The sequence below is a fragment of the Paraburkholderia sp. WS6 genome (assembly GCF_030464835.1).
Classification (GTDB): domain Bacteria; phylum Pseudomonadota; class Gammaproteobacteria; order Burkholderiales; family Burkholderiaceae; genus Paraburkholderia; species Paraburkholderia madseniana.
The window spans coordinates 172,605-279,748 of the sequence record NZ_JALQCK010000007.1 but is presented as its reverse complement, the minus strand read 5'-3'; the positions used below and the strand labels follow the sequence as shown (position 1 = coordinate 279,748).

Genomic DNA, 107,144 nt, shown 5'->3' with positions numbered 1-107,144 from the left:
GTGCCTGTGCCTGTGCCTGTGCCTGTGCCTGTGCCTGTGCCTGTGCCTGTGCCTGCAGATTCTCGCTCTCGCTCACCCTCGCCCGTAGCAGCAATTGGACCTTCCGCCGCAACTGCAGCCACCGCCGCCGCGCGCTGCGCGAACGCGCGCGTGGCGGCCGGCGGAATGCTTGAGTGATCGACGATCCAACGCACGCGTCTCGGCGCGGCGGCATCCACGCTCAGCAGTCCCTCGGCGCCGAACACCGTTTCTTCAACCGCCGCCGCATCCGCGACGCACAGCAGCACCGCCTCGCACCGCGAGGCCAGTTCGCGCGGTGTATCGACCACCTTGGCCCCGTCCGCCAGCAACGCTTCCGCCTTGGCCCGCGTGCGATTCCAGACATGCACGGTATGCCCCGCGCGCAGCAGATGCCGGATCATCGGCGCGCCCATCAGACCGGGACCGCAAAAACCAATTTCCACTTTCAAGCCTCGTCAGGTTTCAGATTGAGTTGCGCGGACATCATAACGGCCCCTCCCCGCCGCGGCATATCGGGCACGCGATGTGCGGAATGACCCGCTCACGCGCGGGACATGGGGGACGTCAACGGCGATCCATTGCCTATACTTTTTTTGCACACCAACGAAGGTCAAAGGAGGAAGTTCATGTCAGAACATGTTTACAAACAAATCGAACTGACCGGCTCATCGACCAAATCGATCGACGACGCAATCAGTACCGCAATTACAAAAGCGTCGAAGACGCTGCGCAATTTGCACTGGTTCGAGGTAACGGAAACGCGGGGCCAGATCGAAAACGACAAGGTCGCCTACTGGCAGGTGACTATCAAGGTCGGTCTGCGCATCGACTAGCGCTTCGCCTGAAACATCTCCGACACATAATCCGAAGCAAAAAAAAGCTGCGTCCGTACTGGACGCAGCGTCTTAAAGCAGCGGTTGCTGAGACCGCCGCCTGGTCGATGGCGACCCCGTCGATCGCGACCCGGTCAATCGCGACCCGATCATTCCTGACCCGGTCAATAGTCACGCGATTCGCTCCCGACGACCGCGCGAGCCGGATTACTTCGGCAGCGAACCGTCCACGCCTTCCACATACCAGTTCAGGCGTTGCAGTTCCGGATCGGTCAGCGTCTTGCCTGCCGGCACCTTCACCGCGCCGGACTGATCCTTGATCGGGCCCGTGAACACGTCCCACTTGCCGCCGGCCAGTTCATCGCGCTTCGCCGCCACCTGCTTCTGCGCATCAGCCGGAATCGCCGACGTGTTCAGGTCTTCAAGATTGACAGCCTTCTGCGGAATGCCCCACCACACCGGATCGTTCTTCCACTTGCCGTCCAGCACCTGCTGAATAGCCGCGTTGTAATACACGCCCCAGTGCGCGACCACCGAACCGAGGTGCGCCTCAGGACCGAACTTCTTCATGTCCGAATCCCAACCGAACGCATGCACGTGCTTTTCCGAGGCGGTCGCGAGCGTCGCGCTCGAATCCGTGTTCTGCAGCAGCACATCGGCACGCTGCCCGATCAGCGTTTCAGCGGCCTGCTTTTCCTTGCCCGGATCGAACCAGCTATTGATCCAGATGACCTTGGTGTGGATCTTCGGATTCACCGAACGCGCGCCGAGCGTGTACGCGTTGATGTTGCGGATCACTTCAGGAATCGGCACCGATGCGACAAAGCCGAGCGTGTTGGTCTTCGTCACATAGCCCGCAGCGACGCCTGCCAGGTAGGCGCCCTGGTACATGCGCACGTCATAGGTGCCGAAATTCGGCGCTTTCTTGTAGCCGGTTGCGTGCAGGAACACCGTGTCCGGGAAGTCCTTTGCGACCTTCAGTTCGAAGTCCTGGTAGCCGAAGCTCGAACCGATGATGATCTTGTTGCCCTTGTTCGCCAGATCGCGGAACACACGTTCCGAGTCGGCCGATTCCGGCACGTTCTCGATGCGGGTGATCTTGATCTTGTTGCCGAACTTCGCTTCGGCTTCCTTCGAGCCCTGATCGTGCGCGAAAGTCCAGCCGGCGTCGCCCGGATTGCCGAGGTAGACGAACGCGACGCCCGGTGCGTCGGCCGCTTGAGCGGTTTGCACGAGCGGCGCGGCAAGCGCCAGGGAGGCCGCACCCCATGCGAAGGCGGTCAGCAGATTTCTTCTCTTCATGTTTTCTCCTGTCGTGTTTGTCGATTGATTTGAAACGTGTGATCGGTCATATGAAGCGACAAGCGTGTCATCCCGCCGAGAAAAACGGCTTGCCAAGCGACGCCGGTGCATTCAGACGAATCGTGTTCGGGTTGCGCGAAATCAGCACGAGCACGACGACGGTCGCGACGTACGGCAGCATCGCCAGAAATTGCGTCGGCACCGGCACGCCGATGGCCTGAGCGTAAAACTGCAGACCCGTCACGGCCCCGAACAGCAACGCGCCGATCAGCAGACGCCCCGGGCGCCATGTCGCGAACACCACCAGCGCGAGCGCGATCCAGCCGCGGCCCGACGTAAGCTGCTCCTGCCACAAGTGCAGGTTGACGATCGAGTAATAGCCGCCAGCGAGACCCGCCATGCCGCCGCCGAAGGCCACCGCGCCGTAACGCACGCCGACCACCGGAAAGCCGACCGAGTGCGCCACTTGCGGCGATTCGCCGACCGAACGCAGCACGAGGCCCGCACGCGTGCGATACAGGAACCACCAGATCACCGCGAACATCAGGAACGCGAGGTAATCGAGCGGCGTGAGGCTGAAAAGCGCGGGTCCGAGCACCGGAATCTTCGAGAAACCCGGAATGGTCCACGTGTCGATCGTGGCGCGCACCGCGGCCGACGTGTACGGCTTGCCGACATAGGCTGACAGGCCAATGCCGAAGATCGTCAGCGACAGGCCGGTGGCGACCTGGTTAGCAAGCATGGTCAGCGTGAGGAACGCGAACAGCAGTGACATCGCGAGACCCGCGACGATCGCGGCGACCACACCGAGCCACGGGTTGCCCGTAATGGCGGTGACCGCGTAGCCGGTCACCGCGCCCATCAGCATCATGCCTTCAACGCCGAGGTTGAGAACGCCCGACTTCTCGGTGACGAGTTCGCCCGCGCCCGCGAACATCAGCGGGATCGCGGCGGTGACGGCGCTCGAGGTAAGCGCGCTGGCTTGTTGAATATCCATGGAGATCCGCCGGGAAAATCAGTGGGCTTGCGCGGCGGCGGAGCGCCGGCGCACGCGGTAGTTCACGAACAGGTCGGCACCCAGCAGGCAGAACAGCAGCAGCCCCTGGAACACGCCGGAGAGCGCCTGCGGCAATTGCATCGAGGTCTGCACCGCTTCGCCGCCGAGGTACAGCAGCGCCATCAGCAAGCTCGCGAGCACGATACCGACCGGATGCAGCCGTCCCACGAACACGACGATGATCGCGGTGAAGCCGTAGCCCGGCGACCATGTCGCCTGCAACTGGCCGATCGGACCAGCGATCTCGCCCATCCCGGCGAGACCTGCCAGACCGCCGCTGATCAGCAACGACGTCCAGATGGTTTTCTTGTCCGAGAACCCGGCGTAGCGCGCGGCAAGCGGTGCGAGACCGCCGACGTTCATCCGGTAGCCCGCGAAGCTCTTGCGCATGAAGAGCCACACGCACGGAATCGCGATCAGCGTGATGAACACGGACGCGTTCAGCCGCGTGCCGCGCAGCCATTTCCAGTGCCAATCGCCGGAAAATGTCGGGTACAACGCGTCGCCGCTGAACATCTCCGAGAGCGGGAAGTTCATGCCCTGCGGATCGCGCCACGGGCCGCTCACCAGATAGATCAGCAACTGCGTGGCCACATACGTGAGCATCAGGCTGACGAGAATCTCGTTGGTGTTGAAGCGGCTTTTCAGGAGCGCGGGAATCGCGGCCCACGCCATGCCGCCGAGCACGCCGGCGATCATCATGGTCGGCAGAATCCACCAGCCGGTGGCCTGATCGAAATAGATCGCGACACCGCTGGCGGCGATGCCACCAAGCAGCATCTGCCCTTCAGCACCGATGTTCCAGACGTTGGCGCGATAACCGATCGCGAGGCCGAGGCCGATCAGGCACAAGGGCGAAGCCTTCAGCAGCAGTTCGGACCAGCCGTTCACGCTGGAAAGCGGTTCGATGAAAAACGCGTGCATGGCTTCGAGCGGATCACGGCCGACCAGGCTGAAGATCAGGAAGCCGATCACAAGCGTGAGCAACGCGGCGATCAGCGGCACGGCGATCTGCATCGTGCGCGAGGGCGTCGTGCGTGCTTCGAGTCGATACGGAAGAATCATGGGAGCGTGTGCTTATGTGAGTGCTTATATCTGGTTCTGGTGCTTATGGGCCTTTAGCGTCGATCAGCTAGCCGATCGCGCATCGATCTGTTCAGGCATGCGCCGGCTGTTCCGCCGACGGCGCCGCGCCCTCGCGGTCGCCGAACAGGCCCGCCATCCAGCGGCCGATTTCTTCGGCATTGGTCGCCCCCGTGGCACGCACCGGCGAGAGTCTGCCGCCGGCCAGCACCGCGATGCGATCGCAGATGTCGAACAACTCCTCCAGTTCTTCGGAGATCACCAGAATCGCCACGCCGCGGGCGGACAGGTCGAGCAACTGCTGACGAATAAACGCTGACGCGCCGACGTCGACGCCCCAGGTCGGCTGCGCGACCACCAGCACCTTGGGCGCCTGCAGAATCTCGCGGCCCATGATGTATTTCTGCAGATTGCCGCCGGAGAGGCTTTGCGCCAACGCTTCCGAGCCTCCACAACGCACGTCGAAGGCTTCGATGCAACGCTTGGCGAAGGCACGCATAGCGCCCGCCTTGATCCAGCCGGAATTCACCATCTGCTGACGATGCGCGGTGAGCAGCGCGTTTTCCGACAAGGTCATCGCCGGCACTGCGCCGCGGCCGAGGCGCTCTTCCGGCACGAAACCAAAACCGAGCGCGCGCCGGCCGCCTGCGCCGAGGCGCCCTGCCGCCTTGCCGCAGATCGTGACCGCATCGGCACGCGTGCCGCGCTTTTCACCCGAAAGCGCCGACAGCAATTCGGCCTGGCCGTTGCCCGACACACCCGCAATGCCGAAGATCTCGCCCGCATGCACGCCGAACGACACGTTGTTGAGCGACGTGCCGAACGGATCGTCACTTTCCACCGACAACTGCTTCACGTCGAGCAGCACCGCACCCGGCGTGTGTTCACGGCGCGTGTAATCCGGCAGCGAATGGCCGACCATCAACTGCGCAAGCGACGCATGCGTTTCTTCTTTCGGCTTCACGTGACCGGTCACGCGGCCGCCGCGCATCACCGTGGCGGTGTCGCACAGTTCCTGGATTTCGTCGAGCTTGTGGCTGATGTAGAGGATGCTGCAACCTTCCGCCGCGAGACGCCGGAGCGTTTCGAAGAGCTTGCGGACCGCTTGCGGCGTGAGCACCGAAGTCGGTTCGTCCATGATCAGGAGACGCGGATTCTGCAGCAGGCAGCGCACGATCTCGACGCGCTGACGCTCGCCCACGGTCAGGCTATGCACGTGACGTTGCGGGTCGATGTCGAGGCCGTAGTCGGCGGAGACTTCGCGGATGCGTTTCGAGAGTGTCTTCAGATCGAAGGGTTCGTCGAGCGCGAGCGCGATGTTTTCGCCGACCGTGAGCGTCTCGAACAGCGAAAAATGCTGGAACACCATGCCGATGCCGAGCTTGCGCGCCGCCGCCGGGCTCGCGATCTCGACCGGCTGGCCTTCCCATTGGATCTCGCCGGCGTCGGGCCGCACCGCGCCGTAGATGATTTTCATCAGCGTGCTTTTGCCGGCGCCGTTTTCGCCGAGCACGGCATGGATTTCACCCGGCGCGACGATCAACGTGACGTCGTCGTTGGCGCGTACGGCCGGGTACTGTTTGGTGATGCCCTGAAGCATCAACCGGGGCGCCGCCTGTTCCGGCCTGTTTGCCGGCTGCGCGGCGGCGCCGTCGCTATAAGAAGAGTCGCTCATGTGATTCCGTAGTACGTCAGAGACTGCCGGTCGCAGCGCGTCCGCCCGCCCTGTCAGCAGACGATCCGTCACCACAACCGGATGACAATACCTAAATCGACCGGCTCAGTCGAGCCGTCAAAATTCCCCGCAAACCCCCGTCGCAGCGTGCTCTGCGGGTATCCCACTCTTGACGTGGTTTTGTGTTCATATTAAAAGCCATATATACCCACGCCCGTTCGATCAGCCAGAACATATATTTCGGAGAAGTCATGAGTCAGCAACGCGAGGCGATCGATACGTATCTATTACGCGTCTTGCACACCCTGTTGATGGAACGCAGCGTCACGCGCGCGGCCGTCAAACTGAATCAATCGCAACCCGCCATCAGCGCGGCCTTGCGCCGTTTGCGCGACATCACCGGCGACCCGCTGCTGGTGCGCGGCAAATCCGGCATGGTGCCGACCGAGTACGGCCTGCGCCTGCTCGAACCGGTGCAAAACGCGCTGCGCGAGATCGAACGCATCAAGTTCCAGCAGCACAACTTCGATCCCGCCACGTCCATTCGTTGCTACCGGATCGGCTGCCCGGACTACCTGAACGTGCTGTTCGTGCCGACGGTGGTGGAACGCTTTCGTCAGGCCGCGCCGAACGCGACGCTCGAGTTTCACTCGCTCGGGCCGGCGTTCGACTACGAACTCGCGCTCGAGGACGGCAAGCTCGACATCGTGGTCGGCAACTGGCCGGAACCGCCGGAGCAATTGCACCTGTCGAACCTGTTCGTCGATCAGATCGTCTGCCTGATGAGCAACGCGCATCCGTTCGCCAAACGTGGCGGGTTGACGCTCGACCAGTACCTGAACGCCCCGCATCTTGCGCCTACTCCTTACTCGGTGGGCCAACGCGGCGCGATCGACGTGCATCTCGCGCGCGAACGGTTAAAGCGTCACGTGGTCGTCACGTTGCCGTACTTCAATCTGGCGCCTTACGTGCTGATCAAGTCCGATCTGATCTTCACGACGACGCGCCTGTTTGCCGACTACTACGCCAAGTTTCTGCCGCTGACCGTGGTGCCCGCGCCGCTCGATTTCCCGCCGATGCAGTACTACCAGTTGTGGCACGAGCGCGTGCATTACTCCGACGAAGTGCGCTGGCTGCGCAGTCTGGTTGCCGAGGCGACCAAGACGTTGATCGACAAGCCTTAATCTTTGCTATGTGCTCTATCGGCATCCAGTCTTTGTGGATGCCGATAGAGCTGCTTCTTCTACTTCGCCCTTACGCCATCATCAGGCTGCCGCTTCGTAAAGCGTCTTTGCCAACCGGTTGTGCTGCTCGATGACCGGTCCGAGTTCCAGCGTCGTCAATTGACCATTTTTCACCACCACCTTGCCGCCGATCACGCTATGGCTTACCTGCGACGGCGCGCAGAACACCAGTGCCGCGACCGGATCGTGCAACGCGCCCGCAAACAGCGGCTGACGCAGATCGAAGGACACGAAATCCGCCGCCATGCCCGGCGCCAGTGCGCCGATGTCGTCGCGATTCAGCACCTTCGCGCCGCCTAACGTCGCGATCTCCAACGCTTCACGCGCGGTCATCGCATCCGGCCCGAAACCGACCCGCTGCAGCAACAGCGCCTGGCGCACTTCGGCGACCATTTGCGCGCCGTCGTTCGACGCCGAACCGTCGACGCCCAGGCCCACCGGCACCCCGGCGAGGCGCATCCGCTTGACCGGCGCAATCCCCGACGCCAATCGCATATTCGAACACGGGCAGTGCGCAACGCCGGTGCCGGTGCGGGCGAACAGCTCGATGCCCGCGTCGTCGAGTTGCACACAGTGCGCGTGCCACACATCGTGACCGACCCAGCCGAGGTCTTCCGCATATTCGGCCGGCGTCATGCCGAACTTCTCGCGGCTGTACGCGATGTCGTTGACGTTCTCCGCCAGGTGCGTGTGCAGCGACACACCATAGTGCCGCGCCATCACCGCCGATTCGCGCATCAGATCGCGACTCACCGAGAACGGCGAGCACGGCGCGACCACGACACGCAGCATCGCGTAGCGTCCTTCGTCGTTGTACGTCTCGATCAGCCGCTGCGTGTCCTTCAGGATGTCCGCTTCACGCTCGACCACCGAATCCGGCGGCAAGCCGCCGTCCTTCTGCCCCACGCTCATGCTGCCACGCGCTGCATGAAAACGCATGCCGATCCGCTCTGCCGCGACGATGCTGTCGTCGAGGCGGCTGCCGTTCGGGTAGATGTACAAATGGTCGCTCGAGGTCGTGCAACCGGACAGCAACAGCTCGGCCATCGCCGTCAAGGTCGAGACTTCGATCATCTCCGGTGTGAGGTTCGCCCACACCTTGTAGAGGTTGGTCAGCCAGCCGAATAGCTCGGCGTTCTGCGCGGCCGGAATCGCGCGCGTCAGGCTCTGATACATATGGTGATGCGTGTTAACCAGCCCTGGAATCACCAGGTGGCCGCGCATGTCCAGCACTTCGTCGGCGGTTTGCGGCAATTCCGCCGTCGGTCCGACCGCGACAATGCGGTTGTCCTCGATATACATGCCGCCGTCGCGCAGTTCGCGCCGGGCGCCGTCCATCGTGACCAGCACATTCGCGTGCTTCACCAGCATCGTTTTCTTAGGCTTGTTTGTCTTGATAGCCGCCTGCTCCATCGTCATTCGTTTCTCCGCTTCATTGCTTTCGTGCAAAGCCGTTCGAACGCGATGGGACGGCACGCCAACCGTGCCGCCGCGTCCCGTTGAACGCCGTTGGCCCGGTTACCCAGCGTATTTCCGCCGTCTTCGGGGTGTGCCGCGCTTCACTTGTGTTTGCTGCGGCGCACGGGTGTAACCTTCAACGGTCAAAATAATGCTGACAACTCGCGCCAGTGCGATACCCAACCTCACGCTGTCGATATAGTGGGCCTTTTTTGGCGCCGGTACGATCCGCCAGTGAATGAAATGCACGGCAATAGTCGAATGAATCGACTCAAAGTGGCTTTCAACAGGCTGTCTGTCATGCGCCAGGTATTATCTTTCCTATCTCGCGCGCGCTGACGTGAACATCCTTTTTACAATGGCTGCCACGGCGCTCGCTTCAATTCGCCGACGGGTATGTAGCCACTGACGTGGAGCCTCGATCCGCCGCAACGTATTCTGGATCGGGCCGCCGCCGAAACCTCGCATTCACATAAGGAAAATTGCGAATGGGAAAGCTCACTACCCACGTGCTCGACACCGCGAACGGCCGTCCCGGCGCGGGCATCAAGGTCGAACTCTTCGCGCTCTCCGGCAACACCCGCCGCGCGCTCAAAACCACCACCACCAATGACGACGGCCGCTGCGACCAGCCGCTGCTCGAAGGCGACGCATTGGTCCCTGGCGAATACGAACTCGTGTTCGGCGCCGGCGACTACTTTGCATCGATCGGCACGAAAGTGCCGGAGCCGCGTTTTGTCGATCGCGTCGTGTTGCGCTTCGGCGTGGCCGATGCCGGTGCGCACTATCACGTGCCGCTCCTGGTATCGCCGTGGTCGTACAGCACCTATCGGGGCAGCTAAGCCGAACGGAGCGTATCGATAGGCGTTGGAGGAAGACGAGGTTGAAGTCGCGCTGTATTTGCGAGCGCGCCCGATTGCACTGTGCGGATCTTTGGAGACACCCGCGAAGCGCAATCGAACGCGAGCGACTCGACCCGAAGTTCCAATAAAAAACGGCGCTGTGCGAACTGAGCGCACCGCGTCTCTCACCCCGCAGTCTGCGCAGCGACACCGTGCATGCCGACGACCCGTCAGCCGGGTCACCGAAGGCGTAATCAAGGCACAAGCGTCGTTGCGCGTACAACGAATCAGAAGTGGAGGAGTTTCATGGAAGGCTTTATCACTGACTGGCTGAACCTGGCTTTGCGCTGGTTCCACGTCATCGTCGCCATCGCCTGGATCGGCGAATCGTTCTATTTCGTCGCGCTCGACAACAGCCTGAAACCGCCTACGGACCCGAACCAGCGCAAGCGCGGCGTGTTCGGCGAGTTGTGGCACGTGCACGGCGGCGGCTTCTACAACATGCAGAAGTACACCGTCGCGCCGCCGGAAATGCCGGACGACCTGCACTGGTCCAAGTGGCCGTCGTACACCACGTGGCTGTCGGGCGCGAGCCTCTTCACGGTGCTGTATCTGCTCTCGCCGTCCACGTACCTGATCGACAAGAACGTGCTCGACATGGGCCCGGTGGTCGCGGTTGCTTCGGCACTCGGCTTCCTCGCCGCAGGCTGGATCGTGTACGACTCGCTGTGCCGTTTGCTCGGCAATAAAGACAAGGTGCTCGGCATCTGCGTCGGCATTTATGTGGTGATCGCGGCGTACCTCGCGTGCCATATCTTCGCGGGCCGTGCGGCTTACCTGATCATGGGCGCGATGCTGGCAACGATCATGTCGGCGAACGTGTTCTTCGTGATCATCCCGGGTCAGCGCAAGATGGTTGCCGCGATGCTCAAGGGCGAAACGCCGAACCCGATCTACGGCAAGCGCGGCAAGCAACGTTCGGTGCACAACACGTATTTCACGCTGCCGGTGGTGTTCGCGATGCTGTCGAACCACTATGCGATGACGTATACGAATCGGTACAGCTGGGTCGTGCTCCTGATGATCATGCTGGCCGGCGCGCTGATTCGCCAGTTCTTCGTGATGCGTCACCGTGGCCAGGTGCTGTGGTACTTGCCGCTGGTGGGTATCGTGCTGATGTTCGCCGCCCTCTTCTCGACGATGCCCAAGCCGATCGTGCCGCAAGCGCAGGCCGCGAACGCGCCGACGGTCAAGGTGGCCGATATCGCGCCGGTGCTGCAACAGCGCTGCGTGGCATGCCACTCCGCCCATCCGACGATGATGGGCAGCGCCCCGGCTGGCGTGTTGCTGGATACGCCGGACGAGATCTCGCAGAACGCGCAGCGGATCTACCAGCAGGCCGTGACCTTGAAGGCGATGCCGCTGGGCAACGTCACGCACATGACCGACGACGAGCGGATGAAGATCGCCGCGTGGTTCGAAGGCGGTGCGGTGAAGTAAGGCGCTGGCCGGGTGTTGCGCCCGGCTTCGCAAAGCATGAAGCGGGCTTTTCGCGTGAGCGGGAAGCCCGTTTTTTTGTTGGTCATTCGGTTCGGACGGCTTGTCAGAATGACAAGGGAAGTTGTAGCCCGTGAGACACAAAACCATAAGAACAAATTGTGTCTCATGGGCTACAACATGGCTAAAATCTACCGATTTGACGCTCCGGGGCTACAAATGACCAATCTCGCTGACGTATCGAACATGCTGAAGACCGTTCGGCGCGAAAGTCACCTGTCTCAAGAGGAATTGGCGCGTCGCGCGTATGGAAACGCTGGCCAAAAACGATATGAGCGTGTCGGTGCTCGTGCGCCTGCTCGAAGCGGCTGGCTACGACCTCAAGTTCGTCGCGCACGGCCACGGGCGGACACTCGAAGATATCCTGGCTGAACAACGCATGCCGGACGCGGACTCATGAGGCTCGACGTACGAGCTTGCGTCCCGCAGTGCGAAATAGTCCGCATATGAAAAAAAGCCCACAGCGTGCACTGTGGGCTTTTTTATAACCAATTTACTCAACGCACTACGCTAAGGCAGCGACCTCAAACGGTCACCGCGCTCAACGCATCTTCAGTCAGCCAGAGCGACTCGGCCAGATCCTGCTCGTTCAGGTTCAACCCGTCGCCGCCACGATCGACGACGATAAAATCGGTCACGTCGCCCAATGCGATCAGCGGATGGTGCCAGACGCCCTTCGCATAGTTCACACCTTGCCAGCCGCTCGTCACGAACGCGCGAATCTGCTTCGGGTCCAGCTCGCCAGCCGGGGCCACGACCACCAGATACGGCTTATCGTTCAGCGGCACGAAGGCCTGGCTGCCCAGCGGATGACGTTCGAGCATCTTCACTTCGAACGGCAACGTGCGCGGCTGACCGCGAAACAGGTTCACCAGCGTGCGGCCGTTCTCGTCGGTCACGTCCACTTTCGCAAGGTCGTGATAGCGGATCGTGGTGCCGAGGTTGATCGGAATCTGCTTCGCGCCTTCGAGTTCGACCACGTCGCCGAATGCGGCGAACGCTTCCTTCGTCAACGGTTCGATCGCCAGCGTTTTCATGATGCGAGCGTGCCCCACAGACGCAGACGCGATACGCCGCCGTCCGGAATGATGTTGAAGCGCACGTGCGTGACCGGACCCAATGCGGCGATTTCGCTTTCGAAATAGTGCTGGTTGTCCATCTCCAGCTTCTGTTCACCCAGCAGCACCGGCCAGAACATGGCTTGCGTGATCAGCGAGCTGTCCGTGCCGCCCGTCACATACGCGGCCTGGATCGAGCAACGGTCCGGATAATTGCCCTTGAAGTGAGCCGTATCGACTTCGATCTTCCTGATCACGCCCGGTTGCGCCAGGGCGACGATCGCCCAGTCGTTGCCCGGTTCACGGCGGCGACGCGTTTCCCAGCCGTCGCCCATGTTCACGCCGCGGCCCGGCATCAGAATCGTCGATGCAGCGCCGAAGTGCTGGTTGTTCGCCGCGACCAGATACGCGCCGTTTTCCATCGCGGCCAGATCGAACTGCTCGGTGCGGCTTGCGCCTGCCCAGTCGACTTGCGGCTGGCCATACACACGCAGACGCGCAATACCGCCGTCCGGGTAAATGTTCACGCGCAGGTGCGTGTAGGCGTTCGCGTCGCTGACTTCGTGATAGTGGTGGCTGTTGCCTTGCAGCGTGGTCGACGGGACGATTTCGGTCCATTGCGTCGACTGGTTCGGCACGCCGTCCACGACGCGCGCAGCCTCAACCGAAGCCGCTGGCGGGAAGTTGCCCGTGAAGTGGCTGGTGTCGAGGTCGAGACCCTTGATCACGCCCGGACGCGCGAGCTTCACGACGCACCAGTCGTAACCGTTGGCGCGCTTGCGGCGCGTTTCCCAGCCGTCCATCCACTTGCCGTTGTCGTCGTACTTGCCCGGAATGAAGACGGCCGGCTCCGGATTCAGCATGCGTTCCTTCGGTGCGAAGAAATCGTCGCTGGCCTCGAGCGCCTGCGCGCCCAGACGCGGGTCCGCCAGGTTCACATAGCGGCGCGTGAATTCCGGTGCGTTGGGGTCGAGAATCGGGAGTGCCATCTTTGTCTTCCTTAATGTTTGTTGGTACTGAAAAAACGTTTCGGTTCGAGGTCCGCGACGCGTAGTTGAAGCCTTACGCGTCGATCAGGTCGTCGAGCCGGAAACGTGCGATGCGGTAGATCTGATCGAGGCTCGCGCGCAATTCGTCGGCGCGGCTATTGTTCACGCGCGCCTCGAAGTTCGCGATGATGCCGTGGCGGTCGTAGCCGCGCACCGCGAGGATGAACGGAAAGCCGAACTTCTCGCGATAGGCGCTGTTCAACGCCAGCAGCCTGTCGAATTCTTCCTGCGTGCACTGGGCAAGGCCCGCGCCGCTCTGCTCTCGCGTGGATTCGGCCGTCAGCTCGCCGCGCACGGCAGCCTTGCCGGCGAGCTCCGGGTGGGCGTTGATCAACGCCAGTTGCTTCTCTTCGCCCGCAGTCTCGACGATGTTCGACATCTTGCTGTGCAGTTCGTCGATGCTGGCAAACGGCCGTTGCTGCGCGGCAATTTCCGCGACCCACGGCGAGTGCTCGAAAATGCCCGACAGCGCTGCGACGAACGCGTCGGTCGAGGTGCTGTTGAGTTGATCCAGAGTGTATTGCATCGCCTTCATGCCGCTGCCCCGCGGTTGTTTTGTTGGTAAGGGTGATGTTCGCGCCAGTGACGCGCGATATCGACGCGCCGCGTCACCCACACGCGATCGTGCTGTTCGATATGGTCGAGGAAACGTTGCAGCGCGCGGAAGCGCCCCGGACGGCCGAGCAGACGGCAGTGCATGCCGATCGACAGCATCTTCGGTGCTTCGTCGCCTTCTTCGTACAGCACGTCGAATGCGTCGCGCAGGTACGTGAAGAAATGGTCCGCGGTGTTGAAGCCTTGCGGGCTTGCAAAGCGCATATCGTTCGTGTCGAGCGTGTACGGCACGATCAATTGCGGGCTCTTGGCTCCGCCCGTCACTTCGACATCCATCCAGAACGGCAGATCGTCGCCGTAGTAATCCGAGTCGTACAGGAAGCCGCCGTATTCGGCGACCAGACGATGCGTGTTGGGGCTGTCGCGACCGGTGTACCAGCCGAGCGCGCGCTCGCCGGTGATGCGCTCGATCGCTTCCATTCCGAGGCGCATGTGTTCCGCCTCTTTTTCCGGCGACACGTCCTGATAGTGAATCCAGCGATAGCCGTGACAAGCGATCTCATGGCCGAGCTCGACGAAAGCGCGGCCCAGGTCAGGATGCCGTTCGATCGCCATGCCGACGCCGAACACCGTGAGCGGCAGGCCACGTTTTTCGAATTCGCGCAGGATGCGCCACACGCCTGCCCGCGAGCCGTATTCGTAGATCGACTCCATGCTCATGTGACGGGACGGATACGACGCCGCGCCGACGATTTCCGACAGAAACTGTTCCGAGCCCGGATCGCCGTGCAGCACGCAGTTCTCACCGCCCTCTTCGTAGTTCAGGACGAATTGCACCGCGACGCGCGCTCGACCCGGCCAGTTCGCCTGCACCGGGTGGCGGCCGTAGCCGATCAGATCGCGTGGATAGTTCGAGTCGAGTGGCATGGTTTGACGAAAGCGTGGAGACGGACCGTAAAATTCGCGCGGCACTCACGTGACATGCACGTGGGATTGCGTGCGTTCTGCATGCGGGTGTGTGCGTTTGCCTTGCAAGCAGGCCGGCCGGCGCAGGCGGAAACAGCCCTGAAAAAGCGGCACCAGAAGCATCAGCAAAACAGCATTCAGGTACCAGCGCCGAGTGGGACCAGTGTAGCGAAAACACCCGGGTGCGCCCATACACCCGGGCAGATAGTGCGTGTCAGACTGGATGTATGTGCGAAGCCGGCCCCTCCGGGCGTTCCGTGGTGTTTACCCGCAGTAAACCACTCGAATTTGCACTTTCCGTGGCGCTTGCGGCCGAACCACGCGGCGGCGGCGGATTTGGGTCCGCATCGGTCGGACAGAAGGCTTCCAGTGCGCCGTCGTAACGCTTGGCCAGCGGCCGCGCATAGTCGCCCCGCTTGGCTGTCGACAGCCGCAGCGCGACCAGCGCCTCGGTCCATTTGACCGCCGCCGTCACGCCCTCGATCACCGGCGCGCCCAACGCATCTTCGATCTCCGCGCACAATTCGGCCATGCCGGCGCAACCGAGCACGATCGCGTCCGAACCGTCCTCCTCCAGCGCGCGCCGGCATTCGTCGAGGATGATGCGGCGCGCCGCCGAGCCGGGCTTGTCGAGATCGAGTACGGCGACGTCGGTCGCGCGGACGTTGCGGCAAAAGCGCTTCATGCCGTAGCGCTCGGCGAGATGCCACGCCATGCCACAGGTACGCGCCAGCGTGGTCACCACCGAAAACCCGGGCGCCAGCACGCTTGCGGCGTGCATCGCAGCCTCGGCGATGCCGATCACCGGACCGCGCGCCAACTCGCGCGCCGCGTATAAACCGGGGTCGCCAAAGCAGGCGATCACGTACCCGTCGCAGCCCTCACGTTCGCCGGCGATGACTTCGGCCAGCAAACCGGGTGTCGCGAGCGCTTCGTCGTAATAGCCTTCGATAGATGGCGGCCCCATTGTCGGATTGACCGCGATCACTTCGGTGCCGGGCGCGGCGACATCACGTGCGCAGCGGCCCATCGCCTCGGTCATGCGTTGCGTCGTATTCGGATTGATCAGTTTGATGCGCATAGCGACTCCTGTTGCGGCACTGACTCAGCGAGCCAGCACGCGGTAAAACACTGCACCCAATGCAGCCCCGATGAACCACGAGAAATTGGCCAGCCCGTCGAGCGTCGGCACCATCACGCAGATCACGGCGATGACCGCAGCCGGCAACAATGCAGCCACCGCGCGGTAGTTGACCCCGTTTTTGTACCAGTACGAGCCGCTCGGCGAGACCGAGTAAAGATCATCGAGTACGATCTTTTGACGTTTCACGAGGAAATAATCAACGATCAGGACACCATACAACGGTCCAATGAAACTGCCCAGTACGTCAAGCGTGTAGTGAATCACGGCCGGATTGTTGAACAGGTTCCACGGCGTGATGAAAATCGACGCCACCGCCGCGAGCATGCCGCCCGCACGCCAACTGATCAGACGCGGCGCGACATTCGAGAAGTCGAAGGCCGGCGACACAAAGTTAGCGACGATGTTGATGCCGATCGTTGCAATCGTGAAAGTCAACGCACCGAGAATCACCGCAGTCGGATAGTCGATACGGCCCACCGTTTCGACCGGGTCGGTGATCAGTTGGCCAAACACCGGCAGCGTCGCCGCGGTTGTAACCACCGTCACCAGCGAGAAGGCGAGGAAGTTGACCGGCAAGCCCCAGAAGTTGCCGCGCCGCACGCTGCGAAAACTTTTAGCGTAGCGCGAAAAGTCGCCGAAATTCAGCATCGGTCCGGAGAAGTACGACACCACCAGCGAGGTCGCCGTTATCATCACCGGCACCACTTCCATACCGTGATATTTGACGCCGCCCAGGTTGATGCCGATGTTTCGCCATCCTGCGCGATACACCATGTAGCCCGCGAGAATGAACATCACCACATAGACCGCCGGGCCGGCGAAGTCGATGAACTTCTTGATGGTCTCCATGCCGTGCCAGAACACCAGCGCCTGCAGGACCCACAGCAACATGAAACCGGCCCAGCCCAAGGTGGAGAGACCCATGAAACCATGGTGATGCATGTCCGCATACGGCAACAGTTGCGGGACGAACTTCAGCACCACGATTACCAGCGCACTCGAAGCCAGATAAGTTTGGATTCCATACCATGCGACCGCGATCAGGCCGCGAATCACGGCAGGAATATTCGCACCAAGCACGCCGAATGTTGCGCGGCAGGCCACCGGATAAGGCACGCCGTTCGCCTGACTCGGCTTGGCGATCAGGTTGCAGAGCAGGTTGACAATCGTAATGCCGACCAGCAGCGCGATCAGCACCTGCCAGCTCGTCAGCCCAAGCGCGAACAGACTGCCCGCGAACACATAGCCGCCTACGCTGTGCACGTCCGACATCCAGAACGCGAAGATGTTGTACGCACCCCAGGTTTGATGACGCAGCGGCGCCAGATCTTCGTTGTACAGCCTCTCGCTGTAGCCTGCTGGCATCGACGGATCGCTGGGCGCGCCATCGTCTGCGTATGTGGGAATTGCGGGACTACTGGGCGCTGCACTGAACTGAGCCATGATTCCTCCTTGGGATAGGGACCATCGATAGCGAATCGAAGGACGTTGCATCGGCCATGCCAGCGGCCCTCTTCTCCCCGATCGGAAAACGGGAGGTTCGAGCCGATTGATTAACCGTGCCGCGGATGTCTCCGTACTTGATGTACTTGTGGTTATCGCACCGCCTGTCGCCGCGAATTCCCGGCGATGCGTTACTACTCCAAGGCTGTCATCCCGTGACGGCCACGCGTGCGCAAGCCGGCAGCGCTCGCGCAGAGCCGCCTTGCAACGCCTGATTCGGTTCAGTTCAATTCAGTGCGGCGCGCACCAGCAACGGGCGCGCACCGGCCGCCTGCCTCAGCCTGGCGCGGACTTGGGTCTAGCTGCTTCCTTCGACGCGCCGCCAAGGGCGCCAAACACTTCATGCAGATCGGCCGCGCCACGTGCGGGGCGCTCCAGCATCTTCAACTCGACGCTTTGCAAATGGCGCGACATCAGTGCCGCCGCCTCTTTGGCATCGCCGGCGTCGAGCGCGGCGAGAATCGCTTCATGGTCCTCGAACGAGCAAGGGCTGCGTCCGAGCGACTCGTACAGTGCCGAAATCAGCGTGGAGCGCGCCACTAGTCCGTTCAGGCAGTCGCACAGCACCGCGTTGCCGGTGAGCCCCGCCAACTCGGTATGGAACTCGCCCGACAGGCGAATCCACGCCGGAAAATCACGTGTTTCGAACGCTTTGCGTTCACGGCCGATCATGCTGCCGATGCTCTTCAAACGGCGCAGGCCATGACCGCCGCAAATCTTTTCAACCACGGCCAGTTCGATGATCCGGCGCATTTCGAACACTTCATGCACTTCCTGCAGCGACGGGCTGGCAACAAACGCACCACGATTCGGTTCGAGGTCGACGAGGTGGTCGGTGGCCAGCTGCGCGAGCGCCTGCCGGATCGGGCCGCGCTTCACGCCGAATACTTCGCATAACTGTGCTTCTGTCAGCTTGGCGCCAGGCGCTAGCCGATGCTCGAGGATCGCGGCGCGGATGCGCTCGGCGATCGTTTCGGCTTTCGGACCATTCGCGGCGGCGGAATCTGTGTCGGACATGATGTGCGTCTCGGTATGTTGGTCATCATAGGATGGACATAAAAATTGTCAACAATTTTTGCTTTTAATTCCGACAATCTGGATGCCCTGACCATGCTGTGGCTTGGCGGACAGCCAGCGCAGGCCTTACTCAGCTTCAATACCAGTTTAATTAATGTATGGGATGGTCGTCTATTGGAGACGGGTTTTGTCAACAAAGTGAGAGACCTCCAGGAGCCTTTCTGTTGAGAGTTGCCCTGAATAATTGACCGTTAGTTGCGTTATAAGCCCAAAAAGAAAGCGGGCAAACACCCGCTTCCCTACTCCACGTCGTTTCAGGCGAGGGTCGGATAGCCCGATAACGACAGTTTGAACCCGTGCGCGTTGGCGACGAGGTGCGCGTCAGCGCCGACCGGCAGCGTCAGCATGTTGGGAATATGGCCGAATTGCAGACCGGTAATGACCGGAATCCCGATCACCGATCGCATCTGCTCGATCATTGCGTGCAGATCGTAGCCGTTGTCGTACTCGTACGGGTTGCCGCCGGAAAAATCGCCGAGCACAAGCGCCTGCTGCTGCGCGAGGATGCCCGAGAGGTGCAATTGATAAAGCATCCGCTCGAGCCGGAACGGCTGTTCGTTGACGTCTTCGAGGAACAGAATGCCGCCCTGCACCGGCGGCATGTACGGCGTGCCGATCAGCGATGTCACCACCGCCAAATTGCCGCCCCACAACATGCCCGTCACGTCGGTAGTCTGCGCTTGCGGCACATTGCTCGTCACCGTCAGGGTTGGCCGGGTCAGCGCGGACCAGAAGTGCTGCATGGTGAACTCGCTCAGATCTTCCGCGCCGAAGTCGCTCATCAGCATTGGGCCGCCGAAAGTTTTCACGCCGGCGCGTGCCAGCAAAGCAAGCTGCACCGCGGTGAAATCGCTATGCCCCACCAACGCGACCGGTTGATCGGTCAACCGCCGTTGCAGCCCTTCGTAGTCGAGTCCGTGCAGAATGCGCATTGCGCCGTAGCCGCCACGCACGGTCAGCACGATGTCGGGCAACGCACGTGAGGGGTCCGCCAGCCGGTTCAGATCGGCTGCACGCTCGCCGTCGGTGCCGGCAAAGCGCAGGTAACGGCGCCTTGTCGCCTCCACACCTTCGACCCGATGCCCCTGCGCATGCAAGCGATGCAACGCGCGATGCAACACCTCGGAATCATGCGGATACCCGGACGGTGCGATCAACTCAATGGTGCGATGGACGGTCATCGGCAAGACCTGTAGGACGTTGTTGTTTTAGAGCGGCTCAGCCGGCCCCGGTTCGCTGCGTGCTTCGGCGTGCGCGTCGATGCCTGCGCCGAGATGGACTTCAGCGTGTGCCTCGCTGCACGCTGTGGTGCGCACTTCGACGTGCGTTTCGGCGTGCGCGTCTGGGTGTGCTTCGCCGCTTGCAACGGCGTGCGCTTCGCCCCGTGCCGCCGCGCGTGCTTCCCGGCTAGCGCGCCGCCGCTCGGCAAAGAACGATTTCAGCGCGGCACCGCATTCGGTTTCGAGCACGCCGCCAGTCACCGTGGTGTGGTGGTTCAACTGCGGATTCGCGAATGCGTCGACGACACTGCCGCACGCTCCGGTTTTCGGATCGCGCGCCCCGAACACGACGCGTGCGATACGCGCGTGCATGATCGCACCGGCGCACATCAGGCAAGGTTCCAGCGTCACATAGAGCTCGCAGCCCGGCAGACGATAGTTTTCGACAGATTGCGCGGCTGCGCGCAAGGCGATCATTTCCGCATGTGCCGACGGGTCGTGCGCCCCGATCGGATGGTTGAATCCTTTGGCGATGACTTCGTCGCCCCGCACGAGCACCGCGCCAACCGGCACTTCGCCGGCTGCGCGGGCCTCTTCGGCAGCGGCCTGGGCGAGCGCCATAAAGCGACGATCACGCTCCGACACAGGCGCTGTGGGTGATTCCGCTGCGGGTGATTCGTCAGGTGTTGGGGTATCGATCAGCATCGTGGCGGCCGCGGTTGGCGTTGGATCACTCGCCGCGGGCGCTGGGGCATCGGGATCAACGAACCCGGCCTGGCCAGCCGTCAGTGTCACCGCCTCAGCCGATTCGCCGGACTCGACAGACCCCGGACCTGCCGAGGTGGAGCGGACAAGCGGCTCGCTCACTGCGAACCCGCATCGGCCATATTGAGGTTGCCGACGCGCTCCGACAGCCGCTCGGCAATACGGCGGCAGTACTCGCGCGGCAGGACCAGCGGGCCGCCGCGCAGCGATTCAAGCGCCATATCGAGCGCCAGCATGCGCGCCTGGAGACGGCAGCGGGTGGTCCGGTCGCTCACGGCATTGAGCTCCGCCTGCAGGTCGCGCAAGGCGCGCAACTGCTCGACAGCCGGCGGCACGAAGCCCGCATTCTTCAAAATCCGGTTGGCGACGCGCACTTCCTCCGGGACCAGTGCATCGTCCTCGAGAGGCAGCGGCGCGCCCGCGCCCGGCAAATCATCGAACTCACCGCGCGCGGCTGCGGCGGCAATACGCTGTTCGACTAACGCATCAAGCAATTTCATCTGCAGTCCACTACGTTGCGGCCCATGCATTCTATCAGGGAGCGCGCGACGGTTCTGGCTGTCTGACCGACGAATCCCCCTGGTTTTCAGATTCTGCGTATTTGAGGGGCGCATGGTGTGGACTAGGGTGGAGGGTTGCCGGCGCCGCTGCTTCGCGCCCGCAAAAAACTTACGAATATCTTTCGGCATGCACCGCCAAAACGGCCACTCGGCCCTGCCATTGCCCCATTCATGGAGTCCACTTACGTTATGCGATCCGGAATCACCGACCACCACTTCGACACAGCACCTCCAGCTTGCGCCGCACGCGGCGATCCGCGCCTGAGCGCATTGACGGCGCGGCTTCGAAAGCGCACTTGCAAACGATATCTGCGCGCGACAATGATGGCCATTACCATGTCGGTCGCGCTATCAGGCTGCGGCGTCTTCTGCGGAGGTGCAGGGGGAAGCGGCAGCGGCTTTGCCGGCGGCTGCGCAACCGGCGTGCGGTTCTAGTCCGGCGCTACGCCTTCGCGATTCATCATGAACGTCCCCCCCTGCGCCGCAACGCATCCGCCTCCCTACGGCCGACGCGAACCCGCACATTCACCGGGCCGCCAATGACCAACGCGCCAGGACGACATGCCGGGTGCGGCCGAGCAGGCTGTGCACCAGCGCAAACTCACGCACGTTCCAACTGACGGCTTCGACAGGACGAGTTGCGATCCAGGGCATGCCGTAAGCGAGGGTCACGTGCGGGACGTACGGCGTAGTCGGCGAGACCGCACGATCCTCAAATCCAGCGTTCTGCAATGCCAGTCCAAGCGTATCGTGAAGCGCGCGGAGTCCAACGACGCCCTCGCCTCCACCCAACACCAGTGGCCCCGGCCGCGGCTTCACCGCAAAACTGAGCGCACTGTCGAACTCGACGCTAAAAGGCTCCATGCTGATCGACGCGGCCGCGTTCATGGCTGCATCGACGCGCACCGGCGGCAAGCCGCCCGCGAAATTCCCGAGGTGCAGCAACGTGACGTGCAAGCGGTTGGCCGCGAGAGGTTTGCTCTTCGAGCGCGTCTCTGAGCAGAGCTGCTGCGCCAGCTTCGAGATGCCCGCCGCCGTGCGCGCATCTGGAACGACGGCGAAGAACAGGCCGTCTGTCGGCACAGGTGGCGCCTCGAGCCCCGGCAGCCAGAGTTGCTCAGGCATGGCGCGCCTGAATGGGTGACGCAGACATTTCGAAGAATCTCCTCGCATCGATGCGGGCTTGGCCACGCATCTGAAAATTTTCATGACTCGATGAGGCGGGGCGAGACGAGGTTCGGCACACCCCATGTCCCCGCGCCTGTTCACGCCCAATGGACTTGCGCCCACTGGCCGCCCACGCACGATACTGTACATTCATACAGTATCGATGACAACGTGGAATCGCTCAAAACGCAGGAAGTACTGGCCGACGCAGCGAAATGCCCTGGCTTTTGAGCATGCCCGGCACACGAAAAAAAGGCGCCGCAGCGCCCTCTTCCGTGCCTTCAAATCATCCCGGACGCCGGCTCGGCCGGAAACGAAACCGCCGCTGGCAAAGCGCACCTGTGCGCGCTCGTCCCGAGAACCGCGCAGGGCAGCCGCAACTAGAACGTCCGCCAGCTAAAACCGGTATCCAAGTCCAAGAAAGACGATCACCGGATCCGCCGTGATGTGCGTCTTGTTGGACAACACCGTCTGACCGTTGGCAGCCACGGCATTGACCGTCGCATTTGTCTTGAGAGACAGATAGGTCACCGACGCAGTCGCGTACCAGTTCTTGCTGATGTTGTAAGACGCGCCCGCGACGAACGCGGGATTCCATGACGGACTGAGCGATGCCGTCACCTGTCCGCCCGGCCCTGCAATCTGCTGCAACGCGCCACCGAATGTTGAATTGAGATTGGTATGCGAGAACCAGGTATAGTTCACGCCGACACCGACGAACGGACGCAGCTTCGCCTGCGCGTCGAAGAAGAAATACTTCAGAAACAGAATCGGTGACCACGACCGGGTGGTAGCGAGCGGCCGCAGATTCCCCAGATTGAGCGATGGCCCGCCAGCACCGAATGGTGCGGCGTTGCCCTGCGCAAAGAGCTGGAGCTTGGGTGGTATGCCCGCCGCCAGGTCAACGGCAATATTGTCCGTCACAAAATAAGTGTTCGAGAGCTCCAGGGTGAACGTGTTATGTATCTGACCACCCGTGCCCGTTGACGTGAATGTGCCCAAAGCCGAACTGCTCTGCAACGATGTTGCGGAAGACGGGGCAAAGTCGAGCCAAACTCCACCCGCGCTGGTTATGAGACTGCCTGCGCTCTGCGCCATTGCGCTACTGGTACATATCGCGCCTGGTATTAACGCAAGGCACGCAATTTTTTTAAACATATCCCCTCCACTTTATTTCGCATTACATATCAATAATTTTGTATCGACGCCTGTTCTTGCAGCACCTCTTGCATCGCCGCTCAGAACTGCTCGATTGGGAGGCTCGACCCGCCCGATGCCCCGCTGCGGATCGCTTCCAGAAGCGCATTCGCTTTGGGCAAGATCTTGTCGGCGTAGAAGCGCGCAGTGGCGAGCTTGGTGTGATGAAAGTCCGGGTCTTCATTCGCTGCGCTTTTTTCTGACGCAACGAGCGCTGCGCGCCCCATCTGCCAGCCGCCGCACACGTAGCCGGTGAGCATCAGATAGTCGACGGAACTGACAAGCGCGGCATCGGGCTGAGTCGCCAATGCTTGCAGCATCCATGCGGTGGCATCTTCAAGCGCCTGCACACCGGCAGCGAGCGCCGCGCCCGCGGAGGCCACTTGCGTATCCGTGCTGCGCGTGAGCTCCAGCGCGGCCTCACGTATCTCCGCAACGAGCTCAGCCATCCCCGCGCCCTGATCTGACGCGAGCTTGCGACCGGCAAGGTCCGCAGCCTGAATGCCTGTGGTGCCCTCGTAGATCGGCGCGATCCGTGCGTCGCGCAGAAACTGGCATGCGCCCGTCTCTTCGATGTAACCCATCCCGCCGTGCACCTGCACGCCCGTCGACGCGATCTCGACGCCCAGCTCCGTGCACCACGCCTTCAACACGGGGATCAGAAGATCGACACGCACCTGGCGACGTGCGCGCTCACCGGCGTCCGGGTCACGGTGCGCGCGGTCCATGTCCGCGGCCATCACGTACGCGAAGGCACGCATCGCTTCGATCTGGGACTTCATCGTCATCAACATGCGCCGCACATCCGGGTGATGGATGATGGCCACGGCGCCACCTGATTTGCTCGATGCGAGCCGTCCCTGGACGCGTTCCTTCGCGTATTCACGGGCCTGCTGATAAGCGCGTTCCGCGATCGCGAGTCCCTGGATACCCACCTTCTGCCGCGCCTCGTTCATCATCGTGAACATATGCGCAAGGCCTTTGTTCTCCTGCCCCACCAGATAACCGATCGCCCCGCCCTGATCGCCGAAGCTCATCACGCAAGTCGGACTCGCGTGAATGCCGAGTTTGTGTTCGAGGGACACGCAGTGCACGTCGTTGCGCGAGCCCGGCGATCCATCGGCGTTGAGGAGAAATTTCGGCACGAGGAACAGCGAGATACCGCGCACGCCTTCGGGCGCGTCGGGCGTGCGCGCCAGCACGAGGTGAATCACGTTATCCGTCATGTCGTGATCGCCCCACGTGATGAAGATCTTCTGGCCGGAGAGGCGATAGTGATCCCCGTCAGGTACGGCCTTGGAGCGCACGGCGGCGAGGTCCGAACCGGCTTGCGGCTCGGTCAGGTTCATCGTGCCGGTCCACTCGCCGCTGACCATCTTCGGCAGATAGCGTGCTTTCAACTCATCGGAACCATGCTGCCGCAACGCCTCGGTGGCGCCGGCGGTCAACAGCGGACACAGCGCGAACGCCATGTTGGACGAGTTCCACATCTCCACGGTCGCTGCCTGCAGGAGTTCGGGCAGCCCCTGGCCACCGAACTCGGGGTCGCCGCTCAGGCCGCTCCAACCGCCGGCAACGAACTGCCCGTAGGCAGCCGAGAAACCGTCGGCAGCCACCACGCCATCAGGCGTCAGTCGCGCCCCCTGTTCGTCGCCCGGCTTGTTGAGCGGCGCAAGCACTTCAGTCGCAAGCCTTGCGGCCTCCTCGAGTACCGCCTCGGCGAGTTCCGGAGTCGCCTCCTCGTAGCCCGGCAGCGAAGACAACTCGCCGAGCTCCGCCAGTTCCGTCATCACGAAACGCATGTCGCGCAGCGGCGCAATATAAATGCTCATCATGTACTCCCGCATTAACCCTGTTGCAATTTGTCCAGTTCGCGGGACAACTCCGGCAACACCTTGAAGAGGTCGCCCACGATCCAGTAGTCGGCGACCTGAAAGATCGGCGCCTCCTCGTCCTTATTGATCGCGACGATCACCTTCGAGTCCTTCATCCCGGCCAGATGCTGGATCGCGCCGGAGATGCCGACCGCGATATACAACTGCGGGGCGATGACCTTGCCGGTCTGACCCACCTGATAATCGTTGGGCGCGAAACCGGCATCGACCGCGGCGCGCGATGCGCCGACCGCCGCGTTGAGCTTGTTGGCAATGTCATCGATCAACGCGAAGTTTTCGCCGGAACCCATGCCGCGGCCGCCGGAGATCACGCGTTGCGCGGACGTCAGTTCCGGGCGTTCCGAACGGGTGAGTTGATGACTTACGAAGCGCGAGCCTGGCACCTCGGCGGCCGGCTCCAACGCTTCGATCGCGGCGGTGCCCCCTTCGGCGGGCGCGGCGGCGAAGGCCGTCGTGCGAACGGTAATCACCTTGATCGGGTCGGCGCTTCGCACCTTTGCCAGCACGTTGCCCGCGTAAATGGGGCGTACGAACGTATCGGCGGATTCGACCGCACTGATCTCAGAGATCTGCGCCACGTCGAGCAACGCGGCCACGCGCGGCATCACGTTCTTCGCGGTCGTGGTAGCAGGTGCGATCACGTGGCTATAGTCAGCGGCGATCTTCACGACGAGCGCCGCCAGATTCTCGGCCAGCGCATGGCCGTAATGCGCGGCGTCGGCGAAACGAACTCGGGTGACGCCGGCAATGCGGGCCGCCTGTTCGGCGACTGCCGCGCTTTGCGAGCCGGCCACGAGAACATGAATGTCGTCGCCGAGTCGGGCGGCGGCGGTAACGGCATTCAGGGTCGCTGTCTTGAGCGCCTGATTGTCGTGCTCAGCAATAACGAGTACGGGCATTTTTCTCCCCTTGTGTTAGATAACGTGGGCGACGTTATGCAGCTTGTCGACCAGTTCGGCTGCATCGGCGACGCGAATGCCTGCCTCGCGTTTGGCGGGCTCCGCGAGCCCGAGCGTGGTGAGCCGCGGCTTGACGTCGACACCGAGCGCGTCCGGCGTCAGCACATCGAGCGGCTTCTTCTTCGCCTTCATGATGTTGGGCAGCGTGGCGTAGCGCGGGGTGTTCAGGCGGAGATCGGCGGTAATGACCGCCGGCAGATCGACTTCGATCGTTTCGAGGCCGCCGTCGATCTCGCGCGTGACCGTAGCCTTACCCGCTTCGATCGCGACCTTCGAGGCGAATGTCGCCTGCGGCCAGCCGAGCAAAGCCGCGAGCATCTGGCCGACCTGGTTCGAGTCGTCGTCGATCGCCTGCTTGCCGAGCAGCACCAGTTGCGGCTGCTCCTTATCCACCAGCGCCTTCAGCAACTTCGCGACCGCGAGCGGCTGCAACTCCACGTCCGTGTCGACGAGGATGGCGCGATCGGCGCCCGTCGCCAGCGCGGTGCGCAGCGTTTCCTGGCATGCCTGTACGCCACACGAAACCGCGATCACTTCGCTCACGACGCCGGCTTCCTTGAGGCGCACGGCCTCTTCAACGCTGATTTCGTCGAATGGGTTCATCGAGAGCTTCACGTTGGCGATGTCGACAGCGCTGCCGTCGGCCTTTACGCGGACCCTCACATTCGCGTCGACGACGCGTTTGACAGGAACAAGTACTTTCATTGCCTACTCCATTTGAAAATTGCTTAGGGTTTGCCGCGCACCGTCACACGGTCACGGCGTCTCGGCAAACACGCTGTTACGCTGGCTGTCAAACATGTCGACCAGATAGCGTTCAAGCGGTTTTTCCGACGCTGTCTTCGGTATCTCGGGCACCACCTGCAGCCAGGAGATGACCGAACTCGCTTCCAGCTTCGCGCGGCATGCGCGGAATATCTGCTGCGGGTCGAAACGGGCCGCGTCCTTGAGCACCACGGCCGCGACCACATCCTTCTCGCCGGGCGCGCCCGACGCGGCCTTCACGCCGTACACGTAGACGTCTTCGACAAGACCGGATTCGGCGATTACTTTCTCGATCGGCGCCGGATTGATGAACTCGCCGTTGTGGCGAATGCCACCGCCTTTGCGGTATTCGAAGAAGAGCCAACCGTTCTCGTCTTCGCGTACGACGTCGCCCATATACAGCCAGCCGTCCCTGCACTTTTTCGCCGACGCTTCCGGATTGCCGAAGTATTCGACCTTGAACGGCGAGCCGTCCGCCGGACGGAACAGCAGTTCGCCGGGCACGCCGGGCGCGCAGTCGTTGCCGTCGTCGTCGACAATGCGGTGCCTGAGAATCGGCGCCGGCTTGCCGATACTGCCCACCGGGCCGACCCCGAGCGGCTTGACCGTGATCCCGCCTTCTGCCGCGCCGTAGAACTCGACGATCTGCACGCCGAAGCGCTGTTCGAAGGCCTTCCAGATCGCCGCGGGCATCCCCGCGGATATCACGAAGCGCACGGGGTTGTCCGCGTCATCGGGTTTGTTCGGCTCGCTGTAGACCGCCGTGGTCATGCCACCGAGCAGCGTGAACGTCGTACAGCGGTACTTGCGGGTGATGTCCCACAGACGCGACTTCGTGAAGCGGCGCGACAGCACGGCGCGCATGCCGGCGGTGAGCGAGGCGCCCAATGTCACGATCTGTGCGTTGGCATGCGTTAGCGACAGTCCCGAATACGGCCGGTCGCCGGGCACGTAGCCGAACAGCGCCGACACCGCCGCCGAGGTGTCGCAATAGCGGCGGTGCGTCATGACGATGCCCTTCGGATCGCCCGTGGTGCCGGACGTGAAGATCAACTGCATCGCGCTGTCGGGATCGCGGGCCACGATCGGCAATTCGGGCACCTGCTCCGGCAGCAACGCGCGGTATGACGACACGCCCGGGAAATCGGCAAGCGGCTTCGCGCCTTCGTCGGTTTCCAGGCCGATCACCCAAGACAGTTTGGGGAGCGAAGCACGCACGGCAAGCAGGTTGTCGAGCGCATAGTCAGCGGCGATAATGCCGCGGCAGCCTGGGCTGTCGAGCATGAACGCGAGCTTCTCGCCGCGTGCGCGCGGATCGATCGGCACGAACACCGTGCCCGAAATCGACGCCGCGACCATCGCGTCGATAAACTCCGTGTGATTGGCCATCAGCAGCGCGAAGTGCTCGCCGGGTTGCAGGCCCTGATCGATCAACACCTGCGCGAGCCGCTGGCCGTTTTCCCACAGTTGCCGGTATGTGCGCACCTCGTCGCGCCGCACGCCGGCGCCTTCGACGGTCAGCACGTCGAGATCCGGCATGGTTTCGACGCGGTTGGCGAGCAACGCGGCCAACGTGGTTTCGGGTGTGGTGCTCATGACGCCCTCTCTCCTTGCAGATGCGGTTCGGTCTTGCGCGTGCGCGAAATCTGTCGCGGCTTCACGTGCGGCTTCACGTGCGGCTTCACGCGCGTTTTCACGATGCAGCCTCAGCGTCCGAGAATCGTGATGCTGGCAACGGCCTCTTCCACGCCGCACAGTCCACCGCCGTTCTCCGCGATCGCGATGCGCGCGCCCTCGACCTGGCGGGCGCCCGTCTCACCGCGTAACTGGGTCACCAGTTCATAAATCTGGCCGAGTCCTGTCGCACCGATCGGATGCCCCTTCGATTCGAGGCCGCCCGACGGATTGATCGGAATCCGCCCGCCTATCGTCGTCTCGCCTCGTTCCGCGACCACCCCGCCCATGCCCGGCTCGCACAATCCGAGCACTTCGGACTGGATGATTTCGCCGATCGCCGTCGCGTCGTGGACCTCGGCAACCGAGACATCCTGCGGCGCGACGCCCGCCTGCTCATACGCGCGCAACGAGCCCTGCCGGACCAGATGCCGGTCGAGTGCCGTGGCCGGCCGGTCACTGCCCGTTTGCAGCACGGACGCCAGCACACGAATGGCGCGCGAGCGCCGCCCACCTAACAGCGCGAGGCCGGCCTCGCTGCACACGATCGCCGCGGCCGCGCCATCGCTGACGGGCGAACACATCGGGAGGGTGAGCGGATAGGTGATCGGCGGTGCGCCGAGAATCTCGTCGATCGAATAAGCCTGCCGGTACTGCGCGAGCGGGTTGTGAACCGAATGTCCGTGGTTCTTGGCCGACACGGCGGCGAACTGCCGCTGGGTCGTGCCGTATTCGCGCATGTGCATCCGGCCCATCGACGCGTAGATATCCATGAACACGCTGTACGGTTTCGTCGAGACGCTGCCCGCCGGCGGCTCGATGCCCTCGCCCATCTCGAGCAGCCGACGCTTGCCGTTCTCGGTGTCATGCACGTCCCACGCACCGTCGAAGGCGCTGAAGGTGCGCGCCTTGTCCGTGGAGAACATCTTCTCGGCGCCCACCGCGAGCACGATGTCGGCAGCACCGGCTTTCACGTAGTTCACCGCGAGGTGAAACGCGGTGCTGGCGCTCGCGCAGGCGTTCTCGACGTTGATCACCGCGACCTTGTCGATGCCCATCGCCCGCAGCGCAAGCTGGCCGCGAATCATGTGCTGGCCTTCCATGTGCCCCTGCGTGGAGTTGCCGAAAAACGCGCCCTGCAACTGCGCCTTGTCACAGCCTGCGTCCGCGAGCGCGTCTTCCACTGCCGCGCGCGTGAGCTGCTTCACGCTGGTTTCCAGATGCTTGCCGAAGGGCGTCATGCCGACGCCCGCGATATACACTTCGTTACCCATATCGATTCTCCATCGCGAGGAGGCGCGCGCCGCGCGTCATAAGCCACAAGTCGCCGGCGCGAGCCGTCCGATTCGTCGTCAAACGCTCTTGACCTCATAGGCGAGGTAACCTTCCTCGGCCTGCGCGGCGACCAGATTGCGCGCGCCGAACGCCTGCGCCGGCGAAACGAAACCGACTGCGTGCAATTGCCCGCGCAGCACGCGTCGCGCTGCCTCCGCACCGAGTACGCCGGTTTGCGCATAGGGCGAATTGCCACGCAGAATCACGCTGACGGAATTCGTATTGCCGCGCCCCTGGCACGACAACGTGCAGCGATTCACGTCCGGGTTTTCGCGCGGGGGCTCGACCTGCGTCACGGCCTTGCCCCACTCATTGGTGACCTCTTCCTGTTTGGCGGGATCGAGGTGGCGGCACTCTTCCTCGAACTTCTTCAGCAGGCCGACCACCGCGAGAAAGCGCTCCTGATTTCTGAACGACACGAGCGTCTGGCAGTTGCGCACGCGCGGGTCGTCCTGGTACCAGACCGGCTCGCCGCCACCGCTCCATGGCAACGCATTCAGCAACATGTGCTCACCCGGCACATGAACCTGATACGGCGTGGCCCATGGCCACTGCACCAGTTGCTTGTTGCGCAGGTAGAACTGCGGCTGCGTGCACATCCGCAGAAACGACATCGTCGACGCGACGCTCACTTCCGAGTCGCCGAGATAGAGCACGTCGAGCGTATCGATGCCCGGGGTTTCCAACGCGATCTCCGCCGCGAGATTGCCTTCGGCCCACATGTACGAATTGCCGGGGCACAGAGCCAGACCGCGGGCCGCGAAGGCTTCGCCATACGTGCGCTTCAGCAGCGACATCCAGTCGGTTTCGCCGGTGGTGTCAAAGTAGTTGCAACCGGCCGCGAGACTCGCTTCGACCACCGGGCGCCCGAGCTGCATGAACGGCCCGACGATATTGATCACCACCTTCTTGCCTTTGAAGAATTCGGTGAGCGCGCCTGTTTCATGCTGAACCGCCACGCACTGATAGTCGTGTCCGGCGAGTTCGGGTACCTTCGCGAGCTCTTCTTCCAGCCGCTCCTTGCTGCGCCCGGCGGCAATGAACGGAATGCCGCGCTCGGCGAGCTTCCATGCCGTGAGCTTGCCCGTGTAGCCACTCGCCCCATAGAGGACCACTTCGTATGTCGTTGCCATTTCGTCGTCTCCTTCAGGTTGTCATCGGATTGCGTGGACGCGCCGTGCCGTTCAAAGCAGCTCGGGATCGATCAGGTAGTAGCCACCCTTGATCGCCAGCACTTCGTTGCAGCCGTCTTCGATCATCGACGCGCGTGCGTCGCGCCAGATCTTTTCGATCGGATACTCGCGGGTGAGCCCGTTGCCGCAGAAGATCTGCAGCGCGTCGTTGGCGACTTCGAACGCGGTCTGCGTCGCGGTGACCTTCGCCGTCATTGCCGCGTGCAGCGAAGGTTGCGCCGCGGTGAAGTTGTAGTGCACGACACGCTGCGCGAGCGCGCGGGCGGCCTCGACCTTGCGGAACATATGAAAGAGCCGCGACGCGACCGACTGATGGCGGATGATCGGCAAACCACCCTGCTTGCGTTCATGCGCATAAGCGAGCGCGAGTTCGAACGCGGCGCGCGCGGTGCCGGCAAACACGTTGGCCATGATCGCGTTGGCGAACGTGTGGATCGCGTAGACCGCGTCGACGTACTGGTCGGGGCCGGCGAGAAGGTGCTCCTTCGACAACGTGACGTTCTCGAAGAACAGTTCGCCCTGGTTGAGCGCGCGCTGGCCGATCTTGTCGAGCGGCTTGCCGCGCGAGACACCTTTGGCGTCGAGCGGCACGATCACTACCGCGCCGCGTTTCGTGTCGGCGCCGTTGCCGTTGTCCGCCGCGCAATAGAGAATGCAGACGTCGGCGGCGATACCGTTCGACACCCACGCCGACTTCTGCCCGTTGATGATCACCTCGTCGCCGCGCAGCGTCGCCACGCAGTTAGGGCGGCCGTATGAGCCCTGCGGATGAAAGATCATGCCGTTCGCATCGAGCATGTCGGAGCCGTGATCGGGTTCCGTGATGGCCCAGCAGCCGAGCTTCTCGTCCGGTGCGAGCGCGCGGCAGAACGGGTTGCCGGACACCGCGCTCATCAGTGCGGGCAGCAAGCCTGCGCCGTAGGTGATCGCGAGTCCCGAATCGCCCCAGCCGAGTTCTTCGAACAGGATGCTCATCGTCGTCGCCCGTTCGGCGGGTTCGAGCTCAAGCAGTCCGTCGACACCGAAACCCAGCCCGACAAACTTCTCGCGCGCTTCCCAATAGGGCGAGCCCTTGGCGATCACCTCCTCGGGCGTCATGCGATCGAGCTTGACGCCGATCGGACGCATGACTTCTTCTGCGTAGCGATGCACGCTCTGTTGGACCATCTGGTTCATCTCGGAGAGTTCGGGCTGTGCGCCGAGCGGACCGAGTTTGTGCGCTGCAATGTGATTCGTTGCGGTTGACATGTCTCCTCCTTCGAGGTGGTTGGGCGTATGATTTCTATGGAATCCATGGTGTCCCGGCGCGACGCTATGCAACATCCCCCTTACAGGGGAACGCGATTGCATGGAGGGGGAATGGCAGCCAGGGTCAACCCGAACGCCCGGAGCAATTAATGCACGTGATAGAAGCGCCGTCCCCGATCAGGCCGCCTCTCTTTCTCGCAACCAAGGTGTTTCCGCCGCGCCTGCCCACCGGATTGATAGATCGGCCGCGCCTCGTCTCTCTCGCCGGCAAGGCGGAATACAAACGGCTCACGGTCATCAAGGCGCCCGCTGGTTTTGGCAAGACATCGCTTGCGCTCACGTGGCTCAACGGGCTGAGTGCAAGCGGCGCCTATGTCGCGTGGCTGTCGCTCGACATGGAAGACGACGAGCCCGCGTGCTTCTTCCATCATCTGGCGCAGGCATTGCGCAACGCCTGCGCAAGCGTCGGCGTGTCCGCGGTCAGCCTGACAACCGAGGCGTCACTCGTGCCGGCGCACTCAGTCGTGTCGACGCTGATCAACGAACTCGTCGACGTCGACGACGAGGTCTATCTGTTCGTCGACGACTATCACCTGATCAGCCTGCCCGCCATTCACGAGGCCATGTCGTACTTCATCGTGAATGCACCGTCGAACGTGCATGTCGTGGTCTGCACGCGTACCGATCCGCCGCTGCCGCTCGCCAACCTGAGAGCGGGCAACGACCTGCTGGAAATCGACGCGTCGACACTGCGTTTCAACTTCGACGAAACGCGCAGCTTTGTCGAACATGAATGCCCAGGCGAGTTGCGCGCTGCCCGCGTCAAGTCGCTGTTCGCGAGCACGGAAGGCTGGGCGGCGGCGCTGCGCATTTCTACCTCGGTGCTATCGCGTGACGAAGGCAAACCGGATTGGGACGTGAGCGCGCCGTCCGGCGCCTCCCGGCCGTTCGCCGCTTACCTTGAAGACATGCTCAAGCGTTTGCCGGCCGAGATGGTCGAGTTCATGCAGCGCACGTCGATACTCGACCGCCTGACGGCATCGCTATGCGAAGCGGTGACCGGCATGGCGGCGGCACAAGGAATGCTGGATACGATCTCCGCACGCCAGTTGCTGCTCGAACCGCTCGATATCGACGGACGCTGGTTCCGCTATCACCATCTCATGGGCGAGTACCTGCATCGGCGGCTCGAAACCCAGCATCCCGATCAGGTGGTGCACTTGCATCGTCGTGCGTGTCAGTGGTACGCCAAAGAGGCGCGCTGGACAGACGCGGTCAAGCACGCGATCGCCGCGGGCGATACGGAAGACGCCGTCTCCCTGATGGCTCACTGCGCGATGGCACTCGTCACGAAGGGCGACCTGCTCACGCTGCTCGGCTGGCAACGGCAGTTCCCGGCGCATCTGATGCGCGGGCAGGTCACGATCACGCTCGCGATCGCGTGGGGGATGGCGCTGGCGATGCGTTTCGACGAAGCGCTCGCGATACTCGATGAGATCGAGCGCGACACGGGTACCGGTTCGAGCGACGCCGCCGACAACATCCGCTGGGAGTGCCAGGCGATCCGCTCGGTGGTGGCAGCGCTTCAGGACGACTCGCCGCGCGCGCTTGTGATCGCACAGGCGTGTCTCGAACGGCCGTCGACAGACAGTTGGACCACCAACGTCGTCTCCAACGTTGTGCGCTTTGGGCACTGGAAAGCGGGCAACCTGAAAGCGCTGTACGCGACACCGTGGATCCCCTATTCGCTCGAAGAAGACCAGCGCAATGTGTTCGCCTCGGTCTACCGGCTATGCCTGCTTGGCCATGCGGAAATGCAGCAGATGCACTTCGCGCTCGCCGAGCGCTATTTCACCGAGTCGATCCAGCTCGCCGAGCGCCATGCCGGTCCGAAATCCATCTCGGCCGCGCTGTGCGCGCCCATGATTGCGCAGATCTGGTACGAGCAGGGACGGCTCGACGAAGCGGAAGCGTTACTCGTCGATCTCATGCCGGTGATCGACCTGGCGGTCCTGCTCGATAGCACCTTGATCGCCTACCGCGTGCTGGTCCGGATCGCTATCGCACGTTCCGACGCCGAGCGGGCCTACGCGCTGCTCGATCAGGCGCAGACGCTGGGTTACGCACGCCGCTGGGACCGGATGATTGCCGGCGTTCTCGTCGAGCGCGGGCGGCTCTATCTTGCTGAAGGCAGGGTGACGGAAGCGTCGGCATGTGTCGTGCAACTGGATCAACTGGCAGACTCCCATTGCGCCGCGGAGCATGCAGTCTCGCCGGAGATCGAAACCTACCGCGCGATCGCGGTCGCCTGGGTGGCGATGGCCCAGAACCGGACAGAGGAAGCCCTCGGGGCGTTGACATCCGCTTTGCAAAGCGTCGAAAGCCGGCACGGCGACTATCTCGCGCTGCGCTTGCGCACCGTGATCGCGCTCGTCTGGTTGCGTGCGAACAACCAGCCTCGCGCTGTCGAAATCTTTCGCGAGGTGCTGAGCGCCAATAGCGGCATCTACCGCTCGATTCTCGATCAAGGGCCCGAAATCGGGCCGCTTCTGCAGGCGGTTCGCGACGACACGCGTTCCACCCCGCAGACGAAGGAGATCGTCGCTTACATCGATCGCCTGCTAGACGGCTGGCGCGCGCTGTACGAGCCTGTCACGCCGAGGCGCGACATGGAGCGCGAGCCGTTGAGCGCGCGGGAGCGCAGCATCGTCGAGCTGATTGCCCAGGGACAGTCGAACAAGGAGATCGCGCGCACCTTGGGGATTGCGCCGGAAACCGTCAAGACTCATGTCAAGAACGTCTTCGTGAAACTGGATGTCGACAAGCGCGCACACGCCGTTGCGCGCGCGCAGGCACTGGGTCTGGTTGCGGCCGGCTAGCGCACGTCTTACCTCATGACGACGAGTGTGGCGGCGTGAATCAGCACGCCGACCATGCCGCCCACGAATGTGCCGTTGATCCGGACGTACTGAAGGTCACGGCCGATTTCCGCCTCGATCTTCTGGCTCACTTCATCTGCGTTCCAGCCTTTTACAACCTCGGTGATCAGCGCGGAGAGCTGGCGCCCATAACGCACGACGAGTTCGCGAGCGAGCGCGAGCCACCATGCGTTCAGTTTGTGTTGAACCGCGGGTTCACGGCCGATCCGCTTGCCGAGCGAAGCCAGCATGCTCGTCATGGCGTCGCGCACGGCCGATTGCTCGCGACTGAGATCGGCGATCACACGCATGCGCAAACGCTCCAGCAGCACGCGATAGTGGTCTGCATGCCTGAAATAACGGATGCAGTCGCGCATCAACGACTTGCCGAAACGACGGTGCACAGCCGATGTTTGCAATTGCACGCTCAGCCCCTCTAGGGCCTCATCGAACTGGTGGCGCAGTTCATGATCCGGATTCGCCGCCACTTCACGGAGGAGCGCAACGATGCCTTCGATAAATTTACTGACGATATACGTGTCAAGCTGCGCGGGCGTGTATCTCGAGGCCTCGCTGAATTTGGCCTTGATCATGCCGACGTTCGCCGTGAGCCATTTCTCCAGCACTTCGAGTCCGCGAACCAGCCACGGCTGATGCCGCTCGCTTTCAGTCAGTACTTTGATGACGTCGCCGGCTACGCGGGATACATCGAGCGTGCGCAACTGCGGTATCACCAGACGGTCGAAAAACCACTGCGCATCCGCTTCGTCAATTCCATCGAGCAATCCTGCCACGGCATCCGCAACGATATCGGCCACCCCGCGGCTGTTCGCCGGCTGCGCGAGCCACCGGGCAAGCGCCTGGGCGGCATCGTGGCCGCTCAGCCTGTCGACGATGAGTTCCGGCGTCAGAAAATTTTCCTCGACGAACTTGCCGAGACTCTCGGCGATGCGCTGCTGGTTTTGCGGAATGATCGCTGTATGCGGGATCCGCAGACCCAAAGGACGACGGAACAGCGCAACGACTGCGTACCAGTCCGCGATCGCGCCGACCGTGCCGGCCTCCGCAAACGCACGCGGCCACGCAAGCCATGCATGGTCAGCCTGCCAGGCAACACACGCGAACAGCAACGCAATCATGCAGACGAGCAGGCAGGTCGCCGTTCGCCGCATGCGCGTCAGGCCACTTGCCTTGCGGTCTTCGTGTGCATTCGCAATGGCCGGCCGCGCGCTATCGCTATCGCGCGCAAAGAAACTCAACTCGCCCCCTGCCGGAGAAACCTGCGCACCACCGGTGCGACTTCAGGCGCGCGCGAGATGAGAAACAGGTGGCCGTCGTCGATCACATAGAGCGTCGCATCGGGGATACGGGCTGCGAGAATCTTCGCGTTGGTGAGCGGCACAATCGGGTCGTCGTTGCCGTGCATGACCAGTGTCGTCTGGCGCAACGCACCGAGCCACGGCAAACTGCTCCAGCCCGTAGCCGCCAGTAGTTGATAGAGGTAGCCGCGGCCACGCGGTGGCTGAATGTGCCGGCTATGCGCCTTCAGCAACGACGGATCGCGCCGGTAAGCGCCCCCGTAGATCTCCGCGCCTACTTGTTGCAGGTAGGTGGGATCCGTATAGCGGCGCGGCCCGATCAGCTTCGACAATACCGACAGTTTGCCCGGCACCATGATGACGCCGGGCGAGGTTGCCGCGAGAATCAACCTGCGGCAGCGCCCCGGGTACAGATGCGCGAACTGCTGCGCCAGCGCGCCGCCCCACGATACACCGAGCACATCGACGGCCCCCTCGTAACCGAGCCGCGTCAGCAACTTGTCCGTCAACACGGACAAGGTCGAAAAGCGATACGGCACGACCGGCGCGGGCGAGCCGCCGACGCCGGGCACGTCGAAGATGATGACGCTCACGTCTTCGAGCGCCGTGACGAACGGCTCCACCAGTTCGAGGTTGGCGCCGATGCCGTTGAAGATAAGGAGCGGCGGCGAAGCATCGCTGCCGCGCCAGGTTGCGACACGCAGTGTCTGACCGTCCAGATCGATCATCTGGATTTCCATGCTGCAAAGAGACTCGGGGTTCGTGTGCATTTTTTGTTTCCGGATCATCTTCTGAAAGGACGCTTCATTCGACGCGTCGGCATGCCGCATGGGCGCTGTCGTATGACTTCTTCGGCATTACTTCTTCGGCTGAAGGAGCGTTTTCAGTTCTTCGACGTGCTCGGCGACGCGCTTGGTGACCACGGCGACGCTGTCCGCCTGCGCACGGTATGCGGTGTCAGCGAGTTCCTGCATGTCCACCAGCGCCTTGTTCAACGCCTGCTGCACCACTTCACCCGTGTTGGCCACCGGCTGGCCGCCCGACTGGGCAACACGGCTGACGAGCGACTGCACTTCGGTCAGCGTCGTGCGGAGGATCTCCGACTGCTTCTGAGCGAGCGACTGCACGCCTGCCAGCGCGGTCGTGTTGGCTTCGACGATCGCCTCGACGTCCTTGCGGCGCGACTCGAGGAGTGCGCCCACGTCGATGCCGGGCAGCTTGAACTGGCCAACGACCTTTTTATACTCCGCGAAAATGCTGTTGAAATTGGTTGAATCCATCATCGATACTCCATTGAAACTACGTTAAGAAAATGTTGACTACGGTGCGGTCAAAAGTGTGGTCGATGAGCGCGTCGGTGCGTGTGTCTTATTGCCTTAGGCTTCCATGACGTACGTTCCCGGCGCCTTCACGCCCGCGGGATGCTGCTTGTTGCCTACTGTCGTCGGGGCGGCACGCCGCTCGCCGGAATGATCGGCGAGCCACGTGCGCCAGTCGGCCCACCACGAGTCCTTTTCAGCCTGGGCATTGGCGAGCCATGCGTCGGCAGTGGCGGGCAAATCGGTGTTGAGGAAGAACTTCGCTTTCGGATTGCCCGGCGGGTTGATCAGACTCTGGATATGACCGCTCGAACTCAGCACGAAGCGCGTCTTGCCGCCGAACGTGCGCGCCGTGTTGTACACGCCCTTCCACGGCGTGATGTGATCGGTCATGCCGGCGACGACGTATTTGTCGCACGTCACTTCGGACAGATCAATCGGCGTACCCAGAACCGTCAACGCGCGAGGCTTGCTGAACAGATTGCCCGTGAAGATATCGAGCAGTTGCCCATGCATCGCCGCGGGCAGCCGGGTCGCGTCGTTGTTCCAATACAGGATGTCGAAAGCGGGCGGCGCTTTGCCGAGCAGATAGTTATTGACCCAGTAGTTCCAGACGAGATCGTTGGGTCGCATCCACGCGAACACGCGCCCCATTTCTTCGCCGGCGAGCACGCCCTTCGATGTACTGTTCTGCTTTGCGGCCGCAATGGCTTCCGGCGTTGCAAAGAGACCGAGCTGCGAATCAGCCGTGTTGTCCAGCACCGCGACCATCAGCGTGGCCGCATTGACGCTCGTGTCGCCCCGGCTTGCGAGGTAGCCCAGGAGCGCAGAAATCGTCATCGCACCCGAGCAGGCGCCGTGCAGGTTGACGTCGTCGCTGCCGGTAATGTCGCGCACGGCCGTGATCGCTTCGAGGAGCGCCGTCACATAGGTATCGAGGTCCCAGTGACTCTGCGCGGCGGTGGGATTGCGCCAGCTCACCATGAACACCTGGAACTCGCTCTTCACCAGATAGTCGACGATGCTCTTGCCTTCGGACAGGTCGAACACGTAGAACTTGTTGATCTGGGGCGGCACGATCAGTTGCGGGCGGGCGTACACATGCTCCGTCGCGGGTGCGTACTGAATCAGCTCGAGCACCTCGTTGCGAAAGACCACCGCGCCCTGCGACGTGCCGAGGTTTTCACCCACCTTGAACGCCGACCTGTCGACTTGCGCGGGCATCCCCTGGTTCTGCAGCATATCCGTCATGAGATTGCGCATGCCGCCAAGCAGGCTGGCGCCGCCCGAATCGATGATTTTCTTGAGTGCGGCGGGATTGCCGAGCAGCGTGTTCGTCGGCGACAGCGCGTCGGTGAAGAGCGACAGCACGAACTGCGCGCGTTCCTTGCTCTTCGCGTCGAGCGCGGAGCGGTCGACAAACCCTGTCAACGCGCTGCGCCACGCCACGTAAGTTTGCAGCGTCATGCGGTAAAGCGAATTCGTCTGCCACGCCGGGTCGGTGAAGCGCTTGTCGCCCTGAGGCGGCGTACTGTCCGCACTGCCGCCAAGCACCGCGATCAGATCGCGGACCAGCGCCGCCTCCTGCTCCATGAGCAACGCGGGTTGCCGCAGCGCCTGGGCGCCGATCTGCTGCGCCGTTGCCATAATGTCTCGCGGCCGCAGTCCCACGAACGGATTCGGTCCGAGCATGCCTTCCGCGGCAGACGCCGCAAGGTCGTTCGTCTGCTCGCTGCGTGCCTTGCTTTCGTCATTTGCCGCCATCTTGCTGCTCCTCAAACATCTCTATCCGTTTCGTCAACAGTGCTGCTTACGCTTGCGAGACCAGCATCGCCAATGTCTCGGCGATGAGCGCCGGCTTCTCCTCGCCCTCGATCTGCAGTTCGTTCATCGTCTTCACGATGATCCGGCCGCCGCCCTTCTTTTCCACCGAAATCAGCGTCACGCGGTTTCGCACCCGCGCTCCCGCTTTCACCGGTGTCATGAAGCGCACCTTGTCCAGCCCGTAGTTCAACCCTGCCGATGCGTCCTCAGGAATGAGTCCGATCTCGATCGCGAGCGACGCCAGTAGCGATAGCGTCAGATAGCCGTGTGCGATCGTGCCGCAGAACGGGCTTTCGCGTTTCGCGCGCTCAGGATCCACGTGAATCCACTGCCTGTCGCCCGTGCAGGCCGCGAAGGCGTCGATACGTGCCTGATCGACGACAACCCAATCCGACACGCCCAGTTCGCGGCCAACGAAGTCGTCAATCGTGGCGACGCTATATCCCTTGATGCTCATCGTGTTTGCTCCTTGCGACGGGTCAGGCGAATTGCTCGCGCAACCACTTCTTGTTCATCTTGCCGACGCTCGTCTTCTGCAGCGCATCGACGAACTTGACGATCTGCGGCACCGCGTACTTCGAGATCCGTCCGGTTTTGGTGAAGCCCATGACGTGTGCCTTGACGTCCTCTTCGGTGACCGCGGTGCCCGGCTTGCGCACTACCAGCGCAACCGGCCGTTCGCCCCATTTCTCGTCCTTGATCCCGATCACCGCGACCTCCGAGACATCCGGGTGCAGCGAAATCAGGCTTTCGATTTCGAGTGAAGAGATCCACTCGCCGCCCGATTTGATGACGTCCTTGATACGGTCTGTGATCTGGATGTTGCCGGTCGCGTCGATGTTCGCGATGTCCTGCGTATGCAGGTATCCGCCAGTCCAGAGCTGCGCGGATGCGTCCGGATTGTTCAGGTAAGCCTGCGTCAGCCACGGCGCACGCACGACGATCTCGCCGTAGGCCCGGCCGTCGTGCACGATGTCTTCCATGTCCTCGTTGACGATGCGCAAGTCGACGAGCGGAACGGGGAAACCGGTCTTGCAACGCAGGCGTACCTCTTCTTCGAGATCGAGCGGCCCGGTGTTAGGCGGAAGTTGCGCGAGGCTCAACACAGGACCGGTCTCGGACATGCCATAGCCGGTAAAGACGTCGATGCCGCGGTCGAGCGCGGCGCGCGCGAGACCGTGCGGCAATGCGCCGCCGCCGATGATGACCTTCCATTTGCTGAAGTCCGCGTGCTTCGCGTCATCGCAAGAGAGCAGCATGTGCAGGATCGTGCTGACGCAGTGCGAAAACGTGACGCCCTCTTCGCGGATCAGTTGCACGAGACGATTCGGCACATAACGGCCCGGATAGACCTGCTTCACGCCCATGACCGTCGCGATGTAGGGCATGCCCCATGCGTGCACATGGAACATCGGCGTGAGCGGCATATAGACGTCGCCGCGATGAAAGCGCTGTCCCGATACCGGGCTCGACAGCGCCCCCATCAAGGTGATGGTGTGCAGCACCAGCTGGCGGTGCGAGAAGTACACGCCCTTGGGCAGGCCGGTGGTTCCTGTCGTGTAGAAGGTAGTGGCCCGGGTGTTCTCGTCGAAGTCGGGGAAATCGTAGCTCGTCGCGCTCGCTTCAAGCATCGCCTCGTATTCGGTGGCGAAGGCAATGGTGTGCGCGCTCGCTTCACTGTCCGGCTCGTCGATCCACACGAACGTGCGGACCGTTTCAAGCTGATCCTTGATCGCTTCGACCACGGGCAGGAAATCGGTGTGGACGAACAGCACCTCTGCGCCGGCGTGGTTGATCGTGTAGGCGATCTCCGCCTCCGACAACCTCACGTTGACCGTCTGAAGCACGGCGCCCATCATCGGCACCGCGAAGTACGATTCCAGATAGCGATGGCTGTCCCAGTCCATGACGGCCACGGTGCTGCCGTGCCGTACGCCGAGTTCGTGAAGGCCATTGGCGAGCCGCGCAATGCGTTCTCTCAGCGTGGCATAGGTCATCCGCAACTGGCCGCGGTACACGATTTCCTGATCCGGCGCCTGAACGAACGGCGTGTGCAGCAGTTGCTTGATCAGCAGCGGATAGGCATAAGGGGATGGCGTCGATCCCTGCACGGTGTCCTGCATCTACGTCTCCTCAAGTCGAGAAATGGATCGGGCTGACACAGGTCAGTCGGTGCTTGTCGCGCACGATGGCATCCCGAGTGAAGCCATCATCGAGTTTTTGGCAAGGGGGAGCCATCCCCCGAACAGGGGAACTGTCAGGAAGTGGCCGCGGAGTAAGGGCCGCGGCGCGGGGACGGCCGTTGAGGCCGGGCTAAGGGGGGTTCCGCCAGGGTAAGCTGTGCCTTTCGCAAGTTTTCGCAAGTTCTCGCAAAAAAGGGGCAAACCAGATGCGGCGTGTCGTCTTCAATCAGAAGGGTGGCGTGGGTAAATCGACCATCGTATGCAACCTGGCTGCGATCAGCGCCAGCGAGGGTATGCGCACCCTGGTCATCGATCTCGATCCTCAGGGCAATTCCAGCCAATACCTTCTCGGCGAACAGGCGAGCGGGCTCAAGCCGAGCGTGGCGGACTTCTTCGAAACGGCCCTGAGCTTCAGTTTCAAGCCGACACCGGTTTCGACCTTTATCCATCCCACGCCGTTCGAGAATCTCGATGTGATGCCCTCCCATCCGGAGCTCGACGCTTTGCACGGCAAGCTCGAATCCCGCTACAAAATCTACAAGCTACGCGATGCGCTGAATGAACTGGATGATGCGTACGACGCGATTTATATCGACACGCCCCCTGCCCTGAATTTCTACACCCGCTCCGCACTGATTGCGGTCGAACGCTGCCTGATCCCGTTCGACTGTGACGATTTTTCTCGTCGCGCGCTCTATACGCTGCTCGACAACGTTAAGGAAATTCAGCAGGACCATAATTCCGATCTGGAAGTCGAAGGGATTGTGATCAACCAGTTTCAGCCTCGCGCGAGCCTGCCCCTCCAGCTGGTTGAGGAACTGGTAAGCGAGGGTTTGCCGGTGTTGGAGTCCCGGCTGTCTTCTTCCGTGAGGATCCGCGAATCGCATCAGCACGCCAAACCGATGGTTCACCTCGATCCCCGGCATAAGCTTGCTCTGGAGTTCATGGCGTTGCATCGCGAACTGGTTGGGTAAAAAGGAACTCTTCGTCCCGCAGGAAGCTTAGGGCCTGTTCATGCTGGTGACAGGCCCTTGCGTGACTCAATGGGCCGAGATGATCTGATCAACCTGCCAGCTCAACCAACACTTCATCCTTTGATGTCACCGGTAGGCCTAACCTGCCCTGCTGCGACTACTCATCGCTCGCTTCGGCAGGCAACATATCAATCCAGCCGGCGGCCTTCGGATTGGGTGTTTCGACTCCGCGTTTCCTCTTCCTGCAGCAGTCTCCACTGGATCTTTCCGCTCGCCGTACGGGGCAAGCTGGCGGCAAACTGGACGACACGCGGAACCTTGTAGGACGCGATGCGCTCACGGGCCCACGACACCATTTCATCTTCCGTCACGTGCTCGCCGTTCCGAAGCACGATAACCGCCTTGACCGACTCGCCTCGACGCGGATCGTGAGTCGCGATGACACACGCTTCCTGTACGGCCGGATGCTCGAACAGCATGGCCTCGACCTCGGCCGGCCAGACTTTGTAGCCGGAGGCGTTGATCATGCGTTTGAGCCGGTCGACGATGAAGAAGTATCCGTCCCGATCTACATAGCCGAGATCTCCCGTGCGCAAGTAGCGCTTCCCATCGATCAGAACGAATGCCTCTTGCGTGGCTTCCGGCGACTTCCAATACCCGTCGAACACTTGAGGCCCGCTGACGAGAATCTCACCTGTTTCTCCTTCACCGAGAGGCTCGAGCGTCTCGGGATCGACGACGAGTGAATCGGTATTGAAGACCGGCACGCCCATGCACTGTTGCTTGCTGTGCTTCGGCGGATTGATATGGGTCGCCGCCATCGTCTCGGTGAGGCCGTATCCTTCCACGTACGGGATGCCCCAACGCTTCTCTATCTGCTGCGCGACAGCCTGCGGCATCGCGGCACCGCCGCCGCTCAGGTACGCAATGGAGCTCAGGTCGAAGCTGTCGACGTCCGACCGGTTCAGCAGGTCGATGAGCATCGTGGGAACCGTGACCCATGTGCTTACGCGGTGGCGTTCGATCACGTGCGCGGCACACTTCGCGTCCCAGCGGGTCATGACCGCCATCGTGGCGCCGATGTATATCGGCATATTCATGCAGTTCTGCATGCCGGTGACGTGAAACAAGGGCACGGAGCACAGCATCACGCTCTCGTTCGCGAGGCTCGGCCATTCAGCGCACGAGACCGTTGAATGCATCACGCTACGATGAGTGTGGATGCACCCTTTGGGGCGACCGGTCGTGCCGGACGTGTACGGAATGACCGCCAGATCTTCGGGCCTGGATTCGTGGCCGCGCGGAACGCACGCCCGAGCAAGCGCGTCATTCCAGCCGATTAAAGTGGCACGGCCGTCGACAGCTTCTGCATGAGGCTGTGCTCCGGACGACGTCAGGACGTCAGGCAGAGGCAAATCAGTCCAGTCGCGAAGATAGTCGGCATAACGTGCAGAGATCACATGGTCCACGTGACGGCCCGACAGCGGCCGCACGTGCTCCATGAGTTCAACGCCCACAAAGGCGACCCTAGCCCCGCTATCTTCAAGTATGTGTTGCAGTTCCGACGTCCGGTTCATCGGATTGACGGGCACGACTACCGCATCCGCGCGCAGCACCGCATAGAAGGCGATGACGAACTGCGGACTGTTCTGCATGTACAGGACGACGCGCTCACCCCGGGCGATGCCGCAGTGCTGCTGCAGGAATCCGGCCATCGCATCGACTTCGTGTCGCAACTGCCGGTAGCTGACGGAGCTGCCGTAGTAAAGGATTGCGGCCTTTTCCGGATGGCGGTCCGCGGAAACTTCGAGATTCGTGTACAGCGATGTCTGCGGCGCGGATAGTTGCCGCGACACGTCGACCCGCCGACGCGTTGGTGTTGCCGTCATGTCTACTCCGGGCATGAAACCAAATGCAGTGATAGGGCAAAGCGACCTGAAACCGGGTGCCGGCGTCACGCGCAAATCGCGAGCTCGCGACTCCACTGGCCAATTTCTTCGAGCGTCTCGGCGGTTTCGGGCAAGAATGGGAAGAGCGTGAAGACGTGAACCGAATCGCTCACCATCTTCAAGGTCACGTTCGCGCCGGCTGCCTTTGCCCGCTCCGCAAAACGCGTCGTGTCGCTTTCCAGTACCTCGCCCTCCACCGCCGCAAGAAACACCGGCGGAAGGTCTGCGAGATCCGCGAACAACGGCGACACCATCGGATCGGTCGGCTCGTGGCCCTGGAAGTAAGACGCGACAAGATTGGAAAGCGTCTCGCGATTCGCGGCCGGGTCGTCTCCGGAATTCGCCATGACGGAGGGGCCGCCAAGCGTGAGGTCAGTGAGCGGGCAGATTGCAATGACGCCGCCCGGCAATGGCAGCCCCGCACGACGCAGCGCAGCAGCCAGCGCCAGGGCGAGGCCGCCCCCGGACGATTCGCCGCTCAGGAACACCGTCGACGGATCGACACCCGAAGCGAGCAAGCCGCGATAGGCGCTGAATGCGTCATCGAATGCCGCCGGATACGGATGCTCGGGCGCGAGGCGATAGTCGACTGTGTAGCACGGACCGTTCAGCGCGCGTGAGAGACGGCTTGCGTATTCAACCGAGCTCTTCCCCGAACCCAGCACGTACCCGCCGCCGTGGAAGTGCAAGACGGTCGCCTTGTGCCCTGCTCCCGCCGCAACCACGCGCAACGCGCTCACTCCGTGAAGATCGACTTCCGTCACTTCGGTGCTTGCCGGCGCAGGGAACTGCTCCAGAAGGAACCGTTCGTAGGCTGCACGCTGCCCCCGGTCGCCACGCGCAATGTCATCCGGCTTGAACACGCCCTTCCAGAGATCGAAAGCACGCTGGCTCTCGCGGCGCGCCATCCGCTTTCCTTCGCGTGCCGCGCTCAAACCTACGACCTCGCCCGGCGGCAACTTGACGGCCTCGAGGATGTTGTGCCCCCAGGCGAACGACCACGAAGCGTCTGCCAGCGGATCGATGCGCGAGAGTCCCTTCAGACGTCCGTTACGCTGACGCACACGCGCCTCGTCGGGCTCGTGTGCCCAATCGACGACAAAGCGCGCGCCCGCCTGAATCCGCGTCGTACGCGGCTGGCGGCGCCGTTCGTATTCCAGCAGCGCGTCCTGAACGCCGGCCGGGCCATGGTTCTTGAGACAGGTGGCGAGAACCCAGGCGTCTTCGATGGCCTGGCAGGCGCCTTGCGCCAGGTACGGCACCATTGCATGCGCGGCGTCGCCGAGCAGGGCGATGCGTCCGGTACTCCAGTGTTCGATCGGGTCCCGGTGGTACATCCCCGTGATGAACGTTGAGTCCACCGCTTCCAGCATCTTCTGGACGGTCGGCTCAGAACCCTCGAACGAGCGCCGCAGTTGCGCCACGTCCCCGGATTGCGTCCACGACTCGCGGCTCACTTCGGTTGCCGGCACCGACGCAAGAATGCTGTAGAGGTCCTTGCGCACCCAGTACGAAACGATATTCCTGCCCACGCCGAACCAGTTGTTCCCCGCCACCGGCAACCTCAGGCCCGCGAGCCGGTCGGCAGGGATAAGCGAGCGCCACATCAAGATGTTGGCGAACTGCTTCTCTTCTGGTCCACGGAGGGCGGTCCGAACCGCAGAGTGAATGCCATCCGCGCCGATCACAGCGTCGCCACGAATCACTTCGCCGTTCTGCAGCGTGACGTAGGCGCCTTCGTCGTCCTGGGACACCGACGCAACCTCTGCCCCCAGCCGGATCACATTGGGCGGCACGGCCTTCGCGAGCAGCTCGATCAGGTCGGCGCGGTGGACGTTGTAGAGCAGCGCGCCGTAGCGTGCCTCGGCTTCCTTGCCCAAAGGAGCCACGTACAGGAGACGCCCCGTCGACAGTTCAAGGTAGTCAAAGCGCGCCGGCACGGTCGCAATGCTCGCCAGCGCCGGCTCAAGCCCCAGTTCCCGCAACACGATCGTGCCGTTCGCAGCGATCTGGACGCCCGCTCCGACCTCCGTCAATTGCGGGGCGCGCTCCAGTACAATCGGCTCGATACCGTGGCGCAGCAACGCCAGAGCGGTCGTGAGCCCACCAATGCCTCCTCCAACAACTATGACTTTCATGCTAAGTTTCTCCTACCGAGTTAGTTATTGCAGTGTAGTTAATTAACCCGACACGGTAAAGTAATGACGACGCCAGGGAAAACCCTTCGCTCAGATGGGGCGGAGACACGAACTCGCTTAAAAGAGGAAGCCCAACGCCTGTTCGCGCTGCGCGGATTGGATGGGGTGTCGGTGCAGGACATCATCTCCGCCGCAGGGCAGCGCAACAGCGCCTCGCTGCGCTACTACTTCGGCAACAAACTTGAACTGGCGCGTGAGCTGGTCGTCGACGGTGCGCGCCTGATAGACGAAGACCGTCAGGCGCGGCTCGACAGACTGGAGGCGGAGGAAGGGATAAACGTACGTGCGGTATTAGGTGCGCTGCTCTTTCCGATGCTTGAGTTGGCGGATCGTACGGGTCAGGCGACGTATATCCGCATGATCGCCAACTTGCAGTTGAACGACCGCGCGTTCTTGCGGGAAGCGCTGGAAAACAAGTGGAATCTGGGTTATCAGCGTTGCAACGCCCTGCTCCGGAACCTGCTTGCCGATATTCCGCCGGCAATCGTCGATCACAGACTGTCGCTCGTGGGCATCTACGGCAATGCCTCGCTGGCAGCATGGGAAGCGAGCCGGGACAGTGGCGATTCGGGAGGGCTCTGGTCCCCGCAATACGCCGTGTCCAACTTGATGGACAGCTTTGAAAGCATACTCACCGCAGAGCCGTCGGAAGAAACGCGGTCCCTGTTGGGGGGGATTTGACGGCGAGTGCCAGCGCCGTTATTAAGCAATGCTATCCAGCATGTCCAGTAACGCATTTCCATCAACAGGTTTGCGGAAGAAACCCAATGCGCCTCTGCGCAGATAGTAGTCTTCCGTATGCTCGCTCGGCTTGCCCGTGATAATGATGACCGGCGTGGCTGCGCCTGAATGAACCGTTCTATCGAGCACCTGAATGCCGTCAACGGGCCGCATGCCCAGATCGGTAATGACGCATACCAGACCCGCGTAGCCGTCGGCAAAAAAATCCAGAGCGGATTCGTAGGCCCGTGTTCCGTACCCGCCGGAGGCCAGCAGGTTCGCCAGAGACGTCAGAACGCGTCGGTCATCATCAATCACGGCCACGGTTCGAACCGGAGGCGTGGACATTTTTTTCTCCGGTCATCGAGTCCAACACCGAATTGGCGTTGGCGTCAGGCGCAGAAAGTGGTTATGGGCGACGTTTCGAGCTGCAGTTTGCCCGCCTGCCTGACCAGCGTGGCAAACGAATCCGCTTGCATCTTTCTCATGATGTGGCCGCGATGGACCTGCACCGTGTATTCGGTAATCCCAAGTACTGCCGCCGCCTGCTTGTTGAGCAGGCCGCTGGCAAGCAGTGGCAGGAGCTCCTGCTCACGAGGCGTGAGCGTTTGATAAAGCGCATGGAGCATCGCCGCCTCGTCCGCCTCCTTGCGAAGAACGTGCGCCCTCACGAGCGCCGCAGCGACCACGCGCATCAACTCATCTTCATCGAGGGGCTTGGTGAGGAAGTCAACCGCCCCACCCTTCATGGCGAGGACCGTGGAAGGCACATCGCCCTTGCCGGTAATGAAAATGACGGGAATCTGCGAGTCACTGACGAGCTTCTGAACTTCCAGCCCACTCATGTCAGGCATTCGCAAATCCAGAATCAGACATGAAACAGTATTTTGACGCGGTGTTTCAAGAAACTCCCTGCCGGAATCGAATGCGCGGGCATCTCTTCCGTTTGCGCGCAGCAGCGAAGTGAGTGCTTCTCGCACCCGCCTGTCGTCGTCGACCACATACACCACCTCACTTGCGGATTTCATGCGCCCTCTCCGTTGCCCGGTGAAAACCCAGCCTGACGTCAGCACGGACGGTCCACGATAATCTCGTTGAATGTTCTTCTTACGTGGTCCTGCCGACAAAAAATTATAGCCGCCGGAATCGTCGCCCGGAAGAATAGACAGCCGTGTTCTGCATTACATAAATATGTAATATCACGGCCCGATATGAAACGGTAGGCTTGGAAGATGTCTGGATACAGCGCGTTGCTATCAGACCAAGGCAAGACCAAAGCTGATCACGCTGATTGCCGGAGGCGGCTGAGGATACCCTCGGCTATCGTCAACGTGAGCTTGCGTTCGCTCTCTCTATCGGAAGGCTGAAGCTGAAGGTCACGCCGCGGGACACATTGCGCACGGCCCCAATCCGGCCCGCATGTGCTTCCACGATCGACTTGCAGATTGCCAAACCCATACCCATGCCTGTTTTTTTCGTGGTAAAGAACGGCTCGAAAATCTTCTCGAAGTTCACCTGCCCTGCACCGTGATCTTCCACATCGACCACCACATTACCGGCATCGCGACGTGAGCGGATCACCAGCAGCCTCGGTCGCTCCTCTGTTGCCGCTAACGCTTCAATTGCGTTGCGCACGAGATTGACGATCACCTGTTGAATCTGAACCGCGTCCGCGCTGATCTTCGACACGTCTTCGCCGAGGATTGTCTCGAGCGAAACCGCGTTGTGCTGAATGTCGTCGGCCATCAGCGTGCATACCTGAAGAATCAGCTTGTTGACATCGAGATCGACCTTTTGCGGAGCCGTGTGCCTGAAAAGAGCGCGAATGCGGCTTACCACGTCTGCCGCGGCATTCGCGTCGCGCACAACCTGCTCGGCCGAGTATCTGGCTTTGTCGAGCCTGGGCGGCGTTGCAGCGAGCCATCGCACGCAGGCGTGCCCATGCGCCACGATGGCCTGGAGAGGCTGGTTGAGCTCGTGGGCGATGGAGGCGGAGAGTTCGGCCACAGCCGCGAGCCGCGATGCCTGCGCCAGCCTCTCCTGCGCGTCGCGCAAGGCTTTCGACAATTCCGCGCCGTCGTCGATGTCGACATCGAGGCCGAAGAACTTCATCACCTGCGCGCCGGCTCCTTCGGTACTGCGGTGCTCCCGAACCTGCTCGACGTCGAGCCTCGAGAGCAGGTCTGGCTCGGCCAATAGCTGCTCGATGAGTGCAACGAGATGATGCCGCACGCTTTCGGAGCGGCGCGCGCCTTCCTCGATTGCAACGGCGAGTTCCGCCCACCGTGGCTGCCGGTATTGCTCGCCCAGATAGGCCCGCACAATGGTCTGCGCAATGAAATCGAAGTGGTCCAGCAGATACAGCGAGACGTTGGCCAGAAGTTCTTTGGCAATGCGCTCGTCCAACTCGCCGAGCGCGATGTAGGTGCTCCAGATTTCCCGCAACCCCAGACGCAATGCCTGCAAATAGCTGTGCAGCGGCACACGTTGATGCTCACGTCGCTGGCTGATTTCCCGAAACACGTCCATGTCCTGCGCCGAAGGGAGCTCACCCGACAACAGGGTCTCGAACCAGACTTTGGCCGACAGCGCGACCGATTCGCGAACGTCCCGTTGCGCCGCCGGTGCGAGCAACCTGTATCCGTCCATCTGCGTCAGTATCGCCAGCGTGCGTTCGACGACATGCGTCAGATCGGCTGCGATCGACACGGTTTTTTCCCGCAAGTAATCGCTGATTCTTGGAACATTGGCTAACACGGATAGACACTCATCAATAACGGACGCACGATTTCGAAAGACAAGGAGCGCCGGGGCAGCGGCTTATGTGACCTATACGGCTGCGCGCCGACCGGTGCCTGCCGGACACCTGCAACGGGATTCGACGCGGCGTATCATGGGGCGAAAAATGAGTCGATCCTGGCGAGGCGCCAATGAGCCGCCTGGCAGTGATCGGCAGGCGCGTTGCCCCTGGCCTGGGGCACGCTTCAATCTCAATCCGGTACACGTATGGTCGCCTGGCGCGACGCGACCTACCATCCCCCAGATTGGGGAGAGTTCCCCCTCCCCCGACCCGGGGGATGCGCTTCTATAAACGGGGGGTGGCGGCAAGCACGCCTCCCAACAATTGGCTGGCTCAATACAATGGGTGACTGAAACATGCGTGTGACTGGAGAGACATCCGCGAGCGGACTGCACCTTTTCCTGGCAACGAAGATCGTTCCGCCGCGCGTGCCGGTGGATCTCATCGCGCGTCCTCGGCTCGCTGGCCTCGCCGAGCGCGCCGCGAACAAACGTCTCACCGTGATCAAGGCGCCCGCCGGATTCGGCAAAACTTCGCTGGCGCTCAGCTGGCTCGACCGGTTGCGCGCGAACGGTGCATTAGTGGCGTGGCTGTCGCTCGACACAGAAGACGATGAACCCGCGCGCTTCCTCAACTATCTGGCGCACGCGTTACGACACGCCTGCGACAAGGTCGGCGCCGCGGCGATCAGCCTAACTGCCGACGCCGCATTCGTCCCGTTACACGCCGTCGTTTCCACGCTGGTCAATGAGCTTGTCGAAGTCGATGATGAGGTCGTCCTGTTTCTTGACGACTATCACCAGGTGAGCCTGCCGGCCGTACACGACGCGATGTCGTTCCTGATCGAAAAGGCGCCGCCTCATGTGCATGTGATCCTCTGCAGTCGCACCGATCCGCCGCTGCCGCTCGCGAGGCTGAGAGCAGGCGACGATCTGCTGGAAATCGATGGGTCGGTGTTGCGTTTCGACTTCGACGAAACAAGGCGCTTTGTCGAACGCACATTGCCCGGCACGCTGAACGCCTCGTACGTCCAGACGCTCTTTGCGGGCACGGAGGGCTGGGCTGCGGCGCTGCGCATCCAGATGTCCATGCTATCGCGCAAGGATGGCCAAGCGGTTCGCGAGCGTGATGCGCCGTCCGGTACGTCGCGGCCGTTCGCCGCCTATATCGAGTACATGTTCGAGCGCCTGCCCCCCGACATGGTCGGGTTCATGCTGCGCACGTCGATACTCGACCGGTTGAGCGCGTCGCTCTGCGAGGCGGTAACCGGCCTGCGCGCAAGCCAGCCTATGCTGGACGAAATCGCCGGAGGCCAGTTGCTGTTGCAGGCGCTCGACTCCAACGGGCAATGGTTCCGCTATCACCCTCTGATGAGCGAATACTTGCGGGCCCAGCTCGAAGCACAGCACGCCGACGAGGTGGCGGAACTGCATTGCCGCGCGTGCGCGTGGTATGCCGATCAGGAATTGTGGACGGAGGCCGTCAAACACGCGATCGCCGCGGGCAGCACGGATAACGCGATTCGTCTGATGGAGCGGTGCGCGATGGCGCTGGTCAAGAAAGGCGACCTGCTCACGCTACTCGACTTGCAGCGCCGCTTTCCCGCCGGTCTGGCTGGGGCGCAGGTGAAGGTTACACTTGCCATCGCCTGGGGCATGGCGCTCGCCATGCATTTCGAAGAGGCGCTCGCGATGCTGGATGTAGTCGAACATAATCTCGCGTCCGACACTGGCGCCGAAGCCAAAGACATCCGGCGCGAATGCCAGGCGATCCGCTCGGTCGTCGCGGGCCTGCAGGACGATCCCGAGCGCGCGCTCGTTATCGCTGAACCATGCATCGAGGGGCCGACCACCGATATCTGGACCACCAATGTGGCGTCCAACGTCGTGCGCTTCGCCCATTGGAAGGCCGGCAATCTCGAAGCGCTCTATGCAACGCCGTGGATGTCCTACTCCGCCGAAGAAAATCAGCGCAATCTGTACTCTTCGGTCTACCGGCTGTGCCTGCTGGGACATGCGGAAATGCAACAGTTGCACTTCGGGCTTGCCGAACGGTATTTCACGGAATCGATGCAACTGGCCGAACGCCATGCCGGTCCCGATTCGATCTCGGTGGCGCTATGCGCACCGATGATCGGCCAGATCTGGTACGAACAAGGCCGGCTGGACAAAGCTGAAACACTCGTTGCCGGGTTGATGCCGGTCATTGACATTGCGGTCCTGCTCGATAGCGTGTTGATTGCCTATCGACTCCTCATCCGGATCGCCGTCGCGCGTTCGGACGTGACGCAAGCGTACGCATTGCTCGATCGGGCCCAGGCGTTGAGTTGCGAACGTCAATGGGACCGCATGACGGCCGCCGCCCTCGTTGAACGCACACGGCTATATCTTGCGGAAGGCAGGATAGTCGAAGCGGCTGCGTGCGTCGCGCAACTCGATCAGATGGCGGGCTCCAACGCCCACCCTTCGCGTTCCATCTCGCTCGAGATCGAGAACTATCGTGCATTCGGGGCGGCCGCTGTTGCTGCTGCCCAACAGCGGACCGAAGAAGCCACCGCGGTGCTGGGCGCCGCGCTGCAGAGCGCCGAACGACAACATGCAGATTTTCAGGCGATACGCCTGCGAACCATGCTTGCACTGGTCTGGCTGGCAGCGAACGAACGCGCCCGCGCGATCGGGATCTTTCGCGAAGTCCTGAAGGTCGCCGCGCCCGCAGGCGTGTACCAGTCCATTCTCGACGTGGGGCCGGACATCGGATTGCTGCTGGACGCCGTTCGTGAAGACATCAGGCATACAGGGAACGCGGAACAGACGGCGCACTCGAACGAGCTGAGCGCCTACGTGGATCATCTGCTCGACGGCGCGCGGATTCTCTATCAGCCAGGCGGCCACCGTCGACGCGATATCGAGCGCGGGTCGCTAAGTTCAAGGGAGCGCGAAATCGTCGACCTGATTGCGCGTGGTCGGTCGAACAAGGAAATCGCAAATGTGCTCGGAATTGGCGCTGAAACCGTCAAATCTCATCTGAAAAGCGTCTTCGTGAAACTCGGCGTCGATAAACGCGCTCAAGCTGTTGCGCGTGCGCGGGACCTCGGTCTTGTGGGTTCAGACTAGCCGCATGCCGAAGTAGCGACATGAATATGTAATGGCGCCATCCGATGCGACGTTTTAAATTAATCTTTTTTCCCTTATCTTTTTCCTGAGCGGCCTGACCGGCAGTTCCTGAAAAGGCACCCATTCGCAATGGTATGACCTATCTCCATTGCCTCGTACTCGATTCATGCCACAACGGTGCGCACGATCAGACCTCGCGGTACGACACGAAATAACCGTCAACCCTCTCCGCCCACTTTGCGAGCTAGCGAGCTTTTCGCTGGAAAATCCCGGCATTGATGTGAAAATGTGGAGTACCACTATCCAATACGTCGACGAACTTCGAGGTTGACATGCTTACCGTGTTGATACCACGCTCGTCCCGGGTTGCCGCCCTCAGCGTTGCCATAGCCGGCGCGTCAGGCGTGGCAGGCTTACTCGAACCGGTCACGGGCTGCCTCGGCCTCGTACTGGTTGTTCTGGTCGCGCACTTTTTCGACCGTAGCTTTGGGCGTCTCGCCGCGAGTTTCGTCTCGCTTGGGATCGCCGGAACGATGTTGACTGCCGGTCGCCCTCCTCTATCCCCCGGCTCGATCGGCCGCTGCGCCGTCGCAATCGGCGCGGTATGGTTTTGTGCCGAGCTCGTCTCCCGACGCCCCCGGCACATCCAACGGCCAGACTCAACGGCCCACTCGAAGGATGATGATTTCGATCACAAGGTTCGACAGGCGCTAACGGCAAGCGAGTCGAGAGAGTTGATCCGTGAACGGGAAGCGCAACTGAACTGGCTGACCGAGAATGTTCCCAGCCTGCTCTGGCGGACGGACGCTCATGGCCGCCTGGAATATATGAACAGGCGCACTGAGGATTACACCGGCCTACGGTTCGAAGAGCTGAGAGCGCGCGGCTGGCTTGACCTGGTGCACCCGGACGACGCTCCATCAACCCTTGAGGTCTGGGAAGATTCCCTCGCTAGCGGGAGGCCCTACGACTCGGTCCATCGGTTGCGCGCGGCCGACAACACGTATCGCTGGTTTCAATGCAAAGGCACGCCCATGCGCGATGCCAACGGCGATATCGTGAGTTGGTATGGGCTTTCGACAGATATCCACGAGCGGCAGCTAGCTCAGGAGGTTCTTCGCACGGAAGAGCTTAATTTGCGAAGACTCGTCGACGTATTGCCCGCGATGATCTGGCGAGCCACGCCGGAAGGAAAAGTCGACAGATGGAGTCGGCAAATGCTCGCCTTCATGGGAAAGACCGAGCAAGAATTCGACGGAGAAATGTTACTTCGTCTCATCCCGGAAGCAGACCGTCTTCGTGTCCGCTCGCGCTGGCGGCAAGCTGTCCACGAAGGTGTGTCGTATCAGGACACGTACCAGGTTGCAGCCGCCGATGGGACACTGCGCTGGTATCTCGCTCGCGGCGAACCGTTTCGCGACGAAAGCGGACAGATCCTGCACTGGTTCGGCGTATGTACGGACATCGACGATCTCAAACAAACGGAAGCCGCGCTCGAACAGCGCGAGCACCAGCTACACGAACTGATCGAGACTATTCCCGCCATGCTCTGGAGCAATGACCCACAAGGGGGGCTCACTTACATCAATCGGAAAATCGTCGAATTCGTTGGCCTGGATCTTTCGCAGCTCGCGGGCGCCGGCTATCAGAAGACGTGCCATCCGGACGACCTGAACACCATGATTCAAGCGTGGACACACTCGGTCGAGACTGGCGAACCGTACTGCCACACTGCCCGGCTTCGCCGAAAAGACGGGATTTACCGGTGGTACCAGCACACGGGTGAAGCAATGAGGGACGCCGACGGCAACATTGTTCAATGGTATGGACTCAGTCTTGATATTGACGAACGCAAGCGTGCAGAAGACCGGCTCAGGCACACTCAGGCTGAACTTGCGCGGGCAACCCAGATTGCCACGGTCGCCGAACTCTCCGCCTCCATCGCGCACGAGCTCAATCAACCCCTCACGTCCGTTATCGCCAATGCGCAGGCTTGCAATCGGTGGCTCGCAGCGTCCCCGCCCAATTTGAGCGAAGCCAGGACTTCCGCGGAAAGCGTCGTTCGAGATGCCCATTCCGCCGACGAGACGATGAAAAGCATCCGTGCGCTGTTCAAGAGCCAATCATTCCAGAAGCGCAAGCGTAACGTGAAAGACATGGTCCTCGAATCCGTGCGGCTGCTACGGGAAGACGAAACCCGGCAAACCGCCGACATCGACCTCGATTTGCCCGATGGCCTGCCGCCGGTGTTCGTCGACCAGATACAGATTCAGCAGGTCCTGATCAATCTGATCACGAACGGAATAGAGGCCACGGAAAACTCGGGGCGCACACCGAAGATTCTCATTACCGCAAAGGCGCTTCGCGACGGGTCCGTGCTACTCGAGGTGGCCGATAACGGTGTGGGCATCGTGGGTGGCGACAGCATATTCGACGCATTCGTCACGACCAAGAGCACGGGAATGGGTATCGGGCTTGCAGTGTCCCGCTCAATTATCGAAGCGCATGAAGGTCGTCTTACTGCCGCCAATAATCAGGGCTACGGATCGACTTTTAGCGTCGTCCTGCCAGTCCTGAGCGAAGAAGCCGCGTATCCGGACGTCGAGATCAGTGGAGCGGCCAGTCGCTGAGCGAGGCATGGTGCTGGAGGGCGAATGAGGGACGCCCTCCACAATCATGTAATTGCGGCCCGCCAGTCTGCTACCTATCATCCAGTCAAGGTCGAGGGTTAGCTCTAACGAGAATCGAGGAACCACATCATGCAAGCTCCCTTTGAAACAGACAGAACGTGGCAGTCAACAATGGCGCTCCTCTCGAACGAAGGTGAAACACAGGCGCCTGTTGTGTCCAGTTGCTTCCGCCCGAAGGGCAGCGAAAGCGACTTCCGCAAATGCGTCATCCGGGTGCTGGAGCGTCGCGGGCGCACCTCGGCAACGGTCGCGTGGAGCGACGCGACATCCTGTTGCTACGGCGAACAGCATTGGCGGCGCTGCGTTGCGAAGAAAGCCGGGGTTTGCGCCCTGAGTGGCCAGGCCATCACAAGAGGCAATGCCGTGTATCGACCCAAGCGGGTTCAACCTACACCACTAAACATCGAAGCGATGATTCTGGCCACGGTCCTCGAAGCGGTCTCTCTGGACGAAGGCTTCTGACGGTTCAGATCCGGTCGAAGCGTTGAGCGGACCCGCTCCTGTCATCGGTCACCATCCGAACTTCGCTTCGATGCCGAGATAGTCCGCATTGCGCGCCCCTAACGCGCGGATCGAATCGCCAACTTCGAAGTGCACCGCTTCCAGCGCGAGCGCAACGTTCGGGCTGACGAGCCAGTCGGCGCGAATCTGCGCATACATCCCTGTCCACCGGGTTCCCTTCCCCGTCGTGCCAGGCACCACGGCCATCCCCTGACCGTAGATCGCATCGGCTGTCGTCGCGCGCCACTGGAAACCGAGTGCCGTCAGTAACGTGAGCTTCGGCGATACCTTGAGGGTGATCGACGGCTTCACGTGAATCAGGTTGCTGTAGCCGGCGTAGCCCGCGAGCGTGAAGTAGTAGCCGTTCGGAAACAACGGATTGAAGGTTTCGACGCGGCCGTCGCCGGGATGCCGGTCGCCCGATGCGCCGTCGATCTGCAAACCGACACGCGGCGAGCCCGCCACCGTTGCGAGCGTATAGCCGCCCAGCACCCCGAACGCCCACGCGCCGATGGTGTCCTTGCCGACGTGCCCCGTCTGTACCATCGATTCGGCATCCCAATCGAACGGCGTAACCTTGCCCGCGTAACGCACGTCGAATACATCGCGATGCTCGGTGCCTGCCGCATCGAGAAAGCGTGCGTTGTCGCGGTTGTAGCGCGACCAGTACGCTGACAGATCGCCCGGTCCCGTGTTCGCACGTTCCACGCGTACGCCGCTGAACGTGAGATGCCGATTCGACACATCGTCGAAGGCCTTGACTTCGCGATTCTGCACGGGCTGGGTCATATAGCCGATGAAGCGCCATTTGTCGATTTCATAGTCGGCCCACAGCGCGTCGAACGCCTGACGCACGTTCGGCCCGTCGCGCACCGAGACGAACCGCTGCAAGTCGAACGCCATCTCTTGCCGGCCGACGCGTGCCTTGAACGTGCCGCTGCCTACGCCATAGACGAACGCGACGAACGCCTGCTCGATATCGAGCGGATTCCTGTCGACCGGCGAAACGGCATCCTTGCCGAAGGGCCGCGCATCCTCGAGTTGAAAAAACGCCTGCACATGCTGGCCGATGCGCGCATCGGCATGCACTTCGGCGCGCTCGATCACGTAGCTGTCGGGCCGCGCGGCGCCGAGCCCGAAGAGTGGCGTGTTGTTCAGCTCGAAGCGTTCACGCAGGGTCGCGCCGAGCGACAGATAGGTCGACGGATCGCTGCCGGGCGAGATGTACTTGAGCGCATCGAACGGTTCGCGCGCCACGCACGGATTGGCCAACGCCGACCAGTCTTCCTGCCAGCGGTTGAACGATAGCGCCGACGGCCGTTTCGCGGTGCATTGAGGCGCAGCGGCCGCGGCCGCGTCCACATCCGCCGTGTTATCGGCGGCGAACGCGCTCGCGCCGTCTGCCCATCCGCACACGGCGAGCGCAGCGCAGGCGGCCACCTTCGACGTCGCGCGCCTCAGCGATCGACGCGCCATCATTTGGACAGTTCGTGAATCTCGGCGACATATCCGCCGGGAAACTCGACGATCGCCGTGCGCCCTTCAACCGTCCTGTTCGCCGGCGACAACACCTTCACGCCGACGCCCTGCGCCTTCGCGAGCGTCGCGTCGAGATCGGCGACCAGATAGCCGGTGACCTCGCGGCCGAACGGATAAGGCAGCTTGCCGTCGGTCACGAACACGAGCATGGTGCCGAAGCCGGACGTGATGCGTACGCGCCGGATCGTCTCGCCGGGCCGGCCGATTTCGCCACCGTCCGCGTGACGGTTGTCGGACACGACCTTGCCGTGCGAGAAACGCACAAAGCGCCTGATGAAATTATCTGCGGATTGTGCGGACACATAGATGCGATTGTCGGGCACCGTCTCCAGCGGATCATACGAAGGCGCCTTGGTATGCCAGTACAACTGCATGTTCAGGCCGCCGGGCCATTGGATCACCGCGTCCTTGCCGATCGGATCGTCGAACGTATCGACGATCACGTCCGCGCCCGCGGCGCGCGCAGCACGCACGGCCTTGTCCATGTCGGTGACGAGATAACCCGTGCGCTCGCTGCCGAACGGATACGGTATCGGTGTCTGGAATGCGAACACCGACAGCATGCCGACAGGCGTGCGCACGTATTGCGAAGCCGTCCTGCTCGGCGTCGGCGTGACCGTGAACACGGCGCGCGGCGAAGCAGTGCCGCCGAACGTCGCGATAAAACTGTCGACGAACGCGTCGATGTCCTGGCTCGCCACATAAACGTGCGTCGTGTCGTACTGCGGACCGACTGACACGACCGGCAGGCTCTTGCCTATGTTCTGATGATCGGTCTCGGCGAAAGCCGGCGAGCCGCCCAGCGCCATGCCGAGCGCCGTGATCGACACAATCGAAACGACAGTGGCCCGCAACACTCGAACCATCTTGACGGTACTCATAAAAAACACTCCTGGCTGGTAAGGGATGCCGCAGCGTTGTGCGGCACAATCAGATTCCGACCTTTGGCGTGCCCGTCCTGCGCACCAGCACAGCGAGCACACACAACGCGGCGAGCGGCAGTGTGCGCAACATCCGGTTGTGCGCCGCCTGCCGCGCCTATCGATCCTCGTTGCATAGCGGAGTCGGCTTGGTGCTGGCGACAGGCGGTGCACCTTGCGTTTGCGCATCGGGCGTGCGTATGCGCGCCTGCACGAACGGAATCGCATGCTCGCCAATCACAATGCCAAGCAACCCCGCAAGCGCAATCAGCGGAGGCGCGGGCGATTGCACGCGCACAAGGAAATACAGCAGGCCGACCACGAGGCCCGCACCCAATGCAATCAGATATGACATAGTTCACTCCTCACGCGCCGCGGCAAACGCGCCGTGCGCTCAGGCTTGCCGTTGCCCGGACTGGGGCCGCAGCGCAATCCTGTAGCGTCCCGCACCGCCGATCGCGATGGTTCCGAACATGATCAGCAGCATCCACGCGAATTGCGCCTGGTCCAACGTCCATTCGCGATGCACGAGACCCAGCGCGACCATGCAGACCAGCATGATCGGCAGCGCGGCAAGCCGCGTCGCGATGCCTGCGATCATCAGCAGCGGGCACACGAGCTCCGCGAAGATCGCAAAACCGAGCGTCAGCGTCTTGCCGAAATGCATCGGGTCTTCGATTGCCTCGATCTGGCTCGCGTAGTGGATCGCCTTTGGCAATCCATGCACGAGCAGCACGAGCACGCTCGCGGTGACGCGCAGAAACAGCAGCGCCACATCAGGAGTGAGAAAACGCTTCATCGCCTGCCTGCGCCTAGAACGCGAAACAACTGCAACCGAGCGCGCCCCAGAACGCATTCGCATCGCCGGCGGGCACGTTGCTGCGCCATGCCCACGCATGCGCGTGACGATGCACACCGCACAGGTTCACGCACGCGTCGTTGCACGACTGCACGAGCGGCGCCGCAGGACGATAGCGCGCATAGCCGCCGTACTCCGCGACGGGCGACCACGTGGGGCTAACGGGCAGCGCAGGCGGGTCGAACGTTTCGAACTCTTCGGCCGCGTAGACAATCCGCCCATTGACCGCCGTCAGCACCGAGGTCAGATGCCTGATGCCGTCTTCTTCCATTGTGAAATAGTCGTCGCTCAGCACCGCGAAATCGGCAAGCTGGCCAGGCACGAGCGCGCCCTTCTTCGTCTCTTCATTCGAGAACCATGCGCTACCCACCGTATAGCGGCGCAGTGCCTCCATGCGATCCAGCCGGTCCTGCGCGGCGTACATCAGCGTGCCACCCACCGTGCGCCCCGAAACAAGCCAGTACAGCGAAACGAACGGATTGAAGCTCGCGACGCGCGTCGCGTCCGTCCCCGCGCCGACCGGCAGCCCGGCCGCGAGCATCTTACGCACAGGCGGCGTATGCGCGGCGGCTTCGGCGCCATAGCGGGAAATGAAGTATTCGCCCTGATACGCCATCCGGTGCTGGACGGCGATGCCGCCGCCCAGTGCGGCAATGCGGTCGATGTTGCGCGCCGAAATCGTTTCGCAGTGGTCGAAAAACCACCGCAGGCCACCGAACGGCGTATCCAGGTTGACACGCTCGAACACGTTGAGGAAGCGTTCGATCGATTCGTCGTAGGTTGCATGCAGCCGGAACGGCCAACGGTTCTGCACGAGGAGCCGCACGACGGCTTCGAGTTCGCTTTCCATCACGTCCGGCAAGTCCGGACGCGGCTCCAGAAAATCTTCGAAGTCCGCGCCGGAGAACACGAGCATCTCGCCTGCGCCGTTCATCTTCAGAAAATCGTCGCCGTCACCCGGTTTGGTGACCTTGACCCACTTCGCGAAGTCTTCGACTTCCTTCTTCGCGTTCTGCGTGAACAGGTTGTACGCGATTCGTACAGTCAGCTCGTTACGCTTCGCGAGTTCCATGATGACGGCGTAGTCGTCGGGATAAGACTGGTAGCCACCGCCTGCGTCGATCGCGCTCGTCACGCCAAGGCGGTTGAGTTCGCGCATGAACTGGCGCGATGAATTCAACTGGTCGTCGAACGGCAGCTTCGGTCCTTTTGCGAGCGTCGCGTACAGCAGACCCGCATTCGGACGCGCGATCAGCATGCCGGTCGGATTGCCGCGGCGGTCGTGCTGGATCTCGCCGCCCGGCGGATTCTGCGTATCACGGTCATAGCCGACCGCACGCAGCGCGGCGGCGTTCAGCAGCGCGCTGTCGTAAAGATGCAGGATGAAGACGGGCGTATCCGGCGCGATCGCGTTGATCTCCTCAAGCGTCGGCCCGCGTTTTTCCGCAAACTGAAATTCGTTCCATCCACCGATAACACGCACCCATTGCGGCGCGGGCGTGCGCGCGACCTGCGCGCGCAGCATCTCGAGCGCGTCGCGCAGCGACGGCACACCATCCCAGCGCAGTTCAAGATTGAAATTCAACCCGCCGCGAATGATGTGAAGATGTGAATCGTTGAGACCGGGAACGACCGTGCGTCCCTTCAGATCGATGCGGCGCGTGGACTCGTTCGCCCATTGCATCATGTCGTGATCGTTGCCGCTCGCAACGATCTCGCCCTTCGCGATGGCCAGCGCCGTCACGAACGAACGCTTGTCGTCCTGCGTCGCAATCTTGCCGTTATAGATCACCAGGTCCGCAATGCGGCTGGGCTGAATCGGTGCGGTCATCGTCGCTCTCCGTGATGTTTGGTCAGACGCGTTTCACGCGCGGCGAAAGCGGCGGCGCGCGTGAAACGCATGGCGTGGAGGAATTTCGTTGCGCGCTCAGCCGGGATCAGCCCGCCTTGTTCCCGTGTTCGCCGAAAATCTGCTTCGCGTAGCGCACGCCGATGCCATACGCGGTGTGCGCCTTGAAGATCTCCATGCAGCCGTCGTAGGTTTCGCCGCGCGCCCAGTCGCGTTGCAGTTCGCACAGGAACTGCACGGACGTCATCGGCACCGCACCCGCCTGGACGACGCGTTGTACGGCGCGCTGATGAGCTTCTTCTGTGATGTCACCGCAGGCGTCCGTCGGCACGTAGATTTCGAAGCCTTCGGCGAGCATCTGCACGCTCGGGAAAGCAACGCACACTTCCGTCCACAGGCCGGCGATCACGATTTTCTTGCGGCCCGTCGCTTTGATCGCGTCGCGAAAACCCTTGTCTTCCCATGAGTTCATCGACGTGCGGTCGATTGGCGTTTTCTCCGGAAACACCGACTGCACTTCCGGCAGCAGATGGCCGCTAAAAGAGTCGGCCGCGACCGTCGTCAGAACGGTCGGCACCTTGAAGAGCTTCGCGCTCTTCGCGAGGATCTGGACGTTGTGCAGGATGGTCGTGCGCTCGTGCGAGTGCGTGCCGAAAAACATCTGCGGCTGATGATCAATAAGTGCGAGTGCGCACGTGTCGGGTGTCAACAGTTCATAGGCCATGAGTAGCTCCATTTTTCGAGAGTGCAAGGGACCCGCACGGTTGCACGAAGGCAGCCGCGCCGGCGTCCGGTTAGTGGATGAGTCGAGTCGATGCTGCATCGGCCAGACGGATGCGACCGGCTTCCTCAGGCAACTTGAGCGCGAGTTTCACCGTGCCGCACGGGCGTTACAGCCTGGGTCTAACGTCCACAGCCGCAACATAAAGCGTTGTTCCCGAATGGGACATTGCATGTTTATGTAGTGCGATAGCTCGCGGCACGTTCGAGTGCCCGGCCTCATTGCCCGACATGCGTCGAGCGCTGATTGACTCGCTGCGCCGATACCAGCTTCATGTAATAGCCGCCTCCAGGGTAGCCAACTACCATCCGGAACGTCGCATAACGAAACAGACTTTCCATCGTCCCATTTCAATTGGACGACGCGCTCACGCGGGATGCGTTTCTTTCGTCTGACCAGACCGCATCCGATCCGTAGCAATTCTTAATCTATGGAGATGTGAAATGGCAACGATAGCTGCCGACTACATGGTAGGTGCACTGGTAAACGCGGGCGTAAAGCGTGTATTCGGTGTGGTGGGAGATTCGCTGAACGGCTTCACGGATTCCCTGCGCCGGGAAGGTTCCATTGAATGGGTTCACATGCGGCATGAGGAAAGCGCGGCTTTCGCCGCCGGCGCCGAGGCGCATCTCACGGGGCAACTCGCTGTCTGTTGCGGGAGCTGCGGCCCGGGAAACCTGCACCTCATCAACGGCTTGTTCGACTGCCAACGCAGCGGCGTTCCTGTTCTCGCTATCGCCGCACATATTCCAAGTTCGGAAATCGGCATCGACTATTTTCAGTCGACCCATCCCGAAGTGCTGTTCAAGGAATGTAGTCACTACGTCGAACTCGTCACCCACCCCGACCAGCTGCCGCAAATTCTGGGCCGTGCGATCCGGACGGCCGTTGCGCGTAAAGGCGTCGCTGTTGTCGTCATACCTGGCAACGTGGCACTTGGGCCGCTCACAAAACCTGTGCCGAACTGGAGCGCACCGTCCGCTCCAATGATTCGCCCGGCGGACGCCGACATCGCGAAACTCGCGCTTCTGTTGAACCAGTCGTCGCGCGTGACCTTGCTTTGTGGAGCGGGTTGCAAGGATTCGCACGCGGAAGTTGTAGAACTCGCCCGCAAGTTGCAAGCGCCGATCGTGCACTCGCTGCGAGGAAAGGAGTACATCGAATACGACAACCCGTTCGATGTGGGAATGACAGGTCTTGTCGGGTTCTCCTCCGGGTACTCCGCGATGAAGAGCTGCGACATGCTCCTGATGTTAGGCACCGACTTTCCTTATCGACAGTTCTATCCGGAGGGGGTGACGATCGCGCAAGTCGATACAAGGGCAGAAGCCCTCGGCAATCGATGCCCGATCAAGCTTGGCGTATTGGGAACGGTCAAGGATACGCTCAGCGAACTTCTTCCAATGATTCGGGAGAATACGGACAGCAGCTTCCTGAATCGTGCGCTCGACGACTATCGCAAGGCGCGCGCGAATCTGGATTCGCTGGCTGAGCAGGAACCGGGCAGCAGCATCATTCATCCGCAATACGTGACCCGGCTCGTCAGCGAACTCGCCAACGAGGATGCCATCTTCTCCTGCGACGTCGGCACCCCCATCGCATGGACAGCCCGATATCTGAAGATGAACGGCAAACGGCGACTGGTCGGTTCGTTCAATCATGGCTCGATGGCCAACTCGCTCCTGCACTCGATCGGCGCGCAGGCCGCTTTCAGGGACCGGCAGGTGATCTCAATGTCGGGCGACGGCGGCTTCACCATGATGATGGGTGAATTTCTCACGCTGATTCAGGCAGGCTTGCCGGTCAAAGTCGTCGTGCTCAACAACGGAACGCTGGGCTTCGTGGAAATGGAGATGAAGGCCAGTGGCTTCGTCGATACGGGCTGCGACCTGAAAAATCCGAACTTCGCTGCGATGGCCAACGCGATCGGAATCAAAGGCATACGCGTCGAGCACCCTGCAGAGCTGGAAGGCGCGCTAAGCGAAGCGTTCGTCCATCCGGGTCCGGCGCTCGTCGACGTAGTAAGCGCACGTCAGGAGCTCGTGATGCCTCCCACGACCACCGCCGACCAGGCTTACCACTTCGGGCTGTTCATGCTTCGCGCCGTCATGGACGGTCGAGGCCAGCAGCTCATCGACCTCGCAAAGGTCAATCTGTTCCGGTAGTGCAGTCCGCAAGCGTGTAGGGACCGTTATCCACGCAATGGGAATCGAACCATGTCCAGCAAAATCGTCAGCACTGTAGATGTTCCATCCGAGCGCGAGCCCATCCACATGGGTTTCGTCATCGCCTGGCTTTTCTGTGCCGCGTTCTACTTCATGCAGTACATGCTGCGTTCCGCGCCGGGCGTGATGGTGCCCGAGTTGAGTGCGGCGTTCGCGCGCGATGCACTGGGCGTGGGCACGCTTGTCGGCCTGTACTACTACACCTATGCGCTGTTCTCGATCCTTTGCGGTGCACTACTCGATCGGCTCGGCGGCAAGGCGGTCATTCCGGCCGGCATCGTTCTCGTTGCTGTGGGGGCGGTCCTGTTCGGCCTGGGCAGCGTGGAGGCCGCGCAGGTCGGCCGCCTGCTGCAAGGCGCGGGTTCGGCGTGTGGCTTTATCGGCGCGGTGTATCTCGCCACGCACGGCTTTCCTCCCCGCTCTCTTGCGACGGCGGTAGGGTTCACTCAATGCTTCGGCATGCTGGGCGGATCCGCGGGTCAGTTCGCCGTTGCGCCGCTCATTCACGGCCTCATCACATGGCAGCAGTTCTGGTGGCTGTCCGGCCTCGTGATCTTTGTGATCGCGGTACTGGTGCTATTCGTGACGCCGGCAGGCCATGACGACAGCCCGGCCAGCCAGGGCTCGTGGATGAAGATGTTCGCGCCGTACAAGCAGGTGCTCACGAATCCGCAGTCCTACCTTTGCGGTTTCTGCGCCGGCCTGTTGTTCCTGCCGACTACGATTGGCGACATGATCTGGGGCATTCCATTCCTGCACAACGGTCTCGACGTCAGCTATGGAGAGGCCGTCAATCGCGCGAGCATGGTGCCGCTAGGCTGGGTAATCGGCTGCCCGCTGCTAGGCTACCTGTCCGACCGTCTGGGCCGCCGCAAGCCGGTGTTGATCGGCGGCGCGCTGCTGATGCTTGTGTCGGCCACTGGCATTTTCTATCTGCCGGCCGGCGTGGCGCCGCCTTACGTGCTCGGCCTGCTGCTCGGCATCGGCTCCGGTGCGGCGATGCTGCCCTACACGGTGATCAAGGAAGTCAATCCCGACAACGTGAAAGGCAGCGCCAGCGGCGCGATCAATTTCCTGGTGTTCACGTTCAGCGCGTTGCTCACGCCGGTGTACGGCAAGCTGCTCGCCCATCATGCGAACGGCGGCACAATGAACCTGTCTACGTTCCGGGCAGCCGGTTCGTGGCTGCTCGGTGGCATCGTGCTGGCCATGCTGCTCGCTATATTCATGCGCGAGACCGGACCGCGCGGACGCGCGAACGCATGAGGACGGGCCAGGTTCTTCAGCAAGATCGAGCCTTGAACCTGGCGCTATCCGTTACACCGACGGCGTCAGGTAAGGATTATCCTTCCCCGGCGCATAGGGCTGCGCCTTAAGTTCCATCCGTGCAATGCTCTGCAGGTGCACCTCGTCTGGGCCATCCGCGAACCGCAATGCACGGCCCCACGTCCAGCTATCGGCCAATGGCGTGTCGGGGCTCAACCCCATTGCGCCGAACACCTGCATCGCCCGCTCGCAAACGGCTGTGTGAACACTCGGCACAAGCGCCTTGATCATCGAGATCTCCTTGCGCGCGTCCTTCGCACCCACGTTGTCGATCATCCACGCGGCCTTGAGAACGAACAGCCTTGCCTGATCGATCTCGATTCTGGACTTCGCGATCCACTCGGCGACCGTCCCGTGTTCAAACAGCGTCTTGCCGAATGCCGTGCGCGCCTGGGCCCGCTCCACCATCAACTCGAGCGCCAGTTCCGCGGCGCCGATCGAGCGCATGCAGTGATGGATCCGTCCCGGCCCAAGACGCGCCTGCGCCAGTGCGAAGCCGCTGCCCTCTTCACCGAGGAGATTCGATCGCGGAACGCGCACACCTTTGAACTCGATCTCGCAGTGGCCTTCCGGCGCCACGTGATTGACCACCGGGATATTGCGGATCACCTTGACGCCGGGTGTGTCGCGAGGCACGAGAATCATGCTCTGCTGACTGTGGCTCGGCGCGTCCGGATCCGTTTTGCCCATCACGATGAAGATCTGGCAATTCGGATGGGCTGCATTCGTGATGAACCACTTGCGGCCGTCGATGACATAGTCATCCCCGTCACGACGAATCGATGTGGTGATATTGGTCGCGTCCGAAGAGGCCACCGCTGGCTCCGTCATCGCGAACGCCGAACGGATCTTGCCGTCGAGAAGGGGCTTGAGCCACTTCTCGCGCTGAGCGGGCGTGGCAAACATATGGAGCAGTTCCATATTGCCCGTGTCCGGCGCATTGCAGTTGAACACCTCGGACGCCCACGACACCCGCCCCATGATCTCAGCGAGAGGCGCGTACTCGAGATTGGACAGGCGGGTACCGGGCTCGTCATCGCGCAGATGCGGCAGGAACAGGTTCCAGAGACCCTCTTCACGCGCCTTGTCCTTCAAGGTCTCCATAAAGGAAACCGGATATTGACCGGCACTCACTTCATCGTGCCATTGCCGGATGCGCGGAACGATGTGCGTGTCCATGAACGCACGCACCTGGGTGCGCAGCGCTTCGACTTTCGGGCTGTATGCAAAGTCCATTTTTACTCTTCCTTATCTGATTGATGTCGTCGAGGAATCGGCAACCCGCACGACCAACCGCGCGATCAATGCCGTGCCTCGACCCCATGACTAGATCGTCAGTCCACCGTCGACGACGACACACTCTCCGTTGGTATAGCTCGCAGCATCGGACACCAGATACAGCACGGTACCCGCCATCTCGCGAGGTTCCGCATGACGTCGCAGCGGAATCTGCGACACCCAGCTCTCGTACGTGGCCTGATCTGCGAACAGCGCCCCTGCAAAGCGGGTTTTGGTCAGTCCGGGGAGCAGCGCATTCACCCGGATCCCCAACGGCCCGCACTCCTTCGCGAAGGCCCGCGTCATGTTGACAACGGCGGCCTTGGTGATCGAGTAGATGCCCTGCCTGTCGCCTGGCTGCAAGGCATTGACCGAAGCCGTGTTGACGATCGCGCCGCCGCCGTTCTCCCGCATCAACTTGCCCGCCTCAACGGACATGAAGAAGTAACCGCGCAGATTGACTTCCACCGTCTTTTCGAAGGACGACAGATCGGTATCGAGAATGTGGCCAAAATACGGATTGGTCGCCGCGTTGTTGACGAGAATGTCCAGACGGCCATGCCGCGCCCGAATATGCTGGAAGATCGCGAGAATGTCCTCGAGACGCCCCACGTGGCACGGGTATGCTTCGGCGCTCCCGCCCGCTTCCTTGATCTCGCGTGCAACGAATTCACAATCCTCCAGCTTGCGGCTCGACACAATCACATGGGCGCCCTGCTCGGCGAGCAGTTTGGCGATCTCCTCGCCGATACCCCGGCTCGCGCCCGTCACCAGAGCAATCTTTCCTTTCAGGTCAAACAAATTCGTAGCCACAATCAGTCTCCCTATTTCTACGTTCCGATTTCCTGCCTGTCTTCAGATCAGGTCAATGCCCATCTTCGCAAGCGCTCCGGCCATCTCCCCCACCTGCCGCGCTTTCTCATTCGATGCGTTGCCGCTCAAGGCCCGCTTTTTCACGCCCTGTGCGATAGCGGCGAGCCGGAAGAAGCTGAACGCCAGGTAGAAGTTCCAGTTCTCAATCGACGAAATTCCCCGCAGCGCGCAATACCGCTCGACAATCGACGCCTCGTCCGGCACGCCCAACGCGCCTCGATCCAAGCCTGCGAGTCCGGCGATATGGCTGCCGGGCGGAAGCCGCAAACACATGCAGAAGTACGCGATGTCAGCCAGTGGATTGCCGAGCGTGGACAGCTCCCAATCGAGAAGGGCGCGAACTTGGGGTGCATCGCGCATGAAGATGATGTTGTCGATACGAAAGTCGCCGTGCACGAGCGAAGGCTTTCCGGTTTCCGCCGGACAGTGCGCAGGCAGCCACTCGATCAGCGACTCCATGGCCTCCAATGTATCGGTCTGCGCGGCGCGATATTGCCTCGTCCAGACGTCGATCTGACGCTCGAAATAGTTGCCTGGGCGGCCGTAGTCGGACAATCCGGCTTCGTCGATATCCACGTCGTGGAGAGCGGCCATTGTGCCGAGCAGTGCGTCGTAGATAGCGCCGCGCTCTTCGACGGGTACGTCGGGCAACGCCGGGTTCCAGAAGATTCGCCCGTCTTCGTAGCTCATGACGTAAAACAGGCTACCGATGACGTCACGGTCCTCGCAGAGGTGATAAGCACGGGCGACAGGGACCGGTGTCCGGCCAAGCGCCGATATCACGCGAAATTCACGATCAACCGCATGAGCCGCCTTGAGCAGGTCGCCGGGAGGTTGACGCCTCAGCACGTAGCTTCCGCTTTGCGCCTTCAGGAGAAACGTCGGATTGGATTGTCCGCCGGAAAATTTCTCGACGGACAACGGCCCTTGAAACCCAGGCACGTGTGCCGTCAGATAACGTGTGAGATCTTCGATGTCGAATTGGAGGCTGGGGTGGTTCATGTTGCCTCCCGCCGGGCCGCCCCAAGGGAGGCAACGGCCCCCTCGGGGGGCAGCGAACGTAAGTGAGCGTGGGGGTAGTTCATCTAGCAGGAATCCGGATTGAGGTCAGCCGTAGGTGACAAATTCACGCCTCTCGGCATGTTCGAGATGCGGCACTGAATTGAAACTGACCAGCGACATCGCGTTGTCGTTAAAGACATATTGGCAAACGCTGCTGTTTCGAATCTGCAGGTTCAGTGCAATCGCGGTCGCGGCGGGTGTCTGCAGAACCTGCTGGGCAGTGACTGCGATCGGACCACCCGAACTCACCACCAGAACGCGCCTGCCGCCAGCCCGCTGGATATCGCTGCGCGCACGCTGGACACGCGTCTGGAATTGCTGCCATGTCTCTGGAACAACGCCCGGCAAGCGGTCATCGGCCCAGAGCTGCAGCACTTGCCGGAGCCCTTTGTAGAAGTCCTTTTTTGAACTGGTGGCCGACAAACCTGACGGCAAACCCTCATCGCCGAGCGCCGCGAACAATGCCTCGAAATCGTATTCGTTCAAACCCGCGTCTTGCGCGAGCTCGACTTGCGGGCCGCCCATGGCGGCGAGAATGGCGTCGGCGGTTTGCCGATGCCGCTGCATCGTGCCGATGACAACGCGATCGAACCGCAATTGCGCCTGCGCGAAATACTCGCCGAGCCAACTTGATTGGGTACGACCGGAGGGGGATAGCTCGTCATAGTTTTCAGCTCCGAAAGACGCCTGACCATGCCGTACAAGATAGAGTTCTGCCATGCCAGCCTCGCTTCAACATGGCTAGCAGAATACCCAGCGCCGTATCATTCAGGAAATTGATTGTTGTGATAGTCGGCTATAAATTCTCGTGACACCGGGCATGTATGCCCCGAATGTGCCACATGCCCCGTGGGTCCGAGCTACTGGTTCATTTCCAGCATGAGCCGGCCAACCTGCTCGCGCAGCCAACGATGAGCCGGGTCCCCAGTCACGCTTCGATGCCAGTAGCCATGAGACTGCAGATCCGGAAGATCGAACGGCAGCGCCAGGATTCGCGCGTCATAGCGCTTGAGGAGCACGAGGGGGGCCGTGAGGACGAGATCGGTTCGCATCGCGATCAACGGGGCGACCAGATAGTGTTGAACCCGCGTCTGAATCGATCGCCTGACGCCTAGCTTGGTCAGTTCCGCATCGACGAGACCCGATCCCTGGGGGCGGCTGGATACGTGGATATGACCGAAGCTGAGGTAGTCATCGATCGTCAGCTTCTTCTTTGTAAACGGATGGTCGCGACGCAGCATGCAGGCATAGCGGTCGCGGCCCAGCGGCTCCTGCTCGAGGTAGGGATCGTCAATCAGCGGCGCGTCGATCGCAAGATTGACCGCACCGCTGGCTAGCGCTTCTGGAACCTCTTTACGCGTCGTGAAGTAGCTCTCGATGCGGATGCCGGGTGCCAGTCGCTGTAGCACCTCCTCCAGCGCGGGCAGAAGGAGCGCCTCTGTGAGGTCGGTCATGCTGAGTCGGAACGTACGCTCGGATGTGGCGGGGTCGAAGCGTCCTCCGACGTGAGTACTCGAGTCGAGCAGCTGCAGCGCCTCACGAACCTGGCCGATGATGTTTTCCGACACGGGAGTCGGCATCATGCCGGCCGACGTACTGACAAAAAGCTGATCGTCGAATGCCTTGCGCATCCGCGCCAACGCATTGCTGACAGCAGGCTGGGTGATGAACAGCATCTCCGCTGCGCGCGTCAGGTTTCGTGTTCTGTAGACGGCTTCGAAGACAACGAAGAGATTCAGATCAACCTTTGACAGACGCATTTTTTAATTCCCCGACGCCACTCGAACTGTATTTTCGACTCCTCCTGTTCACGCGCACTTGTCGGCGCAAGGCGACGATCGGCGTGGTATCACGGAGCAACCCCGGCGAGTCTACTCCTGCCATGGCGAGACAGCCAAACAGGGGCATGAGGACGCTTCGCGCACGCTGATCCTTCGGTTCAGCGCGATCGCAAAGGCGGTGATCAACTCGCCCGCCGCCCCCCTGCTCCAGCAAGTCCTATAAATTTTCGCGGATCATGGCGAACACATCGGCGGACTGCCCCTGCAGCATGGCTTTCGCTGAATACAAAACCATTCCGTACGCAGCACCCCACTCGATCTTCGGCGGCATCACGAGTGTCATCGTGTCGACCTTGACGTTCAGAAGCGCCGGGCCGGGTTCGTTCAACCATGCGATGACGGCCTCTTCGAGTTCATCGGCCTTCGCCACCGTGCGTCCCCACAGGCCGATTGCCTCGGCGACCTTGCCGAAGTCCGGGTTTTGCAGGCCCGTATAGAGCGGGAGCATGCCTTCGGACTTCTGCTCGATGTCGATAAATCCAAGCTTGCCGTTGTCGAACACCACCACCTTGACGGGCAGCTTCTCCTGCACGAGCGTCATGAGTTCACCGAACAGCATGGCGAGACCGCCGTCGCCGGACATGGAGATCACCTGACGTCCAGGCTGGCATTTCTGCAGGCCCATCGACATCGGCAGGGCCGCCGCCATCGTGCCGTGGAGCAGGCTCGAAAACACCCGGCGTTTTCCGTTCGTGTCGATATGCCGGTAAAGCCAGACCGTGGGCGTCCCATCGTCGGCGCAGAAGAGTGCATCGCTCGCTGCGTACCGGTTGATCAACTCGGTCAGGTAGATGGGCGGAATCGTTCCGCGGTTGGACGCAACGGCCTTCGACCGGTGAGTTTCCACTGCGCGTGCATGCCGCTCGACGAGCTTGTCGCGGAACTCGGTCGACGTACGCGGTTCAAGGCGCGGCAGCAACGCCTCCATCGTGGCCTTGATATCGCCAACCAACCCAAGCGTGACCGGATGCCGACGGCCGAGATGGTCGGGCGCCATGTCGATCTGAACGATTCTGGCCTTCTCCGGATAGAACTGCCGCCACGCGAAGTCGGCGCCCAGCAACAGCAAGGTCTCGCATTCGGATACCGCCAGATAGCCTGCTTCGCCGCCGATAATGCCGGTCATGCCGACGTTGTACGGGTTGTCATGTTCCAGCGCGTCTTTTGCGCGGGACGTGTGCGCAATGGGCGCCTTGAGCCGCTCGGCAACCGCCATGATTTCGGCGTGCGCGCCGCGGCATCCGGAACCCCCGTAGATCGCGATCTTCTCGCCCGAATTGAGGATGTCTGCGACACGGTCGAGGTCCGCGTCACTCGGCCGGACCACGGGCACGTTCGTGTGGACAGAATACGGGACGTTATCGCTGGCATCAGCATGGGCGATGTCTACCGGAACGATCAGCACGGCGACGCCACCCTTTGCAATGGCGGTCTGGCAGGCAATCACGGTTTTGCGCCGCGCCTGCTCCGGCGTAATGATCATGTCGCAGAACACGCTGCACGACCCGTAGATCGCCTTGAAGTCGACTTCCTGCGGAAAGTTGAAGCCGAGTTCCTCGCTCGCGACCTGGGTTGCAATCAGGATGACCGGCGCCCGATTGCGGTTGGCGTCCACGAGGCCATTGATGAAGTGAAGGCTGCCAGGGCCGCAGCTTCCCGCCACGGCCGTGAGGTTGCCGGTCAACATGGCCTCGGCTTCGGCGGCGAACGCCCCCGCCTCCTCATGGCGCACATGGACCCACTCGATGTCGCTCTCGTTGATGTGATGAGCAATAAGATTCAGCGTGTCGCCCACGATCCCGTAGCAATGCTTGACGCCCGCCGAGGCGAGCGTATCCACAATGATTTCGGCAACTTTTTTACTCATCCCGGCTCTCCTGAAAGTGCTCCATGCATGAAATGATCCGCTGCCGGTATGAACCGCGGGACCGGAGTTTGTCACTGCGGGTCGCGCTGATTCTATCGGTGGGAGATTCATTTATCTTGCATCGACTCCTTGTCGGCCGATATCACCCTGCGGGGGGATTGGCGCCATGATGGCTCCCCCATGTCTCATGTCTCATGGCTAATACCTCATGCCCCATGTCCCACGTTTGAAGCATGTGTCAGCTTGTTGAAAGAGCGAGCAGACGCCGGCCGATCTGAGCGCCACGCGGCAAGGAATTCGACAGGCGCTCGAGCGTCGACATGAAATGGCGCTGTTGCACATCCGCCTGTTCGGCGTCGCCGCAGGCCTCGTGAATCGCCGCCGCCGTGCGGTGAAGCCGCCAGTCCGCCAGCGGGGTTTCGACGCCTTCCGTGGCCGCGAACGCGGCGTTGATGTGCTCGCGTGCAATGACCGGATCGCCACTCGCGAGCGCCTCTCGCGCGACGACTTCCCAGGCGAGCGCCTGCCACGTCCGGTCTTCGGTGGCGAGGGCGAGCTTGAGGAACGCCTCCCCGCGCGATCGCGCGGTGCGATGGTCGCCCGCCATCATCGCGGCCTCGGCGGTACCCCATTCGATTGCCAGTCGCCAGTACCAGTCGAACATGATGGGTGCAGCGTCCAGTTGCCGTTGCGCTTCAGCAAACAGCACCGAGGCGCGTACGCCGTCCTCCAATCCAATATACGCGAGGCCCGCGAGCACGATGCACGCACGGTGTTGCACGGGCAGCAGCGCGCCGGAGTCGGCTTCGACCAACCGATCGGACGAGTTTGAAGCCGGCACGAAGCGTTCGTACATTTCAATGACTGACTCGTAGTCCATCGTGTGCACGAGCAACCAACCCCGATAGACCTCGAGTGTGCGGACCGCAAAATAGTCGCCATTCTCGTGATACGAAGCCATACCCTGGTCGAACGATTCCATCGACCGCCCCAACTCTCCAAGGAAGAGATAAGCCCACGCAGTACCCAGCCGGACCATCCACGTCGCCCGCGCGAGGTCGAAGCCCGGATGTTCCACCGCATGCTCAAAGAGGATCTGATAATTCGCCCGCACCGTGCCGAGCGCTTCGCGATAGCGGGTGGAAATGATGCACAGCATGCTGTGTTCCATATTCGCCCGGGCGATCAGCAAGGGATCCCCCGTCTCGCGCAGCGCACGCATCGCCGTCTCGCACTCAATCAGATCGGCATGCGACCAGCCGTCGGTCCAGATACGGCGTACGTAGGCGCTCACGCGTACCAGCGCACTGACACGCAGGTCGGGATGCGATGCGCTGAGCGCCAGCGCAACGTTCAGCACCTCGATGCAACGTTGCCTGTCGCTCCAGCTAAAGACGTAGGCCAGGCCGAGCATGGCGCGCAATTGCGCATCGAGCCGGCCAATCGTGCGTGCCTGCTCCTCCAGTTCGATCCAGGCGGCCTCGGCGCGCGGATCATGCGCGGCAGCGTAAAGCGACGCGCGCGCCTCGGCAAACTCAAAGCTTTTCAGTGGACGCAAATCAGCCGGCAACCTGGTGGTGAGCGAAGCGGCAAAGTCGAGAATCGACTGCGCCTCGCGATACGCAAAGCGAACCTTTGCGGTTTGCAGCGCCATGCGTAGATAGTCAATCGCCTTGAGCCAGTCTCTCGCGTCGGCGAAATGATGTCCGAGCTCGTATGCCACCTCCGCTCGCTGATCGCGAGCGTAGATCGCCTCGAGCCGTTCCGCGATTTGCCGATGCAAACGGGAGCGGCGAGTCAGCCCTTGACGTCCATAGAACGCGTGACGAATGAGCGCATGGTCGAAACAGAACATCGCCGCCGCTCCCCCGTCGGGTAAGCGCTTCACCCCGCAACGTTGAATGAAGCGTTGCGTGCGTGCCAACGCTTCGCAGATATCGTCGAACTGCTCCGTTGACAGACCCGCGGCCTCGGCCACGGTCGCCGATGAAAAGCAGAGCCCTGCCACGCTAGCGGCTTCAAGCACATTCCGTTCGTCGGCACCGAGGCGCCGGATTCTACCTTCGAGCGCCCGGGTTATCGTGTGTGGCGCTGCCGCGCCGATCGTCGCAAGAGGCGCCAGCGGCCGCCAGCCCGTCGCCGTCTTGCGGAGCATGTTGCGCTCCACGAGATCGGCAAGGGTCGCCCGCATAAACAGTGGATTGCCGCCGCAACGTTGCGCGATGAGATAGGACAGCTCTTCCTCGGCAGGGTCGATGTGATCGCGGTCTGTCAGCCACGCAACCACCGCACCGCGAGGCAATGGACCCAGCGCCAGCTCCCGGCATAAGCCTCTCAGCGAAAGCTCGTGGTGCAGTTGCTCGATGGGGTGTTCGGCCAGCGCCGCCTCGTCCGGCCGGTAAGTGACGACCACCATCAGCCGCAACGCGCCTGGCTGGCGCGCGAGTGCCGCCAGAAAATCGATGGTTGAGTAGTCGGCCCAATGAAGATCTTCGAATATCAGAAGCAGCGGCTGCGTTTGCGTCCGCATCTGCGTCAGAAAGCTCAGCAAGGCCCGGATCTCCCGCAGCATGCGTTCGCGCGACGCGTGAGGAAGCTGCCGATGCAGGGACTCGCGCACCTGACTCGCCACCTGGCCCGGGAGCTGCCATGCCCACGTGGGCGCCAGCGTCACCAGCGCTGTCACGACTTCGCTGCCGCCGGTTCCCTGGCAAAGTTGGCCGAGCGCCTGCAGAACCGGATAAAACGGCTCCGCGCCCCCATAGCCCTCGACACAATGCCCTTCGGCAACCCACGCATCCTCAGGTCCGGACCGTTGGGCGGCAACGAACTGCCTGAGCAACGCTGTCTTGCCGATGCCCGGTTCACCTGCAACGACCACGATCTGAGCGTTTCCGCATCGGGCCTGGTCCATTGCGGCACACAGTTGCCGCAGTTCGCTCGTGCGTCCGGCAAAGCGGCCGAAGCTCTCCTCGCTTACGGCCGGCACAGGTTCCGTTGCAGGGATCTCGACCGGCGCGACGAAACGATAGCCGCGTCCGCGCAGCGTTTCGATGTACCGAGGGCGCTGCGCGCTATCGCCGAGCCGTGTCCGGATCGTCTGTATGTGGCTCTTCACGACTTCGGGCTGCACGTGCACGTCGGGCCACACGGCTTCGAGCAGCGCGTCATGGGTAATCAGCGCACCGCGATTCTCGATCAGAAACCGCAACACGCCGAAGGTCTTGCGCGTCAGGTCGATCCGCTCGGGTGTCGTGCCGGAGGAGTCCTGCCGCCAAAGACATTCGTTCGCCGTATCCAGACGAAAGCCTTCGAAACTGATCGAAGATAACCTGCTCGAATGAGCCTTCATGCCAACCGTGCTCCTCATGCCTTTATCCAAACCTCTGAAGAACAAACGCGCCCGCCTGCCAGGACGAGACGCACACTTTTCCCCTCAGGGTAAGGTGTTCGAAATCCGGAAGGGTGATTTTCTGGTCCTGATTGTGTAATGGAATGTTCCACTCAGCATGACCGACAGGCCCAGTATAAAATCGCGGCAACCAAGCCGGGTTGCGGCTCCGTCGGAGAACCTACGTGATCGATTTCCCACCCTTTCGGCTGGATCGAGTGAATCGATGCGTCTGGCAGTGTGCGCCCGACGGCACGAGCCGCAGGCTCACGTTGGCGCCGCGCGCCTACGACGTGCTGCAATACCTGATCGACCACGCCGGGCGGCTCATCACGCACGAGGAATTCCTCGATGCCCTCTGGCAGAACGTGCATGTCCAGCCCGAAGTGCTGAAGGCTCACATGCTGACCATCCGCACTGCCCTCGGCGACGATCCCACACGTCCAAGCTTTATCGAAACCCATCGCGGCCGCGGCTATTGCTTCATTGCGCCGCTCTCCGCCAGTTCCAGCACGGGCGCGCGCGAGGCGCTCGAGCGCAGCCATGGCGGGTTCGTCGGCCGCAAGCAGCAACTGAACCGGTTGAAGACGCTGTTCGACGAGGCACGCAATGGCGCATCGCGCATCGTGTTCGTGGCGGGCGAACCAGGCATCGGCAAGACGACGCTCGTCAACCGGTTCCTGGATTCGCTCGATGGGGATGCCACGGTGTTGACGTCGCTTGGGCGCTGCGTCGAAGGCTACGGCGGCATCGAGCCTTACTACCCGGTGCTCGACGCGCTGACCCAGTTGACCCGCAGCGAAGCGGGCCCGATGATCACCCGCACGCTCGTGTCGATCGCACCGACCTGGGCGCTCCAGATGCTGGGATCGGTGCCGCAGCAATACCGCGCCGAACTGCAGCATCAGGTGATCGGCGCGGCGAGCGGGCGCATGTTGAGAGAGATCTGCGAATTCCTCGAAGCGCTCTCGCTTGAGCGGCCGCTCGCGCTGGTGTTCGAAGACCTGCATTGGTCCGACTATTCGACGGTCGACATGCTGTCCGCGCTTGCCCGCCATCGCAGCGGCGCACGTCTGATGGTGATCGCCACGTACCGCCCGGAAGACGCCGAACTCGCGCAACACCCGTTGTGCCGGCTGAACCGCGATCTGGGGGTGCAGAAGCTGTGTCACGACATCGTCCTGGAACCCTTGACCGAAGGCGCCATCGCCGAATATCTGACGGGCGGCCCGCGCGACGCCCGGCTCGACAGCGCGAACGGCTTCGCTCAGCTCGTGCGCGAGCGCTCCGGGGGTAACCCGCTGTTCATGGTCGCGACGCTCGATCACCTGGTCGAACAAGGCATCGCGCAATCGACGCCCGAGGGCTGGAAGCTGCATCTGTCGCCCTCGGAAGTGCGGCTGGAAGTGCCGCTCACGTTGAACCAGGTCATCGAGCATCGCATCCAGCGGCTGACCGACGACCAGCAACGCGCGCTCGAAGGCGCGAGCGTCGCCGGCCTCGCGTTTAGCGTGACCACTGCGGCGCCGGCCGCCGCCTTGAGCCAGGAGCATTTCGAGGATATCTGCGAGGCGCTCTGCCGTCAGGAAAGCTTCATCCGGCGCGAGCCTTCGTCTACGCTCGAGGACGGGTTCGCCGCCAGCACCTATGCGTTCCGCCACACGATGTACCGGCAGACCTTCTACGAGCGGCAGGGACCGCTCCGCACCACCCGCTCCCATCTGCGCGTCGCCGAAGCGCTCGAGGCGCTGTTCGCACCCGAGGAACGCGGCGGGGTCGCCGCCGAACTCGCCCAGCACTTCGCCGCCGCGAAACGTTGGGAACGTGCGCTCGGCTATCTGCGCATTGCGATCCAGACGGCGAAGAAACGTCTCGCCTACAACGACGCGCTCGCGGTCCTCGACCGCGCGCTGATGTTCGCGGCCAACCTGCCCAGTGAAGCCCGCGCGGCGGCGGAAACGGAATTCCTCGAAGGCCGTGCTTCGATCTTCGCGGCGGCCCACGACTCCCGCGCGCGGGAAACCTGCGAGCAGCTCGCGGAGCGTGCCGCGCAGCACGGCCTGATCGATATCCAGAGCCGTGCGCTGATGAGCCTCGCGTACACGTATAGCTGGCGCGACCAGTTGCGCTGCAGCCAGATCATCGACGAAGCGCTCGCGCTCAGCGACCGGCAGACCAATCCGCAACAGCAGGCCCGCACCCGCATCAGTTGCTACGTATGGCGGATGTGGGTGCGCGGCTGGTGCGCCGAAGACATCGCGCGGTGCGAGGCCGCGCTCGTCCCCTTGCGCGCCGGCGACGATCCCTACACGACCGCCTGGTCGCTGTGCGAATACGCCATGGTCTGTCTCGTGTCGTCGCACTACCAGAAAGCCCAGGACACGATCATCGCGAACTACCGTTTCCTCGTCGAGAACGACGAAAACCGCCCCGAGTTCAACATGGCGCGCGCGACCTGGATGGTGCATCTGGGTGTGCCGTGGACGCAGCTCTATCTCGGCGAATTCGGCCGCGCGCAGCGCGAGTTCGACAAGGCGATCACGATGTTCGCGCACAACGGCAATCCGTACGGCGCGGACACGCTCACGCTCTATCGCTGCTGGGTGCAGTTCCACGCGATGGATTTCAGCGCGATGCTGCAAGCCTGCACGCAGGTGCTGGCCGGCAAGTCGCCCGAACCGGGCAGCGGCAAGTCGATCCTGCCGGCCGAATACCGGCTCTGCCTGCTGCTGACCGGGCTCGCACAGCTCGGCCTCGGCGATACGCGCGCCGCCCGCGACGCGCTCACGCAGGTGATGCAACGGATGGACTCGCAGCCGGTGATCTTCGACTGGTACTGGCGCCTGCCGCTCGAATGGGGGCTCGCGGGCGTCGCACTCGCGGAGCGCGATCTCGACGCAGCGATCACGCATGCCGACCGTCTCGTGAAACTGGCGACCGCTATCGAAGAACGCACGTGGCAGGGCTTCGCGTGGGAGATGCGCGCGCGGGTCGCGTGCGAACAGCATGACGCAACCCATGCGTTGCGCTGCGTGCAGCATGCGCTCGACGCGACGCGGGGTTACCAGACGCCGCTCGCGGACTGGCGCATCCATCGCACGGCTGCCCGCGCCTGCGAGTTGGCCGGCGACACGCAATCGGCCAAGCGCCACGCAGCACTCAGCAAGACGATGAAGGACGCACTCGCCGCGACGCTGCCGTCGGGCCATCGTCTGCGTGAGACGTTCGAAGCGGGCTAGTCGCCGGCGTGCCCGCATCCGGATAACCGGACGAGACCCAGGCGGCTCGCCAGCGTCACCGCTTCGATCCGGTTCCTCACCGACAGCTTCGTGTACAGATGCTTGGCGTGCGACTTCACCGTCTCGGGCGCGATGCACAGCCGGATCGCAATCTGCTTGTTGGTCAGCCCACGCCCCATCAGTCCGATGATCACGCGTTCACGCTCGCTGAGACCCATGGCGGCCACGGACCGTGCGATGTCCCGCGCCGTATCGCACGCCGGTTGCGTATGGGCGGCGCCCCGCCGGCGTCGTGACATCAAGGCGGCTGCGTAGGGAAGCAGCTCGCGGACATCGCCGGCGGGCACGATCGACCCGCGCACCATCCCGTCGATCAGTTTCGCCACGCGCTCGCTGCAGTCGACGAGCGTCTGCTGCAGTCCCGCCGAAGCCGCCTGCTTCAGCAGCGTGACGAGCGCCTCGACCGCTTCATCGCGCAGACCGGCGACCAGCAACGCTTCGATCAGCAACAGCGCGATCGTCACCGCGCCGTATCGATCGCGCCTCAGGACGGTATCGCAATGGAGCTGCCGCAGCGCTGCGAGATCGACCGCGGCGGATACCTCGATGGGTGCCTGAGGGAACGCCAGAGCGGATGCCTGAGAGAGCGCCTGAGCGCATGCTTGTGAATGCGCCTGTGCGAGCGCAAACCGTGCCTGCGCGAGTACGTGGTAGCGCGCGATCTCGAAGCGCGCGCTGCTGCTCGCCGCGCCGCATTGCCCGGCCAGCATGGCGAGCCGTTGTGCGCAGAGCGCCGCCTGGTCGATGCGGTCCGCGGCCACGTGCATCTCGACTTGCTGCGCGAGGCTGGCGGCGCGCAGCCGCGGCCAGTTGCGCTTCATCCCAAGCGCGTCCGCCTCGGCCAGCAGCAGGAGCGCCTGCCCCGGTTGCCGCCGGTTCGCGGCGATGCGGGCAAGCAGTCCGTAAGCGCGCACCGCGCCTTCGATCGCACCGCCCTGCCGGATGCCCGGCAGCCGCGCCGCGACCAGCGCCTCGCTCTCGTCGACGCGGCCCTCCTCGTACAGCACCTGCGCCATCACGCAGGCGGGCAACGCGTCGATTGCCGCCGGACCGGCCCCGAAACGGCGCACGACATCGAGCGCGTCGTCGGCCAGCAAGCGCGCGGCATTGAAATGCATCTGAGCGAATTCGACCGCGGCATCAAGCGCAAGGTCGAGCATCGCGGTGATCGCGCGCAGCCGGCCCGGCTGCCCGTCCGGCGCGCGGCGTTCCACCGCGTAGAAACTCTCGGGGTCGCCGAGGCGCAAGTAAGCGCAGCGGCACACCGTCAGCGCGACATGCGCGGTGGGCGTTGCAGTGCCGAGCCGCAGCGCGGAAAGCGCAGCGGCCAATGCGGCTCCCGCGTCGTCCTGCAGCAGGAGCGCCGCGGCCCGCACGGCAGCGATCTCGCAACGCACAGTAACCGCAACCGGGCCCGTTAGCGGACCGACCTGCCCTTCAATCCGCTGCGCGCTCAGCAGCGCCTCGGCGGCCTCGCCGCGGATCACCATCTGCCACGCGCGCGCAAGGTCCGGATGGATGCGCGCTGCACTTACCGCAGGCCGTTCCCGGCCGACGCGAGCCAATGACTGAACTTCGGACTGAACTTCGTCCACATACACCGGCCCGGGCGGCACGACATGAAGCGCCCGCGTCACGAGGGCGTCGGACTGCCCCCGCGGCGGCACCGCGCGGGGTTGAAGATGCCCCGCTTCCTGATGAATTTCGCAGACAAATGCCTCGTTCATTCCTCGCTCCGTCGGACACCCGATCGTCACAATCGCTGGACGAACGCAGTACCGTCCAGACTAGAGATGACCGTCCGGAAAAGCGTGATGATTCGGTTCTTTTTCGGTAAAGGATGGGTTGTTGTCCGGTATTGCCCGGACTGAAACCGAAACGAAAGCGATCAATACCGGGATTTGTAATACGGCCAACGATCAGCCGGGTGACACGCGTTCGACCTCGGAGGCCAGCATCATCGCGGCCGCGTTGACGGGCCTCGGCCGCCCCTGTCGCGGACGATAGACCGCGTCGCCGGCCTTGATCGGCGCACCCGACAACGCGCAGCGACCGCGCCGCCTCGAGACGCCCACCCGCCACAACTGGTCGCCGTAGCGGCAGGACGTTGCATCGCACCAGTACACGACCACGATCTTCGTCGAAACGCGATCGAGCACGCGCACCACGCATTCGCGGCACGCGTCGGTTGGCGCACCCCGCACCTTTACTGCTTCGACGCGCGGCGCCAGCCGGCTCGCGGCCCACTCCCACGAGCCCCCGTCGAGCAGGCGCAACGCGGCGCACCAGCAAGCATCATCCGCCAGGTCGGTCTGCATGATCACGCTCCGGTGTCGCGCCGGCGCGGGTCGATAGCCACGGCCGGCTCCACGACCGGCTCCTCGTCCCGCATGCGGGTCCGCCAACTGTTGGGCGGCTCGCCGACCATCCGCCCGAAGACGGTCGTAAAGTGCGCATGCGACCCGAAGCCACAACTGAGCGCGACGTCGAGTACGCTGAGCGCCGACGAGCGCAGCAGCATCTGCGCATGCTCGATCCTGCGCCGCAGCAGATACGCGTGCGGCGAATAGCCGGTCGTCGAGCGGAACTGCGCGGCGAAATGCATGCGGGTGAGTCCGGTGCTGGCGGCGACATCGGCAAGTCCGATCGGCTGTGCGAGATTCGCTTCGATGAAGTCGAGCGCGCGCCGCAGACGCCACTGCGGCAGCGACGCCGCGCGCCGCACGGACGGCCGCGTTTGCTCAGCAGCCCGCGCCACGAGCCGCGCGACGATCGCATCGCAGACGCTGTCTGAGTGGAGCCGATGAGACGCGTCGGCGACCGGTTCGGCTTCCTCGAGCGCGGTCCCGCCGTCGGCGGCGAAATCTGCCACCTCGTTGCCGCACGCTGCATTCGGTGTCTGCGTGAACATGTGCGCCTCCGCAGGGCGTAAGTCGACGGCCTCTATCTTGCGCAGTCTGGCGGCGGCGCGACATCCCCTCATCGGGTGAGCACGACGGGCGCGGCATCCCTCGTTTGTGCGTTGTCAGGCGCCGGGACGCGGTTTGATTGCGCCCGCGGGATGGCGCTTCGCAATCGACGAGCGCAGCGCGGAATAGGCCGGCGCGACCATCGGGTAGTCGGCGGGCAGGCCCCACTTCGCGCGGTATTCGTCGGGGGTCATCGCGAAGTGGCGCTGCAGGTAGCGTTTGAGCGACTTCAGCTTGCGTCCGTCTTCGAGACAGACGAGATAATCGTCGCGCACCGATTCCTCGATCGGCACAGCCGCCCGCTGCCGCGCGGCCGGTACCGACGTCGTGTGCAATGCGGCTAGCGCCGCGTAGGTGCTCCAGATGAACTCCGGCAGGTCGGCTGCCGGCAACGGGTTGCACGACACGAAGCTCGCCACGATTTCGGCGGTGAGTTCGATCAGATTGACGTCCTGCGTCACGACCGGCCTCGACGGATCAACGGCTCCGGGTGGAGCAGCGGCGTTGCCCGAAGTGGAGTGCGGATTTCCGAAGCATCATGATTCTTCATGACCTGGCTCCATGGCAGACGGGTCATCGGTCGCGTTAGCGTTCGCGTCGGCAGGCACGGCGATCCCTCCCCCGACAGAGGGTCGGCACGCTCGCGTGGGCGACCGGCAGCCGCAACGAAGCCGGCGTGCTCGCCGCCTAGGGCTTGTTCGTGCTGGCCGACTCCCCCGGCAGGTCGTCGCTGCGATAGCCGCCGCCCAGCGCGCGGGTCAACACGATGCCCGCTTCGATCTCGTCGCCGGTCAGTTGCACGAGTTCGAGGCGCCCAGCGATGACCGGCGCCTTCGCCTGCATCGCGCTCGTCCTGTCGCCGAGGCCGGTCTGGTAGCTCGCCTCGGCACTGTCGCTCGCAAAGCGCAACGCGTCGATCCGGTCACGCTGCAGATGCGCGCGATGATCGAGGTCGTCGATCGCACTGCCGCTCTGCGCGACGTCGCGCACCGCGTCGAGCACCGCCTGGTCGTACTGCTCGATCAGCGTGTTGCTCGCCGTGCGCGCGCCGTGCAGGTTCGCGTTCAGGCGGCCACCGTCGAAGATCGGCAGCGTGAGGCCGGGAATGAGGTTGATCTGCTGGCTCGAATGCAGGAACAGGTCGCGCATTCGCAGCGCGTTGAAACCGAAGAACGCGGTGATGTCGAAGCTCGGGTAGAACGCGGCCTTCGACGCATCGATCTTGTCGAACGACGCCTGTACCAGCCAGCGCATTGCCTGCAGATCCGGGCGCCGCGCGAGCAGCTCATACGATAGTGTCGACGGCAGCGAACCCGATGGCGCCGGCAACGGCACCGGCGCGATTGCCGGCAGATCGTCGGGACCGACGCCCGCCAGCGCACGCAGCGCTTCGCGCGCGTGGACGATCTGCTCTTCGCTCGAGGCGATCTGCTGGTCGATTGCGAGCACCTGCGAGCGCGCCTGGGCGGTCTGGGTCAGCGCTTCGAGGCCGCGTTCGTGCCGCGCCGATCGCGTGTCGAGCTCGAACGCGCGCACTTCACGAAGCTGGCGCAACAGATCAAGGCTCGCGTAAGTGATCTGGATGCTGTAGTAAAGCTGCGCGACGCCTGCCGAGAGTTCGAGTTCGGCCTGCGCCGCCTCCGCGCGCCGCGCGTTCTGCTCGCCGATCGCCGCGCGCACGAGGTCGCGCTGCTTGCCCCAGATGTCGATGTCGTAGTGCGCGTCGACGCCCACCAGCCCGGTCCAATACCACGGCCCAAACGCTCCGATCGCCGGATCGTGCGACGCGTACGCGCTGAGGAAACCGTGCCCCGAGACATGCTCGCGATCGGCCTCCGCAAGCGCGGACATCTGCAGACCGGCCGCCGCCTGGATCAGCTCGACCTGCGCGTGGGCTTGCGAGACGTGCTCGCGCGCAATGGCGAGCGAAGGCGCATGCGCGAGCGCCAGCTCGACGAGCGTATTGAGCTGCGGATCGTGATACTGCTCCCACCAGCGCGCCGACGGCCAGCCTTCGTTGGCCAGATGAATGTCGTCGGCGAGGCGGATCTGCTGCGGCGCGATCATTGCGGCCGGCGGGCTATCGTGGTGAATGATCGCGCATGAGGCGAGCAATGGCAGCGCTAGAGACGCGAGGCAGTGGTTGAGCAGTCGTGCGGCTGGTCGTGTGGCCAATCGTACGGCCGGCATGCGCGTCTGGCGCCACAGGCTCGGTAAGTGCGGTAAGCGCAACACGCGGCGCAGGATGCAAGCGAAGTGCGTCATCGCCGATCACCCCGCGCTCGCGAATTCGCCGGACGCACGTTCGTCGGGCAACCAGCGTGGCAACCCGGCGAGCGCCGCGTCAATGCGTTGCGCGAGCCGCTCCATCGTTTGCCCACCTGCCGTCTCCGCTGCGCCTGCCGGCGGCAGCGCGGTGCGCAATCCGCTCAGGTCGAGCCGCGCCGGCGTCATCGCGGCCGGTGGTTCGGCCACGAGTTGTGACGCGTATCGCTCCAGCGCATCCGCGACATCTGACTGAAACTTCGCGGCGCGCTCCATCGGTGCGCTTGCCGACGCATTGATCATCGCCTCATGGTGAAACGCTTCGAGCGCGACAAGCATCGCACGGCTCTGCGCGAGCACCGTCTGCGACAGCAGCGCAATACGTGTCGTCTCTCCCTCGCGCCAGTCGGGTTCGAGCGCGACACGCGCGAGCGCCATCTCGCAATCCGCGACCATGGCCCACGCTTCAACCACCGCTGCAGAATCCGTCGCGCGTGGGCCGCTCTGCACCGCCTTCGCCTCGATACGCGCCAGCGCCGCGATCTTGCGCAATATCGACGTCAGTTGCGTACGCAGGCCATCCGCTTCGCGCTCCGGCCACATCGACATCTGGATGAAGGTGGCCACGCCGACACCCAGGACGATGCCGACGATCCGGTCGCGGATCTCGGTGAGATCCGACGGTGGCGAGAACGATTCGAGCAGCGCCAGCGCAAACGTAAACATGATCTGGATTCCTGCATAGCTGATCCGCTCGGATCCCGCCGCCACCCAGGCGCCGAGCGCGATCACGGGCAAGCTCATCAGCAGCAGCCCCGTCACGCTTTCCAGTTGCGGAATCACGAACGCAACCATGAACAGCGCCAGTGCACTGCCGATCAGTGCACCGGTGAGCCGCAGCACGCCCTGACGGCTCGACGCGCCAAGGCTCGGCAGCGCGACCACGAGACACGTCAGCATGATCGTGTGGATACCCGGCCAGTTCACCGCGTTGTAGAACACATAGCAGATCAGTACCGAGAACAGCGTACGCAGCGCGAAGCGCGCGTAACGCGGATTCGCGAAGATGTCTGGTTCGGGCTGCGCGGAAGGCGCCGCCGCTTTCGTCGCCTGCTCCGCTTTCTCGCCCTTCTTCGCTGCACTGCCGGCGGCCGCATCTTCCGACGGCGTCGACGCGACGGCACCCCGCGTGGCCTCGGAGAACGCGTTGAGCGCGCGTTGCATCGCGTCAAGCGCGGGTATCGAGGTCAACACCGACGCCTGGCGCGATGCGCCCCAATGCCGCCATTGCAGGTTGTCGCCAATCGCGTGATCGAGCGACACGAGTTCGTCCTGCACCACGCGGATGGCATCGATCTGCCCGGCGTCGTGCGCGACTGCATGCTCAGGCAGCACCGCCGCAGCTTCGAAGATGCGCGATACCACGGTCACGCAGGCCAACCACGCCGAGGCATCTTCCTCGCTGTAGTGATGACGCATGGTCGAAAAACGCAACAGCTTCTGCAACGCGAGTGCGCCGCGCTCGAGATCGAGCGCGCCAATGTGCACGGCCGGCGCATTCGTGTCGATCATGACCGCGAGCCGCGCACGGGCCGTCGCGAGCTGCCCTTGCATGGCGGCGCGCAACTGCTGCTCCGGTTCAGCTGGCAGAAACAGCGTGTTGATGATCAGCGACAGCACAACTGCGTAGTTGACCGCCACCCACACCCACAGACAGGCACGCACCAGCGCTTCCGCGTTATCGGTCCGATCGACAAAGGTCTGCGCGTAGATCACGATCAGTGAGACGAGAAAGAACACCAGCCCCAGTTTCGCCACGGCTCGCATCAGATAAGCGCTGCAAAAAAAGATGGCGCTTGCGACGATGATGCGCAGCAGCGGGTAGTCGAACGTCAGCTTGAAGACGCCGATGATGCAGGCGATCGCGCAGGTCGTGCCGATCACGGCCAACAACGCGACAAGGCGGGTCAGCACGATGTTCGACTGCGTGACGAAAAACACCGCGATCAGCGACAACGCCACCTCGGGCACCCGCAAGGTCATCGACACGACAAGCACGATCGCGCAGCCGAGCACGCTGCGCATGGTCAGGTTGGCGCGCCCCGGAAACCCGCCAAGCTCCGAGCGCAGGAAGCCTGCCAGTTGCCCGAGCGGCCGCGGCCACGCGAGATGACGCCCGACGCCGTCGAGCCCGCTCATGACGGCGCTCCATTGGGCGCCGCGCGAGTGTCACGATTATCGCGACGTTCGGGCTGCAGCACAGCGACAGCGGACGTGCCAATCCGGAACATCTGCGGATCGGGATGATCGACCAGTATCTTCACCGGAAAACGCTGTGAGACGTGCACCCAGTTGATGCTGCGCTGAATGCTCGGCAGACCGTTCGCGGTGCCGCCGCCGTCCGGCGGATCGACGCCGAAGCCGATCGAGTCGACCGAGCCGCTGAAACGGATGCGGGTATTGCTCATCAGGTAAACGGTCGCGCGGGTGCCGGGCCGGATGTTGCCGAGCTCGTTCTCGCGGAGATTGGCGATCACGTACCAATGCCGCGTATCGATCAGCGTGAAGACGGGTTTTTGCGCGGACACGAATTGCCCGACGGACGTGCGCAACTCGACGACGCGGCCATCGAACGGCGCACGCACGGTCGCGTATTCCAGGTTGAGTTGCGCCGTGGAGATTTCAGCCGTCAGCACCGCGCGCTGCGCGACCAGCGCGGCGACGCTGCTGACCGCCGCCTGCGCCTCGCGGGCCTGCGCTTGCGCGGCCGCAAGCTCGGCGAGCGCCGAGCGTTGCGTGGTGCGCGCGCGCTCCAGATCGTCGGCGGAAATGTAGCCCTTGCCGATCAGCGGCTCCATTCTCGCCAGCGTGTCTCCCGCCTGCTTCGCGGCGGCCTGGGCACGCGCGACCGACGACTTCGCCGCTTCGGCACTGAATCCTTGTGCATTGACGGTGCGCTGGGTCAGCGGAATCTGCGCATCGAGTTGCGCGAGCGCCGCCTGGGCGCGCTGCAACGCGAACTGATACGGCCGCGGGTCGATCTCGAACAGCAGATCGCCCTGCTTCACCGCCTGGTTGTTGCGCACCGCAAGCGTCACGATCTTGCCGCTGACTTCGGGCGAGACGCCGATCGTGTCGGCGTACGCATAGGCGTCGTCGGTGCGCGGCACGGTATCCACGCGCCAGATCACGACGATGATCGCGATCACGGCCAGCACGATCAGCAGGATGGCGGGCCAGGTTCGCGGACGCTGCTTTCCTGCGTCCGTGCTTTGGGCAGCAGTCATGGTCACACGGTCAGCTAAAGGTTAAGGGGACCATAAAAGGTCTTAAAGGTTGAAGCCTGCTACCCAGAGCGCGATGGAAAACAGCACCGTCAGCGCCGGATAGACGATCGCAGGCGGCGTGAGCCAGGCGCCGCGGCCGCTTCGCGAAAGCAGCACGTGCACGCATACGACCAGCAGCACGCCGCCCACGATACAAAACAGCCAGTCCGGAAAATACGCGCCCAGCACGCCCACCGACGGCGCGTCGCTACACGCTGTCAACGTCGCGCACGACATCATGACCGTCCATCCATGGCGCCTACGGCGCACACCACTCGACATCGCCGTCTCTCCCTGATGGCAGGCAATGAAGCATTACGATTCAACTGCACGCGCGATCCGGGCGCACCGGAAACACCGGATGCCGCGGCTCAGCGCGTCAGGTTCACTTTCGCGAGATCGATCAGCTCGCTACCGCGCCCGTCCATCACCGCCTTCATCATGAAGACGCCGAAATGCCAGGCTTCATCGACGGTGGTCTTCGGCGGCATGATCAGTTCCTGGCGCGCACTGACGACGTCGACGAGCGCGGGCCCGTCATGGGCGAGCGCTGCCGCGATCGCGCCTTCGAGTTCCTGCGGTTTCTCCACGCGAATGCCCTTCACGCCCATCGCTTCGGCCATACGCGCGAAGTTCGGATTGACGAGGTCGGTGCCGGTATCGACGAAGCCCGAGGCGCGCATTTCGATCTCAACGAAACCCAGCGTGCCGTTGTTCAGCACGATCACCTTCACCGGCAGCTTCGCCTGAACCAGCGTGATGAAGTCGCCCATCATCATCGTGAAGCCGCCGTCGCCGGACATCGAGATCACCTGGCGGCCGGGATACGTGGCCTGAGCACCGATCGAATGCAGCATTGCGTTCGCCATCGAGCCGTGATTGAACGAACCGATCAGCCGGCGCCGGCCGTTCAGCTTCAGATAGCGCGCCGTCCAGGCGATTGGCGTGCCGACATCGCAGGTGAAGATCGCGTCGTCAGCCGCGAGCTGGCTCACGAGCCGCGTCACATACTGAGGATGGATCGTCGTGCTCGACGGATTGCTCTCGGCGAGCGAGTCGAGATCCTTGCGCGCCTTCTGATAATGCGCGAGCGCGCTGTCGAGATGCGACGAATCGGTTTTTTCCTTGAGGACCGGCAGCAACGCGGCGAGTGTGTCCTTGACCGTGCCGACGAGACCAAGATCCAGCGAACAGCGGTTGCCGAGCGCTTCGGGACGCACGTCGATCTGCGCGATCGTGGCGTCCTCCGGATAGAACTGCCGGTAAGGAAAATCGGTGCCGAGCAGCAGCAGCATGTCGCACGCCTTCATCGCGGCGTAACCCGACGCGAACCCCACCATGCCGGTCATACCGACGTCGTATGGGTTGTCATGTTCGATGTGCTCCTTGCCGCGCAGCGAGTGCACGATCGGCGCCTTCAGGCGCTTCGCGAGCTCGACCACTTCGTCGTGCGCGCCCGCGCAGCCGGCGCCGCACATCAACGTCACGCGCGATGCCGCGTGCAACATATCCGCGAGGCGCGAGATCTCGTCGTCGGCCGGACGCAGCACGGGCGGTGCCGACGGCACCAGCCAGGGCGCAACCTTGGCGGTCGTCGGCGACAGCGCGACGTTGCCCGGAATCACAACGACCGCCACGCCGCGCCGTCCGACCGCGGCGCGCATTGCGCGGGTCAGGATCTGCGGCAACTGGTCGACGTGCGACACGAGTTCCACGTAGTGGCTGCACTCCTTGAACAGGATTTCCGGATGCGTCGCCTGAAAGTAGTCGATGCCGATTTCCGAGCTGGGTATGTGCGCGGCGATCGCGAGCACAGGCACGCCGCTGCGGTGGCAGTCGAATAGTCCGTTGATCAGGTGCAGGTTGCCCGGTCCGCAACTGCCGGCACAGACCGCCAGTTGACCGGTGAGATGCGCTTCCGCACCGGCCGCGAAGGCAGCGCCTTCCTCGTGCCGCACATGGACCCAGTCGATCTCGCCGGAACGCCTGAGCGAATCGGAGATGCCGTTCAGCGAGTCGCCAACAACGCCGTAAATGCGCTTCACGCCGGCCTGTGTCAGGGCATCGACCAGATAGTCCGCTGCCGTGGTCATGATGCCTCCTGCCGACGCGCGCTAACGGACGTAGCCGCCCCCTTGGCGGGCAGCGAACCTGAATGAGCGTGGGGGTAATTCACGATGCGCCTCCTTCTCCCGGTGACGGGGCGTGCAGGCACATGTGCCGGCGGCCACGGTTTAACTTCGACCATGGTGTCGCGGCTCGTCCGGGCGTGCTTTAGGATTCGCACGGTGACGTATTGAATTCGCGTGAACCGGCGGCGCACCGATCTCGCAAGCAAATCGTGCCCGCCGGGGTTACCGTGACTTACCTACCGTCACGGTGAACCCGTCTACGACGGGCACGCATTCCATCGATGTCCGCGCTTATCGGGCGCGGCGCTGCGCTGCCAGATCGCGACCGATGCGGCGGATCTCGGCCTCGCCCTGCGCCAGCGCGTCTGCGCTCGTATGCACCGAGTAGTAGCCGAGCACCAGCGGATAGGGATGCTTGATCGCGGAGCCGATGACGAACGACGTTGCGTGCTCGGCATGCAGCTCGATGGGCGCCCCGTCGGATTCCTCGAATACGGCGAGCTCCCCTGCCTCGATCGGCTCGGATGCGTTCAGCCTCCCCTTGTCGATTGCCAGCCACGAGACGTTGTGTCCGGCTGGCGGCACGTAGCGCCACGTCTCCCCGGCGTTCAGTTCGACATGGAAGTAGTTGATGCCTTTGGGCGCGCGGATATCGCTCGTCGCCGATCCGTGGCGGCCGATGAGGACGCGGACCGGCCCATCACGCTGGACCTCGGCCGGCGAGATGTACTGGCTTTCCGCCGGCGAGTTCTCCTGCGAAGGCGGCAACGCGACCCAGAGTTGAAAGAGGCGTACCGCTTCGCCCGGCAATACGTTTCCGTCGTGCCAGACACCATTGCCGGCCTTCATCCATTCGAGTCCGCCGGCGAGAAGTTCGCCACTCTTGCCGGTCGTGTCTGCATAGGAAATTCCGCCACTCAGCACGGTGGTGAGTGTTGCGAGACCCGAGTGCGGGTGCATCCCGAACATCGGCTTGCCGGTCGGCACGACCACGGCGTGATCGAGGAACACAAAAGGCTTGATCAACTCGCCGATATCGGAGGGACTGGCCAGGCGGTTAATGCCGCCGTGCGCACTGCCACTGGTGCGAAATGCGACCCGGCGCGGGGCCAGCGTTGTCTCTGGAATCGGGTTGAGTACGGCTGTGTCGGTGTTCATGGCTCTGCCTTAAGAAAAACGCGATACACGTAAGGTAAGAGCTTGCACTCCATCTGAAAAGCCTATATTTTTAGATTCTAGATATCGTTTGGAGCGATGGATATGCTTGACGGCGTAACGCTGGACCAGCTTCGGACCTTCATCGCGGCGGTCGATGAAGGCAGCTTCTCAGCAGCCGGACGCAAGCTCCGGCGCGCGCAATCAGTGGTTAGCCAGACCCTTGCGAATCTCGAGGCACAGCTCGAGGTGAAGCTGTTCGATCGCACGGCCCGCTACCCGCAGCTCACCGATGCAGGCAAGAGCTTGCTGCTCGACGCCCGTTCCGTGGCGGACACGATCGATGGTTTCAAGGCGCGAGCACGCGCGATGCGAGAGGGTCTGGAGCCCGAACTCTCCGTCGCGATGGACGTGATGTACCCCATGGATAGTTTGACGCGCGCGGCGGCTCAGTCCCAGAAGGATTATCCGCACACGCCACTGCGGCTTTATGTCGAAGCGCTGGGCGGTGTGATGAAGCTGGTGCTCGACCGGATCTGCAACATTGGCGTGATCGGCACGCTGCCGATCGTGACGGATGAACTACAGGTCGAATCCTTGCGCGAGCTGAAACTGGTGACGGTCGTCAGTCCCGCTCATCCGCTCGCAAATACCCGGGGCCTCATTTCCGCTGCCGCAATCAAGAAGCACGTGCAACTCGTACTCAGCGACCGAACCGCATTGTCCGCGGGACGCGAATTCGGCGTGCTGTCCGCCTCGACGTGGAGGCTCGCGGATCTGGGGGCCAAGTATGCATTCCTGAAGGCCGGCCTGGGCTGGGGGCATATGCCGCTGCACATGATCAAGGAAGATCTCGAGAGTGGCACCCTGGTGGCGATTCGCATTGAAGGCCTGCCGCGCGATGTAGCGATGCCGATGAAGGTTGTTTACCGCAAGGACGCGCCGCCGGGGCCGGCCGCTCGCGCCTTCATTGCACAATTGGGGAAATAAGCGGTAATGCGGCTGCCCGCTGGCGTTCCTGCGAGCGCCGATCCCGGTGAGACGATCCAGCCGGTCAACTGGTCAGCCGGTCGTCTCAGCGGATCAGACTTGTCAGCTCGCGTTCACAGGCGCAACACGCAAAGCTGTCCGGCCGGTGAGCGCGTCCAGGCTGAAAGCGCCGGCGCCGAACCAGGTGATTTGCAGGAGACCGCCGGCCATCATCACGTTCTTGAGGAAGTGAATCATCTGGTTTTGATCGGCGAAGTTGTGGTGAAAGAACAGCGCAGTGACCACACAGAACACCGCCATCCCCAGCGACACGGCGCGAGCCCTGTAGCCCGACAGCAGCAGCAGGCCGCCGCCCAGCTCGGTCAGCACGGCAAGAATGAACGCGAGTGGCGGCACGGGCAGACCCATGGCCGCGATATAGCCAACCGTCGCGCCGTACGCCGCGAGTTTGCCCAGCCCGCTCATGACAAACGGTGCACCGATCAGAATACGACCCAACAACGGAAGAAATTTAAAACGTTCCATGACTAACTCCTAAGATGAATTTACGCAGGTGGATTAAGAGAAAGGGAATTAGCCGGCGTCCACCATCACCAGCTCGGAATCTTCAAGAGCAGAAATCTGTGCCGCGGCGACTTTCGTGATCGCCACGCCGTCCAGCGGCCCAACGGGCTCGCCATTCACTTCGATGCGTCCCGAGGCCACGACGAGATAGGCGCGACGCGCCGGACTCAACTCGTATCGAACGCTTTCGCCTGCCTTCAGCATTGCGCCGAACACACGCGCATTGGCACGAATCGGCAGCGCACCTTCGTCGCCCGCGAACCCGCTGGCCAGGACTACAAAGCGCCCTGAGCGGTCGCTTCTTGGAAACGGCTTGGTATCCCATGCGGGTTCACCACCGGCTTTGCGAGGCAACAGCCAGATCTGGTAAACCTTGAGCGGCACTTCGCCCTTGTTGAACTCGGCGTGGCGTATGCCCGTTCCGGCGCTCATGACCTGGACATCGCCTGCGTGGATCGTTCCTTCGGATCCCAAAGTGTCTCGATGCCCGAGCAGGCCTTGGCGCACATACGTGATGATTTCCATGTCACGATGCCCGTGCATGGGGAAACCGCTGCCAACCGCGATCTCGTCGTCGTTCCACACAATCAGGGGACCGAGAGCGGCATGGTCGGGATTGCCGTCGGCGCTCACCGCGAAATGGTATTTCGCGCGCAGCCAATCTCGGTTCGCCGTGTCCAGTGATTCCCAACGCCTGTGTGTGAGCATGTCCATCTCCGTTTTCCGCCGCCGCCAATGCGGCGCTTGTCACCTGTGCGACCGACCGAATTCAGCGCTGACACAAGTGATGCAGGTGATGGGAAGAATGCTATATTCGCAATGAACTCGCGCATATCTCCTACAATGAAACGCTTCATTGCCACCAATAGAACGATCAGAAGGAGTTGAAGTCCGCCTATGAACGCAATCACTGACCTCAACGATCTTCGGCTCTTCGCAGAGGTGGTCGAGCGTGGTAGCTACACGGCGGCCGCGCGCGGCCTCGGCCTGCAGACGTCGAAACTCAGCCGGCGCGTTCGCGCACTGGAAGAAGAACTTGGCGTTCGCCTGCTCAATCGCACCAGCAGGAGCCTTTCCCTGACGGAGACCGGGCGGCAGTTCCACCAGCATTGCCTTGCACTGGTGGCGGAAGCCAAGGCCGCGAAAGAGATCGTGGAGCGTACGCGCTCCAAGCCGCAGGGCACCGTCCGTATCGCTTGCCCCGTGGCCTTGCTGGAGTCCGGCATCTCAACGATCATCGCGCGATACGTAGAGGACAATCCTGATGTCCAGGTCCTGCTGGATGCAACCAACCGCCGCGTGGATGTCGTCGAGGAAGGCCTGGACTTTGCCATCCGGGTCAGGCTGCCGCCGTTGGAAAATACCGACCTCGCCGTCCGCCAGTTGGGCTTGTCGATCCACATTCTGGTTGCCAGTCCCGAACTGGCCGCGCGCCATTCGGTGCCCAGTTCGATCGATTCCGTAAAGGGATGGCCCACCCTCTCAATGGCGAGCAGCAACGAGCGATTCGTGTGGAATCTGGTCGACGCCGAGGGGCGCGTGACCTCATGGGCGCACCAGCCTCGCCTCGCCACCGACGACCTGGCGAGCCTTCGGGTGGCGGCGATATCCGGCGTCGGCGTGGCCATGCTGCCGAGGGAACTGGTTGAGGCCGATATTCAGGCCGGCCGCCTGCAGCACCTGCTGCCAGGTCTGGCTAGCACGCCGGGCCTTGTGCATGCGATCTTTCCCACGCGCCGAGGCATGGTTCCGGCCGTGCGTCACTTGCTCGATGCGCTCGTGGCCGGATTCGAAGCCGTGTCGGCCAGGCAGGGATCTGCCTGACCGTCTCATGCGCGTCAACGGTGCGAATAGCCTGACGTTCAGCCAAACAGCTTGTTGGCCGTCCGGGCGATCAGTTCGCCCTGGTGACGAGCGCCGGCGAGCTCGATCGCGCTCGGCTGGCGTTGACCTTGCCCACCGGCGATCGTCGTGGCGCCGTAAGGCGAACCACCGACGATTTCGTCCAGCGTCATTTGCCCCTGGTGGCTGTACGGCAGGCCGACGATGGTCATGCCGAAGTGCAGCAGATTGGTAATGATCGAGAACAGCGTCGTTTCCTGGCCGCCGTGCTGGCTCGCCGACGACGTGAACGCACCGCCGACTTTGCCATTCAATGCACCGCTCATCCACAGGCCGCCGGCTTGATCCAGGAATGTTGCCATCTGTGATGAGACGCGCCCGAATCGGGTCGGCGTGCCGACGACAATAGCGTCGTAGTTGGCGAGCTCGGCGACGGTCGCAACCGGCGCTTGCTGGTCGAGCTTGAAGTAGGCGGCCTTGGCCACTTCCGCCGGTGCGGTCTCGGGCACCCGCTTGACGTCGACCGTGGCGCCCGCGGAACGCGCCCCTTCGGCGACGGCATCTGCTAGCGCTTCGACATGGCCATACGAGGAATAATATAGAACCAGAACTTTCGACATTTCGATCTCCTTCCTATATCTGCGTGATACCACTGTGGGAAATGATGTGCGCCGGACAACGCGCACGGTGTTGCAGTAAGCGCCGATCCGGGTGAGACGATCCGGCCGGTCAGGCGGTCGTCTCAGCGGATCCGTGTTCTCAGCTCGCGTTCAGCGTTGCCGCACGCGAGCCTGCCCTACCGGAGCGCGCGCCATGACGAGCACCCGAAATGAAATGATGACTCGACCTGAAGGCTACGACCGAAATGCTTATGCGCATAGCTCCACGGCTGCAACGAATCGTTGCTTTTGACAGAACGACAAGAATTAATCAACGCATCCGAATGATGGCTTGCAAACGCCCATAAAGCAAAACGGCTGAGTCTTTCCCACCGATACAGGTGGGAAAGACTCAGCCGCAAACTACGCGATTCTCGAGAATCGCGTCTTTACATCAACATTACATACCGCTTGCTGCGCCCGAACGGGACGTCCCGTCAGCACCACCACCGTAACCCGAGACAGGGGCTTGGGCTGCAGCATTCTGCGCCGCGACTTTTGCTTCAGCTGCCTGGATGTTCTCGGGGTAGTGAATCCAGTCGTGCGGGTCGTAGCCAGCTTTCTCGAGCTGGGCCAGATCGGCGCGCACCTGCGCACGGCTTACCGGCTGACTGGACTGTGCGAACGACGCAACCGGTGCTGCAATAAGGGCAGCAATAAGAACCATCCTGGTGAATGACTTCATGGTGACCTACCTCAACGATTGTTTTAGTTGCGATACAGAGCAGCTTCGCTGCCATGGCTGCACGCAGTCTAAAGGGGAAAAATCGTTAGGGTAAGTACTAGTTTTTGAACTCTCTGTTGCTGATGCGGCAACAATCGGCCAGCGTCGCCGTTGAGCATGCAGGAGCGGATGATGCGACCTCCTCCCTGCGTGCCTACAGCATCACGTAGCTCTTGATGATGTGGTCGACCAGGGTCGGCAGACGCTGAGCGACCCGCCGGGAGTCGCTGCATGATTTGAAGTTGCTTGTTGTTGCATTTTCCCAAAGCATCATCAACGTATCCGCCAACGCCTCGGCATCTACTGCATTTGCGGCAGTAGCCAGTCGCATCAATAGTGCCCGAAACTCCCGGCTAAGCTTCGCACGCGATAGCCTGACAGGATGATCCTTGTCGACGAACGGTACCGCCGGCAATTGAGGCTGCCCTGGCTGACGACTACCGGAAGCCAGTTCGACGGCGACATCGATAAAGAGTTCGAGCAAGTGTTGGACGGGCTCCTCGCCGGACCGATGTCCGGCTTCCCGCCATTGGGCACGCTCACGATCACAAAGCAGGTCGGCATAAGCTTGTAGAAACGCCTTACGTGACCCGAAAATCCGATAGATGTGCCGCTTAGCGAGCCCCGTTTGATCGGCGAGCCGATCGAGATTCAACGACTCGACCGGCTCGCGATAGAAAAGCGCTACTGCGGCTTCAAGAATGGTGTTCCGGAGATCGTCCGTTGCAGCCTGCGGAAGTCTGCTGTTCTTTCGACGGATCGCGGACCGCCCAACTCGCAATGAGTCGGGTTCACGTTCGTCTTGCTGAGCAAATTCATCCACCAATGCTTTCCACATCGTTTAGCCATCCTTTGTGTCAGCAGCCGAACCGGCATCGACGACTGTTGCAGCGGTTCTTCTAACAAAGCATTTTTGCGAATCACGCGTGATCGACCCGGGAAGCATCACCTCGTAAGCCATGTCGCTCTGCGCACGCCTCGCCGCACTACTATACGATTGGAAAATATAATGTCAAGTGTGGTTAACACCCTGCAAAACCGTGGTGGTTAAAGCCGGAATCATGACGCGGCGCTGACCACGCCACGCGAAAACGACACTCGACAATCATTACTGGAAGCCTTCCAGCACGGTCTTCCCGATAGCCTTTCCTGTTTCGATCCGTTCGTGGGCACGGCGAAGATTCGCTGCCGTCAAGGGCCCTTCCACGTGCGTGAGTGTCGTCTGCAGCAGGCCGGCGTCAACCATCTCCGACACTTCTTTCAGCAAGCGGTGCTGGGCATCCATGTCCGCTGTCTGGAACAGCGACCGGGTAAACATCATCTCCCACGAAACCGTGATGCTCTTCGGCTTGAACGGCGCAATGCTGTCGTCGAAGTTGTCGATCAGCGTGATATGGCCTTGGGGGTTCAACGCACGGGCGAGACTGGGGGCGCTACCGGGCATCGAAGTGATCGCCCCGATATAGTCCACGCCATCGAAGCCGATTGCGTGCAGCGCTTCGTCGATAGGCTTGCTGTGGTCGGCAACGTGCTTCGCACCGAGCTTCTTTACCCACTCGACAGTTTCGGGCCGGGACGCAGTGGCGATGACAGTGAGGTCCGTGAGGCGGTTCGCCAGTTGGATCAACATGGAGCCAACGCCCCCTGCTCCGTTCAGAACGAGCAGCGTGCCGCCAGGTGCGCGCAAGCCACGCGGCACCTTCATGCGGTCGAAGAGCATTTCCCATGCAGTTATCGAAGTGAGCGGCAAGGCCGCCGCCTCGGCGAACGACAATGAGGTGGGCTTGGGCCCGACGATCCGCTCGTCGACGAGGTGAAACTCCGAGTTGGTCCCGGGGCGATCCATCGCGCCCGCATAGAAGACCTCATCGCCAGGGCTAAAGAGCGTGACCTCGCTTCCCACCGCAACGACCACGCCTGCCGCGTCGTAGCCCAACACTCTGAGTAGCGGACTCTCCGAAGGATCTTCCCAGCGACGGCGCTTCACATCGACAGGATTCACCGACACCGCCCTCACGGCGACCCGCAAATCGCGTGGGCCCGGTTCCGGCATCGGGAGTTCGAGCTCGGTCAAAACCTCGACGCCACCCTTTGCTTTATAGCCAATCGCCTTCATTACATTCTCCAATGTCGCTTATGCCGAACTTTTTCGGCCAAGCCATGCGAAGCGCAGGTCAAATCGCTAGCCACTGAAATTGCCGATGGTTTGTGGTTTGACCCGTCTGGAATCCTATCTCCACAACGGTCGCCCGCCAGTGTCCTGAATGGCAAAGCACCATTGCGCGCGGCAGAACGTCATCAGCGAATGGTTGACACGTCTCCGCCGGCATCCTAATATACAACAATGCTGCACGCATTCACTATTGTTGAATATATGCAGTGCAGTGCCTGGCAGGAGACATCGAGCTTTTTACGATCGCCATCATTTATTAAGGATTCCTTTCAATGGAAAGCATCTACTTTGAACGTCGTCAGAACGTAGGCCATATCGTATTGGCCAATCCTCCCTCGAATCTCATCGCGGCTGATTTCGCTGACTGCCTTGAGAAGGCCGTTCGGGAAGCCAGCAAGGCCGATATCCGGTCGCTCCTGATCCGCGCACAAGGCCCCGATTTCAGCAAAGGCGGCGACGTCCTCGATTTCATCGACAAAGATTTCGATGACTGGCGGACGTTCATATCGCAGATTCACCATACCTATCGGTCAATCGAATCCCTCCAGATCCCGACGATTGCCGCCGTGCGCGGCGCGGCATTCGGTGGCGCATTCGAACTCGCTCTTGCTTGCGACTTCATCGTCGCGGCGGAGAACGCCACCTTCCGCTGCATTGAAGCGTCCGTTGGCTCGGCGCCTGTCGCGGGCGGCGTGCAGCGCCTGGCGGAAAGAGCGGGTCGTGCGTATGCCGCGCGCTACGCGATGCTGAGCGAACCCATGTCCGGCGCGACCGCCGGTCGGCTCGGCGTGGCCGCCTTCGTCGTCGGCGAAGATGAGGTCGAGAACGTTGCCGACGACCTCGCCATCAAGCTTGCGAACGGCCCTACACGCTCGTATGGCGCCATTCGCGCCCTCCTCAAGGCATGGTCAGGCGGCGGTGTACCAGGTGCGGACTCGCTGATCCTCGACCTCACCATGGGGCTGCACATGACGGAAGACGCCAGGAAAGGACGAACTGCACGTGCAGAAGCCTTCGCTCGAGGCGAAGAACCGGCTCCGGTCGTATTTGTCGGCAAATGAGCCGTCAGACAGGCCCATTGCACGGAAGGTACCGATGAACACACTTTCATATCAGCGCGGAACACGCTTCCCGAAGCTGATCGACAAAACCATTGGCGATTCATTTGACGAGATCGCCAGCAAGATGGGCGAGCACGTCGCGGCAATCAGCCGGCATGAAGGGATCCAGCTAAGCTACGGCGAACTTCGCGAAAAGTCGGACCGGCTTGCGGCCGCGCTTCTCGAGGCAGGACTCAAGCCGGGCGACCGGATCGGAATCTGGTCCCACACGAACCTCGCCTGGCTGCTGCTGCAGTTGGCCACGGCAAAGGCCGGGTTGATACTCGTCAACATCAACCCGGCCTATCGGACCTCGGAACTGGAGCATGCGCTCAACCTGGTCGGGTGCAGGGCCATCGTGACGATGGTTCGATACCGGTCGAGCGAGTATCTGAACATGTTGCGGGAGCTGGGAAAGGCCCGGCTGCCGAGCCTTGAGACGATCTGGTGGATCGACGAGGTGGACTGCCCGGACGAAGCCGGCGCGCAACGCTTCTCCGACCTGCTTCGCTCCGGCGATGCAAACAGCGCAAAGCTTCAGGACGTACGCCGCACCGTGCGCCCGGACGACGCCGTCAACATCCAGTTCACCAGCGGGACGACGGGACTTCCCAAGGCCGCTACGCTGAGTCATCGCAACATCCTGAACAACGGTTTCTTCGTGGGCGAGTGCATGAAGCTCACCCACGCGGATCGAATCTGCGTGCCGGTTCCGATGTACCACTGCTTCGGCATGGTCATGGGCAATGTGGCTTGCCTGACCCATGGCTCGACGATCGTCTACCCCTCCGAACGCTTCGATGCCGAAGCCGTTCTGGAGACCGTAGCGGCGGAAAAATGCACGGCGCTGTATGGCGTGCCGACCATGTTCATCGCTGCACTCAATCACCCGCGCTTTGCGGAGTTCGATATGAGCAGTCTGCGCACCGGCATCATGGCCGGTTCTCCTTGCCCTATCGAGATCATGAAGCGGGTTGTCGGCGAAATGCATCTGCCCGAGATCACGATCGCATACGGCATGACGGAAACGAGCCCTGTGAGCTGCCAAAGCATGACGGATACGCCAGTCGAGCGGCGGGTATCCACGGTCGGCCAGGTGTTGCCTCACCTCGACGTAAAGATTATCGACCCGCTCAGCGGCCAGACTGTGGAGCGCGGTCAGACTGGCGAACTCTGCACCCGCGGCTACTCGGTCATGCTTGGCTACTGGAACCAGCCCGACCGGACGCGCGACGCAATCGACGCCGAAGGCTGGATGCATTCGGGCGATCTCGCAACGCTGGATCCGGACGGCTACGTCAACATCGTCGGGCGCATCAAGGATATGGTCATCCGCGGCGGTGAAAACCTTTATCCCCGCGAGATCGAAGAGTTTCTGTACTCCTGCCCGGGCGTGCTTGACGTGCAGGTGGTCGGCGTACCGGACCAGCATTTCGGCGAAGAACTCTGCGCATGGATCGTCATCAGGCCGGAGTCGGTTCTCGACGACGAGGCAGTCCGCGACTTTTGCAAGGGCCGGATAGCGCATTACAAGGTTCCCAAATACATCCGCTTTGTCGACTCGTTTCCGACCACCGTGACGGGAAAAATCCAGAAGTACGTGATCCGGCAAATCATGAGCGACGAACTTGGACTGAAAGAACAGCACACAGCGTGACGCGCCTCGGCATCGAGGTCACATCGGGTCACATCAATCCCGCTATAACCATTTACCGGAGTGCCGCCATGGCAGAAGTTGACGTACAAACCATCTATTTCGTCGCGAAGGATATGGCCAGGCTGGAAGATTTCTATGCATCGGCGCTGGGGATGCCTGTCCAGTTTCGCGACGAGAACAAGTGGACTCAATTTCGTCTGCAGCGCAGCGCATTTGCACTCAGTTCGGCCGAGGAAGCGGCAGAAGGAGCCGTCGGCGCCGTCCCCGTCTTCCAGATCGCCGGTGAGGCCCAGGACGAGGTCCGGCAGAAAATCCTGTCCGCGGGCGGCCAGCAGCTCGCGCAGCGCGACATGGGCACACACGGCGTCGTTACCACCTACCAGGATCCGGAAGAAAACATCTTCCAGGTATTCAGCAAATCTTCGACACGTTAAGTCAGAAGATCACACATTTCGCACTTACTGGAAAAGCCATGAAATTCGGTATATTCGACCAGAACGATCGCAATGGACTGCCTATTCATAAGCAGTACGAAGACAGGATGCAAATTATCGAGCTTTACGACAGGCTCGGTTTCCATGCCTATCACATGTCGGAACACCATGCGACCACGCTGAGCGCCTGCCCGTCGCAAAGCGTGTTTCTTGCCGCTGCTGCACAGCGCACCAAGAAACTGCGCCTGTCGCCGCTCGTCTACATTCTCCCGATCCACCACCCGGTCCGTCTCGCCGAAGAAATTTGCATGCTCGACAATCTGAGCGGCGGCCGCCTGGAGTATGGCGTGGGCCGCGGCGCCTCACCCCACGAAATCGAGGCACTCGGTATCGACGCGGCCACGGCTCAGGCCAGATACGTCGAGTCGTATGAAATCATCAAGCGGTATTTGAGTTCGGATACGCTCGACTATAAGGGGACGTTCTGGCAATTCAACGACATGCCGATCGAACTCAAGCCGCTGCAGACGCCCCCTCCGACCTGGTACGCGCTGGCATCGCCGGAGTCGACGGTATGGCCGGCCCAGGAGAAGATGAACATCGTGTGCGGCGGCCCGGTCCAGCGAGTCAGAGCCATCACCGATCGATATCGCGAAGAATTCGCCAAGCGGCATCCGTCCGCCGCTGAGCCGCTCATCGGCGTGAATCGCTACATCGTTGTCGCGGAAACGGACCAGGAGGCGATGAAAATTGCCTCGCGGGCATGGTCGGTGTTCCATCCGAACTTTTTCAAGCTCTGGAAGAAGCACGGGACGGAACCGGTCAACCAGAAGCTTCCGCCGACGATCGAGCCGCTCGTGGAATCGGGCCTGGCCGTAGTGGGCCGGCCGGAAACCGTGCGTGAAAAGCTGCTGGAGCAGGCGCACGAAGGGGCATTCAACTACCTCATCGGAACGTTCATGTTCGGGGACATGTCCGTCTCCGAAGCGAAGACATCTATCGGCCTGTTTCACGAGTCCATCATGCCGGCGTTCAGCGAGTCGCAAAAGGTTCTGTCATGACCGGAAGCACTGCGTTAGACGAGGCGCGTCCTGCCATCAGGACGTTCGAGAAGCGTCAGTTGAGAGACGTGCTCGGGTCCTTCGTAACCGGCGTCACCGTGATCGCCACGCTCGACGGCGAGGGGAAAATGCACGGCCTCACCGCCAATTCGTTTTCCTCGGTCTCGCTGGATCCGCCTCTCGTCCTGTGGAGCCAGGCGACCTCTGCGGGAAGCCATACCGCGTTCAGGGATGCCGGGCGCTTCACCATCAACATCCTGGCTGAACACCAGTACGACCTCGCCAATCACTTTGCGACCCGGTCGCCGGACAAATTCGCCGGCATCGACTATGACCTGGGGGTCGACGGACTGCCGCTACTGCGCGATTGCAGCGCATGGTTGGAGTGCAAGGTGGTCTCCCGCTTTCCGGGCGGCGACCACGTGATTTTTGTCGGGTCGGTGGAATGCATACGCCAGAGCACGCGGCGCCCGCTGGTATTCGGCGGTGGACAATATCTGGTTGCCGACCCGCACGACCTCGGCCGCGCGCCGATCGGAACGGCGGGCACGATGAAATCGCAGCCACATGCAGTCCGGCTGGCCAGCCGCGCCATGTTGCGGCTCGCGCATACGCTGGACAAGACACTTGCGCTGGCAGCGTGGGGCAATCACGGTCCCACGGTGATCGCATGGCAAGCCGCAACCACGCCTGTGGCCGCCGATCTGCCGCTTGGGCTCGTGCTGCCGGTGACGTCTTCCGCTTCGGGCCTGGCGCTGGCGGCGTTCCTTCCGCACGAAGCCGTCGATCGATTTGTGACAGCGGAACTGCGTGACAACGCACGACAAGCGTCTGGCGAAGTGCTCCCCACGGCGGAATCGCTCGCAAGCGTACTTGAATCCGTCAGGGCCTCGCATGTCGCGACGAGACGCCCCGCCCCGTTCTATGACGACCGTATGCTCGCCAACGCCATCAGCGTGCCCATTCTTTCCCCGAGCAGAATGGCCGTGCTGGCACTGACGGCGATAGGCCCAGCCGAGCATTTCGATGCCGCGGCCGATGGACCTTGTGCAGAAGCCCTCAGAGCCGCCGCGCATGAGATTTCCGCTGCATTGAGAGATGCGTGAATTGGCATTTGCCTAAGTTAAAGCGACTGATACATCGGCCAGACTTCAATCATGACTGAAACAGAAAGCCATCTACTTGAATCCTCGTTGCCCGCCGTCGACCAGGCACTAGTGAATCTCCCCACACTCGGCGACAAACGGGTCATCACGTATCGCACTGCCGGTGACGAGCGCGCGCCCGCCATCGTGCTGCTGCATGGTATTGGTTCGAGTTCGGCGGGATACCGCGCGCAGCTCGCCGCACTAAGCAGGAACCATCGGGTGATTGCCTGGGACGCTCCCGGCTACGGACAAAGCAGCCCCTTTGCGATCAGCACGCCGGCCGCCACGGATTACGCCGATGTACTCATGGCCCTACTGTCTGCGCTCGGCATATCGCGTGCAACCGTCGTAGGCAGTTCATGGGGTAGCGTCATCGCCGCAACGTTTGCGGCGCGGTATCCGTCGGCTACGCGCGCCCTTGTATTGAGCGCGCCCAATGTTGCACGAGGACATCTGTCCGGTAAGGAGCGCGACGCGGCACGAGAAGTTCTGATGCGAAGCGCAGCGGCACAATCGATCGAGGCACGCGCCGCCGTGGTCAATGCTCTGATCGCTCCGAACGCCGGCCCCCTGGTTCGCGCGGTCGTATCCCGGCTAAGAGACGCGGTGACCCCTACAGGCTGGGAACACGCCGTAGACATGCTCTTCTCTGCGTATACACCATCCGTCGTTCCTTCGATCGCAGCGCCGATCTCCGTCATTGTCGGCAACCTGGACCGCGTCGCTCCAATTGACGACCATGCGCAGCCGATTCACAAGGCTGCTCACGGTTCGACACTCCACGTGCTCGATGGGATTGGCCACATGCCGAAGCTTGAAGCGCCGGAAGCGTTCAATTCCATCGTGTTGGCAGTTGCGGAAGCCGGGACAGACTGACGGAAGGATGACTGCGATGAGCAAGCCGCGGCCCTCGTGCTAGCACGTCCGTGGCAATCGTCCGCCGAAACAGATGACGCGCATCGGTATTGAGCGCCCGGCTTCTACCCAATTTTTCTGGGGACCTTGCCGCCCAGTGCAGCCGTAGCTCGAACAGCGCTATCGAGTAGCGCCTTTATCTCTTTACCTTCAACTTCCGTGTTCAGCGTTGCAGGCGATCCGATGAGACTAATGGCAAATCGGAGATCTCCGTCCCTGTCCCAGATGGGGGCCGCGACAGACACGTAACCCATTTCCCCACGATGAACCGTTGTGAAGCCACAGTTGCGCAATTCAGCGATCGCTTCTTCCCGCAAGGAAGCCGGAGTCCATTCCTGTCCCGCAGACAGTTCGCGGCTGATGAGATCGTCGGTACGTGCAGGCTGAAGGCAGGCAATGAACAGCTTTCCCGCAGCAGTCGTAACCAGCGGAATCAGGCCTGTTCTCAGCTCGAGAATACTTCGCGTCTGCCCCTCCTGCTTGAAGAGACTAACCGGCCCATCTTCGGTCCATGCGGTGACGGCCGCGCCACTCAGTGTTGCTTCCCGCAAAGCGACCACCTCACGACGCACGATATCGAATCCGTCCAGTTGATTGATCGCGCTCATCCCCAAAGCAAGCGACGCCGGCCCGAGCTTGTAGCACCCCGGCTTTTCATCCGGCGACGCAAGCCCGGTCCGCACCAGACTGATCATGTAGTTGCTCGTCGCGCTCGGCGACAGTTCGGACAGCGCAGCAATTTCCTTCAGAGGGAGTGCTCGCTCACTCGTCTGCAACGCCGAAAGGATTCGGAACGCAATCTCGACAGACTGAATGCCGCGCCTCGCAGTCACATTGGTCATTTTTCAACCGTATGGAAGTGATAAAAAATCGCCGCCCCGGGTTTCCACGGACGGCCGTCACGTTGACACGCCTGGGGCGTGGCTTCTATAGTGTTCAACATAGATTATGTCATTCATTATTGTTGAACGCAACACCAGCAATTTAGGGAGATCAGAGGCAAGCGAGCAGTGAGAACAAAACGCTTGACTCTTTAGCCTCTCATTTCATCAGTAGTACAGATTTCATACGCTCCCCTTTATTCAAATAACTTCTTCAGAAAAGCACCAACCGGTTCGGAGACAAGGCATGGCAATTTTTGGACGTACGATGGCAGGCGCGCTCGTCGCACTTTCTGTGACCAGTACCGCCAACGCGCAATCCAGCGTCACCTTATATGGAATTGCGGACACTGCAGTGCAGTACATCAGCAACGTCAGAGGACACGCCCTGGTCCAGGAGGGAAACACGCACGCACCCGACATTTTCGGCTTGAAGGGAGTTGAGGATCTCGGCGGCGGGATACGCACCATCTTCGATCTTCAGAACGAGTACCTGCTGAACAATGGCCGGGCACTTGTTCCTGGAACCTTATTCAACAGAAAGTCGTATGTCGGACTGCAATCGGACAGCTATGGCACGTTGACGCTCGGTCACCAACCCAGCTTCATGTATGACATTCTGTCCAACTACCAAACGCCCTTCCTGCTCGGCAACATTCTCACGCTTCACCAAGGCAATCTGGATGAAATTGCCAACTTCTTCCAGTTCAACAATGCGGTGAAATATGTGAGCCCGACCCTTGGCGGGTTCTCCTCGGGGGCGGAATTTGCATTTGGCAATGTGGCCGGCAATTTCAGCGAAAGCAGGAACTACTCTTTCTTTGTCCAGTACAAGGGAGGGCCGCTGAGTCTGGCAGCCACGTACGCGAACGAGAACAACCGTTTTCTGGAGCTTTCCAGTTTTATCGGTCTGCCGTCGCTCTTTGGAACATCACTGCCTCAGGCCGAAGGCGTTGTCGCCAACAAGCTCGTCAATTGGGGGCTCGGCGCGTCGTATCAGTTGAAAAATGTGCTTCTACACGCCACGTTTACGCAATCGCGCATCACATTGGCGACTGGCCGCGGTAACGCCAACACCGTCGACGCCGGTGCGAACTGGACGATCGTGCCCGATGATGTCCTCTCGGTT

The 107,144-nt window shown here is 62.2% G+C and carries 88 protein-coding genes and 1 pseudogene (1 of these 89 only partly in view); 23 read left to right on the top strand and 66 right to left on the bottom strand.

Going from position 1 to position 107,144, the window contains the following annotated elements:
- A partial coding sequence (locus M0D64_RS11765) for an NAD(P)-dependent oxidoreductase (protein ID WP_266257810.1) occupies positions 1 to 464 on the bottom strand: 464 nt, incomplete at its 3' end.
- 183 nt (positions 465 to 647) lie between these two features.
- Here M0D64_RS11765 and M0D64_RS11760 point away from each other — a divergent pair.
- On the top strand, positions 648 to 854 hold the full coding sequence (locus M0D64_RS11760) for a dodecin (protein ID WP_074283352.1): 207 nt from the start codon (positions 648 to 650) through the stop codon (positions 852 to 854).
- Between the two features lie 207 nt (positions 855 to 1,061).
- Here M0D64_RS11760 and M0D64_RS11755 read toward each other — a convergent pair whose 3' ends face one another.
- From M0D64_RS11755 to M0D64_RS11740, 4 genes are all read right to left on the bottom strand, one after another.
- A complete protein-coding gene (locus M0D64_RS11755; protein ID WP_266257809.1) occupies positions 1,062 to 2,156 on the bottom strand; it encodes a BMP family ABC transporter substrate-binding protein in 1,095 nt (364 codons plus the stop codon).
- Between the two features lie 67 nt (positions 2,157 to 2,223).
- On the bottom strand, positions 2,224 to 3,153 hold the full coding sequence (locus M0D64_RS11750) for an ABC transporter permease (protein WP_154566201.1): 930 nt from the start codon (positions 3,151 to 3,153) through the stop codon (positions 2,224 to 2,226).
- 18 nt (positions 3,154 to 3,171) lie between these two features.
- On the bottom strand, positions 3,172 to 4,278 hold the full coding sequence (locus tag M0D64_RS11745; RefSeq protein WP_154566200.1) for an ABC transporter permease: 1,107 nt from the start codon (positions 4,276 to 4,278) through the stop codon (positions 3,172 to 3,174).
- A 91-nt stretch (positions 4,279 to 4,369) separates the two neighbouring features.
- Positions 4,370 to 5,971 (bottom strand): ABC transporter ATP-binding protein, encoded by a 1,602-nt coding sequence (locus M0D64_RS11740; protein WP_266257808.1) that lies wholly within the window; start codon positions 5,969 to 5,971, stop codon positions 4,370 to 4,372.
- A gap of 251 nt (positions 5,972 to 6,222) precedes the next feature.
- Here M0D64_RS11740 and M0D64_RS11735 point away from each other — a divergent pair, with 251 nt between their 5' ends.
- The gene (locus M0D64_RS11735; protein WP_012433318.1) at positions 6,223 to 7,155 is read left to right on the top strand and encodes a LysR substrate-binding domain-containing protein; all 933 of its coding nucleotides are present in this window, start codon (positions 6,223 to 6,225) and stop codon (positions 7,153 to 7,155) included.
- A gap of 81 nt (positions 7,156 to 7,236) precedes the next feature.
- Here M0D64_RS11735 and M0D64_RS11730 read toward each other — a convergent pair whose 3' ends face one another.
- Entirely contained in the window at positions 7,237 to 8,634 is a 1,398-nt protein-coding gene (locus tag M0D64_RS11730; protein WP_266257807.1) for an 8-oxoguanine deaminase, read from the bottom strand.
- Positions 8,635 to 9,161: 527 nt separating this feature from the next.
- On the opposite strand from M0D64_RS11730, the gene uraH reads away from it, so the two are divergent.
- The 3 genes and pseudogenes from uraH (at position 9,162) to M0D64_RS11715 (ending at position 11,472) form a co-directional block, all read left to right on the top strand.
- Positions 9,162 to 9,515 (top strand): hydroxyisourate hydrolase, encoded by a 354-nt coding sequence (gene uraH, locus M0D64_RS11725; RefSeq protein ID WP_266257806.1) that lies wholly within the window; start codon positions 9,162 to 9,164, stop codon positions 9,513 to 9,515.
- A 306-nt stretch (positions 9,516 to 9,821) separates the two neighbouring features.
- Entirely contained in the window at positions 9,822 to 11,015 is a 1,194-nt protein-coding gene (locus M0D64_RS11720; protein ID WP_154566197.1) for a urate hydroxylase PuuD, read from the top strand.
- A 216-nt stretch (positions 11,016 to 11,231) separates the two neighbouring features.
- Positions 11,232 to 11,472, top strand: a pseudogene (locus tag M0D64_RS11715) (transcriptional regulator).
- Between the two features lie 124 nt (positions 11,473 to 11,596).
- Here M0D64_RS11715 and M0D64_RS11710 read toward each other — a convergent pair.
- The 19 genes from M0D64_RS11710 to M0D64_RS11620 form a co-directional block, all read right to left on the bottom strand.
- Positions 11,597 to 12,109 carry an ureidoglycolate lyase gene (locus tag M0D64_RS11710; protein WP_266257805.1) on the bottom strand — a complete coding sequence of 171 codons (513 nt, stop codon included), beginning with the start codon at positions 12,107 to 12,109 and terminating at the stop codon, positions 11,597 to 11,599.
- Positions 12,106 to 13,119 carry an allantoicase gene (alc, locus tag M0D64_RS11705; RefSeq protein WP_266257804.1) on the bottom strand — a complete coding sequence of 338 codons (1,014 nt, stop codon included), beginning with the start codon at positions 13,117 to 13,119 and terminating at the stop codon, positions 12,106 to 12,108. Before alc ends, M0D64_RS11710 begins: the two co-directional genes overlap by 4 nt.
- 73 nt (positions 13,120 to 13,192) lie before the next feature.
- Positions 13,193 to 13,714 (bottom strand): 2-oxo-4-hydroxy-4-carboxy-5-ureidoimidazoline decarboxylase, encoded by a 522-nt coding sequence (gene uraD / locus M0D64_RS11700; RefSeq protein WP_106351861.1) that lies wholly within the window; start codon positions 13,712 to 13,714, stop codon positions 13,193 to 13,195.
- Positions 13,711 to 14,661 (bottom strand): allantoinase PuuE, encoded by a 951-nt coding sequence (puuE, locus tag M0D64_RS11695; protein WP_154566195.1) that lies wholly within the window; start codon positions 14,659 to 14,661, stop codon positions 13,711 to 13,713. Before puuE ends, uraD begins: the two co-directional genes overlap by 4 nt.
- A gap of 253 nt (positions 14,662 to 14,914) precedes the next feature.
- Entirely contained in the window at positions 14,915 to 15,781 is an 867-nt protein-coding gene (locus M0D64_RS11690; RefSeq protein ID WP_266257803.1) for an aspartate/glutamate racemase family protein, read from the bottom strand.
- Positions 15,782 to 15,805: 24 nt separating this feature from the next.
- Positions 15,806 to 17,287 carry an NCS1 family nucleobase:cation symporter-1 gene (locus M0D64_RS11685; RefSeq protein ID WP_266257802.1) on the bottom strand — a complete coding sequence of 494 codons (1,482 nt, stop codon included), beginning with the start codon at positions 17,285 to 17,287 and terminating at the stop codon, positions 15,806 to 15,808.
- 336 nt (positions 17,288 to 17,623) lie between these two features.
- Positions 17,624 to 18,364 carry a GntR family transcriptional regulator gene (locus tag M0D64_RS11680; RefSeq protein WP_054035315.1) on the bottom strand — a complete coding sequence of 247 codons (741 nt, stop codon included), beginning with the start codon at positions 18,362 to 18,364 and terminating at the stop codon, positions 17,624 to 17,626.
- Between the two features lie 314 nt (positions 18,365 to 18,678).
- Positions 18,679 to 19,605 carry a muramoyltetrapeptide carboxypeptidase gene (gene ldcA, locus M0D64_RS11675; RefSeq protein ID WP_266257801.1) on the bottom strand — a complete coding sequence of 309 codons (927 nt, stop codon included), beginning with the start codon at positions 19,603 to 19,605 and terminating at the stop codon, positions 18,679 to 18,681.
- Between the two features lie 27 nt (positions 19,606 to 19,632).
- A complete protein-coding gene (gene tadA / locus M0D64_RS11670) occupies positions 19,633 to 20,349 on the bottom strand; it encodes a tRNA adenosine(34) deaminase TadA (RefSeq protein WP_266257820.1) in 717 nt (238 codons plus the stop codon).
- A 158-nt stretch (positions 20,350 to 20,507) separates the two neighbouring features.
- Positions 20,508 to 20,909, bottom strand: coding sequence for a DnaJ family domain-containing protein (locus tag M0D64_RS11665; RefSeq protein ID WP_266257819.1), 402 nt, complete (start codon positions 20,907 to 20,909; stop codon positions 20,508 to 20,510).
- A gap of 585 nt (positions 20,910 to 21,494) precedes the next feature.
- A complete protein-coding gene (locus M0D64_RS11660) occupies positions 21,495 to 22,094 on the bottom strand; it encodes a 2'-5' RNA ligase family protein (RefSeq protein ID WP_266257800.1) in 600 nt (199 codons plus the stop codon).
- A 438-nt stretch (positions 22,095 to 22,532) separates the two neighbouring features.
- On the bottom strand, positions 22,533 to 23,234 hold the full coding sequence (locus M0D64_RS11655; RefSeq protein WP_266257799.1) for an OmpW family protein: 702 nt from the start codon (positions 23,232 to 23,234) through the stop codon (positions 22,533 to 22,535).
- Between the two features lie 140 nt (positions 23,235 to 23,374).
- Entirely contained in the window at positions 23,375 to 25,165 is a 1,791-nt protein-coding gene (locus M0D64_RS11650; RefSeq protein WP_266257798.1) for an acyl-CoA dehydrogenase C-terminal domain-containing protein, read from the bottom strand.
- A 14-nt stretch (positions 25,166 to 25,179) separates the two neighbouring features.
- Positions 25,180 to 26,127 (bottom strand): electron transfer flavoprotein subunit alpha/FixB family protein, encoded by a 948-nt coding sequence (locus M0D64_RS11645; protein ID WP_266257797.1) that lies wholly within the window; start codon positions 26,125 to 26,127, stop codon positions 25,180 to 25,182.
- Positions 26,128 to 26,142: 15 nt separating this feature from the next.
- Positions 26,143 to 26,892 carry an electron transfer flavoprotein subunit beta/FixA family protein gene (locus tag M0D64_RS11640; RefSeq protein WP_266257796.1) on the bottom strand — a complete coding sequence of 250 codons (750 nt, stop codon included), beginning with the start codon at positions 26,890 to 26,892 and terminating at the stop codon, positions 26,143 to 26,145.
- Positions 26,893 to 26,943: 51 nt separating this feature from the next.
- On the bottom strand, positions 26,944 to 28,548 hold the full coding sequence (locus tag M0D64_RS11635; protein ID WP_266257795.1) for an AMP-binding protein: 1,605 nt from the start codon (positions 28,546 to 28,548) through the stop codon (positions 26,944 to 26,946).
- Positions 28,549 to 28,658: 110 nt separating this feature from the next.
- Positions 28,659 to 29,900 (bottom strand): thiolase family protein, encoded by a 1,242-nt coding sequence (locus M0D64_RS11630; RefSeq protein WP_266257794.1) that lies wholly within the window; start codon positions 29,898 to 29,900, stop codon positions 28,659 to 28,661.
- 78 nt (positions 29,901 to 29,978) lie between these two features.
- On the bottom strand, positions 29,979 to 31,094 hold the full coding sequence (locus M0D64_RS11625) for a trans-acting enoyl reductase family protein (protein ID WP_266257793.1): 1,116 nt from the start codon (positions 31,092 to 31,094) through the stop codon (positions 29,979 to 29,981).
- A 51-nt stretch (positions 31,095 to 31,145) separates the two neighbouring features.
- Positions 31,146 to 32,402: an acyl-CoA dehydrogenase family protein gene (locus M0D64_RS11620; RefSeq protein WP_266257792.1), complete on the bottom strand. Its 1,257-nt coding sequence runs from the start codon at positions 32,400 to 32,402 to the stop codon at positions 31,146 to 31,148.
- 149 nt (positions 32,403 to 32,551) lie between these two features.
- Here M0D64_RS11620 and M0D64_RS11615 point away from each other — a divergent pair, with 149 nt between their 5' ends.
- Entirely contained in the window at positions 32,552 to 35,281 is a 2,730-nt protein-coding gene (locus tag M0D64_RS11615) for a LuxR C-terminal-related transcriptional regulator (RefSeq protein ID WP_266257791.1), read from the top strand.
- A gap of 8 nt (positions 35,282 to 35,289) precedes the next feature.
- Here the strand turns inward: M0D64_RS11615 and M0D64_RS11610 are convergent, their stop codons facing one another.
- The 6 genes from M0D64_RS11610 to M0D64_RS11585 all read right to left on the bottom strand — a co-directional run bounded on the left by M0D64_RS11610 (position 35,290) and on the right by M0D64_RS11585 (position 41,905).
- A complete protein-coding gene (locus M0D64_RS11610; protein WP_266257790.1) occupies positions 35,290 to 36,579 on the bottom strand; it encodes a DUF445 domain-containing protein in 1,290 nt (429 codons plus the stop codon).
- A complete protein-coding gene (phaZ, locus tag M0D64_RS11605) occupies positions 36,576 to 37,409 on the bottom strand; it encodes a poly(3-hydroxyalkanoate) depolymerase (protein WP_266257789.1) in 834 nt (277 codons plus the stop codon). Before phaZ ends, M0D64_RS11610 begins: the two co-directional genes overlap by 4 nt.
- 87 nt (positions 37,410 to 37,496) lie before the next feature.
- Positions 37,497 to 37,919 carry a phasin family protein gene (locus M0D64_RS11600; RefSeq protein ID WP_266257818.1) on the bottom strand — a complete coding sequence of 141 codons (423 nt, stop codon included), beginning with the start codon at positions 37,917 to 37,919 and terminating at the stop codon, positions 37,497 to 37,499.
- Between the two features lie 96 nt (positions 37,920 to 38,015).
- Complete coding sequence (locus tag M0D64_RS11595) at positions 38,016 to 39,722, bottom strand: alpha/beta fold hydrolase (protein ID WP_266257788.1); 1,707 nt, start codon at positions 39,720 to 39,722, stop codon at positions 38,016 to 38,018.
- Positions 39,723 to 39,768: 46 nt separating this feature from the next.
- The gene (locus M0D64_RS11590) at positions 39,769 to 40,239 is read right to left on the bottom strand and encodes a MaoC family dehydratase (RefSeq protein ID WP_266257787.1); all 471 of its coding nucleotides are present in this window, start codon (positions 40,237 to 40,239) and stop codon (positions 39,769 to 39,771) included.
- A gap of 22 nt (positions 40,240 to 40,261) precedes the next feature.
- Positions 40,262 to 41,905, bottom strand: coding sequence for a fatty acid--CoA ligase (locus M0D64_RS11585; RefSeq protein ID WP_266257786.1), 1,644 nt, complete (start codon positions 41,903 to 41,905; stop codon positions 40,262 to 40,264).
- Between the two features lie 266 nt (positions 41,906 to 42,171).
- Here M0D64_RS11585 and M0D64_RS11580 point away from each other — a divergent pair, with 266 nt between their 5' ends.
- Positions 42,172 to 42,939 (top strand): ParA family protein, encoded by a 768-nt coding sequence (locus M0D64_RS11580; RefSeq protein WP_154566801.1) that lies wholly within the window; start codon positions 42,172 to 42,174, stop codon positions 42,937 to 42,939.
- 188 nt (positions 42,940 to 43,127) lie between these two features.
- On the opposite strand, the gene M0D64_RS11575 is transcribed toward M0D64_RS11580, so the two are convergent.
- Both M0D64_RS11575 and M0D64_RS11570 read right to left on the bottom strand, forming a co-directional pair.
- The gene (locus tag M0D64_RS11575; protein WP_266257785.1) at positions 43,128 to 44,828 is read right to left on the bottom strand and encodes a long-chain-fatty-acid--CoA ligase; all 1,701 of its coding nucleotides are present in this window, start codon (positions 44,826 to 44,828) and stop codon (positions 43,128 to 43,130) included.
- Positions 44,829 to 44,893: 65 nt separating this feature from the next.
- Entirely contained in the window at positions 44,894 to 47,026 is a 2,133-nt protein-coding gene (locus M0D64_RS11570; protein ID WP_266257784.1) for an alpha/beta hydrolase fold domain-containing protein, read from the bottom strand.
- 63 nt (positions 47,027 to 47,089) lie between these two features.
- On the opposite strand from M0D64_RS11570, the gene M0D64_RS11565 reads away from it, so the two are divergent.
- The gene (locus tag M0D64_RS11565) at positions 47,090 to 47,767 is read left to right on the top strand and encodes a TetR/AcrR family transcriptional regulator (RefSeq protein WP_266257783.1); all 678 of its coding nucleotides are present in this window, start codon (positions 47,090 to 47,092) and stop codon (positions 47,765 to 47,767) included.
- A gap of 21 nt (positions 47,768 to 47,788) precedes the next feature.
- Here M0D64_RS11565 and M0D64_RS11560 read toward each other — a convergent pair whose 3' ends face one another.
- The 3 genes from M0D64_RS11560 to M0D64_RS11550 form a co-directional block, all read right to left on the bottom strand.
- On the bottom strand, positions 47,789 to 48,154 hold the full coding sequence (locus M0D64_RS11560) for a response regulator (RefSeq protein WP_266257782.1): 366 nt from the start codon (positions 48,152 to 48,154) through the stop codon (positions 47,789 to 47,791).
- A gap of 44 nt (positions 48,155 to 48,198) precedes the next feature.
- The gene (locus M0D64_RS11555) at positions 48,199 to 48,834 is read right to left on the bottom strand and encodes a response regulator transcription factor (protein WP_266257781.1); all 636 of its coding nucleotides are present in this window, start codon (positions 48,832 to 48,834) and stop codon (positions 48,199 to 48,201) included.
- Positions 48,835 to 49,132: 298 nt separating this feature from the next.
- Entirely contained in the window at positions 49,133 to 50,515 is a 1,383-nt protein-coding gene (locus M0D64_RS11550) for a sensor histidine kinase (protein WP_266257780.1), read from the bottom strand.
- Between the two features lie 447 nt (positions 50,516 to 50,962).
- Between M0D64_RS11550 and M0D64_RS11545 the strand changes: the two genes are divergently transcribed.
- The 3 genes from M0D64_RS11545 to M0D64_RS11535 all read left to right on the top strand — a co-directional run bounded on the left by M0D64_RS11545 (position 50,963) and on the right by M0D64_RS11535 (position 56,871).
- Entirely contained in the window at positions 50,963 to 53,719 is a 2,757-nt protein-coding gene (locus M0D64_RS11545; protein WP_266257779.1) for a LuxR C-terminal-related transcriptional regulator, read from the top strand.
- Between the two features lie 332 nt (positions 53,720 to 54,051).
- Positions 54,052 to 56,349, top strand: a complete 2,298-nt coding sequence (locus M0D64_RS11540) for a PAS domain-containing sensor histidine kinase (RefSeq protein ID WP_266257778.1) — start codon at positions 54,052 to 54,054, stop codon at positions 56,347 to 56,349.
- A 129-nt stretch (positions 56,350 to 56,478) separates the two neighbouring features.
- Complete coding sequence (locus M0D64_RS11535; protein WP_154559797.1) at positions 56,479 to 56,871, top strand: DUF3331 domain-containing protein; 393 nt, start codon at positions 56,479 to 56,481, stop codon at positions 56,869 to 56,871.
- 48 nt (positions 56,872 to 56,919) lie between these two features.
- On the opposite strand, the gene M0D64_RS11530 is transcribed toward M0D64_RS11535, so the two are convergent.
- The 6 genes from M0D64_RS11530 to M0D64_RS11505 all read right to left on the bottom strand — a co-directional run bounded on the left by M0D64_RS11530 (position 56,920) and on the right by M0D64_RS11505 (position 62,801).
- The gene (locus M0D64_RS11530) at positions 56,920 to 58,389 is read right to left on the bottom strand and encodes an alginate export family protein (protein WP_266257777.1); all 1,470 of its coding nucleotides are present in this window, start codon (positions 58,387 to 58,389) and stop codon (positions 56,920 to 56,922) included.
- Complete coding sequence (locus tag M0D64_RS11525; RefSeq protein ID WP_266257776.1) at positions 58,386 to 59,330, bottom strand: VOC family protein; 945 nt, start codon at positions 59,328 to 59,330, stop codon at positions 58,386 to 58,388. Before M0D64_RS11525 ends, M0D64_RS11530 begins: the two co-directional genes overlap by 4 nt.
- 157 nt (positions 59,331 to 59,487) lie before the next feature.
- Positions 59,488 to 59,724, bottom strand: a complete 237-nt coding sequence (locus M0D64_RS11520; protein ID WP_154559794.1) for a DUF1427 family protein — start codon at positions 59,722 to 59,724, stop codon at positions 59,488 to 59,490.
- Positions 59,725 to 59,763: 39 nt separating this feature from the next.
- Positions 59,764 to 60,168 carry a DoxX family protein gene (locus M0D64_RS11515; protein ID WP_266257775.1) on the bottom strand — a complete coding sequence of 135 codons (405 nt, stop codon included), beginning with the start codon at positions 60,166 to 60,168 and terminating at the stop codon, positions 59,764 to 59,766.
- Positions 60,169 to 60,181: 13 nt separating this feature from the next.
- A complete protein-coding gene (locus tag M0D64_RS11510; protein WP_266257774.1) occupies positions 60,182 to 62,059 on the bottom strand; it encodes an amidohydrolase in 1,878 nt (625 codons plus the stop codon).
- Between the two features lie 106 nt (positions 62,060 to 62,165).
- Positions 62,166 to 62,801: a hydrolase gene (locus M0D64_RS11505; RefSeq protein WP_154559791.1), complete on the bottom strand. Its 636-nt coding sequence runs from the start codon at positions 62,799 to 62,801 to the stop codon at positions 62,166 to 62,168.
- A 500-nt stretch (positions 62,802 to 63,301) separates the two neighbouring features.
- Here M0D64_RS11505 and poxB (M0D64_RS11500) point away from each other — a divergent pair, with 500 nt between their 5' ends.
- Positions 63,302 to 65,023, top strand: a complete 1,722-nt coding sequence (poxB, locus tag M0D64_RS11500) for a ubiquinone-dependent pyruvate dehydrogenase (RefSeq protein ID WP_266257773.1) — start codon at positions 63,302 to 63,304, stop codon at positions 65,021 to 65,023.
- Positions 65,024 to 65,074: 51 nt separating this feature from the next.
- Positions 65,075 to 66,349, top strand: a complete 1,275-nt coding sequence (locus M0D64_RS11495) for an MFS transporter (protein ID WP_266257772.1) — start codon at positions 65,075 to 65,077, stop codon at positions 66,347 to 66,349.
- A 51-nt stretch (positions 66,350 to 66,400) separates the two neighbouring features.
- Here M0D64_RS11495 and M0D64_RS11490 read toward each other — a convergent pair whose 3' ends face one another.
- From M0D64_RS11490 to M0D64_RS11460, 7 genes are all read right to left on the bottom strand, one after another.
- Positions 66,401 to 67,645 carry an acyl-CoA dehydrogenase family protein gene (locus M0D64_RS11490; RefSeq protein WP_266236762.1) on the bottom strand — a complete coding sequence of 415 codons (1,245 nt, stop codon included), beginning with the start codon at positions 67,643 to 67,645 and terminating at the stop codon, positions 66,401 to 66,403.
- A gap of 90 nt (positions 67,646 to 67,735) precedes the next feature.
- Positions 67,736 to 68,500 carry an SDR family oxidoreductase gene (locus tag M0D64_RS11485; protein WP_266257771.1) on the bottom strand — a complete coding sequence of 255 codons (765 nt, stop codon included), beginning with the start codon at positions 68,498 to 68,500 and terminating at the stop codon, positions 67,736 to 67,738.
- A 42-nt stretch (positions 68,501 to 68,542) separates the two neighbouring features.
- A complete protein-coding gene (locus M0D64_RS11480) occupies positions 68,543 to 69,562 on the bottom strand; it encodes a phosphotransferase (protein ID WP_266257770.1) in 1,020 nt (339 codons plus the stop codon).
- A 105-nt stretch (positions 69,563 to 69,667) separates the two neighbouring features.
- A complete protein-coding gene (locus M0D64_RS11475; RefSeq protein ID WP_266257769.1) occupies positions 69,668 to 70,342 on the bottom strand; it encodes a histidine phosphatase family protein in 675 nt (224 codons plus the stop codon).
- Positions 70,343 to 70,482: 140 nt separating this feature from the next.
- On the bottom strand, positions 70,483 to 71,382 hold the full coding sequence (locus M0D64_RS11470; protein ID WP_266257768.1) for a LysR family transcriptional regulator: 900 nt from the start codon (positions 71,380 to 71,382) through the stop codon (positions 70,483 to 70,485).
- 238 nt (positions 71,383 to 71,620) lie between these two features.
- Complete coding sequence (locus M0D64_RS11465; RefSeq protein ID WP_154559783.1) at positions 71,621 to 73,330, bottom strand: thiamine pyrophosphate-dependent enzyme; 1,710 nt, start codon at positions 73,328 to 73,330, stop codon at positions 71,621 to 71,623.
- A 238-nt stretch (positions 73,331 to 73,568) separates the two neighbouring features.
- A complete protein-coding gene (locus M0D64_RS11460; RefSeq protein WP_266257767.1) occupies positions 73,569 to 76,682 on the bottom strand; it encodes an AAA family ATPase in 3,114 nt (1,037 codons plus the stop codon).
- Between the two features lie 224 nt (positions 76,683 to 76,906).
- On the opposite strand from M0D64_RS11460, the gene M0D64_RS11455 reads away from it, so the two are divergent.
- Positions 76,907 to 79,960: an AAA family ATPase gene (locus M0D64_RS11455; protein ID WP_266257766.1), complete on the top strand. Its 3,054-nt coding sequence runs from the start codon at positions 76,907 to 76,909 to the stop codon at positions 79,958 to 79,960.
- Here M0D64_RS11455 and M0D64_RS11450 read toward each other — a convergent pair.
- From M0D64_RS11450 to M0D64_RS11405, 10 genes are all read right to left on the bottom strand, one after another.
- On the bottom strand, positions 79,957 to 81,747 hold the full coding sequence (locus tag M0D64_RS11450; protein ID WP_266257765.1) for a LuxR C-terminal-related transcriptional regulator: 1,791 nt from the start codon (positions 81,745 to 81,747) through the stop codon (positions 79,957 to 79,959). The genes M0D64_RS11455 and M0D64_RS11450 overlap by 4 nt on opposite strands.
- A gap of 192 nt (positions 81,748 to 81,939) precedes the next feature.
- Positions 81,940 to 82,338: a DUF3331 domain-containing protein gene (locus M0D64_RS11445; protein ID WP_266236776.1), complete on the bottom strand. Its 399-nt coding sequence runs from the start codon at positions 82,336 to 82,338 to the stop codon at positions 81,940 to 81,942.
- A 2-nt stretch (positions 82,339 to 82,340) separates the two neighbouring features.
- Positions 82,341 to 82,931 (bottom strand): AraC family transcriptional regulator, encoded by a 591-nt coding sequence (locus tag M0D64_RS11440; RefSeq protein ID WP_308102147.1) that lies wholly within the window; start codon positions 82,929 to 82,931, stop codon positions 82,341 to 82,343.
- Positions 82,932 to 83,045: 114 nt separating this feature from the next.
- Positions 83,046 to 83,450: a MucR family transcriptional regulator gene (locus M0D64_RS11435; protein WP_266257764.1), complete on the bottom strand. Its 405-nt coding sequence runs from the start codon at positions 83,448 to 83,450 to the stop codon at positions 83,046 to 83,048.
- A gap of 226 nt (positions 83,451 to 83,676) precedes the next feature.
- Positions 83,677 to 85,254 carry an MdtP family multidrug efflux transporter outer membrane subunit gene (locus M0D64_RS11430; RefSeq protein WP_266257763.1) on the bottom strand — a complete coding sequence of 526 codons (1,578 nt, stop codon included), beginning with the start codon at positions 85,252 to 85,254 and terminating at the stop codon, positions 83,677 to 83,679.
- A 6-nt stretch (positions 85,255 to 85,260) separates the two neighbouring features.
- A complete protein-coding gene (locus M0D64_RS11425) occupies positions 85,261 to 87,453 on the bottom strand; it encodes an FUSC family protein (protein ID WP_266257762.1) in 2,193 nt (730 codons plus the stop codon).
- The gene (gene mdtN, locus M0D64_RS11420) at positions 87,450 to 88,541 is read right to left on the bottom strand and encodes a multidrug transporter subunit MdtN (RefSeq protein ID WP_266257761.1); all 1,092 of its coding nucleotides are present in this window, start codon (positions 88,539 to 88,541) and stop codon (positions 87,450 to 87,452) included. The genes M0D64_RS11425 and mdtN overlap by 4 nt, the downstream gene beginning before the upstream one ends.
- Before the next feature lie 42 nt (positions 88,542 to 88,583).
- Positions 88,584 to 88,820 (bottom strand): YtcA family lipoprotein, encoded by a 237-nt coding sequence (locus M0D64_RS11415; protein WP_154559775.1) that lies wholly within the window; start codon positions 88,818 to 88,820, stop codon positions 88,584 to 88,586.
- A 131-nt stretch (positions 88,821 to 88,951) separates the two neighbouring features.
- Complete coding sequence (poxB, locus tag M0D64_RS11410) at positions 88,952 to 90,673, bottom strand: ubiquinone-dependent pyruvate dehydrogenase (RefSeq protein WP_266257760.1); 1,722 nt, start codon at positions 90,671 to 90,673, stop codon at positions 88,952 to 88,954.
- A gap of 330 nt (positions 90,674 to 91,003) precedes the next feature.
- Positions 91,004 to 91,870, bottom strand: coding sequence for a pirin family protein (locus M0D64_RS11405; protein ID WP_266257759.1), 867 nt, complete (start codon positions 91,868 to 91,870; stop codon positions 91,004 to 91,006).
- Between the two features lie 102 nt (positions 91,871 to 91,972).
- Here M0D64_RS11405 and M0D64_RS11400 point away from each other — a divergent pair, with 102 nt between their 5' ends.
- The gene (locus M0D64_RS11400) at positions 91,973 to 92,857 is read left to right on the top strand and encodes a LysR family transcriptional regulator (protein ID WP_154559772.1); all 885 of its coding nucleotides are present in this window, start codon (positions 91,973 to 91,975) and stop codon (positions 92,855 to 92,857) included.
- Positions 92,858 to 92,959: 102 nt separating this feature from the next.
- On the opposite strand, the gene M0D64_RS11395 is transcribed toward M0D64_RS11400, so the two are convergent.
- A complete protein-coding gene (locus tag M0D64_RS11395) occupies positions 92,960 to 93,382 on the bottom strand; it encodes a DoxX family protein (RefSeq protein ID WP_266257758.1) in 423 nt (140 codons plus the stop codon).
- A 48-nt stretch (positions 93,383 to 93,430) separates the two neighbouring features.
- Complete coding sequence (locus M0D64_RS11390; protein ID WP_266257757.1) at positions 93,431 to 94,129, bottom strand: pirin family protein; 699 nt, start codon at positions 94,127 to 94,129, stop codon at positions 93,431 to 93,433.
- 189 nt (positions 94,130 to 94,318) lie between these two features.
- Between M0D64_RS11390 and M0D64_RS11385 the strand changes: the two genes are divergently transcribed.
- Entirely contained in the window at positions 94,319 to 95,245 is a 927-nt protein-coding gene (locus M0D64_RS11385) for a LysR substrate-binding domain-containing protein (protein WP_266257756.1), read from the top strand.
- Between the two features lie 38 nt (positions 95,246 to 95,283).
- On the opposite strand, the gene wrbA is transcribed toward M0D64_RS11385, so the two are convergent.
- The 4 genes from wrbA to M0D64_RS11365 all read right to left on the bottom strand — a co-directional run bounded on the left by wrbA (position 95,284) and on the right by M0D64_RS11365 (position 98,762).
- Complete coding sequence (wrbA, locus tag M0D64_RS11380; RefSeq protein ID WP_266257755.1) at positions 95,284 to 95,883, bottom strand: NAD(P)H:quinone oxidoreductase; 600 nt, start codon at positions 95,881 to 95,883, stop codon at positions 95,284 to 95,286.
- 439 nt (positions 95,884 to 96,322) lie between these two features.
- Positions 96,323 to 96,607, bottom strand: a complete 285-nt coding sequence (locus M0D64_RS11375) for a DUF4148 domain-containing protein (RefSeq protein WP_154559767.1) — start codon at positions 96,605 to 96,607, stop codon at positions 96,323 to 96,325.
- A gap of 193 nt (positions 96,608 to 96,800) precedes the next feature.
- A complete protein-coding gene (locus M0D64_RS11370; RefSeq protein ID WP_266257754.1) occupies positions 96,801 to 97,484 on the bottom strand; it encodes a TetR/AcrR family transcriptional regulator in 684 nt (227 codons plus the stop codon).
- Between the two features lie 270 nt (positions 97,485 to 97,754).
- Positions 97,755 to 98,762 (bottom strand): zinc-binding alcohol dehydrogenase family protein, encoded by a 1,008-nt coding sequence (locus M0D64_RS11365; RefSeq protein ID WP_266257753.1) that lies wholly within the window; start codon positions 98,760 to 98,762, stop codon positions 97,755 to 97,757.
- Positions 98,763 to 99,091: 329 nt separating this feature from the next.
- Between M0D64_RS11365 and M0D64_RS11360 the strand changes: the two genes are divergently transcribed.
- The 6 genes from M0D64_RS11360 to M0D64_RS11335 all read left to right on the top strand — a co-directional run bounded on the left by M0D64_RS11360 (position 99,092) and on the right by M0D64_RS11335 (position 105,095).
- On the top strand, positions 99,092 to 99,880 hold the full coding sequence (locus M0D64_RS11360) for an enoyl-CoA hydratase/isomerase family protein (RefSeq protein WP_266257752.1): 789 nt from the start codon (positions 99,092 to 99,094) through the stop codon (positions 99,878 to 99,880).
- Positions 99,881 to 99,914: 34 nt separating this feature from the next.
- Entirely contained in the window at positions 99,915 to 101,576 is a 1,662-nt protein-coding gene (locus M0D64_RS11355) for an AMP-binding protein (RefSeq protein WP_266257751.1), read from the top strand.
- 68 nt (positions 101,577 to 101,644) lie between these two features.
- A complete protein-coding gene (locus tag M0D64_RS11350; RefSeq protein ID WP_266257750.1) occupies positions 101,645 to 102,010 on the top strand; it encodes a VOC family protein in 366 nt (121 codons plus the stop codon).
- Positions 102,011 to 102,048: 38 nt separating this feature from the next.
- Positions 102,049 to 103,071: an LLM class flavin-dependent oxidoreductase gene (locus M0D64_RS11345; protein WP_266257749.1), complete on the top strand. Its 1,023-nt coding sequence runs from the start codon at positions 102,049 to 102,051 to the stop codon at positions 103,069 to 103,071.
- Positions 103,068 to 104,177, top strand: coding sequence for a flavin reductase (locus tag M0D64_RS11340; protein ID WP_266257748.1), 1,110 nt, complete (start codon positions 103,068 to 103,070; stop codon positions 104,175 to 104,177). Before M0D64_RS11345 ends, M0D64_RS11340 begins: the two co-directional genes overlap by 4 nt.
- A gap of 51 nt (positions 104,178 to 104,228) precedes the next feature.
- Entirely contained in the window at positions 104,229 to 105,095 is an 867-nt protein-coding gene (locus M0D64_RS11335) for an alpha/beta fold hydrolase (RefSeq protein WP_266257747.1), read from the top strand.
- Between the two features lie 104 nt (positions 105,096 to 105,199).
- Here the strand turns inward: M0D64_RS11335 and M0D64_RS11330 are convergent, their stop codons facing one another.
- Positions 105,200 to 105,976 (bottom strand): IclR family transcriptional regulator, encoded by a 777-nt coding sequence (locus tag M0D64_RS11330; RefSeq protein ID WP_266257746.1) that lies wholly within the window; start codon positions 105,974 to 105,976, stop codon positions 105,200 to 105,202.
- A gap of 286 nt (positions 105,977 to 106,262) precedes the next feature.
- Here M0D64_RS11330 and M0D64_RS11325 point away from each other — a divergent pair, with 286 nt between their 5' ends.
- Positions 106,263 to 107,144: the 5' portion of a porin gene (locus tag M0D64_RS11325; protein ID WP_266257745.1), read on the top strand. Its footprint extends 210 nt past the window's final position; 882 of the gene's 1,092 nt are visible here — the first part of the coding sequence; its start codon is at positions 106,263 to 106,265; its stop codon lies beyond the right edge, outside the window.

Bases quoted from the DNA above. Each gene is read 5' to 3' on its own strand.
- M0D64_RS11540 (WP_266257778.1), top strand. From the start codon at position 54,052: ATGCTTACCGTGTTGATACCACGCTCGTCCCGGGTTGCCGCCCTCAGC.
- uraD (WP_106351861.1), bottom strand. From the start codon at position 13,714: ATGAAGGCGATGCAATACACTCTGGATCAACTCAACAGCACCTCGACC.
- M0D64_RS11565 (WP_266257783.1), top strand. From the start codon at position 47,090: ATGACGACGCCAGGGAAAACCCTTCGCTCAGATGGGGCGGAGACACGA.
- uraH (WP_266257806.1), top strand. From the start codon at position 9,162: ATGGGAAAGCTCACTACCCACGTGCTCGACACCGCGAACGGCCGTCCC.
- M0D64_RS11490 (WP_266236762.1), bottom strand. From the start codon at position 67,645: ATGGACTTTGCATACAGCCCGAAAGTCGAAGCGCTGCGCACCCAGGTG.
- M0D64_RS11555 (WP_266257781.1), bottom strand. From the start codon at position 48,834: ATGAAATCCGCAAGTGAGGTGGTGTATGTGGTCGACGACGACAGGCGG.
- M0D64_RS11720 (WP_154566197.1), top strand. From the start codon at position 9,822: ATGGAAGGCTTTATCACTGACTGGCTGAACCTGGCTTTGCGCTGGTTC.
- M0D64_RS11330 (WP_266257746.1), bottom strand. From the start codon at position 105,976: ATGACCAATGTGACTGCGAGGCGCGGCATTCAGTCTGTCGAGATTGCG.
- M0D64_RS11450 (WP_266257765.1), bottom strand. From the start codon at position 81,747: ATGAACGAGGCATTTGTCTGCGAAATTCATCAGGAAGCGGGGCATCTT.
- M0D64_RS11545 (WP_266257779.1), top strand. From the start codon at position 50,963: ATGCGTGTGACTGGAGAGACATCCGCGAGCGGACTGCACCTTTTCCTG.
- M0D64_RS11530 (WP_266257777.1), bottom strand. From the start codon at position 58,389: ATGATGGCGCGTCGATCGCTGAGGCGCGCGACGTCGAAGGTGGCCGCC.
- M0D64_RS11370 (WP_266257754.1), bottom strand. From the start codon at position 97,484: ATGTGGAAAGCATTGGTGGATGAATTTGCTCAGCAAGACGAACGTGAA.
- M0D64_RS11360 (WP_266257752.1), top strand. From the start codon at position 99,092: ATGGAAAGCATCTACTTTGAACGTCGTCAGAACGTAGGCCATATCGTA.
- M0D64_RS11340 (WP_266257748.1), top strand. From the start codon at position 103,068: ATGACCGGAAGCACTGCGTTAGACGAGGCGCGTCCTGCCATCAGGACG.
- M0D64_RS11760 (WP_074283352.1), top strand. From the start codon at position 648: ATGTCAGAACATGTTTACAAACAAATCGAACTGACCGGCTCATCGACC.
- mdtN (WP_266257761.1), bottom strand. From the start codon at position 88,541: ATGACTGCTGCCCAAAGCACGGACGCAGGAAAGCAGCGTCCGCGAACC.
- M0D64_RS11570 (WP_266257784.1), bottom strand. From the start codon at position 47,026: ATGAAAGTCATAGTTGTTGGAGGAGGCATTGGTGGGCTCACGACCGCT.
- tadA (WP_266257820.1), bottom strand. From the start codon at position 20,349: ATGCTGATCGATACCCCAACACCTGACGAATCACCCGCAGCGGAATCA.
- M0D64_RS11650 (WP_266257798.1), bottom strand. From the start codon at position 25,165: ATGAGCATTTATATTGCGCCGCTGCGCGACATGCGTTTCGTGATGACG.
- M0D64_RS11630 (WP_266257794.1), bottom strand. From the start codon at position 29,900: ATGGGTAACGAAGTGTATATCGCGGGCGTCGGCATGACGCCCTTCGGC.
- M0D64_RS11645 (WP_266257797.1), bottom strand. From the start codon at position 26,127: ATGCCCGTACTCGTTATTGCTGAGCACGACAATCAGGCGCTCAAGACA.
- M0D64_RS11400 (WP_154559772.1), top strand. From the start codon at position 91,973: ATGCTTGACGGCGTAACGCTGGACCAGCTTCGGACCTTCATCGCGGCG.
- M0D64_RS11625 (WP_266257793.1), bottom strand. From the start codon at position 31,094: ATGGCAACGACATACGAAGTGGTCCTCTATGGGGCGAGTGGCTACACG.
- M0D64_RS11350 (WP_266257750.1), top strand. From the start codon at position 101,645: ATGGCAGAAGTTGACGTACAAACCATCTATTTCGTCGCGAAGGATATG.
- M0D64_RS11345 (WP_266257749.1), top strand. From the start codon at position 102,049: ATGAAATTCGGTATATTCGACCAGAACGATCGCAATGGACTGCCTATT.
- M0D64_RS11615 (WP_266257791.1), top strand. From the start codon at position 32,552: ATGCACGTGATAGAAGCGCCGTCCCCGATCAGGCCGCCTCTCTTTCTC.
- puuE (WP_154566195.1), bottom strand. From the start codon at position 14,661: ATGCCACTCGACTCGAACTATCCACGCGATCTGATCGGCTACGGCCGC.
- M0D64_RS11335 (WP_266257747.1), top strand. From the start codon at position 104,229: ATGACTGAAACAGAAAGCCATCTACTTGAATCCTCGTTGCCCGCCGTC.
- M0D64_RS11495 (WP_266257772.1), top strand. From the start codon at position 65,075: ATGTCCAGCAAAATCGTCAGCACTGTAGATGTTCCATCCGAGCGCGAG.
- M0D64_RS11575 (WP_266257785.1), bottom strand. From the start codon at position 44,828: ATGACGGCAACACCAACGCGTCGGCGGGTCGACGTGTCGCGGCAACTA.
- M0D64_RS11755 (WP_266257809.1), bottom strand. From the start codon at position 2,156: ATGAAGAGAAGAAATCTGCTGACCGCCTTCGCATGGGGTGCGGCCTCC.
- M0D64_RS11685 (WP_266257802.1), bottom strand. From the start codon at position 17,287: ATGGCTCAGTTCAGTGCAGCGCCCAGTAGTCCCGCAATTCCCACATAC.
- M0D64_RS11590 (WP_266257787.1), bottom strand. From the start codon at position 40,239: ATGAGCATCAAGGGATATAGCGTCGCCACGATTGACGACTTCGTTGGC.
- M0D64_RS11515 (WP_266257775.1), bottom strand. From the start codon at position 60,168: ATGAAGCGTTTTCTCACTCCTGATGTGGCGCTGCTGTTTCTGCGCGTC.
- M0D64_RS11735 (WP_012433318.1), top strand. From the start codon at position 6,223: ATGAGTCAGCAACGCGAGGCGATCGATACGTATCTATTACGCGTCTTG.
- M0D64_RS11480 (WP_266257770.1), bottom strand. From the start codon at position 69,562: ATGAACCACCCCAGCCTCCAATTCGACATCGAAGATCTCACACGTTAT.
- M0D64_RS11680 (WP_054035315.1), bottom strand. From the start codon at position 18,364: ATGTCCGACACAGATTCCGCCGCCGCGAATGGTCCGAAAGCCGAAACG.
- M0D64_RS11600 (WP_266257818.1), bottom strand. From the start codon at position 37,919: ATGGATTCAACCAATTTCAACAGCATTTTCGCGGAGTATAAAAAGGTC.
- alc (WP_266257804.1), bottom strand. From the start codon at position 13,119: ATGGCACTCCCGATTCTCGACCCCAACGCACCGGAATTCACGCGCCGC.
- M0D64_RS11740 (WP_266257808.1), bottom strand. From the start codon at position 5,971: ATGAGCGACTCTTCTTATAGCGACGGCGCCGCCGCGCAGCCGGCAAAC.
- M0D64_RS11580 (WP_154566801.1), top strand. From the start codon at position 42,172: ATGCGGCGTGTCGTCTTCAATCAGAAGGGTGGCGTGGGTAAATCGACC.
- wrbA (WP_266257755.1), bottom strand. From the start codon at position 95,883: ATGTCGAAAGTTCTGGTTCTATATTATTCCTCGTATGGCCATGTCGAA.
- M0D64_RS11415 (WP_154559775.1), bottom strand. From the start codon at position 88,820: ATGATGTCGTGCGCGACGTTGACAGCGTGTAGCGACGCGCCGTCGGTG.
- M0D64_RS11465 (WP_154559783.1), bottom strand. From the start codon at position 73,330: ATGAGTAAAAAAGTTGCCGAAATCATTGTGGATACGCTCGCCTCGGCG.
- M0D64_RS11750 (WP_154566201.1), bottom strand. From the start codon at position 3,153: ATGGATATTCAACAAGCCAGCGCGCTTACCTCGAGCGCCGTCACCGCC.
- M0D64_RS11425 (WP_266257762.1), bottom strand. From the start codon at position 87,453: ATGAGCGGGCTCGACGGCGTCGGGCGTCATCTCGCGTGGCCGCGGCCG.
- M0D64_RS11665 (WP_266257819.1), bottom strand. From the start codon at position 20,909: ATGAAATTGCTTGATGCGTTAGTCGAACAGCGTATTGCCGCCGCAGCC.
- M0D64_RS11655 (WP_266257799.1), bottom strand. From the start codon at position 23,234: ATGGCGCAGAGCGCAGGCAGTCTCATAACCAGCGCGGGTGGAGTTTGG.
- ldcA (WP_266257801.1), bottom strand. From the start codon at position 19,605: ATGACCGTCCATCGCACCATTGAGTTGATCGCACCGTCCGGGTATCCG.
- poxB (WP_266257760.1), bottom strand. From the start codon at position 90,673: ATGACCACGGCAGCGGACTATCTGGTCGATGCCCTGACACAGGCCGGC.
- M0D64_RS11355 (WP_266257751.1), top strand. From the start codon at position 99,915: ATGAACACACTTTCATATCAGCGCGGAACACGCTTCCCGAAGCTGATC.
- M0D64_RS11365 (WP_266257753.1), bottom strand. From the start codon at position 98,762: ATGAAGGCGATTGGCTATAAAGCAAAGGGTGGCGTCGAGGTTTTGACC.
- M0D64_RS11710 (WP_266257805.1), bottom strand. From the start codon at position 12,109: ATGAAAACGCTGGCGATCGAACCGTTGACGAAGGAAGCGTTCGCCGCA.
- M0D64_RS11445 (WP_266236776.1), bottom strand. From the start codon at position 82,338: ATGCAGACCGACCTGGCGGATGATGCTTGCTGGTGCGCCGCGTTGCGC.
- M0D64_RS11595 (WP_266257788.1), bottom strand. From the start codon at position 39,722: ATGGCGGCAAATGACGAAAGCAAGGCACGCAGCGAGCAGACGAACGAC.
- M0D64_RS11440 (WP_308102147.1), bottom strand. From the start codon at position 82,931: ATGTTCACGCAGACACCGAATGCAGCGTGCGGCAACGAGGTGGCAGAT.
- M0D64_RS11405 (WP_266257759.1), bottom strand. From the start codon at position 91,870: ATGAACACCGACACAGCCGTACTCAACCCGATTCCAGAGACAACGCTG.
- M0D64_RS11475 (WP_266257769.1), bottom strand. From the start codon at position 70,342: ATGGCAGAACTCTATCTTGTACGGCATGGTCAGGCGTCTTTCGGAGCT.
- M0D64_RS11430 (WP_266257763.1), bottom strand. From the start codon at position 85,254: ATGACGCACTTCGCTTGCATCCTGCGCCGCGTGTTGCGCTTACCGCAC.
- M0D64_RS11525 (WP_266257776.1), bottom strand. From the start codon at position 59,330: ATGAGTACCGTCAAGATGGTTCGAGTGTTGCGGGCCACTGTCGTTTCG.
- M0D64_RS11660 (WP_266257800.1), bottom strand. From the start codon at position 22,094: ATGCCTGAGCAACTCTGGCTGCCGGGGCTCGAGGCGCCACCTGTGCCG.
- M0D64_RS11560 (WP_266257782.1), bottom strand. From the start codon at position 48,154: ATGTCCACGCCTCCGGTTCGAACCGTGGCCGTGATTGATGATGACCGA.
- M0D64_RS11505 (WP_154559791.1), bottom strand. From the start codon at position 62,801: ATGGCCTATGAACTGTTGACACCCGACACGTGCGCACTCGCACTTATT.
- M0D64_RS11375 (WP_154559767.1), bottom strand. From the start codon at position 96,607: ATGAAGTCATTCACCAGGATGGTTCTTATTGCTGCCCTTATTGCAGCA.
- M0D64_RS11535 (WP_154559797.1), top strand. From the start codon at position 56,479: ATGCAAGCTCCCTTTGAAACAGACAGAACGTGGCAGTCAACAATGGCG.
- poxB (WP_266257773.1), top strand. From the start codon at position 63,302: ATGGCAACGATAGCTGCCGACTACATGGTAGGTGCACTGGTAAACGCG.
- M0D64_RS11395 (WP_266257758.1), bottom strand. From the start codon at position 93,382: ATGGAACGTTTTAAATTTCTTCCGTTGTTGGGTCGTATTCTGATCGGT.
- M0D64_RS11470 (WP_266257768.1), bottom strand. From the start codon at position 71,382: ATGCGTCTGTCAAAGGTTGATCTGAATCTCTTCGTTGTCTTCGAAGCC.
- M0D64_RS11635 (WP_266257795.1), bottom strand. From the start codon at position 28,548: ATGAGCACCACACCCGAAACCACGTTGGCCGCGTTGCTCGCCAACCGC.
- M0D64_RS11520 (WP_154559794.1), bottom strand. From the start codon at position 59,724: ATGTCATATCTGATTGCATTGGGTGCGGGCCTCGTGGTCGGCCTGCTG.
- M0D64_RS11460 (WP_266257767.1), bottom strand. From the start codon at position 76,682: ATGAAGGCTCATTCGAGCAGGTTATCTTCGATCAGTTTCGAAGGCTTT.
- M0D64_RS11390 (WP_266257757.1), bottom strand. From the start codon at position 94,129: ATGCTCACACACAGGCGTTGGGAATCACTGGACACGGCGAACCGAGAT.
- M0D64_RS11690 (WP_266257803.1), bottom strand. From the start codon at position 15,781: ATGCGCATCAAACTGATCAATCCGAATACGACGCAACGCATGACCGAG.
- M0D64_RS11640 (WP_266257796.1), bottom strand. From the start codon at position 26,892: ATGAAAGTACTTGTTCCTGTCAAACGCGTCGTCGACGCGAATGTGAGG.
- M0D64_RS11510 (WP_266257774.1), bottom strand. From the start codon at position 62,059: ATGACCGCACCGATTCAGCCCAGCCGCATTGCGGACCTGGTGATCTAT.
- M0D64_RS11620 (WP_266257792.1), bottom strand. From the start codon at position 32,402: ATGTCAACCGCAACGAATCACATTGCAGCGCACAAACTCGGTCCGCTC.
- phaZ (WP_266257789.1), bottom strand. From the start codon at position 37,409: ATGCACACGAACCCCGAGTCTCTTTGCAGCATGGAAATCCAGATGATC.
- M0D64_RS11385 (WP_266257756.1), top strand. From the start codon at position 94,319: ATGAACGCAATCACTGACCTCAACGATCTTCGGCTCTTCGCAGAGGTG.
- M0D64_RS11730 (WP_266257807.1), bottom strand. From the start codon at position 8,634: ATGACGATGGAGCAGGCGGCTATCAAGACAAACAAGCCTAAGAAAACG.
- M0D64_RS11585 (WP_266257786.1), bottom strand. From the start codon at position 41,905: ATGCAGGACACCGTGCAGGGATCGACGCCATCCCCTTATGCCTATCCG.
- M0D64_RS11745 (WP_154566200.1), bottom strand. From the start codon at position 4,278: ATGATTCTTCCGTATCGACTCGAAGCACGCACGACGCCCTCGCGCACG.